105 protein-coding genes and 2 pseudogenes (1 of these 107 running past the window's edge) are annotated in these 112,484 nt (G+C 70.2%); 51 read left to right on the forward strand and 56 right to left on the reverse strand.

Going from position 1 to position 112,484, the window contains the following annotated elements; translation table 11 throughout:
- The 3 genes and pseudogenes from ABT294_RS35905 to ABT294_RS35915 all read right to left on the reverse strand — a co-directional run.
- Positions 1–389 (reverse strand): annotated as a pseudogene (locus ABT294_RS35905) (DUF4097 family beta strand repeat-containing protein); the annotation flags it as partial.
- 496 nt (positions 390–885) lie between these two features.
- Positions 886–1,362, reverse strand: coding sequence for an iron chaperone (locus ABT294_RS35910; protein ID WP_350810784.1), 477 nt, complete (start codon positions 1,360–1,362; stop codon positions 886–888).
- 142 nt (positions 1,363–1,504) lie between these two features.
- Positions 1,505–3,790: an ATP-binding protein gene (locus ABT294_RS35915; RefSeq protein ID WP_350810785.1), complete on the reverse strand. Its 2,286-nt coding sequence runs from the start codon at positions 3,788–3,790 to the stop codon at positions 1,505–1,507.
- 157 nt (positions 3,791–3,947) lie between these two features.
- Here ABT294_RS35915 and ABT294_RS35920 point away from each other — a divergent pair, with 157 nt between their 5' ends.
- Together ABT294_RS35920 and ABT294_RS35925 are read left to right on the forward strand one after the other, a co-directional pair.
- On the forward strand, positions 3,948–4,406 hold the full coding sequence (locus tag ABT294_RS35920) for a carboxymuconolactone decarboxylase family protein (protein ID WP_350810786.1): 459 nt from the start codon (positions 3,948–3,950) through the stop codon (positions 4,404–4,406).
- 144 nt (positions 4,407–4,550) lie between these two features.
- On the forward strand, positions 4,551–7,721 hold the full coding sequence (locus tag ABT294_RS35925; RefSeq protein WP_350810787.1) for an AfsR/SARP family transcriptional regulator: 3,171 nt from the start codon (positions 4,551–4,553) through the stop codon (positions 7,719–7,721).
- Here ABT294_RS35925 and ABT294_RS35930 read toward each other — a convergent pair.
- From ABT294_RS35930 to ABT294_RS35945, 4 genes are all read right to left on the reverse strand, one after another.
- On the reverse strand, positions 7,703–8,539 hold the full coding sequence (locus ABT294_RS35930; RefSeq protein ID WP_350810788.1) for an ABC transporter permease: 837 nt from the start codon (positions 8,537–8,539) through the stop codon (positions 7,703–7,705). The two genes, ABT294_RS35925 and ABT294_RS35930, sit on opposite strands and share 19 nt — an antisense overlap.
- Positions 8,536–9,561 carry an ATP-binding cassette domain-containing protein gene (locus ABT294_RS35935; RefSeq protein WP_350810789.1) on the reverse strand — a complete coding sequence of 342 codons (1,026 nt, stop codon included), beginning with the start codon at positions 9,559–9,561 and terminating at the stop codon, positions 8,536–8,538. The genes ABT294_RS35930 and ABT294_RS35935 overlap by 4 nt, the downstream gene beginning before the upstream one ends.
- A 184-nt stretch (positions 9,562–9,745) precedes the next feature.
- Positions 9,746–10,369 (reverse strand): hypothetical protein, encoded by a 624-nt coding sequence (locus ABT294_RS35940; protein ID WP_350810790.1) that lies wholly within the window; start codon positions 10,367–10,369, stop codon positions 9,746–9,748.
- Positions 10,370–10,577: 208 nt separating this feature from the next.
- Positions 10,578–11,915 carry a serine/threonine-protein kinase gene (locus ABT294_RS35945; protein ID WP_350810791.1) on the reverse strand — a complete coding sequence of 446 codons (1,338 nt, stop codon included), beginning with the start codon at positions 11,913–11,915 and terminating at the stop codon, positions 10,578–10,580.
- A 228-nt stretch (positions 11,916–12,143) separates the two neighbouring features.
- On the opposite strand from ABT294_RS35945, the gene ABT294_RS35950 reads away from it, so the two are divergent.
- Positions 12,144–12,353: a hypothetical protein gene (locus ABT294_RS35950; protein ID WP_350810792.1), complete on the forward strand. Its 210-nt coding sequence runs from the start codon at positions 12,144–12,146 to the stop codon at positions 12,351–12,353.
- 4 nt (positions 12,354–12,357) lie between these two features.
- Here ABT294_RS35950 and ABT294_RS35955 read toward each other — a convergent pair whose 3' ends face one another.
- Complete coding sequence (locus ABT294_RS35955; RefSeq protein WP_350810793.1) at positions 12,358–12,813, reverse strand: MarR family winged helix-turn-helix transcriptional regulator; 456 nt, start codon at positions 12,811–12,813, stop codon at positions 12,358–12,360.
- 62 nt (positions 12,814–12,875) lie between these two features.
- Between ABT294_RS35955 and ABT294_RS35960 the strand changes: the two genes are divergently transcribed.
- Both ABT294_RS35960 and ABT294_RS35965 read left to right on the forward strand, forming a co-directional pair.
- A complete protein-coding gene (locus ABT294_RS35960) occupies positions 12,876–14,000 on the forward strand; it encodes an FAD-dependent oxidoreductase (RefSeq protein WP_350810794.1) in 1,125 nt (374 codons plus the stop codon).
- Between the two features lie 201 nt (positions 14,001–14,201).
- Positions 14,202–15,038, forward strand: a complete 837-nt coding sequence (locus tag ABT294_RS35965) for a class I SAM-dependent methyltransferase (protein WP_350810795.1) — start codon at positions 14,202–14,204, stop codon at positions 15,036–15,038.
- Between the two features lie 36 nt (positions 15,039–15,074).
- On the opposite strand, the gene ABT294_RS35970 is transcribed toward ABT294_RS35965, so the two are convergent.
- The 3 genes from ABT294_RS35970 to ABT294_RS35980 all read right to left on the reverse strand — a co-directional run bounded on the left by ABT294_RS35970 (position 15,075) and on the right by ABT294_RS35980 (position 17,859).
- Positions 15,075–16,061 carry an NAD-dependent epimerase/dehydratase family protein gene (locus tag ABT294_RS35970; RefSeq protein WP_350810796.1) on the reverse strand — a complete coding sequence of 329 codons (987 nt, stop codon included), beginning with the start codon at positions 16,059–16,061 and terminating at the stop codon, positions 15,075–15,077.
- A gap of 201 nt (positions 16,062–16,262) precedes the next feature.
- Positions 16,263–17,492 (reverse strand): HEAT repeat domain-containing protein, encoded by a 1,230-nt coding sequence (locus tag ABT294_RS35975; protein ID WP_350810797.1) that lies wholly within the window; start codon positions 17,490–17,492, stop codon positions 16,263–16,265.
- 124 nt (positions 17,493–17,616) lie between these two features.
- Positions 17,617–17,859 carry a hypothetical protein gene (locus tag ABT294_RS35980; RefSeq protein ID WP_350810798.1) on the reverse strand — a complete coding sequence of 81 codons (243 nt, stop codon included), beginning with the start codon at positions 17,857–17,859 and terminating at the stop codon, positions 17,617–17,619.
- Between the two features lie 112 nt (positions 17,860–17,971).
- On the opposite strand from ABT294_RS35980, the gene ABT294_RS35985 reads away from it, so the two are divergent.
- The 5 genes from ABT294_RS35985 to ABT294_RS36005 all read left to right on the forward strand — a co-directional run bounded on the left by ABT294_RS35985 (position 17,972) and on the right by ABT294_RS36005 (position 23,055).
- Positions 17,972–18,505: an RNA polymerase sigma factor gene (locus ABT294_RS35985; RefSeq protein WP_350810799.1), complete on the forward strand. Its 534-nt coding sequence runs from the start codon at positions 17,972–17,974 to the stop codon at positions 18,503–18,505.
- Entirely contained in the window at positions 18,502–19,665 is a 1,164-nt protein-coding gene (locus ABT294_RS35990) for a CU044_5270 family protein (RefSeq protein WP_350810800.1), read from the forward strand. The genes ABT294_RS35985 and ABT294_RS35990 overlap by 4 nt, the downstream gene beginning before the upstream one ends.
- A 52-nt stretch (positions 19,666–19,717) precedes the next feature.
- Positions 19,718–20,797 (forward strand): NAD(P)H-dependent amine dehydrogenase family protein, encoded by a 1,080-nt coding sequence (locus ABT294_RS35995; protein ID WP_350810801.1) that lies wholly within the window; start codon positions 19,718–19,720, stop codon positions 20,795–20,797.
- Positions 20,794–21,303, forward strand: coding sequence for a carboxymuconolactone decarboxylase family protein (locus ABT294_RS36000; protein WP_350810802.1), 510 nt, complete (start codon positions 20,794–20,796; stop codon positions 21,301–21,303). Before ABT294_RS35995 ends, ABT294_RS36000 begins: the two co-directional genes overlap by 4 nt.
- Before the next feature lie 114 nt (positions 21,304–21,417).
- Positions 21,418–23,055 (forward strand): GMC oxidoreductase, encoded by a 1,638-nt coding sequence (locus tag ABT294_RS36005; protein WP_350810803.1) that lies wholly within the window; start codon positions 21,418–21,420, stop codon positions 23,053–23,055.
- A gap of 3 nt (positions 23,056–23,058) precedes the next feature.
- Here ABT294_RS36005 and ABT294_RS36010 read toward each other — a convergent pair whose 3' ends face one another.
- The gene (locus ABT294_RS36010) at positions 23,059–23,475 is read right to left on the reverse strand and encodes a YcxB family protein (protein WP_350810805.1); all 417 of its coding nucleotides are present in this window, start codon (positions 23,473–23,475) and stop codon (positions 23,059–23,061) included.
- Between the two features lie 225 nt (positions 23,476–23,700).
- Between ABT294_RS36010 and ABT294_RS36015 the strand changes: the two genes are divergently transcribed.
- From ABT294_RS36015 to ABT294_RS36025, 3 genes are all read left to right on the forward strand, one after another.
- On the forward strand, positions 23,701–24,738 hold the full coding sequence (locus tag ABT294_RS36015; RefSeq protein ID WP_350810806.1) for a S41 family peptidase: 1,038 nt from the start codon (positions 23,701–23,703) through the stop codon (positions 24,736–24,738).
- Positions 24,739–24,907: 169 nt separating this feature from the next.
- Complete coding sequence (locus tag ABT294_RS36020; RefSeq protein WP_350810971.1) at positions 24,908–25,156, forward strand: DUF4190 domain-containing protein; 249 nt, start codon at positions 24,908–24,910, stop codon at positions 25,154–25,156.
- A gap of 144 nt (positions 25,157–25,300) precedes the next feature.
- The gene (locus tag ABT294_RS36025; RefSeq protein ID WP_350810807.1) at positions 25,301–28,486 is read left to right on the forward strand and encodes a S8 family serine peptidase; all 3,186 of its coding nucleotides are present in this window, start codon (positions 25,301–25,303) and stop codon (positions 28,484–28,486) included.
- Positions 28,487–28,548: 62 nt separating this feature from the next.
- Here ABT294_RS36025 and ABT294_RS36030 read toward each other — a convergent pair whose 3' ends face one another.
- The 12 genes from ABT294_RS36030 to ABT294_RS36085 all read right to left on the reverse strand — a co-directional run bounded on the left by ABT294_RS36030 (position 28,549) and on the right by ABT294_RS36085 (position 38,753).
- Positions 28,549–28,977: a hypothetical protein gene (locus tag ABT294_RS36030; RefSeq protein ID WP_350810808.1), complete on the reverse strand. Its 429-nt coding sequence runs from the start codon at positions 28,975–28,977 to the stop codon at positions 28,549–28,551.
- A 325-nt stretch (positions 28,978–29,302) separates the two neighbouring features.
- The gene (fmdA, locus tag ABT294_RS36035) at positions 29,303–30,550 is read right to left on the reverse strand and encodes a formamidase (RefSeq protein ID WP_350810809.1); all 1,248 of its coding nucleotides are present in this window, start codon (positions 30,548–30,550) and stop codon (positions 29,303–29,305) included.
- 60 nt (positions 30,551–30,610) lie between these two features.
- Positions 30,611–31,267: an AmiS/UreI family transporter gene (locus ABT294_RS36040; RefSeq protein WP_350810810.1), complete on the reverse strand. Its 657-nt coding sequence runs from the start codon at positions 31,265–31,267 to the stop codon at positions 30,611–30,613.
- Between the two features lie 138 nt (positions 31,268–31,405).
- Positions 31,406–31,681, reverse strand: a complete 276-nt coding sequence (locus tag ABT294_RS36045) for an FmdB family zinc ribbon protein (RefSeq protein WP_350810811.1) — start codon at positions 31,679–31,681, stop codon at positions 31,406–31,408.
- Positions 31,682–32,104: 423 nt separating this feature from the next.
- Positions 32,105–32,407: a hypothetical protein gene (locus ABT294_RS50910; protein ID WP_502912193.1), complete on the reverse strand. Its 303-nt coding sequence runs from the start codon at positions 32,405–32,407 to the stop codon at positions 32,105–32,107.
- A gap of 400 nt (positions 32,408–32,807) precedes the next feature.
- Complete coding sequence (locus ABT294_RS36055) at positions 32,808–33,299, reverse strand: hypothetical protein (protein WP_350810812.1); 492 nt, start codon at positions 33,297–33,299, stop codon at positions 32,808–32,810.
- A gap of 99 nt (positions 33,300–33,398) precedes the next feature.
- Complete coding sequence (locus tag ABT294_RS36060) at positions 33,399–34,487, reverse strand: hypothetical protein (RefSeq protein WP_350810813.1); 1,089 nt, start codon at positions 34,485–34,487, stop codon at positions 33,399–33,401.
- Positions 34,484–34,816: a hypothetical protein gene (locus ABT294_RS36065; RefSeq protein ID WP_350810814.1), complete on the reverse strand. Its 333-nt coding sequence runs from the start codon at positions 34,814–34,816 to the stop codon at positions 34,484–34,486. The genes ABT294_RS36060 and ABT294_RS36065 overlap by 4 nt, the downstream gene beginning before the upstream one ends.
- Before the next feature lie 17 nt (positions 34,817–34,833).
- Positions 34,834–35,217, reverse strand: a complete 384-nt coding sequence (locus ABT294_RS36070) for a YbaB/EbfC family nucleoid-associated protein (RefSeq protein ID WP_350810815.1) — start codon at positions 35,215–35,217, stop codon at positions 34,834–34,836.
- A gap of 161 nt (positions 35,218–35,378) precedes the next feature.
- Positions 35,379–36,368 carry an LLM class flavin-dependent oxidoreductase gene (locus tag ABT294_RS36075; protein WP_350810816.1) on the reverse strand — a complete coding sequence of 330 codons (990 nt, stop codon included), beginning with the start codon at positions 36,366–36,368 and terminating at the stop codon, positions 35,379–35,381.
- Positions 36,369–36,595: 227 nt separating this feature from the next.
- A complete protein-coding gene (locus ABT294_RS36080) occupies positions 36,596–37,369 on the reverse strand; it encodes an SDR family NAD(P)-dependent oxidoreductase (RefSeq protein WP_350810817.1) in 774 nt (257 codons plus the stop codon).
- Positions 37,362–38,753: a DHA2 family efflux MFS transporter permease subunit gene (locus ABT294_RS36085; protein ID WP_350810818.1), complete on the reverse strand. Its 1,392-nt coding sequence runs from the start codon at positions 38,751–38,753 to the stop codon at positions 37,362–37,364. Before ABT294_RS36085 ends, ABT294_RS36080 begins: the two co-directional genes overlap by 8 nt.
- A 71-nt stretch (positions 38,754–38,824) precedes the next feature.
- Between ABT294_RS36085 and ABT294_RS36090 the strand changes: the two genes are divergently transcribed.
- The 4 genes from ABT294_RS36090 (at position 38,825) to ABT294_RS36105 (ending at position 42,885) form a co-directional block, all read left to right on the forward strand.
- Positions 38,825–39,370: a CGNR zinc finger domain-containing protein gene (locus ABT294_RS36090; protein WP_350810819.1), complete on the forward strand. Its 546-nt coding sequence runs from the start codon at positions 38,825–38,827 to the stop codon at positions 39,368–39,370.
- 254 nt (positions 39,371–39,624) lie between these two features.
- A complete protein-coding gene (locus ABT294_RS36095) occupies positions 39,625–41,196 on the forward strand; it encodes a CLIPPER-2 domain-containing protein (RefSeq protein ID WP_350810820.1) in 1,572 nt (523 codons plus the stop codon).
- A gap of 137 nt (positions 41,197–41,333) precedes the next feature.
- Positions 41,334–41,699, forward strand: coding sequence for a DUF4345 family protein (locus ABT294_RS36100; protein ID WP_350810821.1), 366 nt, complete (start codon positions 41,334–41,336; stop codon positions 41,697–41,699).
- Positions 41,700–41,778: 79 nt separating this feature from the next.
- Complete coding sequence (locus tag ABT294_RS36105) at positions 41,779–42,885, forward strand: hypothetical protein (protein ID WP_350810822.1); 1,107 nt, start codon at positions 41,779–41,781, stop codon at positions 42,883–42,885.
- Position 42,886: 1 nt separating this feature from the next.
- Here ABT294_RS36105 and ABT294_RS36110 read toward each other — a convergent pair whose 3' ends face one another.
- The 5 genes from ABT294_RS36110 to ABT294_RS36130 form a co-directional block, all read right to left on the reverse strand.
- The gene (locus ABT294_RS36110; RefSeq protein WP_350810823.1) at positions 42,887–43,276 is read right to left on the reverse strand and encodes a hypothetical protein; all 390 of its coding nucleotides are present in this window, start codon (positions 43,274–43,276) and stop codon (positions 42,887–42,889) included.
- A 42-nt stretch (positions 43,277–43,318) separates the two neighbouring features.
- The gene (locus tag ABT294_RS36115; protein ID WP_350810824.1) at positions 43,319–44,545 is read right to left on the reverse strand and encodes a sensor histidine kinase; all 1,227 of its coding nucleotides are present in this window, start codon (positions 44,543–44,545) and stop codon (positions 43,319–43,321) included.
- Positions 44,542–45,207: a response regulator transcription factor gene (locus ABT294_RS36120; protein WP_350810825.1), complete on the reverse strand. Its 666-nt coding sequence runs from the start codon at positions 45,205–45,207 to the stop codon at positions 44,542–44,544. Before ABT294_RS36120 ends, ABT294_RS36115 begins: the two co-directional genes overlap by 4 nt.
- Positions 45,208–45,305: 98 nt before the next feature.
- Positions 45,306–46,019, reverse strand: a complete 714-nt coding sequence (locus ABT294_RS36125) for a DUF998 domain-containing protein (RefSeq protein ID WP_350810826.1) — start codon at positions 46,017–46,019, stop codon at positions 45,306–45,308.
- A gap of 185 nt (positions 46,020–46,204) precedes the next feature.
- Positions 46,205–46,684 carry a MarR family winged helix-turn-helix transcriptional regulator gene (locus ABT294_RS36130; protein WP_350810827.1) on the reverse strand — a complete coding sequence of 160 codons (480 nt, stop codon included), beginning with the start codon at positions 46,682–46,684 and terminating at the stop codon, positions 46,205–46,207.
- Between the two features lie 37 nt (positions 46,685–46,721).
- Between ABT294_RS36130 and pip the strand changes: the two genes are divergently transcribed.
- The gene (pip, locus tag ABT294_RS36135) at positions 46,722–47,681 is read left to right on the forward strand and encodes a prolyl aminopeptidase (protein WP_350810828.1); all 960 of its coding nucleotides are present in this window, start codon (positions 46,722–46,724) and stop codon (positions 47,679–47,681) included.
- 37 nt (positions 47,682–47,718) lie between these two features.
- Here pip and ABT294_RS36140 read toward each other — a convergent pair whose 3' ends face one another.
- The gene (locus ABT294_RS36140; protein ID WP_350810829.1) at positions 47,719–48,051 is read right to left on the reverse strand and encodes a winged helix-turn-helix transcriptional regulator; all 333 of its coding nucleotides are present in this window, start codon (positions 48,049–48,051) and stop codon (positions 47,719–47,721) included.
- A gap of 102 nt (positions 48,052–48,153) precedes the next feature.
- On the opposite strand from ABT294_RS36140, the gene ABT294_RS36145 reads away from it, so the two are divergent.
- On the forward strand, positions 48,154–48,732 hold the full coding sequence (locus ABT294_RS36145) for an NADPH-dependent FMN reductase (protein WP_350810830.1): 579 nt from the start codon (positions 48,154–48,156) through the stop codon (positions 48,730–48,732).
- 33 nt (positions 48,733–48,765) lie between these two features.
- Here ABT294_RS36145 and ABT294_RS36150 read toward each other — a convergent pair whose 3' ends face one another.
- On the reverse strand, positions 48,766–49,005 hold the full coding sequence (locus ABT294_RS36150) for a hypothetical protein (RefSeq protein ID WP_350810831.1): 240 nt from the start codon (positions 49,003–49,005) through the stop codon (positions 48,766–48,768).
- Positions 49,006–49,388: 383 nt separating this feature from the next.
- Here ABT294_RS36150 and ABT294_RS36155 point away from each other — a divergent pair, with 383 nt between their 5' ends.
- Positions 49,389–50,021, forward strand: coding sequence for a dienelactone hydrolase family protein (locus tag ABT294_RS36155; protein ID WP_350810974.1), 633 nt, complete (start codon positions 49,389–49,391; stop codon positions 50,019–50,021).
- Here ABT294_RS36155 and ABT294_RS36160 read toward each other — a convergent pair.
- Positions 50,018–50,527 (reverse strand): VOC family protein, encoded by a 510-nt coding sequence (locus tag ABT294_RS36160; protein ID WP_350810832.1) that lies wholly within the window; start codon positions 50,525–50,527, stop codon positions 50,018–50,020. The genes ABT294_RS36155 and ABT294_RS36160 overlap by 4 nt on opposite strands.
- A gap of 61 nt (positions 50,528–50,588) precedes the next feature.
- Between ABT294_RS36160 and ABT294_RS36165 the strand changes: the two genes are divergently transcribed.
- From ABT294_RS36165 to ABT294_RS36190, 6 genes are all read left to right on the forward strand, one after another.
- Positions 50,589–51,038, forward strand: a complete 450-nt coding sequence (locus ABT294_RS36165; RefSeq protein ID WP_350810833.1) for a MarR family winged helix-turn-helix transcriptional regulator — start codon at positions 50,589–50,591, stop codon at positions 51,036–51,038.
- 60 nt (positions 51,039–51,098) lie between these two features.
- Entirely contained in the window at positions 51,099–51,287 is a 189-nt protein-coding gene (locus ABT294_RS36170) for a hypothetical protein (RefSeq protein WP_350810834.1), read from the forward strand.
- Positions 51,288–51,318: 31 nt separating this feature from the next.
- Positions 51,319–52,770: a xylulokinase gene (locus ABT294_RS36175; RefSeq protein ID WP_502912194.1), complete on the forward strand. Its 1,452-nt coding sequence runs from the start codon at positions 51,319–51,321 to the stop codon at positions 52,768–52,770.
- A 365-nt stretch (positions 52,771–53,135) separates the two neighbouring features.
- Entirely contained in the window at positions 53,136–53,792 is a 657-nt protein-coding gene (locus tag ABT294_RS36180) for a DUF998 domain-containing protein (protein WP_350810835.1), read from the forward strand.
- A gap of 62 nt (positions 53,793–53,854) precedes the next feature.
- Positions 53,855–56,035 (forward strand): sensor histidine kinase, encoded by a 2,181-nt coding sequence (locus tag ABT294_RS36185; protein WP_350810836.1) that lies wholly within the window; start codon positions 53,855–53,857, stop codon positions 56,033–56,035.
- Positions 56,035–56,409: a DUF742 domain-containing protein gene (locus ABT294_RS36190; RefSeq protein WP_350810837.1), complete on the forward strand. Its 375-nt coding sequence runs from the start codon at positions 56,035–56,037 to the stop codon at positions 56,407–56,409. The genes ABT294_RS36185 and ABT294_RS36190 overlap by 1 nt, the downstream gene beginning before the upstream one ends.
- Here ABT294_RS36190 and ABT294_RS36195 read toward each other — a convergent pair.
- Genes ABT294_RS36195 through ABT294_RS36210 form a run of 4 tightly spaced genes read right to left on the reverse strand, consistent with a single transcriptional unit; the run spans position 56,406 to position 59,803 of the window.
- Positions 56,406–56,978 carry a GTP-binding protein gene (locus tag ABT294_RS36195; RefSeq protein ID WP_350810838.1) on the reverse strand — a complete coding sequence of 191 codons (573 nt, stop codon included), beginning with the start codon at positions 56,976–56,978 and terminating at the stop codon, positions 56,406–56,408. The two genes, ABT294_RS36190 and ABT294_RS36195, sit on opposite strands and share 4 nt — an antisense overlap.
- Positions 56,959–57,321 carry a DUF742 domain-containing protein gene (locus ABT294_RS36200; RefSeq protein ID WP_350810839.1) on the reverse strand — a complete coding sequence of 121 codons (363 nt, stop codon included), beginning with the start codon at positions 57,319–57,321 and terminating at the stop codon, positions 56,959–56,961. The genes ABT294_RS36195 and ABT294_RS36200 overlap by 20 nt, the downstream gene beginning before the upstream one ends.
- Positions 57,318–57,719: a roadblock/LC7 domain-containing protein gene (locus ABT294_RS36205; RefSeq protein WP_350810840.1), complete on the reverse strand. Its 402-nt coding sequence runs from the start codon at positions 57,717–57,719 to the stop codon at positions 57,318–57,320. Before ABT294_RS36205 ends, ABT294_RS36200 begins: the two co-directional genes overlap by 4 nt.
- Complete coding sequence (locus tag ABT294_RS36210) at positions 57,716–59,803, reverse strand: sensor histidine kinase (protein WP_350810841.1); 2,088 nt, start codon at positions 59,801–59,803, stop codon at positions 57,716–57,718. The genes ABT294_RS36205 and ABT294_RS36210 overlap by 4 nt, the downstream gene beginning before the upstream one ends.
- 153 nt (positions 59,804–59,956) lie before the next feature.
- Between ABT294_RS36210 and ABT294_RS36215 the strand changes: the two genes are divergently transcribed.
- Positions 59,957–60,742, forward strand: a complete 786-nt coding sequence (locus ABT294_RS36215; protein ID WP_350810842.1) for an SDR family NAD(P)-dependent oxidoreductase — start codon at positions 59,957–59,959, stop codon at positions 60,740–60,742.
- 71 nt (positions 60,743–60,813) lie between these two features.
- On the opposite strand, the gene ABT294_RS36220 is transcribed toward ABT294_RS36215, so the two are convergent.
- A complete protein-coding gene (locus ABT294_RS36220; RefSeq protein WP_350810843.1) occupies positions 60,814–62,766 on the reverse strand; it encodes an FAD-dependent oxidoreductase in 1,953 nt (650 codons plus the stop codon).
- 131 nt (positions 62,767–62,897) lie between these two features.
- Between ABT294_RS36220 and ABT294_RS36225 the strand changes: the two genes are divergently transcribed.
- The 3 genes from ABT294_RS36225 to ABT294_RS36235 all read left to right on the forward strand — a co-directional run bounded on the left by ABT294_RS36225 (position 62,898) and on the right by ABT294_RS36235 (position 65,342).
- Complete coding sequence (locus ABT294_RS36225; RefSeq protein ID WP_350810844.1) at positions 62,898–63,098, forward strand: NfeD C-terminal domain-containing protein; 201 nt, start codon at positions 62,898–62,900, stop codon at positions 63,096–63,098.
- Positions 63,099–63,110: 12 nt separating this feature from the next.
- Positions 63,111–64,595, forward strand: coding sequence for an SPFH domain-containing protein (locus ABT294_RS36230; protein ID WP_350810845.1), 1,485 nt, complete (start codon positions 63,111–63,113; stop codon positions 64,593–64,595).
- A 156-nt stretch (positions 64,596–64,751) separates the two neighbouring features.
- Complete coding sequence (locus ABT294_RS36235; protein WP_350810846.1) at positions 64,752–65,342, forward strand: hypothetical protein; 591 nt, start codon at positions 64,752–64,754, stop codon at positions 65,340–65,342.
- Between the two features lie 20 nt (positions 65,343–65,362).
- On the opposite strand, the gene ABT294_RS36240 is transcribed toward ABT294_RS36235, so the two are convergent.
- On the reverse strand, positions 65,363–67,399 hold the full coding sequence (locus tag ABT294_RS36240; RefSeq protein WP_350810847.1) for a glycosyltransferase family protein: 2,037 nt from the start codon (positions 67,397–67,399) through the stop codon (positions 65,363–65,365).
- 68 nt (positions 67,400–67,467) lie between these two features.
- Complete coding sequence (gene wecB / locus ABT294_RS36245) at positions 67,468–68,598, reverse strand: non-hydrolyzing UDP-N-acetylglucosamine 2-epimerase (RefSeq protein ID WP_350810848.1); 1,131 nt, start codon at positions 68,596–68,598, stop codon at positions 67,468–67,470.
- Between the two features lie 170 nt (positions 68,599–68,768).
- Between wecB and ABT294_RS36250 the strand changes: the two genes are divergently transcribed.
- From ABT294_RS36250 to hisC, 6 genes are all read left to right on the forward strand, one after another.
- Complete coding sequence (locus ABT294_RS36250) at positions 68,769–70,325, forward strand: glycosyltransferase family 4 protein (protein ID WP_350810849.1); 1,557 nt, start codon at positions 68,769–68,771, stop codon at positions 70,323–70,325.
- A gap of 118 nt (positions 70,326–70,443) precedes the next feature.
- Positions 70,444–71,706, forward strand: coding sequence for a nucleotide sugar dehydrogenase (locus ABT294_RS36255; protein ID WP_350810851.1), 1,263 nt, complete (start codon positions 70,444–70,446; stop codon positions 71,704–71,706).
- Between the two features lie 19 nt (positions 71,707–71,725).
- Entirely contained in the window at positions 71,726–72,814 is a 1,089-nt protein-coding gene (locus ABT294_RS36260; RefSeq protein WP_350810852.1) for a glycosyltransferase, read from the forward strand.
- A 43-nt stretch (positions 72,815–72,857) separates the two neighbouring features.
- Positions 72,858–74,642 (forward strand): DUF4434 domain-containing protein, encoded by a 1,785-nt coding sequence (locus ABT294_RS36265; RefSeq protein ID WP_350810854.1) that lies wholly within the window; start codon positions 72,858–72,860, stop codon positions 74,640–74,642.
- A gap of 10 nt (positions 74,643–74,652) precedes the next feature.
- Positions 74,653–75,318 carry an NUDIX hydrolase gene (locus ABT294_RS36270; protein ID WP_350810855.1) on the forward strand — a complete coding sequence of 222 codons (666 nt, stop codon included), beginning with the start codon at positions 74,653–74,655 and terminating at the stop codon, positions 75,316–75,318.
- A gap of 113 nt (positions 75,319–75,431) precedes the next feature.
- A complete protein-coding gene (gene hisC, locus ABT294_RS36275) occupies positions 75,432–76,490 on the forward strand; it encodes a histidinol-phosphate transaminase (protein WP_350810857.1) in 1,059 nt (352 codons plus the stop codon).
- A gap of 19 nt (positions 76,491–76,509) precedes the next feature.
- Here hisC and ABT294_RS36280 read toward each other — a convergent pair whose 3' ends face one another.
- Entirely contained in the window at positions 76,510–77,655 is a 1,146-nt protein-coding gene (locus ABT294_RS36280) for an EamA family transporter (RefSeq protein WP_350810859.1), read from the reverse strand.
- Between the two features lie 163 nt (positions 77,656–77,818).
- On the opposite strand from ABT294_RS36280, the gene ABT294_RS36285 reads away from it, so the two are divergent.
- Complete coding sequence (locus ABT294_RS36285; RefSeq protein WP_350810861.1) at positions 77,819–78,277, forward strand: rhodanese-like domain-containing protein; 459 nt, start codon at positions 77,819–77,821, stop codon at positions 78,275–78,277.
- A gap of 205 nt (positions 78,278–78,482) precedes the next feature.
- Here ABT294_RS36285 and ABT294_RS36290 read toward each other — a convergent pair whose 3' ends face one another.
- The 4 genes from ABT294_RS36290 to purD all read right to left on the reverse strand — a co-directional run bounded on the left by ABT294_RS36290 (position 78,483) and on the right by purD (position 83,367).
- Complete coding sequence (locus ABT294_RS36290) at positions 78,483–79,772, reverse strand: GTP cyclohydrolase IIa (protein WP_350810862.1); 1,290 nt, start codon at positions 79,770–79,772, stop codon at positions 78,483–78,485.
- Between the two features lie 201 nt (positions 79,773–79,973).
- Positions 79,974–81,239, reverse strand: coding sequence for a UDP-N-acetylglucosamine 1-carboxyvinyltransferase (gene murA / locus ABT294_RS36295; RefSeq protein ID WP_350810864.1), 1,266 nt, complete (start codon positions 81,237–81,239; stop codon positions 79,974–79,976).
- Between the two features lie 74 nt (positions 81,240–81,313).
- Positions 81,314–82,150: a phosphoribosylaminoimidazolesuccinocarboxamide synthase gene (locus ABT294_RS36300; RefSeq protein ID WP_350810865.1), complete on the reverse strand. Its 837-nt coding sequence runs from the start codon at positions 82,148–82,150 to the stop codon at positions 81,314–81,316.
- Positions 82,147–83,367, reverse strand: a complete 1,221-nt coding sequence (purD, locus tag ABT294_RS36305) for a phosphoribosylamine--glycine ligase (protein WP_350810867.1) — start codon at positions 83,365–83,367, stop codon at positions 82,147–82,149. The genes ABT294_RS36300 and purD overlap by 4 nt, the downstream gene beginning before the upstream one ends.
- A 460-nt stretch (positions 83,368–83,827) precedes the next feature.
- Between purD and corA the strand changes: the two genes are divergently transcribed.
- From corA to ABT294_RS36330, 5 genes are all read left to right on the forward strand, one after another.
- Positions 83,828–84,895, forward strand: coding sequence for a magnesium/cobalt transporter CorA (gene corA / locus ABT294_RS36310; protein ID WP_350810868.1), 1,068 nt, complete (start codon positions 83,828–83,830; stop codon positions 84,893–84,895).
- 148 nt (positions 84,896–85,043) lie between these two features.
- Entirely contained in the window at positions 85,044–85,274 is a 231-nt protein-coding gene (locus ABT294_RS36315; RefSeq protein WP_350810869.1) for a hypothetical protein, read from the forward strand.
- Between the two features lie 2 nt (positions 85,275–85,276).
- Positions 85,277–85,759 carry a Clp protease N-terminal domain-containing protein gene (locus ABT294_RS36320; RefSeq protein ID WP_350810870.1) on the forward strand — a complete coding sequence of 161 codons (483 nt, stop codon included), beginning with the start codon at positions 85,277–85,279 and terminating at the stop codon, positions 85,757–85,759.
- A gap of 422 nt (positions 85,760–86,181) precedes the next feature.
- Positions 86,182–87,111, forward strand: coding sequence for an ABC transporter ATP-binding protein (locus ABT294_RS36325; RefSeq protein ID WP_350810872.1), 930 nt, complete (start codon positions 86,182–86,184; stop codon positions 87,109–87,111).
- On the forward strand, positions 87,108–87,950 hold the full coding sequence (locus ABT294_RS36330; protein ID WP_350810874.1) for an ABC transporter permease: 843 nt from the start codon (positions 87,108–87,110) through the stop codon (positions 87,948–87,950). Before ABT294_RS36325 ends, ABT294_RS36330 begins: the two co-directional genes overlap by 4 nt.
- A 154-nt stretch (positions 87,951–88,104) precedes the next feature.
- On the opposite strand, the gene ABT294_RS36335 is transcribed toward ABT294_RS36330, so the two are convergent.
- Positions 88,105–89,055: a glycerophosphodiester phosphodiesterase family protein gene (locus tag ABT294_RS36335; RefSeq protein ID WP_350810875.1), complete on the reverse strand. Its 951-nt coding sequence runs from the start codon at positions 89,053–89,055 to the stop codon at positions 88,105–88,107.
- Positions 89,056–89,243: 188 nt separating this feature from the next.
- On the opposite strand from ABT294_RS36335, the gene ABT294_RS36340 reads away from it, so the two are divergent.
- Complete coding sequence (locus ABT294_RS36340; RefSeq protein ID WP_350810877.1) at positions 89,244–89,891, forward strand: GNAT family N-acetyltransferase; 648 nt, start codon at positions 89,244–89,246, stop codon at positions 89,889–89,891.
- Positions 89,892–89,921: 30 nt separating this feature from the next.
- Here ABT294_RS36340 and ABT294_RS36345 read toward each other — a convergent pair whose 3' ends face one another.
- The 3 genes from ABT294_RS36345 to fbaA all read right to left on the reverse strand — a co-directional run bounded on the left by ABT294_RS36345 (position 89,922) and on the right by fbaA (position 92,773).
- The gene (locus ABT294_RS36345; RefSeq protein ID WP_350810879.1) at positions 89,922–91,205 is read right to left on the reverse strand and encodes an adenylosuccinate synthase; all 1,284 of its coding nucleotides are present in this window, start codon (positions 91,203–91,205) and stop codon (positions 89,922–89,924) included.
- A gap of 100 nt (positions 91,206–91,305) precedes the next feature.
- Entirely contained in the window at positions 91,306–91,716 is a 411-nt protein-coding gene (locus ABT294_RS36350) for a DUF3151 domain-containing protein (RefSeq protein ID WP_350810880.1), read from the reverse strand.
- Between the two features lie 34 nt (positions 91,717–91,750).
- A complete protein-coding gene (gene fbaA, locus ABT294_RS36355; protein ID WP_350810881.1) occupies positions 91,751–92,773 on the reverse strand; it encodes a class II fructose-bisphosphate aldolase in 1,023 nt (340 codons plus the stop codon).
- A gap of 127 nt (positions 92,774–92,900) precedes the next feature.
- Here fbaA and ABT294_RS36360 point away from each other — a divergent pair, with 127 nt between their 5' ends.
- Both ABT294_RS36360 and ABT294_RS36365 read left to right on the forward strand, forming a co-directional pair.
- A complete protein-coding gene (locus tag ABT294_RS36360) occupies positions 92,901–93,593 on the forward strand; it encodes a DedA family protein (protein ID WP_350810882.1) in 693 nt (230 codons plus the stop codon).
- A 65-nt stretch (positions 93,594–93,658) separates the two neighbouring features.
- Complete coding sequence (locus tag ABT294_RS36365; RefSeq protein ID WP_350810884.1) at positions 93,659–94,054, forward strand: hypothetical protein; 396 nt, start codon at positions 93,659–93,661, stop codon at positions 94,052–94,054.
- Between the two features lie 103 nt (positions 94,055–94,157).
- Here the strand turns inward: ABT294_RS36365 and pyrE are convergent, their stop codons facing one another.
- Positions 94,158–94,691: an orotate phosphoribosyltransferase gene (gene pyrE, locus ABT294_RS36370; RefSeq protein WP_350810885.1), complete on the reverse strand. Its 534-nt coding sequence runs from the start codon at positions 94,689–94,691 to the stop codon at positions 94,158–94,160.
- A gap of 132 nt (positions 94,692–94,823) precedes the next feature.
- Here pyrE and ABT294_RS36375 point away from each other — a divergent pair, with 132 nt between their 5' ends.
- A complete protein-coding gene (locus ABT294_RS36375; protein WP_350810886.1) occupies positions 94,824–97,331 on the forward strand; it encodes a sigma-70 family RNA polymerase sigma factor in 2,508 nt (835 codons plus the stop codon).
- Between the two features lie 189 nt (positions 97,332–97,520).
- Entirely contained in the window at positions 97,521–98,852 is a 1,332-nt protein-coding gene (locus tag ABT294_RS36380; RefSeq protein ID WP_350810976.1) for an NYN domain-containing protein, read from the forward strand.
- A 145-nt stretch (positions 98,853–98,997) separates the two neighbouring features.
- Here ABT294_RS36380 and ABT294_RS36385 read toward each other — a convergent pair whose 3' ends face one another.
- Positions 98,998–100,158, reverse strand: a complete 1,161-nt coding sequence (locus ABT294_RS36385; protein ID WP_350810888.1) for a VLRF1 family aeRF1-type release factor — start codon at positions 100,156–100,158, stop codon at positions 98,998–99,000.
- A 187-nt stretch (positions 100,159–100,345) separates the two neighbouring features.
- Here ABT294_RS36385 and ABT294_RS50915 point away from each other — a divergent pair.
- A pseudogene (locus ABT294_RS50915) lies at positions 100,346–100,402 on the forward strand (zinc ribbon domain-containing protein); the annotation flags it as partial.
- Positions 100,403–100,549: 147 nt separating this feature from the next.
- Here the strand turns inward: ABT294_RS50915 and ABT294_RS36395 are convergent.
- The 3 genes from ABT294_RS36395 to ABT294_RS36405 form a co-directional block, all read right to left on the reverse strand.
- Positions 100,550–101,179, reverse strand: coding sequence for a response regulator (locus ABT294_RS36395; RefSeq protein WP_350810889.1), 630 nt, complete (start codon positions 101,177–101,179; stop codon positions 100,550–100,552).
- A gap of 3 nt (positions 101,180–101,182) precedes the next feature.
- Positions 101,183–105,346 (reverse strand): HAMP domain-containing protein, encoded by a 4,164-nt coding sequence (locus ABT294_RS36400; RefSeq protein WP_350810890.1) that lies wholly within the window; start codon positions 105,344–105,346, stop codon positions 101,183–101,185.
- 81 nt (positions 105,347–105,427) lie between these two features.
- Positions 105,428–105,781: a hypothetical protein gene (locus ABT294_RS36405; RefSeq protein ID WP_350810892.1), complete on the reverse strand. Its 354-nt coding sequence runs from the start codon at positions 105,779–105,781 to the stop codon at positions 105,428–105,430.
- A gap of 36 nt (positions 105,782–105,817) precedes the next feature.
- Here ABT294_RS36405 and ABT294_RS36410 point away from each other — a divergent pair, with 36 nt between their 5' ends.
- Complete coding sequence (locus tag ABT294_RS36410) at positions 105,818–107,011, forward strand: PP2C family protein-serine/threonine phosphatase (RefSeq protein WP_350810893.1); 1,194 nt, start codon at positions 105,818–105,820, stop codon at positions 107,009–107,011.
- A gap of 64 nt (positions 107,012–107,075) precedes the next feature.
- Complete coding sequence (locus ABT294_RS36415) at positions 107,076–107,600, forward strand: nitroreductase family protein (RefSeq protein WP_350810895.1); 525 nt, start codon at positions 107,076–107,078, stop codon at positions 107,598–107,600.
- Between the two features lie 109 nt (positions 107,601–107,709).
- Here the strand turns inward: ABT294_RS36415 and ABT294_RS36420 are convergent, their stop codons facing one another.
- From ABT294_RS36420 to rho, 3 genes are all read right to left on the reverse strand, one after another.
- Complete coding sequence (locus ABT294_RS36420; protein WP_350810897.1) at positions 107,710–109,476, reverse strand: prolyl oligopeptidase family serine peptidase; 1,767 nt, start codon at positions 109,474–109,476, stop codon at positions 107,710–107,712.
- A 141-nt stretch (positions 109,477–109,617) separates the two neighbouring features.
- The gene (locus tag ABT294_RS36425; protein WP_350810898.1) at positions 109,618–110,814 is read right to left on the reverse strand and encodes a putative RNA methyltransferase; all 1,197 of its coding nucleotides are present in this window, start codon (positions 110,812–110,814) and stop codon (positions 109,618–109,620) included.
- 85 nt (positions 110,815–110,899) lie between these two features.
- Complete coding sequence (gene rho / locus ABT294_RS36430; protein WP_350810900.1) at positions 110,900–112,006, reverse strand: transcription termination factor Rho; 1,107 nt, start codon at positions 112,004–112,006, stop codon at positions 110,900–110,902.
- Positions 112,007–112,384: 378 nt separating this feature from the next.
- Here rho and ABT294_RS36435 point away from each other — a divergent pair, with 378 nt between their 5' ends.
- On the forward strand, positions 112,385–112,484 hold the 5' portion of the coding sequence (locus ABT294_RS36435; RefSeq protein ID WP_350810902.1) for a hypothetical protein. 44 nt of this gene lie beyond the right edge of the window; the window shows 100 of its 144 coding nt (coding positions 1–100); the start codon lies at positions 112,385–112,387; its stop codon lies off the right edge, out of view.

The following is a 112,484-nucleotide window of genomic DNA, read 5'->3' on the forward strand; positions in this document are numbered from 1 at the left end:
ACCGCGGTGAGGCGGACGCTCGCGGCCTCGTCGATCTTGATCTGGCTGTACGCGCCTTCGAAGACGACGTCGCCGAGGCGGCCGACGGTCCGGAGCTCGGCGCTGGCCGCCTTGGCCTCGATGCGGGAGCCGGCGGGCAGCTCGACCGTCACCTCGATGGATCCGGACTGGCCGAGGTACTGGTTCTTCGCCGGGGTCTCGATCCGCAGGACGCCGTCGGCGTATTCGATCGTGGTCTGCTCCGCTGCCTTCACGTCGCGGCTCTTTGCGGCGTTCGCGGGCAGGACCTCGACCGTGGTGTCGGCCCGGTCGGCGGCGATGAACTGGACGCGTCCCGCGGGGATGTCCAGGACGGCGGAGATCGGGGCGGCGGTGTCGAACTTCTGCATCGTGTGCTCCTTGTGCTGCGTTGTTTCGATCGTGCGAGACCCGTCCCGGCGTGGCGCTCATGGGCTTCCATGAGCGACGCACGAGGGTCGGGTCGGCCCAGTTCGCTGCCCGGAGGCCGCGATCGCTGAACCGTTCATGGCGTCTACCATCGCCGACCGCTCTGACACCGGGCTGTCGCCGTCCTGACGCCGCCGCTGACATACGGCGGGAAGCAGCCAGCCGGGCATGATCCCGTGGCCGCGTAGTGCAGACAGTCGATGAAAGTGGTGCTCGGCCCCGGGCACGATGAGCAGGTTGACGTCCTTGTCGATGGTCGCCACGCCGCCGTGTCCCAGGGGGCCGGAGAGGCCCCGTGACTTCGCCGCCGACATCTGCCCGCACACCGGCCGGGCCCGGCTTGGCTACGACCGCGCCCCGCGTCGCCGGGCCGTCCGCATGGCGTTAGCGTGAAACACCAGGTCAACGCTCCACGTTCCGAAAACCTGCACCGGCTCCTCAGCCCGCCGCCCTCTTCACGAGCTCGCCGATCCGTGCCTCGTCCTCGGCGGTCAGCGTCGTCAGGGCGAAGGCGGTCGGCCACACGGTGCCGTCGTCGAGGTGCGCCGCGTCGTTGAAGCCGAACGTCGAGTACCTCGTCTTGAACTTCTGCGCGGGCTGGAAGAAGCAGACGATCTTGCCATCCCTGGCATAGGCCGGCATTCCGTACCACAGCTTCGGCGACAGCGACGGCGCGTTGGCCTTGACGATGGCGTGGAGCCGCTCGCCGGTAGAGCGGTCCAGCTCCGACATCTCGGCGAGCTTCGCGAGCACCTCGCTCTCCCCGTCCGCCTTGGCCGAGCGCGAGCCGCGGCGGGCGGTCGCCTTCAGCTCCCGGGAGCGCTCCTTCATCGCGGCCCGCTCCTCGTCGGTGAACCCCTCGTACTTCTTGTCGGCCTCGGTGGTGGTCTTGGCGGGCTGCTTGGTGGCGCTCATGGCGGGTTTCCTTCCGTGTGGGTGATCCTCATGGTGAGGATCGTTTCCCGTTCGTCGGTGCGTTCCGACAGGAGTTATCCGACCATTGACGCGTCAAGCCTCGCACCGTCCGTGGGACACGGTGGGACACCAGGAACGCGGCCTAGCTGCGGAAAGGAGATTCCGATCCGCGGTCGCGAGCTGGGACGCCACCTACGGTGACCTGGTATGCCTCACGCGCGAGCTTCTCGTCGTGCGGCCGCCCGAGCTTGCGCGCCAGTTCGACGGTGCGCTCATGCAACGCCAGCGCCTCGTCGTACCGGCCCGCCGCGCGGCACGTCTCGGCGTACGTGGGCAGGAAGTCGATCTCCAGCTGTGTCTCGGCCAGCGGTTCCAGCAGCTCAAAGGCGTGTCGATGGTGTTCGAGCGCCTGGTCGAATGAACCCATGATGCGCAGCGCGACACCGAGATAGTTGTGACACCACGCCTTGTTGTGCTGAACCTCGGCGAGTTGCAACGCCTCATGCAGCGCTTGTAGCGACTCTGCCGGCTTGTCTGGTGCCAGTGCGACACCGAGCGTGACCAGCCCGGTTATCTGGGCAGGCCCAACGGCCAGAGCGAGTGACGCGCGGGCAAGTTCGGCGGCTTCGCTGTTCCGTCCGAGGTGGAGGGTCACCCATCCGTCGAAGGCCAGCGCCTGGGACTGTCCAGGGCGATGCCCGGTCTTCTCGAACAGCATGCGCGCCAGCCGGAATTGAGCCTTTGCCGCCTCGAAATCGCCGAGATCCCGGCGGACGAAGCCGGTGCGCAGCGCCAGCGCACCTGCCAGCTCGTCATCGTCCGAATCGGACTGTGCGGCCAGTTCGTAGGCGGCGAGCGCCTCGGCGAGACGTCCAGCGGCAGCGCGGGCGAAACCGAGATCCACGAGCAGTGAGGCACGCTGGTGGTCGCGCCCGAGACGTTCCGCGGCGGCTGCGGCCGCTTCGAGCAGGCGTACCTGGTCGTCGGTTCCGCGATGCCGGAAGAACCAGACGCGCATGGCCTGCGGCAGCTCAGCCACCACATCGTCCGCGCCGAGCCGAACAGCGGTGTCGAAGCAGGCGATCAGGTTGGCGTACTCGGTGTCGAACCAGGCCATGGCCTTCGCCGAATCGCCCGGCACGGTCTCCTTGCGCTGCTGCAGGGGCAGCGTCTGAGCGCAGGCGGTCGCCTGCTCCAGATAGTGGTTCAAGACACGGTGCACGGCGGCATCCGCCCGCGGCTCCTCGTCGGCGGCGATGTCTGCCGCGTACTGCCGGATCAGGTCGTGCAGCCGGTACCGTCCGGGCGAGGGCTCCTGGACCAGATGCGCGTCCACCAGCTCTTCCAGTACCGCATTGACGCGGTCCGGCGTCATGTCGGCAAGCGCGCCCGCCGCTGGTGCGTCAAAGTCGGCGCCGGGCAGCACGCCCAGCAACCGGAACATGCGGCGCTGGACCGCGTCGAGCTGCTGTAGCGACATGCCGAACACGGAGTCGAAGCGACCGGCGTTGTTGCGCAGCCGCTCGGCCAGCACCGCCACTGTCCAACCTGGACGGTGCCGTAGCCTCGCGCCCGCCATCCGCAGCGCCAGCGGAAGGCCACCGCACTGCCGCAGCACCTGGGCGACCGCCTCCCCTTCGGTCAGGTCTACCCCGGCCGCCCGGCCGAACAGCGACTCCGCGTCCGCAGGGGGGAGCGCCTCCAGGGACACCGGCGGCACCCCGTCCAGGCTCACCAGCCGATGGCGACTGGCGACCAGCACCGCGGACTTACCCGCGCCAGGAAGGAGCGGACGCACGTGCTCCGCGTCGACCGCGTTGTCGAGCACGACGAGCGCTCGACGCCGGGACAGTTCCGACCGCCAGAGCGCCGCGCGTTCGACCGTGTCGTCCGGAGGATGCGTGACACCCAGGGCGCCCAGCAGCCGACCGAGTGCGGCCGACGGCTCCAACGGTTCCTGGCCCGGAGTGAAGCCGTGCAGGTCGAGATAGAGCCCACCGTCAGGAAAGGACGGCGCGAGCCGGTGCGCCACGTGCACGGCGAGGCTGGTCTTCCCGACGCCCGCCATGCCGTCGATCGCGACCGCGCCCGCGCTCCGCAACAGCTCCTCGACCAGCGCCGCCTCCCTCTCGCGTCCGGTGAAGTCGGCGAGGTCGGCCGGAAGGTCGTTGCGGCGTGGGCTGGGCGCCGCTCCAGCCTTGGACGCCTCAGCCCACAACGCGCGCAGCGGACGGGGATCGCGGGCCACGACCCGGCACAGCGCCACGACGGCGTCCCAGGGCGGCACCAGCTGGCCGGTCAGATACCGGGACAGTGAGGAGCTGCTGAGACCTGCCTGGCGGGCGAGGGCGCGCACGCTGAGCCCGCTCAACTCCTTGATCCGGGTCAGCTGGGCGATCAGGGGCTCAGGTCCGCTCGACACCCGCACACGGTACCCCGTCCCAGCTCGCGGGCACCGAACAGAGTCTCATTTCCGCAGCTAGGCCGTATTCCGGGTGTCCCACGCTGTCCCACGGACGGAGCGGGTCCCGACGCGCCGGTGGTCAGATGACTCCCGTCAGAACACGACGACGAAGGAGAAAGCGATGCCGACCGAACGCATGCCGAACCCGGCGACCCTGATCCCCGAGGCGATGCAGGCGCTGATGGCCGTCAACAAGGCCATCCTGGGCGCCGGAGTGGACGCGAAACTGCTGGCGCTGAGCCACCTGCGAGCCAGCCAGATCAACGGCTGCAGCCCCTGCGTGGCCGGGGGCGTCCAGCAGCTCCGCCACCACGGCGCCACCGACGAGCAGACCCACGCCGTCGTCGCATGGCGGGAGACGCCCTGGTTCAGCGATGCGGAACGCGCCGCGCTGGCCCTGACCGAGGCCATCACCCGGCTCGCCGACCAGCCCAACCCGGTGCCCGACGAGGTGTGGGACATGGCCGCCAAACACTTCGACCAGAAGGAGCTCGCCGCACTGGTACTCAACATCGCCATCACCAACGCCTTCAACCGCCTCAACGCGCCAACCCGCCAGCAGGCGGGCGGCAAGTGGTAAAGCTGACAGAACAGGTGGGGCCCTGGGACAGGCGCGCCTGCCAAGACGAACATGGGCATGCGGTAGCGCGTGTGGGCCTCGATCCACTCGTCGAGATGCTCTCGGTCACGCTCCTGCCAGGTGACTCGTCCGTAAGCTGAGGGTGTGTCCCCCACACTGGTCCTGCTCGACGGCGTCCGCTGGCGGGGTGTGCGCGTGGTCGGCGATCGCGCGCAGACCCTGCTGGCCGTACTCGCCATGCACGGGCGGGCAGGGGTCAGCGACGAGCGCCTGGTCGAGGAGTTGTGGCCCGACGAGACGCCGGCCAACCCGACGAAGGCGCTGCAGGTGGTCGTCTCGCGGACCAGGGCGGCGACCTGCGCCGACGTCGCGCTGCGGATCCCTCGTGGATACCGGCTCGGGCTGCCCGCTGATCAGGTGGACGCGCTGCTGCTCGGTGCGCTGGTGGAGCAGGCACGGGCCGCACTGGGCGAGGACGACATGGTGCTCGCGCATCGCCGCGCCGAAGAGGCCATGGGTCTCGTGGCCGGCGGCTTGGACGGCGCCACGGGCGCACTCGCTGAGCTGAGGGGCGTCGCAGCAGGGTGGGGGGCCGAGGCGCGACGGGTGGCGGCGATCGCGCAGGGCCGGAGCGGCGCTCACGAGGGCGCGCTGCCGCTGCTGGAGGAGGCCGCGGCCGATCGACCGCACGACGAGGAGCTGCTCGCCTGCCTGCTGCGCAGCGAGGCCGCCGTACGAGGCGCCGCCGCCGCTCTGGAGCGCTACGAGCGGTATCGCGCGGGCTTGGTCGCGCGGCTCGGCATCGAACCAGGGCCTGAGCTCGCCCGCGTGTACGCCGAACTCCTCGTCGCGGATCGGCCGGTGCGTGAAGGCATCCTGTTCGACGGTTCCTCGCTGCTCGGCCGCGACGGCGACATCCATGCGGTGCACGCCCTGTTGCAGACCAACCGGGTGGTCTCGATCGTCGGCCCTGGCGGGCTGGGCAAGACGCGGCTGGCTCATGTCATCGGTAGGAACGCCGCGCAGCCCGTCGCTCACTTCGTCGAGCTCGTCGGAGTCTCCTCCCCGGAGGGCGTGGTGAGCGAGGTGGGCTCGGCGCTCGGAGTTCGGGACTCGGTCAGCGGGCGTCGTGCCCTGACCACCGGGCAGCGCTCCGACGTTCGCGCCCGGATCGCCCAGCATCTCGACCAGGCTCCGGCGCTGCTGATCCTGGACAACTGCGAGCACGTGATCGAGGCCGTCGCCGACCTGGTGGCGTTCCTGACCGTGACGACCCGCGACCTGCGGGTGCTCATCACCTCGCGCGCCCCCTTGTCGATCCCCGCCGAACGCGTCTACCTGCTCGGCGAGCTGCCCACAGGCGACGCGGTGGAGTTGTTCCGCCAGCGCGCCACGGCCGCCCGCCCGGGTGTGCGGATCGACGAGGGAGTGGTCGAGGAGGTCGTCGCCCGCCTCGACGGGCTGCCGCTCGCGATCGAGCTGGCCGCGGCCAAGGTGCGGGTGATGTCGGTGGAGGAGATCGCGCGGCGCCTGGCGGACCGGTTCGCGCTGCTGCGCGGCGGGAACCGTACGGCCCCCGACCGGCACCAGACGCTGCTCGCGGTCATCGACTGGTCGTGGAATCTGCTGGATGAGCCAGAACGGCAGGCGTTGCGGTGGTTGTCGCTGTTCGGCGACGGTTTCACACTGGCAGCGGCCGAGCACGTACTCGGCCCGGACGCCCTGCACGTCGTGGACGCGCTGACCGAGCAGTCGATGCTGAGCGTCCGCGAGACGACGTACGGCCTGCGCTACCGGATGCTGGAGACCGTCAGGGAGTTCGGGCGGATGCGGCTGAAAGAGGCGGGCGAGGAGGCGTCCGCTCGGGCGGCGCAGCGGGCCTGGGCGACGGCGTACGCCCTCGAACACGCCTCCCAGCTGTTCAGCCCGGCGCAGTTCGCGGCGGCGGACGCGTTGCGCGCCGAGGAGAGCAACCTCGCCGATCTGCTCCGGCAGGCTCTCGGCGAGCCCGATCCCGTCACGACGGTCCAGTTGCTGGCAGGCGTCGGCGCGCTGTGGTCGATCCGCGGCGACCACCCTCGGATCCTCGTTCACCGGCACGCGATCGCCCAGGTGGTCAGCGGCTGGGTGCCGCCGCCGTACCTCGTCGAGGTGACCAGGGCCGCCCTGCTGATCTCGCTCATGAACATCATGAGCATCACCGACCGCAGCGGCGATCCGCTGCGCGACCTCCTCCGTACGCTGCCCACCAGTGACACGACGGATCCCCGCATGGCGGCGATGGCCACGGTGGTGCTCGCGTGCGACGCGGCCGACGGCGCCGACCTGCGCCGCCGGCTGGCCGAGTTGTGCCGCAGCGCCGATCATGACGTGGCCTTGGCGGCGACGCAGGCGAGCGTCCACGTCCTGGAGAACGCGGGAGACGTGACCGGGGCGATCGAGGCCGCCGAGCGGACCCTGACGATGCTCCGCGAGGACGAGGGGCCGTGGTTCGCCGCGATCATGCACGCCGTGCTGGCCCATCTGGCCATGCAGCTCGGCGACCGCCGGCGGGCGGTCGGACACGCGCGGACCGCCATCCCGGTGCTGAGCCGGCTCGGCGCCACAGACGACGAGACCCAGCTCCGCGCGGTGCTGCTGGGCTCCGCGCTCGCCGACGGCGACCTGGACACCGCGGAGGCCGAGCTCGCCGAGATCACCCGGATCAACGACAACGAGGCCGTGCTCGGCGGGGTGGCGACCGTCTCGTTGTGCGCGGCCGAGCTCGCCCTCGCCCGCGGTGAGACGGCCGCCGCGCTCACGGAATACCGTCTGGCTGTCCAGCGGGCGCGCGACCTGCGCCTGCCCGGGGTGCTGCGTGCGGAGTTCACGCCGTGGACGATCATCGCGGAGTCGGTCACCCTGACGGCGTACGCGTACGACGCCCCGCCGGAAGACGTCCCGTACGGCAAGGAGCTGTTCTCCACCGTCCGGGGTTACGACCTGCTGGCCGCGGAGAACCCCATCCTCGACTACCCGGTGTGCGGCTCGATGCTCTTCGCGCTCGGTGCCTGGGGGCTGCTGCGGGAAGCCATGGCCGCCCGCGACGCGATCGGGTTGCTGGTGCTGGCCGAGCGGTTCGCGTACCACAGCAGCATGCCCAGCACGGCCTTCGAGCGGATCGAGCCGTACGCGGAGCGGGCCGCGCCAGGCATGATCGCCGCCGTGCGGGCCGAGCACGGCGATCGACGCGGCCCCGACCTGCTGGACGAGGCGCGGAGTCTCCTCAAGCAGGTCTCCGGCCGTGACGGCGGAGGTCACATGTGCCGCTTGTAGCTGCGTACCGACAGCGGGGCGAAGATCGCGATGACGATCAGGCAGGCCAGGAGCGTCCAGGCCACCTCTCCGCTGACGAGGGCGCTGTTGGCGAGGTCGCGGGCGGCCGTGACCAGGTGTGAGACCGGGTTGATCCGTACGAACGCGGCCAGCCAGCCGGGCAGGGTCTCGACGGGGACGAACGCGTTCGACAGGAACGTCAGCGGGAACAAGATCATCATGGAGATGCCCTGCACGGCCTGGGCACTCCGGGCGATCGTGCCGACCCAGGTGAAGACCCACGCCATCGACCAGCCCGTGAAGATCGCCAGCAGGATCGCGGCGAGCAGGCCGCCTGCTCCGCCGCCCGGGCGGTAGCCCATCACCAGGCCCATGCCGAAGGTCAGAGTGGCCGCGATCGTGTAGCGCAGCAGGTCGGCCACCATCGGGCCGGCGAGCGGCGCGATCCGGGCGATCGGCAGCGACTTGAACCGGTCGAAGACGCCCTTCTCCATGTCCTCGCGGAGTTGCGTGCCCGTGGCCATGCACGTCGTCAACACGGTCTGGGCGAGGATGCCGGGGATCATCAGGGGGAGGTAGCTCTCCACGTCGCCGGCGATGGCGCCGCCGAAGATGAAGGCGAACATCGCGGTGAACAGGATGGGCTGCAGTGCCACGTCGAAGAACTGCTCCGGGTTGCGGCGCATCTTCTTGAGCGCCCGCCACGCCATCGTCAGGGTCTGCCCGAGCGTCTCCCCCATGGAGACGCGCCGTCTGGCGGCCGCCACGCGGTCGGCGGCCCGGACCGCCTCGCGGGCAGGTGCGATCATGGTGCTCATCGGTTCTCCTCCGTGCCGGTTTCGTCGTCCCCGTCCGTCTCGTGGCCGGTGAGGGCGAGGAACACCTCGTCCAGGCTGGGCTTGGCCACGCTCACCGAGGAGATCGACACCCCGGCCTTGCGCAGCGCGATCAGTACGTCCGCGGCCAGGTCGGCCTGGTCGAGGGCGACGTTGAGGCGGCCCTGCTCCGGGCTGAGGACCGGGTCGGAGCCGAGGACCCGCCGCACGACCTCCACGGCGGCGGGCACCTCGCCCGGCTCGGTGAGCAGCAACTGGAGGGTGGAGTTGCCGACCGCGGTCTTCAACTCGTCGGGAGTGCCCTCGGCGACTTTGCGGCCGTGGTCGATGACGGCGATGCGATCGGCGAGCTGGTCGGCCTCGTCCAGATATTGCGTGGTCAGCAGCACCGTGCAGCCGTCGGCGACCAGACTGCGGATGGTGTCCCACATCTGGCCGCGCGTGCGCGGATCCAGACCGGTGGTCGGCTCGTCGAGGAAGATCAGCGGTGGCCTGGTGATCAGGCTGGCCGCCAGGTCGAGGCGTCGGCGCATGCCGCCGGAGAACTGCGCGATCGGTCTGTCGGCGGCCTCCTCCAGGCCGAATTGGCCCAGCAGCTCGCCGGCGATGCGCCGGGCACGCGGCCTGGCGATGCCCTGCAGGCGGCTGAAGAGCCAGAGGTTCTCGCGGGCAGTCAGGTTCTCGTCGACCGACGCGTACTGTCCGGTGACGCCGACCAGCTGGCGGATCACGTGTGGGTTGCCGGCCACGTCGACCCCGAAGATCTCGGCACGGCCCGCGTCGATATTCAACAGGGTGGCCAGCATTCGAAGCGTGGTGGTCTTGCCGGCGCCGTTCGGGCCGAGGACGCCGAAGATCTCACCGGGGCGTACGTCCAGGTCGATCCTGTCAACGGCGCGGTGCTCGCCGAACGTCTTCACCAGCCCTTCCGCACGTACGGCCAGATCGGCGCCCCCGTTGAGGGCCGGGCCGGGCCCGGTATGTCCGAGTTCTGTGATGCTCATGGCTTCACTCTCGGCGGTGTCGGTTTCACGGCACCCTCGACCGAGTTTCACCAGTTGCCAGGAGCTCCGTGGATTCGTTCCTCAGGAGAGCGCCCGTCATGGCCTCCGTCGCCCTGCTTGAGATGACCGTAGACGTTCTTGGTGATCGCGATGCCGAACCGGGTGGACGAGGCAGACGGGAAGATCACGCAGGGGAAGGGGTACCGAGGGAGGGCCGCTCGAGGCGGTCTTGAACCAGCCGCTGGCGGTGAGCAGGAATGCGGTGGGCATTCATGGCCCGTTGCAACAGATCAGAATCGAACCCGTGCGTGCCCATGTAGTCGAGGAGCGGGCCATATCGATCAGCCCGGTCTCGCAGGAGCTCCGAAACCAACCGGAGTTCCAGCCGAACTACCGGCACATGGTGAGAGCCGCAGGTGATCAGGACGTAATGCTGCCATGGCCCGCTGCCTACACATTCCATCGCGTCCGAATCGACTTGCCTCTCGACGGTGCTGAGCTCCAGGTCGACCCCGTTCACATCGAACCTGGTGAAGTATTGCGAAGACTCGGGGAGCCATGAGGCGGTATATAGGCAGGGGAACGATGAGAGTGCTGCGGCGAACGTATCCACGTCCTCTCGACTGGCGAGCAAGATGTCGATGTCCCCAACAGGGAGTGGGACGCCTTGCAGGAGTGCGGCGCCTGTGCCACACACGCGATACGCCATGTCGGTGTCCGCAGCTTTGAGTGCAACGAGCGCCATGTCTAATGCCGTAGTTATATCCGTCAGGTTGAGTGTTCTTTTCCCGTCGCCCATGTAGATCAACGTACCAATCATGCAAGTGCAGGCGTCAGGCGTCCCGAGGCCCAGTGGGAGCCATCTCGGGAGCCACGCGAACGGACGATCACGGGCTGAGCCGAACGAGACGGTCCTGTGCCACGGCGGTCCTCAGCAGGGTCGATGAGGCTGTCCTGTTGTCGATCATGTGACGTTCGAATGTGATGGGCGGCAGGCCGTTGTAGGGGCTGCGTGTCTATTGCCGGGCTTGTGTCGAGTTGAGATTCGGACGTCGCGACTTCCTGGACTCCCAGGCCCAGCCAACCGAGATGAGAACGATGATGGTGATCACGATCAACGAGACCAGCGCGGCGTACTTTCGGTCCTGAGGCATCACCGAGTGCAGGAGAATCTGGGCGACGCCATCAAGGGCGAAACCGGCGGCGCCGCCACCGAAGAGGAGTCCGACGACACCGACGACGACGGTGACGGTCTGACCGGCGACCGGCGGTACGAAGCGCGCGATTCCGGCGCACAGTAAGCCGACGAAACAGACGTCAACGACGATGACGACCAACACGGCGACCCCCTTGAGGCCGCCTCGCTCCACATACCCCAAGAGGCGGTCCGAGGCGACGCCGACGTGCGTGAGGCCGGCGACGGCGAGTGTGGCGATGATCGCCATCATCACCGCGACGCCCTTTTGCTGCCACTTCGTCGTGGTTTCCCGCGGTGCGAGGAGCTTGGTGCCACGCTGCGTGCGGACGTGAGTGGGCGGCTGCTCACCGGTCATGGTCAGCGCCTCTGCGGCCGTCGGCCTGTTGTCCGGGTCCTTGTCCAGGAGCCGGGTGATGAGCTGCGTGAGCCGCCCAGATCGTTGCGGCGCCGGGGCCTCCTCCAGCAGAACCGCGGTCAGCGTCGCGGGCTGGGTGTCGCGGCGGAACGGCGAGACGCCCTCGACGGCCTGGTAGAGGGTCGCGCCGACGGAGAACAGGTCGCTGGTCGGGAGTCCGTCGGTGCCGTGCAACCGTTCGGGGGCCATGTACTCGGGCGAGCCGACGAACATCCCGGTGGCGGTCAGAGTGGTATCGGTGTTGTGGACCGCGATCCCGAAATCGGTGAGCAGGACCTTCCCGTTCTTGGCGAGCATGACGTTGGCCGGCTTGATGTCGCGGTGCACGATTCCTTCCTGGTGCGCCGCGCCGACCGCCGCCAGCAGTGCCACGGCGACGTTCGCGGCCGTGTCCACCGGCAGCGGTCCGTACGCCTTGATGTGCTCGTCCAGCGAGCAGCCGTCGATCAGCTCCATGACGATCCAGGGGAGGCCGTTCTCGACGACGACGTCGTGGATCGCGACGATGTTCTCGTGCTTACGCAGCCGGGCGGCGTTGCGGGCCTCACGCGTGGCGCGCGTCAGCCGCTCGGCCTGCTCGGCCTGTGACATCCCCGGCAGGAGCCGCAGTTCCTTGATGGCCACGTCGACGTCCAGGGTCTCGTCACGGGCCTGCCAGACCCGTCCGAAGCCGCCGGACCCCAGTTCGGCGACCAGCCGATACCGTCCGCCCACCACGTGACCGGTCCCCGTCGATGTCATGGCCACCCCGCCCGCCTTGCCCGCACGACAGTTGATCAGAGTACATCCACCGGTATGGGCACCGTGCCCGCTTTGACATGACGTGCGATAGGCCCAGCCCTCCGTGTGGTCAGGTGCCGAAGCCGCCGTCGGGATGCCCTGGAGGGAGATGCCACCGGCAGGCGGCTGCCGCTTCGGTCAATCCACACGTGCCCAGAAGTCGTACGGACCCCGCCCAGGACGGAACCCGTGAGCCTCCGCGCCGCCTCCCGGAACCTGCGGGCGACGGTTGACGGCTCCGCCCAGGCCCTCTTGTTGAAGGCGGCCAGGAACTGCTGCTGCCTGCAACGCAGGCACGACATCCCCAAGGGGAAACGGGCGTACGTCGTGGACGTCATCTGCCGCTACATCGAGTCACCCACCAGCGGCCCGCAAGGCTTGGCGGGCAGGCGGTGGTGATGGTTCAGGACGGGTTCTCCCGTAGTTCCTTGGTGGCCGATCGGTAGGCCTCGCCGACGCGGGTGAACAGGCCCAGCAGCACCGGTACCTGTTCTGGCGTGTAGTGCGCGCTGATCGCGTCCAAGTGCCGCCTGGACGCCTCGCAGGCGGCGTAGTAATCGTCCATGCCGCCTTCGACCAGCTCCACGGTGACCGTGCGCCGATCACGTTCGCCGCGCACCCGTCGCGCGTAGCCCGCCTTCTCCAGCCTGTCGATCAGCCGGGTTGTCGAGGCAGAGGGCAGCCCGAGCTCCTCGGAGATCGCTCCTACGGCGAGTGGTCCGCGCATCTCCAGCAGGATGGCGGCGGCGACGTCGACGGGTTGCAGGCCTAGCCGGTCGGCGACCGCCTCGTTGTGCAGAAGGACCGCGATCAGGAACTCGCGGTAGACGTCCGCTTCCGGGTGCTGTTTGCTGGCCACTTTCCCAACCTACTTCACTACGATGTATCTTCAAATCGGAGATACTCCGAAGTGGAGGAGATATGGAGATCCTTGTCATTGGCGCCGGGGTGGGCGGTCTGGCTGTCGCGCGCAGCCTGCTGGCCGCCGGTCACCGGGTGCGGGTTTTCGAGCAGGCTCCGGCCCGGCGGACGGGCGGTGCGGCGGTGACCATCTTCAGCAACGGCGCCGCCGTACTGAGTGATCTCGGCGTCAGCCTGGACGGCGTCGGCGGGCGCATCGACCGGATCGACGCGCTCACCTCCGACGGTCGGCTGCGCACCAGCATGAACCTGGCCCACGCGGCCGACCGTTTCGGCTTCGAGACCAAGGCGATCTCCCGCCGCGACCTGCTGGGACGCCTGGCGGACGGGCTGCCCGACGACCTCGTCCGCTACGGGGTGAGCTGCCAGAGCGTGACTCAGGACCGTGGCCAGGTCACGGCGGCCTTCAGCGACGGGTCGACGGCCACGGGAGACCTGCTCGTCGGAGCTGACGGCCACCACTCGGTGGTACGGCGCTGCCTGTGGGGCGAGGGTGTCGTCCAGCCGGCGACCTTCGGCACCTGGCAGGGCCTCAGCCCGATCGACATCGATCTCACCGGCTCGAGCCTGCACCTCATGATCACCGGGCGAGAGGGCGCGTGCGGGCTGATGTCCGCCGGGGACGGCCTGCTGCAGTGGTGGTTCGACGTGCGCTGGTCACCCGCCGATCCGCGGCCCGCCGCACCGCTGGCCGAGCTGAGGCGCCGGTTCGGGCACTGGGCGTCGCCCGTCCCCGAGGTGCTCGCCGGCGCGTCCGAGGACGACCTCGGCTTCTTCGGGCACCACTGGAACAAGGTCCGCCAGGTGTGGGGGGAGGGCCGCATCACCCTGGTCGGCGACGCCGCCCACACCATGCCGCCCACGCTGGGGCAGGGCGCCAACCAGACCCTCGAGGACGTGTGGGTGCTCGGACGCGAGCTCGCCAAGGGCGGCGACGATCCGGTGGTACGACTGCGCGCCTACGAGAAGGCCCGCTATCCGCACATATCCCTGGTTTCCCGGCTGGCCAGGCGCAGTCCCGCCAACTGGCGCATCCCGCCGGTGATTGGCCGACTGTTTCCCGAAACGTCCCAGACCACCATGCTCGCCCGCTTCAGCAACCGCCTTACGGCGTCTGCTGTGTGAGCTCTCTTGCCCCACGCCGTATCCCCAGCGCCGTCGCCTTCGCCGGAAGAGGTCGACGTACTCCTTGATGGGCGGCCGTCCTCCCGGGAGCAGTACGTAGCCCTGCGAATGGGGAGTCGCTCTTGACTTGGCTCATGGCTGTAGCTTATCTCTAGAGTTCAACTCTAGTTAAGTCTGGGCGCCGATCACAGGAGGAACCCCATGCAGGCCATTGCCAACACCCAGCAAGCGGAAGCGTGGAACGGCTGGGAAGGCGTCCACTGGGCGCAGAACCGGGCCCGATACGACGCGACAGTCGCCGCGTTCAACGACGACCTCTTCCGTGCCGCCGCGATCGACGAGGGCGACCGCGTCCTCGACATCGGCTGCGGCACCGGCCACATCACGCTGCTGGCCGCACGCCAGGCGTCCCGAGGGCAGGTCGTCGGCGTCGACATCTCGGCGCCGATGCTGGAACGCGCCCGTGCCGACGCGGCGGAGCAGGGCATCACGAACGTCAGGTTCGAGCAGGGGGACGCCCAGGTTCATCACTTTCCCGACGGTGGCTTCGACGTCGCGATCAGCCGTGGTGGGGTGATGTTCTTCGACGACCTGGTGGCCGCGTTCGCCAACGTCCGGCGAGGGCTGCGGCCAGGTGGGCGGCTCGTGTTCATGGGCCCGCAGGGCGGCAGCCCCGACAGTGAGTACGCCCGTGCCACTGGGGCGCTGAAGCCGCTGATGCGCGGGCCGTCGCCCGCTGCGCGGGGGATGGGCTCCCTGGTCGATCCGGCCCGGATCCACGAGGTGCTCGGCGAGGCCGGGTTCGCCGACGTGGGCGTCGTCCCGGTCGAAGCGCCGATGGACTACGGTCGCGACGCCGCCGACGCGGCCGAGTTCATCCTCGGTCAGGGGCCGGTTCGCTTCAACCTGGAAGGGGTCGACCGGGCCGTCGTCGAACGGGCGCGGGAGGAGCTGCGGGCGGGGCTCGTGGCGTACGAGACCTCGGAGGGGGTGCGCATCTCCGGCGCCGTCTGGGTGGTGAGCGCCACCCGTCCGTGAGCCGTGCGGCGCTCGGCGGGCGCTGGGGGCAAGGGGTCAGCCGAGAGCGTCCAGCAACTCGCGTTCGCGCTGGGCGCTGAGGCCGGCACGTCGTGACCGGTCCAGGCCCTGCTCGCGTTCCCAGACCAGTGTGTCTGCCAGCAGTTCGGCCCGGGGCCGATGACGGAGCCCCGCAGCGCGCGCCGCAGACCCGTTCCGGGCCGAGAAACCCTCCCAGCCGGGCTCGACCAGCCACATCGGCAGCGACTCGGCCCCCATGTACTCGGCCACACCGTTCGCCAGCAGCCACGCCGACTCGGCGGCGACCACCGGGCCGACGTGCCCGCCGATAGCACGGGACAACTCGATCCACTCTCCGAACGGAACGACCGGACCGACAGCGTTGAATGTGCCGATGCTCCCCGTCTCGGCGGCGTCGAGCAGCCAGGCGGCGAGGTCCCGCACGTCGACCGCCTGTGTCGGGTTGGCCGGTGTATCGGGAACCAGCATCGGCCCGTGCGGATCGCGTGCGGCACGTGCCACCCAGTAGCCGGAGCGTCCGCTGTGGTCGCCAGGACCGCCGATGAGACCAGCGCGCGCGATGAGCAGGCGGTCGCCCACCACCGCCGTCGACGCCTGCTCGCAGGCCACCTTCGCCTCGCCGTACAACGCGCGGTCGACCTCACTGCGGTCGGTCGGAGCAAGCAGGGCCGCGGACTCGTCCGCGTCCGGCGTGGCATGGGAGGCGTAGGCGTTGCCGGAGGACACATAGGCCCAGTGCGTGGCCCTGCCGCCCAGTGCGTCGAGCGCCCCGCGGACGAAGCCAGGTTGCCAGGACACCTCGATGACCGCATCCCATTCGCGGTCGAGCAACGGTTGGTACGCCAAAGGATCGCGCCGGTCGGCGGCCACCAGCCTCGCTCCGTCCGCGACGTGTCCGCTTTCGCCGCGAGCCAGGCATGTCACCTGGTGGCCGCGCTCGATCGCCTGCCTCGACAGCTCCCGGCCCACCCATGCCGTCCCGCCCAGAATCAAGAGCTCCATCCCGCCACCCAAGCACCGCGGACCCGGGCACCCAAGGCGGGTTCACCGATAGCGGACCCGATTCGCTGACAGCGGACCGATGCTGAAGCGTCGGGTTCACCGGAACCTTGAAGCGTGACTGCTCACGACGCGGCCCGTCTGTTGCCGGACGCCCTGGTGCTCCGCGACCGCTGCCGATCGATGGCAGAGCCCGAGGCGGGGCTACTCCGGCGTGTCGAGGCCCGCGTAGGCACGGCACTCCGCGTGTGTGCTCGGCAGATTCCAGGACCGCAAGATGGACATGAAGTTGACCCAGCGCCACGTCTCCGGCCCAAGCTCGGCCAGGACCTGCACGACCCGCCGCTGAGGGGCGGTCAGTTCCTCGAACGGTGGCAGGGGACGGGGTGCGCCGTGCGGGAATGTCAGTCTCAGCGCCGCCGCGGTCATCGAGAACGTCGCGACCTCCGAGGTCCGCGACAGGCCCTTCACCACCGCCTCCACGGTTTCGGCCGGCAACTGGTGGTCGAGCGTGGCCAGCGTCTGTGACGCGTAGCCGCGCAGATCACCGTCCAGGAAGCTGACCGCGGGTTCCGCGTCTGTCTCCGGCGGGATCATGCTCGCCTCCGCCAAGGCGCCGATCACTTCGGGCTCGACGACGCCGAGCCGTGTGAGGGCTATGGCAGCGGACAGGCGTAGCAGCGGCTCGGGACCGTTGAGGTAGTCGTGGAACTGCGGAACCAGGCCGGTGGCCGTGAGCAGCCCGGCGGAGATGATCGCGTTGGCCGTGACGCCGGTGGCGGTTTCGCGTACGAGGAGAGCCTGGAGCGCGGCGACGGAACCCACTGCCTCCTCCGGGAACCAGCCCAGGAGATAGGCGGTGGCGGCCCGGATCAGTGGGTCGTCATCGTCCAGCAGCCGACGCAAGGCGGGAACCTCGGCCCGTACGGCGTCGTAGGCGCCCAGTTCGGCTTGCGCGTATCGCAGCGCCTCGGCGTGGTCGTACGTGTCACGATTGATGCTCCTGACGCGGCGTTCACCGGCGTCCTGGGCTGCCTCGACCCATAGGTCGAGTTTGCGGCGCTCTTCGGCCGGATCCGCGGAACGCATCCGGTTGATCTCCGCCCGCCAGCCCGTGATGTCGACACCGCCCGGCAGGTAGCCCTCGTCGTATCCGATCGCCACCGCGGCGAGCAGTTGCACGATTTCATCCCGCTTTAGGGTGCTCGGATCGAGGGCCAGCCGGGCCAGGAACGGGACCGCCGGTGCGGTCGCCGGGTACCTGCTGCCCTGGTGAAAGATGTTGCCGTACAGCTCGTACAGGGCGCGTTCGCGCTCGTCGGGCGACTCCGAGCGTAACGCGCGCAGCTGCTCGGGAACGTCATCCGCAGGTCCGTAGGCGTGCTTCAGGTCTGCCCAATGGATCTTGTCGAGTCCTGCCAGCACATCGCTCATGGCGTGCAGTGTGGCAGCCGCCACCGACATCGCGGTACGGACCGGAAGGCTGGTTCGAACCTGCTCGGTCGCGCAGCAGCTCAGCGGCTCTCCAGGGAGATTCCGAAGGGCCTTGTGAGTACGGCTACCGGCCGTGTTGTGAGATCGCGGTCTCCACGGCGGTGAGCCAGGCGGTGCGGTCCGGGGTGGCGAAGTGGTGGTGGCAGTTGCGGCATTCCCAGCTCTCTTCGAGGTCGTCGTCCCAGACGACGCAACCCGCGAGCACGATCTTCCCCGCGGCGGCTGCCTGGTGGGCGGCTTCGGTGGGCAGGCCGAAGAGGACGGGCAGGACCTCGCCGGCGCAATTGGGGCAGGTGGGGGCAGTCACCTCTCCATGGTGCAGGAAACGGCAGTGGTCCGGGTGGCTGAGCTGCGGTCGGTAATGCTGCCGAAATTCCGGACATGGGATTGGTGACTGATGATCCAAGTGAGGAGGCCGCATGGGTTCAGACCCCCACGGCCGGTTCGTGCAGATATACGAACACGCTTACCGTCCCATCCTCGGGTACGTCCTGCGTCGCTGTGAGGACCCCGATGACGCGGCCGACGTGGTCGCCGAGACGTTCGCCACCGCGTGGCGGCGCATCGACGAGGTCCCTCCGGGCGACGAGGCCAGGCTCTGGCTGTACGGCGTGGCACGCAGGGCCCTCGCCAACCACCGCCGCGGCGAGCGACGGCACGAGCAGCGCACCGCCGCGCTGCGCGAGCAGCTGAACGCCTCCCCCGAGCTGGCCGGTCCGCCCGCAGCCGAGTACACGCAGTTCGGCCGGGCCTTCAGGAGTCTGTCTGACGACGACAGGGAGCTGCTGTCGCTGGTCGCGTGGGAGCGGCTCGACACCAAGCAGGTGGCACGCACGCTCGGCATCACGCGCAACGCCGTACGCGTCCGGCTGCACCGGGCGCGCAGGCGGTTCGCGCGTGCCCTGTCCGACGCCGGCATCGACATTCCGCTCCTCGAGAGGACCGCGCTGTGAATCTGACCGATCTAGCGAGAGTGCACGACGACGACCTGGGGGGCGACCCCGCTGGGCAGGCGTCCGGAGCGGGGGCCCGGATGCTGCTGGAGTCGATCATGTCCGAGCCGCCGGGGCGGAGCGGCAGGCGGTGGGCGAGGAGGTTGCGCGGACCGGTGCCGTGGCTGGCGTCGGCGGCTAGCCTGGCCGCCGCCGCGCTGGTGGTCATGACGGTGACGGCACCGGACGGGCAGGTCCCGAACCCGACGTCGACCTTGGCTGCGCCGACAGCGGAGCCGTCGGCGCAGCGGATCCTGCTCACCGCCGCGTCCGCCGTGATGAAGGCGCCCACGTCGGGCGCGTACTGGCGGACGTCCAAGATCTACGGCATGGACGCGATCTCGCCTGATCGCGGCTACGTCATCAGGCGGCGCTTCTCCAAGGAGGAGTGGCTGGCGCGCCGGCCGGGGGCGCAGAGCTGGTGGGTGACGCAGTACCTCGGCGCGAAGCCGCTCACGGACGAGGACGAGGCCGCCTGGCGGAAGGCGGGCTCGCCCACCCAATGGAAGTACCCGATCGACATGACCGGGTACGAAGGGGTCAACTCGGGGGAGGTGGTGCGGGCCGCCGCGGAGGAGAAGGTGGGCTCGCGGCTGCGCGGCAAATGGAAGAACTCGGGAGGGTCGCTGACGAAGGAACTCGTCGGCTGGGACGAGATCTCCCGCATCCCGAGCGGTGAGCAGGAGCTGCGCGCCTACCTCGAACAGCGCATCACCGCCCAGGCCAAGGGCGGCCGGGAGGGCGATCCCCAGTGGCGGGAGGGGGCCCTGCAGGGGAGCTGCATGGAGATCGTCTTCGGCCTGCCCGTCTCGCCGGCCGTCCGCGCGTCCGCCTATCGCATCCTGGCCGGCCTGCCCGGGATGAAGTCCCTGGGCAGGGTGAAGGATCCGCTGGGCCGTACGGGCGAGGCGCTCGGCTACCAGATGGCCGGCCGCGCACGGCAGAACTCCTACGACGTCACGCACGTGATCGACCCGGAGACGGGTCTGCCGCTCGCGCAGTGGACGACGACCACGGTCGAGCTCGCCAGCGGTCGTAGCGCGAAGGTCACCTCCTTCACCGCCTACCAGGAGATGGGCTGGACGGACGCCAAGCCGTCGCTGCCCGCCAAGCGCGAATGATCGCGCTGAAATGGAGCTATGCAGCTGACCAAGCGCTTGCTACGCTCCGGTCATGGTGTCCACCGTGGTCTGGGGTACCGGCAACATCGGCCGCGCGGCCATCCGCGCGGTCGAGGCCCACCCGGTGCTGGAACTCGCGGCCGTGCTCGTCCACAACCCCGACAAGGTGGGACGAGACGCGGGCGATCTCGGCGGCCTCGGCCACGAGCTGGGAGTCGCGGCGACCGGCGACGTCGAGGCGGTGCTGGCCGCCGGGCCGCGGGCCGTGGTGTACGCGGCGTCCGGCGACATCCGTCCCGACGAGGCGCTCGCCGACATCGTCAGGGCGATCCGCGCCGGAGCCGTGGTCGTCACCCCGTCGCTGTACGCGCTCTACGACCACCGCAACGCCCCGCCTGAGCTGCGCGAACCGGTGCTGGCCGCCATCGCGGACGGCGGCGGCTCGCTGTTCGTCTCCGGCGTGGACCCCGGCTGGGGCAACGACGTCCTGCCGCTGCTGATCAGCGGACTCGGCGCCACCGTGGACGTGATCCGCTGCCAGGAGATCTTCGACTACTCCACCTACGACCAGGCCGACTCGGTCCGGTACCTGGTCGGCATGGGCCAGCCGATGGACTACGAGCCGCCGATGATCGCGCCGACGGTCCCGTCCATGGTGTGGGGCGGGCAGGTGCGGCTGATGGCCAGAGCCCTCGGCGTCGAACTGGACGAGATCCGCGAGACCGTGGACCGGCGCCCGCTCGACTCCACCGTGAGCACGCGGACGATGGGCGAGTTCGAGGCCGGCACCCAGGGCGCGGTGCGGTTCGAGGTGCAGGGCGTCGTCGAGGGCGAGCCCCGCATCGTCGTCGAGCACGTCACGCGCGTCCACCCGTCCTGCGCGCCTGACTGGCCGGTGTCGCCCAACGGCGAGGGGGCGCATCGGGTGATCATCGAGGGACGTCCGCGCATCGAGGTCACCGTCGAGGCCACCGACGAGGACGGCAACCGGTCCGCGGGCGGGAACGCCACCGCGGTCGGGCGGCTGGTGGGCGCCGTCGACTGGCTCGTGGACGCCGAACCCGGGCTGTACGACGCCCTGGACGTCCCCCTGCGGCCCGCAGTCGGCAAACTCGGAAGGAAACGACCATGAAGATCGACATCCCCGAGGGCAGGGACGCGATCGAGTACGTGTGGGGCGAGATGGTCCCCGGCATCGGGGTCGCCGCCTCGACGTTCTCGCTGTCGGTGTATGCCCACACGACCCTCGGGCTCCGCGAGTTCGAGGCGGCGCGGCTGCGCGTCGCGCAGATCAACGGGTGCGCCTTCTGCCTCGACTGGCGGACCGAACGGGACGGGCAGAAGGTCGAGGACGGGTTCGCCGACGCGGTCACCGACTGGCGCACCACCGACGCCTTCGACGACCGCACCCGGTTGGCCGCCGAGTACGCCGAGCGGTACGTCCTGGACCACCACGGCCTCGACGACGAGTTCTGGACCCGGATGACCGCGCACTACAGCCAGCTCGAGATCGTGGAGCTGAGCATGAGCATCGGCTCCTGGCTGGCGTTCGGCCGGCTCAACCACGTACTGGGCCTCGACACCGTGTGCGTGCTGTCCAGCGGCCCAACCCCCTCCACCAGGCGGACGGACGCGTAGGGCACCTCATCGCGCGAGCACGCTTCTCATATCGCCAGTTCTCATGACGCTAAATCTCATATCGCCAAGTCTCATGTCTCTGAGTCTCATGTCGTCGAGAGCGAGGAAACCCCCATGAGCATCTCGGGCGGTACTGGCAGCAAAGGCGTTTCACGCCGTGGATTCATCACCGGAACCGGTTCTCTCCTCGGAGTCGCGGCCCTCGGCGGTCGCGCCACGGCGGCCCAGGCGCGGGCCGTCCCCACGGCCGCTCCGATCGCCACGGGGGCCCACGTGCCCGCCCTGGTGATCGGCACCGGATACGGCGGCTCCGTCACCGCGTTACGTCTCGCCCAGGCGGGCGTCGACGTGCACATGATCGAGATGGGCATGGCCTGGGACACGCCCGGCTCCGACGGCAAGATCTTCTGCAACACCCGCGAGCCGGACTACCGCTCCTACTGGCTGCGCACCAGGACCAAGGCGCCGCTCAACTACTTCCTCGGCTTCCCGATCGACAGGGACATCCCCCGCTACACCGGCATCCTGGACGCCGAGGAGTTCAGCGGCATCACGGTCTACCAGGGCCGCGGTGTCGGCGGCGGTTCGCTGGTCAACGGCGGCATGGCCGTCACCCCCAAGCGCGAGAACTTCGGCGCCATCCTCCCGTCGGTGAACGCCGACGAGATGTACAACGTCTACTACCCGCGCGCCAACGCCGGGCTCGGAGTCGGCATCGTCGACCCGGCCTGGTTCGACACCACCGCCTGCTACCAGTACGCCCGGGTCGGCCGCAAGCACGCCCAGCGTTCCGGCTTCCCGTTCGTCTTCGTGCCCGACGTGTACGACTGGAACTACATGAAGCAGGAGGAAGCCGGCACCGTCACCAAGTCGGCGCTGGCCGGAGAGATCCTCTACGGCAACAACTACGGCAAGAAGTCCCTGCAGAAGACGTATCTCGCCCAGGCCAGGGCCACCGGCAAGGTCGCCATCTCGCCGCTGCACAAGGTCACCTCGGTCGCTCCGGCGTCCGGTGGCGGCTACACGGTCGTCATCGACCAGATCAACACCAACGGCGACACCACGGTCACCAAGACCGTGACCGCGGACAGGGTGTTCTTCGCCGCAGGCAGCGTCGGCACCAGCAAGCTGCTGGTCAGGCTGAAGGCCACCGGCGCGCTCCCCAACCTGAACGACGAGGTCGGCAAGGGGTGGGGCGACAACGGCAACGTCATGTGCGGCCGCGCCAACCATCTGTGGGACCCGACCGGCAGCCTCCAGTCGGCCATCCCCTGCTCCGGCATCGACAACTGGGCCGCCGGGGGCGCTTTCGCCGAGATCGCGCCGCTGCCCACCGGGATCGAGACCTTCGCCTCGTTCTACCTGTCGATCACCAAGAACCCGAACCGTGCCCAGTTCTCCTGGAACGCCGCGACGAGTGCGGTCGAGCTGAGCTGGCAGACGTCCTGGAAGCAGGCGTCGATCGACATGGCCAAGACGATCTTCGACAAGATCAACGCGAAGGAGGGGACGATCTACCGGACCGACCTCTTCGGCATCTACAAGATCTGGGGCGACCACCTCACGTACCACCCGCTCGGCGGCGCCGTCCTGAACAAGGCCACCGACAACTACGGCCGCCTCGCCGGCTACCCCGGCCTGTACGTCATCGACGGCGCGCTGATCCCCGGCAACACCAGCGTCAACCCGTTCGTCACCATCACGGCGCTCGCCGAACGGAACATCGAAAAGATCATAGCCACCGACCTGTGACGATCAAGCGACCTCGGCCTTCTGGCGGGACCTGAGGAAGGCGTCGAGTTCGGCCTGCTGCTCACCGTCGAAGGCGCGCCTGGGGAGGAAGGCCGCGCACTGCTTGTTCACGTAGAACAGCCAGAACTCGGGGCCGATCACGATACGTCCGAACAGGGACCACCGCATCGTCATGGTGGACTGCTCGGTTCGGCACTCGTACCCGTCGCCGGTCACCCGGATCGTGGTGGGCACGCAGAGGTAGGTGAGCTGCCGCCTGGCGACCCGGCCGATCGACCAGGTGAGTGCGAGCGGGAACACGACCGCGCCGGCGAACATGCCGACACCCAGGCCGATGGAGTCCACCAGGATGCAGACGAGACCCGACACCACCAGGACCACCGGTAGCACCAGATAGGAGACCTTCAGTTGGCGCTTCAAACCCTGTTGAAGCGCTCGTGCCACTTCGTCGGGAGTGGGTTGATAGCTGACTGAGAAGTGCACCGTGCCGCCTTTGTCTGATGTGCCGCCCATCATGCAGGGGCGCCGCACACCCTCGCAACGTCGCGCATTCATAGCCGGAAGGGGGTGACGGTGGGGTTAACGGCGCCGCTAACCGCCGATCAACCGGTTTCCGGCGACGGTGGCAAGCATGATCAGAGCCCTTTGCGCCGCCGTTCTGGTGGCGGCCTGCTCCGTGCCCGCCTCGGCCTCGTCGGCGCGGGGGACGTGTCCGCGCTGCGCGCCGCGATCACCGCAATGGTCGCCGGACTGCACGACAACCACGCCCGCTGGTTCAGGCCGGCTCCGCCGCAGCAAGGCGGACCGACCGGGACGGGCATCATGGGCCTGTCGGCGCTGCAGGGCCCGCAGCTGGACCCGGCGGCCCGGGCGCCGCTGTTCGTCACGCACGTGCTGCCCGGCAGCCCCGCCGCCAAGGCCGACGTCAGGCCCGGCGACATCGTCGTCAAGGTCGACGGCGTGCCGGTGTTCACGGGCGACACCGTGAACCAGGGGGCCATCGACGCCCTGGCCTCCGACACGGTGAAGCTCACGCTCAAGCGTCCCACGACGGGACGGACCCGCAGCGTCGAGCTCAAGGCGGGCCCCCTCACGCTGCCGCCCCCGGCGGTGACGTCGAAGACGCTCCCCAGCGGCGTCGCGTACGTCCGGCTGCCCGGGTTCTTCGACGGAGCCGCCGACCAGGTCATCGCCAAGCTCCAGGACAAGCCGAAGGCGGTCGTCCTCGACCTGCGCGGCAACGGCGGCGGGTCGCCTCGCGAGGTGACGCGGCTGCTCGGCGCGTTCGCGCACGGCAAGGTCACCAGCTACTTCTGCCCGCTCAAGGGCGACTGCGTGTCCAACCGGACCGACGACAGCGTGCCGCTGCTCGGCCTCCCGCTGGTCGTCCTCACCGGCCGTGCGTGCGCGTCGGCCTGCGAGGACTTCAGCGCCGCCGTCAAGGACAACGGCCTGGGCACTCTCGTCGGGACCCGCACCGCCGGAGCCGTCTCCGGCCCGTACCGGGGGTACCTGCTGGACGACGGCAGCGTCCTGCTGCTGCCCCAGGTCCGGCACCTCGGCCCCGCCCGCGAGATCATCGACACGATCGGCGTGCCGGTCGACCACTACGCCCCCATGACCGCCCTCGACCTGGCCGCCGGGCGCGACCCGGGCGTGGCCAAGGCCCTCGAACTGCTGTAGGTGAATCGCGGTCTCGGCCTTCGCCCATGAAAGGGACTTGATCGCGCACGTTTCCTGGCCTATAGCTGTTCGGGTGACCCACCCCCCTTCTCAGCCCGAGGATCCAGAGACCGTGCCGTACGGATTCCCTTATGAGCAGGCTCCGCCGCAGCCGGTTCCTCGTCCTCCAGTGCCCTCCGGGCTCGCCAAGGCCAGCTTGGCGTTCGGGATAGTGGCCGTAGTCCTGTGCTGTGTGGTCAGCGTCTTCAGACCATTGACTTCCTACGGACTGTTCAGCGTCGCGGCCGTCGTCACGGGACACATGGCAAGGAAGGAGATCAAGACCGGGGTCTACAGCGGCAACAAGATCGCGACGGTCGGTCTGGTTCTCGGCTACGTCACGCTGCTGTTCACGATCTATTGGTTGTTCCGCGCCTGAGGCGCTGACTGGGAGGGCGTGCGTCACGTCCATCCACCCGGCGCTGCCGCCGATGACATGTGCGCGGGGGAGTAACACGTAGACGTAGCCGGACATCTACCCTTACATGACTCTTTTTGATCAAGAGGAAGGTGGGGGCGTCCCGTGTATTTAAGCAGGGGACTCGTCCCGGCCCTTCTGGCGGCGACGGTCGGCATCACCCCCGTATCAGCCCCTGGAGCCGCCGCCGAACAGCCCGGCGCGGGCAGGGCCGACAGCGTGACCCTGATCACCGGTGACAAGGTCACGGTCATCGGCACGGCGTCCCGGGTGGAACCCGGCCCCGGCAGGGAGGTGGCGTTCACCAAGCAGGTGCTGGACGGTCACCTGTACGTGATCCCGTCCGACGCGCGCCCGCTGGTCACGCAGGGTGTGCTCGACCGGCGGCTGTTCGACGTCACCCAGTTGCTGGCCTGGAGGTACGGCGACGCCGACAAGGGCGACATCCCGTTGATCACGCAGTCGGCCAAGGGGGCGGCCCCTGCGCTCAGGGGCGCGCAGGGCACCCGGCAGCTCGCCGGCCTCGGCATGACCACGCTGCGCCTGCCCAAGAGCGGCGCGGCGCAGACGTGGAAGGAGCTGGCGGACGGCGCCCGCACTCTGGCCGGAGGCGCGACGAAGATCTGGCTGGACGGCCTCCGGTCCCCCAGCCTCGACCGGAGCACCAAGCAGATCGGCGCCACCGAGGCGTGGAAGCAGGGGATGACCGGCGAGGGGGTCACGGTCGCCGTCCTCGACAGCGGCTACGACCCCAACCATCCGGACCTGAAGGGCGTGGTAACCCAGGAGCGCAACTTCAGCGATGAACCCGACATCCGTGACCACGACGGTCACGGCACTCATGTCGCCTCGATCATCGCCAGTAACGACGCGAAGTACCGGGGCGTGGCCCCCGGTGCGCGGCTGGCCATCGGCAAGCTGGGCAGTTTCAGCTACAGCGACTCCGCCCTCCTGGCGGGCATGGAGTGGGCCGCTCTCGATGTCAAGGCCAAGATCGTCAACATGAGCCTGGGCGGCCCAGGCGATCCCACGATCGACCCTGTGGAAGAAGCGGTGAACACCCTGTCGGCCCGGACGGGCACGCTGTTCGTCGTCGCCGCGGGCAACGGCGGCAGCAGCAAGCCGGTATCCAGCCCGGCCACCGCCGACGCCGCCCTCGCGGTCGGTGCCGTTGACAGGCAGGACCAGGTGGCGGACTTCTCCAGCCGAGGCCCCCGCGAGGGCGACCACGCCATCAAGCCCGACATCACCGCGCCGGGGGTTGAGATCGTCGCGGCGGCGGCCGAGGGCACCGCCGATGGTGCCCACGTCGAGAAGTCCGGCACCTCCATGGCCGCGCCGCACGTGGCAGGGGCCGCCGCGATCCTCGCCCAGCGCCACCCCGACTGGACCGGCCAGCAGCTCAAGGCCGCGCTGGTCGGCAGCGCCGCGCCTTCGCCCGGCGCCACGCCCTTCCAGCAGGGCACCGGACGAGTGGACCTGGTCCGTGCCCTGAAGCAGCAGGTCATGGTCGAGACGAAGGACGCCTGGGCCGCCTTTCTCTGGGACGGCCCGGACGGCCGCAAGCAGACCGGGACCATCACCTACACCAACACCGGCGACGCCCCGGTCACCCTCGACCTGGCCGCCGAGGGCGAGGTGCTGAAACTCTCCACCCAGCGTCTCGACGTGCCCGCCAAGGGGCAGGCGTCGGTCACGCTCAGCATCGACGCCACCGGCAAGAACCCCGGCGACTACCCGGGAACCGTCACCGCCACATCGGGCGAGACCGTGATCCGCACCGTGGCCGGCGCGTACGTCGAGCCGGAGTCCTACGACGTGACCGTCAACGTCGTCGGCAAGCAGGGCCAGCCGGTCGATCCGTGGGTGATCGAGTTCTACGACACGAAGACCGGCGCCACCCGCGAACCGCTCTTCCAGAACGGGACCGCGAAGATCCGGCTGCCCAAGGGCGAACAGAACGTTTTCACCGAGATCGTCGATAAGATCGACGGGAAGCACTTCTTGACGATGGCCGACTCCGCGCTGAAGGTCGAGGGCGGCGGCCAGCGGCTGACCGTGGACGCGCGTCAGGGCAAGGCGGTCAAGATCACGCTCGACGATCCGAGCGCCAAGCTCCGGCCCGGTATCTCCCACGGGCTGACCCATGGCGCGTGGAATTTCTGGGCATTTGGCGGTGGCTGGGACGTCAATACCGAATTCTTCGTCGTTCCAAGCCGTCGGCCCGGTCTGACCTACGCCCTGGAGACCACGTGGCTGAGCAAGGACGTGTCTCCCAGCCCGTACGTCTACGACCTTGTCGACCGTCGCACCGACGGCATTCCTGACGATCCCACCTACAACGCCAGGCAGAAGGAGCTGGCGAAGGTCACCACGACCTACCGAGCTTCAGGAGTGGCGGCCACGGGCACGCCGATGGCCGGATTTCGCACAAGTGACTTGCCTGGTGACTCCCTGGACGGGCCGGTCGGCGACGTCCCCCTGCCGGGCACGCTCATCCACTACCGGACCCCGGGGCTGACCTACAACAGCGGGCTCCAGGTCGGCAGCTCGCTGATGTTCGACGGCGGCAAGGTCGCCAAGCGCGGTGAGACCAGCGAGGTCTGGAACGCCGCGGTCACCGGGCCGTCGTTCCAGTTGCCGGGGGGTAGCCGTACCGGCGACAAGCTGACCTTCTCGGGAATGGGGCTGTTCGCCGACGGCGGCCAGGGGAGGACGGGCTCGGACACCGCCGCCACCGGCGCCGCCACTCTCGCCAAGGACGGGCAGGTGCTGGCCAGGGCCGACCTCGCCAACTGTGACGTCTACGACAAGGAGAAGTGCGAGCTCCGCGCCGACCTGCCCGCCGGGTCCGGCGTGTACACGCTGACCGCGTCGATGCGCAGGCAGGTTCCGCACTCGGCGCTTTCCACCGGGGTGGAGTCGGTGTGGACGTTCCCGTCCGCGACCGCGGCCAAGGAGCAGCCGCTGCCTCTGATGGCGGTCCGCTACAGCCCCGCGGGTCTGGACGAGTCGAACCGCGCCAAGCCGGGCAGTGTGACCCGTCTGCCTCTGCGGATCGAGCGCAATCCCGGGTCCGCGCAGGCGGAGGTGAAGTCGGTGCGGCTGGAGATGTCCACCGACGACGGCGCGAAGTGGCGCCAGATCCCGGTCGTCCATACCGGCTCGGAGTGGACCGCTGTCCTGACGAACCCGCGTACGGCTGGATTCGTCTCGCTGCGCGCGGTGGTGACCGACGCGGCGGGCGGCGGGGTGACCCAGACGATCACTCGCGCCTACGCCGTCGGCTGATCGGCGACCACGTCACGCCCACCCAGGCCCGGTTCCCTCACGGACCGGGCCTGCGGTGTGTCTTACGGCGCGCCGCCGATGACGCACGCGCGGCACGGGGGCTGCCCGCAGGTGCACTGCATGATGGCGTCGAGGACGTCGTGGTCGTGGTAGAGGCACTGGTCCTTGCAGGTGTGACGCGGGACGAACCCCGCCTGGATCTCGTCGGGCCAGGGCTCTTCGCCTTCGCGGCAGCGGACGAACTGCTCGGGATCGGCCGAGTGCAGCCCGTGCATGCGCGCCCGGGCCTGGGACTCCAGCGTCCGCGTCTCCGCCGCCATGGCCCTGAGCTGGGCGGCGAGGTCGGAGTAGCGGTCGTCGCCGGTTCGGACGTGCGCGGCACGCAGCGCCATCACCGCGTTGCCCAGGAATCGGCTGGCGTCCTGGAGGTCTGTGGTGTGGTGCAGCTGGATGCCTGTCACGCCTCGGACCCACACGGCGTCGTTGTTCATAGATCAACCTTTCGAACTGAAGCGCCCCCCATGCTCTGCGGGCGCCACGGTTCGCTGGACGTCGGGGTTTGTGGGGCTACATGCGAGGATAACTGTGCTTTTGCGCGTTCTTCGTCCGTTGACCGTTAACGCAGTGACAGGCGGTGCGCCGGTAAAAAGCTGCCTGCGGAGCGGAACGCCGCTCGGGCCGGAATTTCTGGGCGATCGGTGCGCTTTTCGGCGTGAGCGAAGAAGCGTGGGGGAGTTTTTGTCGAAATATTAAGACCCTGCCCGGTTGGCCCCGGGCAGGGCTTCTCGCGCCGGCTGGTCCGTCACGTCGCGGCGGTCAGCTCGACACGGCGCACCGTCCACGCTCCTTCCTGACCGGTCCCTCCGGGTTGGGACGTACGTCGAAGTCGAAGATCGCTGTGGGCAGGTAGAGCGAGCAGCATGCGTTGGGAATGTCGACGATCCCGCTGACTCGCCCCTCGATCGGGGCCGAGCCGAGCAGCAGGTACGCCTGCTCTCCGCTGTAGCCCCACCTCTTGAGGTACTCGACGGCGTTGAGGCAGGCCCTGCGGTAGGCCACCGTCGCGTCGAGGTAGTAGTTGGTGTCGGTGTCGTGGTCGACCGAGATCCCGATGAACGAGAGGAACTCGGAGTACCGGGGCTCGACGTTCCCCGGCATGAAGACCGGGTTGGTGGTGATGCCGTACTTCTCCATGCCGCCCTTGATGAGGTCGACGTGGAGGTCGATGAAACCGCCCATCTCGATCGCGCCACAGAAGGTGATCTCGCCGTCACCCTGGCTGAAGTGCAGGTCACCTCCGGAAAGCTTGGCGTCCTTCACGAGAACAGGGAAGAAGACCCTGGATCCGCGGGTGAAGTTCTTGATGTCCTGGTTTCCGCCGTTCTCCCGTGCCGGAACGGTGCGGGCGCCCTCGGCGGCGACCCGCTGCATCACCTCGGCGCTCGCGGTGCCGGCCATGACGTTGTCGGCCACCGGCGGCAGGCCGAGCGGCGGGACCCGTTGCGGGTCGGTGTCGATGAGAGCCCGCTCCCGCCGGTTCCAGGCGGCGAGCAGGTCGGCCGACGGCGCGGTGCCGAAGAGCCCAGGGTGGGTGATGCTGGTGTACCGCACACCTGGCAGGTGGCGGGACGTGGCGGCCATCCCGTGGAAGTCCCAGATCGCCTTGTAGGCGTCAGGGAAGTAGTCCGTCAGGAAACCGCCGCCGTTCGCCTTGGCGAACACGCCGGTGTAGCCCCAACCCTGTCCTGACACCTGCCCGACCTGCTGTGGAACCGGGCCGAGGTCGAGGACGTCGACGACCAGGAGGTCGCCTGGTTCGGCCCCTTCCACCCCGATGGGCCCGCTCAGTACGTGCGGGACGGTCAGGTCGACGTCCCGTACGTCGTTCGCGGAGTCGTTGTTGCCGATCTGGGCGTCGGTCCAGTCCCTGCACTCGATGCGGAACTCGTCTCCGGGACGCACCATGTCGGCTACCGGAATGTCCGGGTGCCACCGGTTGTGACCCGGTATTTTCTGGTCGCGCATGGACATCGATTGGTCGATGCTGAATACCACATGCGGCATGATGAATGCCCTTCTCTGATCGTGGTCCCCTCAGGCGTTGACGTGTCGCATCACCTCCCCTCACGTCCACCGGGGGCGATGCGTACGGTCACGGCCGCCCATCTCCTCGCTCGGCGTCGCCGCCGCGGGTTCGCGTTCGCGTGTGAGCGGCCAGAGCCCGGCGAAGACGACCACGCCGAACACGGCGAGGATGATCGCGTAGAGGCTCGGGTTTCGCCAGTAGCCGGTGAGGATCAGGAAGGCGGGGATCGCCCCCGTCACCCACCCCTGGATCGCCGTGACCCAGCCGGTGTATCTGCTGATCTGCGTCCGTTTCAGACCCAGCACCACGAAGAAGAGGAACCACAGGAAGGACCAGTAGAGCCAGATGACGCCGAACGCGGGGTCGCCGAGGAGGCGGAAGTTCGCGTACGAATATCCGAGCGCCATGATGGCCACGAACAGGGAGAAGTAGCCCACCCCGGTGGAGTCGAACCCGCCCAGCAGGTTGACTCCGACGTAGAGGTAGGTGAAACCGAAGAGGTAGATCCCCGACGCGCCGAGGATCTCGGCCGGCCTGCTGAGGTTGGCGATGATCAGCACGGTGGGCGTGACCACCTGCATGCCTCCGACGAAGAGGTTGAAGACGCCCGCCGCGCGCGGCTCAACCTTCTTCAGGAGCATCATCCCGTTCAGGAAGAGGACTGCGCCGACGTAGAGCAGTCCGACGGCTCCCATCAGCGACGCACCTCCTCCTGCTTCCGGTTGGCGGCATCGTCCAACGCCGGGTCGGCCCGCGACAGGAGGCCCCGCATCCGGACAGCGTGGAGCTCTCCTCGCACGTGGACGCGTTGTTCTGTTGATCAGGGGTGCTGATCAGGGCCGGGGCAGGTGAGGCAGCGCCGGGTGCGGCGGCTGCGGGCGGCGCTGGGCGGGCACGCCCGTGACGACGTCGGGCGCCTCCTGGCTCTGCTCCTCCCGGACGAGCGCGGCGGAGACCGCCGAGGGCACCTGGCTGAGGTAGGGAGGGGAGAAGACGCGATGGGCCGCGTAGTGGCACCGGGGGCAGTCATGAACCGCCGTGGCGGTTCCTATCGGCAGGTGCACCTCGAACCGCCCGCACTCGGGGCAGCGATACTCGTAGGTCGCCATAGGTTTCTCCGCCAGAGGTAAAGCCCACCGTCTTCGGTGTCGTTTATCAGACAACCCCCGCCTCAACTGCGTGTCAAGGCGGGCCACAGGGCCTCGACGCCAACGGAAAGCACCGGTCCTGAACCGGAAAACGGTGTCGGTGGCGGCGTCGCGCGTGGCCCTATTTTTAGGGCTCCGCGCCCATGATTTCCGATGCCCCCGGAGAACTTGCCGGACGTTTGACGGTCCTCACGGTCGGGCCGAACCTTTTCCGGTGACGGTTCGTCGCGCTGTGTGATGGGGCCCGACGCAGGTCATCCGGCCCGCCCCGAGGGGCAACCTCCGGGCAAAGCGATCTCTCCGGATCTCCCGCGAACGCTACGGCGAAATCCACCACCGCACGCCCACGGCGACCTGAAAGGCCCTCGCCCGCGAACAGGACGATCAAGCCGGCGGTGTGCAGGACTTCAGGGCCTGGTCGAGGAGCTCGGGCCACGGTTCGTCGTCCTGCCAGCCGTCGGCCTTGAGTTTCCGCAGGAGCGGCAGGAGCCGCGGGTCGCCCGACGCCGCCGCAGCCTCGACGTAGAGGTCGCCCACGTCCGGATCGGCGAGCACGCGCTCCAACACCGGCAGCACCCGCACCGGGTCGTCGGGCAGCGGGTCGACGACGATCGGAATGCCGCGCGCCACCTGCCAGCGGACGTCGGAGTCCGGATCAGCGGCGAAACGCGGCAGCGGGACGAGCACGCGCTCGTCGTCGCAGATCGTGGCGAGCGCGTGTGCGGCGGACCACCGCAGGTCCTCGTGTGACGTGTCCAGAGGGAGCGCGTTCGCCGCTTCGATCAGAGGCGGGACGTGCCAGGAGAAGGCGTGCGCCTGAACCGCCAGCAGATCGAATCCGCGTGCCCTTCGTTGCCGGCGCGACGGCTCGCCTGCCGGCGGGCAGGCCGGGATACGAGTGTTCCGAGGAGAGCGGCGGAAGTCGACCGCGTTTCGTCAGCTGCCGATGGATCAACTGATTCGCCAAACGGTTGGTTGCTCGCTGACGAGCTCCACCGACAGCTCGCCCGGCGTCCCGCTCCGGCAGGCGCACGGCACGGAGTACGTCCCGGAGGTCCACCGGGCGGTCGCCTGGTCGCGGACTGGACTACTTCGACAGGTAGAGGGTCTTCCAGGTGCCCTCGTACAGGCAGTTGACCGACGGCTTGGCGGCCTTGCCCTCGGCGCAGACCTTCAGCTCGACCTGGTACACGTCGTGGTACGTGAACGAGAACGGCTTGGCCACGCGGTACGAGCAGGCGCGGACACTGTGGTGCTTGAAGGGCAGGTTGTTCGTGGAGTCGCGGTAGGTGATGCGGAAGACCGCCCAGCCGCAGGTGGAGGTGGCGCGGGTGTAGTCGTACGCCTTGCCGGAGATCTTCACGGTGTCGGCGGCCGGGATGTCCGCGTGGTCCTCGCCGGTGGCCGTCAGGGTGCCCGCCGCCTTGGCCTTGTTTCCGGGGGCGTAGTACGGGCCCCACGGCCCGGCCGCCGTCTGGCCGGCGCCGGAGTTGGTCGTCGCGGCCTGGGCGGCGGCGGGCGCGATCGAGACGAGGGCGGCGGTGATGGCCAGACCGGTCAGGGTGCGGGTGATCGTCATCGGGGCGGTCCCTTCTGGTGAGTTGACCGCACTGTCCGACGGGTCGCTTTCAACCGCCTTGCGGGGAATTGCAAGGCTCTAAACCTGCACCACCTGCGCTCAAGCGAGGTCGAGCGGGCCGTCGTTGAAGAGCCTGAACGGAACCTCCAGCATCGACTCCCGCTGCCCCTTGTCGTACTCCTGCCGGTGCCGGTGGTAGCTGCCTCCGTCGTCCTCGAGGTAGGTCTCACGGGCGGCCTGCTCGTGGCCGAGCTGGCTGCCCATGCGATAGGCCGCCTGGTCGGCCGCTTTCTCCTCGTCGTCCCTCGCCTCGCTGTATTCGGCGAAGTCCTTGGTGACCGGGCTCGGGCCCCAACGGGTCCTGGCCATGTGCACCTGACGGACGAACTCCCCGGCGAGCGCTTCGGGGGTGGCGGTGTCGGACCCCTGGACGCGGATCACGTTGAGGTTCCGGTCGTAGTCGGACCAGCTCATGTTGTAGCGGCTCTGGTAGAGCGTGGTGATGCCGTGCTCCTTGGCGTAGGCGAGCGCCGCCCGTCCTTCGGGGGTCTGCTTCAGGATCGCCTCGGCGTCCTCCCGCGCCTGCGAGTTGTCGTCCCAGGGTTTGAGCGACACGGCCTTGATCGCTACCAGGGCCGTGGGCGCGGCGGTGGCGATCGCGGCGAGGGCCAGGATGCGCTTCGCCCGCCGGAGGGCAGCTACCGAGCGGGTGGCGATGCCGCGCTCCACCTGGCCGAGGGCCGAGCCGAGCGCCTTGCGTCTCCGCAGGATCCGCAACCTGGCGATCAGGGCTCCGAGCCCCGGGCCGCTTCGGAACGCCGCGACGAGCTCGACCAGCAGCAACAGGAGGGTGACGAAGACGAAGTACTTCCACGCCGTCCTGATCACCACCATCGTGGTCGTTCCGGTGCCGACCAGGGCGCTGGCCAGGAAACCGTCGTCCATCCGCTTCTGCTCGTCGCCGAGCGAGCTTTCGAACAGGTAGAGGTCGTCGCTGTGGTTGCCGGCCGCCCGCACGTGCTCGGCGGCGGGGGCCGCCTGGGCCCGGCCCTCCTGGGCGGCGGAGGCGAGCTCCATCCACGAGCCGGCCCCTTGCAGGCGTGGCAGCTCGTCCGAGCGCGGCCACGGGGCGTCGCCGGCGACGAGGTTGTGCACCACGCGCAGCTCGGACGGCAGTTCCCAGCTCATGGCGCCTCGCCGACGGCACGCAGCCGGTTCACGGCCTCCTCGTTGGCCTGCTCGGCCTGGGCGAAGGTCGTCTCCGACCGCGCCGTGCGCGCCGCGATGTCACGCAGGCGCTCGGCGGTGGCGCCGAACGCGCCCTGCATCAGGTCGGTCAGTCCCGCGAACTCGGCGTCGAACTCCGCGCCCGGCCGGTCGGGGCTGCCGGTGGCCGCCGCCCGCCCGGCGCCGCCGAGCGACCCCTGCATGGCGCGTTCGAGCCGGTCGGCGGTCTCCGACAGCGCGCCCGCCGAGGCGAGCCGGCTGCCGAAGACAACCCGCAGGTCGTCATGCACGTCTTCCACTCCCACAGTCACGAGGACGGACGCATCAGCCGGTCCAGCCTCATGGACAACTCGTTCGCGACGACGAGGATCTCGTTCATGCTGGTCTGGGCGTCGGCTCTGATCTCTCGGAGCATGGCGTCCAGCTCGGGCGAGTCCTGCTGCAGGGCGGCGGGGATGGCGTCCGTCGCCCGCTCCTGGGCCGCGAACCTGGCCTGGCCGAAGGCCGCCCTGATCGCGGCGGCCAGCTCGTCCGACGACAGGCGCATCGCCCGCGGGTCGATCACCAGCCCGACGAGGTCGCTGGTGCCGTCGACCTCTACCTTGACCAGGCCGTCCGCGGCCGTGCCGGTCTCCCGCACGGCGGCGAACCGGTCCAGGAAGTCCGGCTGTTCCGAGGGCTGGTCCTTCATCCGCGGCGGCCTCCCGCTCTCAGCACGACAGGGTCGTCGATGGCGCTGTCGAGAGCCTAGTGAGGAGGCGCCGACGATCTCCGCAAGTGATCATGAGAGTTCATCGACGGTTTACCGCGTGTTGGTCGGGGCCGCCCGCCGAGCTCACGGGGACGGCGACGTCAGGCGGGGGTCAGGCCGTGGGCGGCTGCCAGAAGTTCGAGGGAGCGGAGCCAGGCCTTCCTGTCGGGGGCCGCGGAGGCGACGATCAGCTCGTCGGCCTGGGCGTGCCCGGCGAACCGGTCGAGGTACTCCGCCACCTCGTCGGGGGTGCCGACGGCCGAGTACTTCATCATGTGCAGGACCTGCTGGCCGGCCGGGGAGGCGAGGATGAGGTCGGCCTCCTCCTGGGTGAGCTTCCTGTCGCGGGCGAGGAAGCGGGCCACCCGGGTGCGCTTCGCCGCCAGGAACTGCTCCTGGGCCTCGTCCGCGGTGTCGGCGGCGATGACGTTGACGCCCGCGATGACGTACGGGCGCTCCAGCTGCGCGGACGGCTTGAACTCGCGCCGGTAGACGGCGACGGCCTCTTCCAGGGCGTCCGGGGCGAAGTGGGAGGCGAAGGCGTACGGGAGCCCGAGCGCGGCGGCGAGCTGGGCGCCGAACAGCGAGGAGCCGAGGATGTACAGCGGCACGTCGGTGCCCTTCCCCGGTGTCGCGTCGACGCCCGGGATCCGCGACTCGCCCGTCAGGTACCCCTGCAGTTCCAGGACGTCCTGCGGGAAGCTGTCGGCGGACGCCGGGGTGCGGCGCAGCGCCCGCATGGTCTGCTGGTCGCTGCCCGGCGCCCGGCCGAGGCCGAGGTCGATACGCCCCGGGTGCAGCGTTTCCAGGGTTCCGAACTGCTCCGCGATGGTCAGCGGGGAGTGGTTGGGGAGCATGACGCCGCCGGATCCGAGGCGGATCGTCCGGGTGTGCGCGGCCACGTGGGCGATGAGGACACTCGTCGCCGAGGACGCGATGCCGGCCATGTTGTGGTGTTCGGCGTACCAGATGCGCTGGTAGCCGAGTTCCTCAGCGCGCTGGGCCATGACCAGGCTGTGGCTCAGGCTGTCGCCCGCCGTCTCTCCGTCGCCGATGTGCGCCAGGTCAAGGATGGAGAGAGGGAAAGTCATGGGGAACAGCCTTTCGTTGCGGGCAACGAGCAGGGGACCGACCTGGTTGTCGGGTCATTGCCTGGCAACAGCGGCGGAGCTGCGGTTATTTCACCCGCGGTACCGCCCTGCGAGCTGCCCCTGGCCCGTCAGCAGCGCCGTGAGGACGGCGCCCTCCTCCAAGGTCGCGTGACAGGGCATCCGGCGGACGCGGTGTCGCCTTCCGGGGAAGGCGACACCGGAACCGGCTAGACCTGCTTCAGCATGCCGCCGTCGATGACCAGCTCCGAGCCGCTGATGTTCGGCGCCTTCCCGGAGGCGAGGAACGCCACCAGCGCGGCGACCTCGTCCGGCTCGGTCATCTGCCCGGTCGACAGGTTGGTCGCGGCCGGGACGTTCGAGACGAAGTCCTCGAGCGGCATGCCTGCCTGGCCTGCCAGCGCGTCTCCGGTGCCGCCGGGTTCCGTCCAGACCGAGGTGCGCACCGGGCCGGGGGCGATCGTGTTGACCCGCACCCCCTGCGGCCCGAACTCCTCGGCGAGCGCCTTGCCGAGGTTGGCCAGCGCCGCCTTGGCGGCCGAGTAGTCCACCAGGAACGGCAGCGCCAGGCGTGAGTTGACCGAGCCGATGTTCACCACCTGGCCGCGCCGCGCCACGATGCTCGGCAGCGCGGCCCTGGTGGCCCGCACGGCGCTCCACAGGGTCAGATCGAAGGTCTGCTGCCAGTCCTCGTCGGTGGCCGACAGGAACCCGCCGGGCCGTGGCCCGGCCCCGCCGACGTTGTTCACCAGCAGGTCGATCCCGGCGAACTCGCCGAGCACCGCGTTGACGAACCATCCGGGGCCGTCGGGCGTGGCCAGATCGACCTCGACGGCGAGTGCCGCGTGCTCCTTCAGTTCCGCGCTGACCGTGCGCGCCCCAGCGGCCACCCGGTAGCCGTCTTCGGCCAGCGCCCGCACCACGGCCAGCCCGATGCCCTTGCTGGCACCGGTGACCACCGCGACCTTGGCGTTCTCAGACATGTGTTTCCTTCCTGTCGTTGATCTTTCCGGGCAGGCGAAGGGCGAGCAGCGCGCCGAGCACGCAGATCGCCAGAGCCCACCAGAACGTGTTTCCGAACGCGGCCGCACCGGCGCCGGCGGGCTGCCGTTGCAGCACGACCGCGAGGAGCGCGGTGCCGGCCGCACCGCCGAGCTGGATCAGTGCCACCAGGGCGCTGCTGGCCCTGGCGGTGGCGTCCGGCCTGATGGAGCCGAAGGCGGCGGCCAGCGCGGGCCCGAGCACGATGCCGAGCCCGGCCCCGCGGACCAGCAACGACACGGCGAGCAGTCCGGTGGACGCGCCGTCGAGCGCGAAGGGCAGCGTGCCGAGCGCGGCCAGCGACATCCCGGCCGCCACCGTGGCTCTGGTGCCGAAACGCGCGCTCAGCGCGGCGACGAACGGCAGCACCAGGATCGTCCCGACGCCCTGCGGGGCGAGCTGCAGACCGGCCGCCCAGGCAGCGGCGCCGTTCGCCTGCTGGACGAAGAGCGGGAGCAGGAACATCATCCCGTACACGGACGCGCCGAACAGGCCCGCGATGAGCCCGGACGCCGTGAACCTCGCGCCCGCGAACAGCCGGATGTCGATCAGCGCGCCAGGGCCGCGCCTGAGCGCGTGTGTCGTGTAGCCGGCCAGGAGCGCCACGCCGGCCAGCACCGGCACGATGATCGCGACCGGGCCGGCGGCGGAGCCCTCACCGGCGCGGGTGAGACCGTAGAGCAGCACCGCGAGGCCGGGCGAGAGCAGCAGCAGGCCGAGGACGTCCAGGCGCGCCAGGGTGGCGTCGGGGCGGTCGCGGGGCAGTATCCACAGCGACAGGCCCAGCGCCAGCAGTCCCAGCGGCAGGTTCATCCCGAACAGCCAGTGCCAGGAGAGCTGGTCGACGATCAGCCCGCCGACCAGCGGGCCGAGCGCCGGCGCGAGCGTGATCGGGATCTGGATCAGGCTGAGCACCCTGGTCACCCGGTGCGGGCCGGCCGCCGTGGTGAGCATCGCCAGCATGATCGGTTCGAGCATGCCGGCGCCGAATCCCTGCACCACCCGGGCCGCCACGAGCAGCGTGACGGAGTCGGCGACGGTGGCCAGCACGCTGCCCGCCAGGTAGACGCCCAGCGCGGCCAGCCAGAGCGTCCTGCCGCCGAAGCGGTCGGCGCCCCAGCCGGCCACCGGGATGGCCACCGCGAGAGCCAGCAGGTAGGCGGTGCTGACCCACTGGATCTGGCCGAGCGGCGCCGCCAGCTCACCGGAGAGCCGATCGATCCCCACGACCACGACCGTGCTGTTGAGCAGAGCGAGGAACGCGCCGAAGCCGAGGACGCCCCCCAACGCCGGCAGGCCAGGAGTTGGTTTCGTATGGATGGCCATCGCTCCCCATGTACCGTAGTAAACGTCTTTGCCGGTGTCGGACTATACTTAACCCGTTAGGTGGTGTCGACATGGGGTGGGACAGGGAGAAGCCGGCCGCGGAGCATCACCGCGTGCCGGCCGGGCTGGTCACGGTGTTCGAGTTCCTCAACACCTGCGACCTGCGGACCTTCGGCGGGCGCGAGCCTGATGACGAGCTCGCGCGGTGGCTCGGCGTGTGCGAGCCGGCACAGTACGAACTGGCCGTCGCGCTGCGCCGAACGCTCCGGGCCATGGCCCGTGCCAACCGGACGGGCGAGCTCGACCCGGACGTCGCCGCGGAGCTCGATCAGGTGGGCGCGGCGCTACCGCTACGGGCGCGCTCGGGCGGCGACGGCACGCTCGGCCTCGGCGCGGTTGACGACGGGGTCGCGGGCACGCTCGCGAACCTGCTGGCCGGCGTCGTCGTCGCCTCGGCTGACGGGTCCTGGGCGCGGATGAAGGAGTGCGCGGCACCCGACTGCCGCTGGATCTTCTACGACCATGCCAAGCCGCGCAACGGTCGCTGGTGCTCCACCGCGGGCTGCGGCAACCGGATGAAGACCCGCGCCTACCGCAACCGCGCGTCGATCAGCTGAACCGGTGCAGCCCTCCCGCCACGCGCGGTCGATCGCGGAGCCCTGCCGGCGGCCCACCGCCTGGGCCGTCGATTAGATCTTGATCTCCCCTCCGGAGCGTCCATGCGGAGCAATGTCGTGCCAAGTCTTGGAACGGCGGCTCGTGTCGCACGCTGTCATCCGATCCGTCAGGCAAATCTGCCGTTCAGCACCAGCCGATCTTCACGGCCTGGTGGATGGAGGCAGTTCGCTGCCAGACGAGAGGAACCATGCCCATGAGGCACATCCCCCGGATGTGTTACCCGGCCACCGCACTGGCGATGGTGGCCGTCCCGCTGACGCTGTTCGGCGCCACCAGGGCCGACGCCGCGCAGGCGGAACCTGTCCGGACGGCCGTACGGGCCGAGCCGAACCCGGCGACCTGCCCGGAGCAGGTGGCGCTGGTCAACGGCGGCTTCGAACAGCCGGGCGTCACCGGTGGCTCGGTGAACTTCTTCCCCGACGCCTCGCAGAACAGCCCGAACGCCGTACAGGGCTGGCGGACGACCGCGACCGACCACATGATCGAGCTCTGGAACGGCCCGCCCAACCCCACCGGCACCCCGCCCGTGAGCGGCAAGCAGTTCGCCGAGCTGAACGCGAACCAGGTCTCGACCCTCTACCAGGACCACCCGACCACCCCGGGTGCCAAGCTCTACTGGCGGCTGTCACACCGTGGCCGCCTGGGCACCGACACGATGACCCTGGACATCGGCGCACCCGCGTCGCCCGTGCGGCAGGCGATCATGTCTGACGGCACCGGGAGCTGGGGCACCTACACCGGCAGCTACACCGTCCCGGCGAACCAGACGACCACCAGGTTCGCCTTCCGTTCGCTCGCGGCGGCCGGTGGGAGCAGGAGCATCGGCAACTTCCTGGACGACGTCTTCTTCGGCACCGCGCCCTGCGTCATCGTCACCAAGGCCGCGATCCCCCAGGGACCGGTCGACGTCGGGGACGTCGTCACCTACCGGCTGACCGCCGTCAACAAGGGCGGAGGCGTCGCGGAGAACGTGCGGCTCACCGACGCCATTCCGGCGGGGTCCACCTACGTGCCCGGCTCGCTCCGCGTCCTGGACGGCCCCAACACCGGCGTCAAGACCGACCAGCCCGGCGACGACCAGGGCGGTTTCGACCCCGCGACCGGCAAGGTGTCCTTCACGCTCGGGAACGGCGCGACCGCCACGGCGGGAGGCCGGCTGCCCAACTCCACGAACCTGCCGGACGGCACCACGGTGGAGTTCCGGGTGAAGGTCGGCCGGGACGTCGCGGGCAAGCAGCTCAGCAACCAGGGCTCGGTCAGCTACGAGAACCAGCTCGGCCCGACCCCTGAGCCGCTGACCTCGACGTCCGGTGACGCCGTCACCAAGGTCAACCCGGCGGTCGACCTGAGCGTGGTCAAGTCCGCCGACCAGACCAGGACCACCGTCGGCCAGACCGTCACCTACCGTCTGGCCGTCCGCAACGCCGGGCCCAACGACGCCACCGGCGTCGCCGTCAAGGACCTGCTGCCGCCTGGTCTCGTCTTCGTCTCGGCGACACCGTCCGTCGGCGTCTACGACGCGGACGGCGGGACGTGGAAGGTGGGCGCGCTCGCCAGCGGCGGCACGGCCACGCTGACCATCCACGCCAAGGCCACGACGACCGGGGAGAAGATCAACACCGCCACGGTCGGTGGGAACGAGCTGGATCTCGACCCGGCCAACAACACCGACGGGGTCAAGGTCTGCGTCGATCCCGCACCGTCCTGCCCGAAGTGCACCGCCGATAGGTGCGAGAACTGCCCGCCGGGGACAGCCGCGCGCTGACCTCCGGGCGGCGGCCGGTCTGACCCTGCACCGGCCGCCGCCACGGGCACGGGGCCGTCATGATTACCTGCCGGGTAATCGACGACGGATGGTTGATCGGCGACGATCCCTGACGTGGAACCCCGAACGGAGCGCCCGTGGACCAGGTGATCATCGGCGCGGTGGCGGTGCTGTTCGCCGGGATGGGCATCTACGGCCTCGTCGCACCGGCGTCCCTGGTGGCCCCCTTCGGCGGCACGGCGCCCTCCGCCGACAGCCGCAACGAGATCAGGGCCGTGTACGGAGGGTTCGGGCTGGCGACGGCCCTGGCGCTCACCCTGGCCGCGCTCGACATCGGGCGGCTGCGTGACGGCGTGCTGGTCGCGGTGGCGCTCGCGCTGGCAGGCATGGCCGCCGGCCGGATCGTCTCGATGGTCGTCGAGCGTCCGTCGCGGTTCTATCCCACGGTCTTCTACCTGATCGTCGAGGCAGCCCTCGCCGCCGCCCTCCTGGCCGTCCGCTGAGCGCGACGGCCAGTTGCGGGAAGTGCCGGCGTGAGCCGGGTTGGGACGGTTAGTGTCACTCCGAACACTAGGAGTGATGATGAGCAAGCTGGCACGGGCCGTCGAGCTGAAGGCCGAGCTGGTCCACTACGCCACCTCCGGACGGTTCGCGCGCGAGCTGGGCGAGGTGCTCGACCGGTTCCACGGCGACCTGCCCCCGGCCGACGAGGCCGCCGCCTTCCTGCCCGTCGACTACTTCACCCACCAGCATCGGCTGGCGGGCGGCGGCACGGTCATCGACCGGTTCCTGGCCGAGCGGTCCGGGCTCGACCGCCTCGACGTCGAGCTCCTGCGGAGCTGGAAGGACGTCGTCGAGGGCGTGTTCGAGGTGCGGGTCGTCGACCGTGACGCCGCGCTGCTGTTCAACCTCGTGGACGAACTGGTCTACCGGGTGTTCTCAAACCTGGGGGAGCGGGCGTTCGAGCCGCTGTGTCAGGGCATGTTCGTGGTCGGGCGGCTGGTCCCGCTCGGGGCCGACTGGCTGATCAGCGGCACGCCCGCCGTCCACCCGGCCGACGCCCGCGACACCCTGGTGCCCGTCGCGGCCCACCTGACGTTGCGCAACCCCGCCTGGGCGTTCCGCAACCCGCAACTGCTGGCCCAGGCCAGGGAGGCGCAGCGGGCGCAGCGGCTCTGCTTCGTCGCCTACTTCGGGTCGGACCTGGTCGTGCTGGAAGGCCGGGACGTGAAGGAACGGATCCGGGGGCTGCTCGCCTACCAGTCGGGCAGGCTGGGCGGGCCGCCGCCGGAAGGTCTCGAACCGCCCGAGCACGTGACGGCGGCCGAGACGGTGGGGCTGATCTTCGACGAGGACGCCGGGCTGGGTTACTACGTCGACTTCGGGCTGCTGCAGGAGGTGTTCGACGATCCGCGGCTGATCGCGAGAGGGCGCTACCGCGATCTGGTCAGCGCCTACCTGCGGGGTGACGCGGTGTCTCCGGTGCCGATCCGGCGGCTGGCCGAGCGCGATCCGGAGAAGGCGGGCGCGGTGTTCGCGGGCCTGCTGAACAGGAAGGGCTTCCTGTGGGAGCGCAGCGGCGAGCTGCTGCTTCGTACCCACAAGCCGGGATATTTCGCCCAGCCGCCGCTCCCCACCGCCACCCCGCACACCGCCGCGATCGCGGAGCATCTGGGCATCCCGCACTAGCCTAGGACCCTCGCAGATCGGTCGCGCGGCCGTCTCGAAGGACCTTGACACCGCGCGGCACCTCCACGCGAAAGCGGGCGTCGCAGAACGCCAGACCGGTGCAGCCCGCCTCCAGATCGAGGGTCTCGTCCCGCAGTTCCCAGCGCAGGGTGGTGGAACTGCCGGGTTTGTGGTCGAACCACCGGGTGACCTTGATGTCATGGCGATCCGCGGCGACCAGGTCGGTCGGGATATCGTGCGACTTCACATTCAGCGTCTGCCCGCTGAAGGGGAAGGCTTTCTCCTCCGGGGCGGCGCTCTTCGCCGAGACCGAGCAGCCAACGAGCCCGCCGGCCATGATGACGGCGGCGCAGGCGATCCGCAGGCGTGGCCGGCTTCGCGGCTGGGGCATGAACGTCCTCCCATGCGTAACGGCATCGGTTGATGCGCACGCTCATGATCGGCCACGCTCACACCGGGGCACATCGGCCGTTCGGCGGATATCGGTCGACGAACTGCCTGCCACCAGGGCGCGCACCTGCCAGCCCGTCCCGTACGGCCCCCACCCCAGCGTCCCGCCGAGCGCCTCGATCCGTGTCCGTAGCCCGGCGAGGCCGGAGCCCCCGCCGGCCCGGGAGGCGGTCAGCGTTCCCGCCGTGCCGCCGCCGTTGGTGACCGTCACGGTCACTCCCCCGCCCGCGACGGGCACCACCGACACCGACGCCCATGTCGCCCCGGCGGCGTGCCGCCGCACGTTCGTCAGCGCCTCCACGACCACGCGGTGGACGGCGTCCTGGACGACGTGCGGCACCGTGGCGGCCAGGCCGGGCGGCATGTCCAGCTCGCAACGGGCGGCTCCGCTCGCCGCGGTGAAACGTCGCACAGTCTCGGGCAGATCCGCGAGCCCGTGCATGCGGGCGGCCGAGGCCGGACCGCCCGCCCCATGCTCATCGGAGACCCGCAACGACTGAACGGTATGGTCCATCGACTCCAGGGCACGCAGCCCGGACGCCTCCATCCGCTCCAGGTACTGCCTCAAGGGCTCGGGCAGCGAATCGTCGTCGAGGCGTACGGCCTGTGTCTCCAGCACGATGCCGGTCAGCTCGTGCGCCACGTAGTCGTGCAGGTCGGCGGCCACCCGCAGGCGCTGTTCGCGCAGCGCCTGCCGCACGGCCCTGGCCCGCCGGTCGTCCAGCATCCGCTGGTACAGCCCGACGCCCACCGCGCCCGCGCAGGGGAAGATCGACAGCGAGCAGGCCACCGCCACCGCCTTCCAGTCCGCAGTAGGGGCGGCGAAAAGGAACCGGGCCGGCAGCAGCACGATCGCCGCCACCGCCGCCGGCCCGAGCAGCGCCGCCTGCCGGTCGGGCGCCCGCCGGATCACCCGTGCGGCCAGCAGGAGCAGGGCAGGGTACTCGGCCAGGGCCCAGAAGGTGACATACGCTTTCGGCACGTGGAAACCGGCGTCTGCCACGAGGGAAAGCGCGAACGTCACGCCCGCCGCCGACGCGATCGTGACCCGCGGCCACGGCCAGCGCGCCATCGCGGCCAGCACCGCCACCGCGGCGGGGACCGCGACCAGGCCCGACGGCAGCCGCCACGCCGCCGGGGCCACCACCAGTAGCGCGACGATCACGCTCCACACCAGTCGCGGCGAGAGCCGTCGCGTGGCGGCGTTCATACGGGCCGATAGTGGGTCGTGTAGCCCATCTCCCAGGCGTGGACAGCGATGCCCACCCGGTTCCGCACGCCAAGCTTTCGCTGGATGCTGGCGATGTGGGTCTTCACCGTGCCCGGCGAGATGAAGAGCTCCCGGGCGATGTCGGCGTTGGTCTTGCCCGCGCCCACCTCCGTGGCGATCTCGACCTCCCGTTCGGTCAGCGTGTCCAGGGGCGGCGCCGGAGCCGGCCGAGGTCCTCCGGTGATGTGCTTCAGCAACCGCACCGTGATCTGCGGGCTGATCAGGCTGTCGCCCGCCATGGCGGCCCGCACGGCCTCGACCAGCAGGGCGGGCCCCGAACGTTTGAGCAGGAAGCCGGAGGCGCCATAGCGCAGCGCGGGGTAGACGTACTCGTCGAGATCGAAGGTCGTCACCACGACCACCCTTACGCCCGCCGTCTCCGAGCCTCCGGCCAGCCGCCTTGTCAGCTCCAGGCCGTCCATGCGCGGCATCCGGATGTCCACGACGGCCACGTCCGGATGCAGGGAGCGCGCGGCTTCCAGCGCCGCCACACCGTCCCCGGCCTCGCCGACCACCTCGATGTCCGGTTGGTTGCCCAGGATTCGTCTCAGGGCCCCGCGCACCATCTCCTGGTCGTCGGCGATCAGCACCCTGATCGTCATGATCGCTCATCCCGCCGTGGCATCGAACCAAGCCCCCCCATGTGCCGGGCGATGTGCTCGCCCGCCGATGTCCCAGCGTAGATGCGGCGATGCCCCGCTTATCTGGGCCGCGTAGCCGGTGCGGACGTCAGGGGCGCGCCCGTCCCGGGACGTGGGCGGCGGCGCGCGCGCAGGACGGCGACGGCCATGACCAGCGTCCACGCCTCGAGCGTGAAGACCGCCACTCGTTCCGTGCCGCCCAGCCCGATGCCGGGATCGTGCTGGGTGAAGAACAGCGCGGCACCGGCCACGGCGACCAGACCGATCGCCAGTGTCGCCGTCCGGAGGTCGCGGAACAGACCGGGCCTCGGCACGAACGCGGCGAGGAGAAGCCCGATGTTGCCGGCGCCCATGATGAGCAGCGCGCCCAGCAGGTGCAGGTTCTCGTCGAGGTCCGCCGGGACCAATCCCACCAGGACGTAGCCGCCGGCGTCGATCGCGAGCAGGGTTCTGGCGATTCCCTGAAGCCACCCCTTGCCCCAGCAGGCGCCGCCCGTCAACAGCAGACCGGCCAGGAGGAGCAGCCCCTGGACGACGAAGGACGTGTTCATGAGAGCGTGCAGGGGTGAGCAGACGTATCGGGGACGGCTGTCATCCCACATCTGGCAATGGACATTGCCGAGGTCGCTGATGTTGTTCGCCGCCCAGCTGTAGCCCGAGGGCCAGGCGGAACCCACGATCACCTGGGCGAGCAAGAACTGCGCGTTCCCCGCCAGCCAGACGGCCGCGCCGATCATCGCCGTCACGGGCATGCCGGTCGCGGGGCGCGACACCGCCATCACTTCGACCGCCTCGACGAGTAGGTCACTTCCGCGTCCCTTCTGCCACTGGGATGGTCGTCGGAATCGATCCGAGACGCGCCGGTTGACGCGCTCCAACAGGATCGGGCGCCCGCGAGCCCCCGCACATCTACCGTTCGGCAGATATCGGGCGACTCCCGGCGGCAGATGAGCGCGGTTTACCTAGGGCGACGTTCGTCCGGTATGGCGGCCTCGACGCGGTCGCGGAACCCCTGACGCTCCAGCGCCTCGACGGCGGCCCGGAGCACCTCTTCCAGCGACATCGGCAGCTCGGCGTCGAGCGCCTGGACGGCCCGCTCGGCCGCCTCCCACTCCGCCTCGATGGCGGGCAGGGCCGTGCGGGCCTTGTCGGTCAGGTGGACGATGCGCCGGCGGGCGTCCGCGCCCTTCGACAGGGTGACGAACCCGGCGCGCCGCATCTGTTCGACGGTCTGGCTGGCCGCGGAGTGCGTCACGCCGACCGCGGACGCCAGGTCGCGGATGGCCAGCGGCCCCTCGGTCAGCAGCGCCCGCACCACGGGGGAGAACCGGGGCCGGTACTCGGGCAGCCCCCAGTCGGCGTAGATCCCGGTGATGGCGCCGTCCATGAGCTCGTGGACGTGCCGCAGCAAGGTTCCCAGTCCCGCATATCCAGGCATAGGGTGAAATATAACAGTGCTGTTAGATTGACGGGAGATGCGCATGTACCCAGTGGGCGAGCCGTACGACCAGGGCGTTCTGGACGTGGGTGACGGCAACCGCGTGTACTGGGAGGTGAGCGGCAACCCGCGCGGCAAACCGGCCGTCGTGGTGCACGGCGGGCCGGGCTCGGGCGCCTCGCCCGGTGCGCGGAGGTTCTTCGATCGGGACGCCTACCGGATCGTCCAGTTCGACCAGCGCGGATGCGGCCGGAGCACCCCGCACGCCGCGGACCCGGCCACGGACCTCGGCGTCAACACCACCCACCACCTGGTCGCGGACATGGAGCTGCTCCGCGAGCACCTCGGCGTCGAACGCTGGCAGCTCTTCGGCGGCTCCTGGGGGACGACGCTGGGCCTGGCCTACGCCGTCCGGCACCCGGAGCGCGTCTCAGAAGTGATCATGAGCGGGATCGCGACGACGACCAGGCGCGAGGTTGACTGGATCACCCGCGGCGTGGGCCGGATATTTCCGGAAGAGTGGGCGCGGTTCCGCGACGGCGTCCCGGAGGCCGACCGTGACGGCAGCCTCGTCGCGGCCTACAGCAGGCTCCTGGAAGGCCCCGGCCCGGACGTCCGTGAGCAGGCCGCCCGCGACTGGTGCACATGGGAGGACGCGCACGTCGCGGTGCACGCCGGCCGCCGTTCCGACCCCCGCTACGACGACCCCCGCTTCCGGCTGATGTTCGCCCGCCTCGTCACCCACTACTGGCGCCACGCCGCCTGGCTGGAGGACGGCGAGCTGCTGCGCGGCGTGGAGGGGCTGGGGGACGTCCCGGGCGTGCTGGTGCACGGCCGGATCGACGTCAGCAGCCCGCTCGAGACCGCCTGGGAACTGGCCGCCAGGTGGCCGGGCTGCGAGCTGGTGGTGGTGGAGGGGGCGGGGCACTCCGCCCGGGAGCCGGGCATGGCGGACGCCCTGCTGGCCGCCACGGACCGGTTCGCGAGCCGCCCCTGAACGAACCGACCGGCCCGCGTTCTCCGCGGACGGAAGGTCAGGAGGCCTTCTCCGCAGGGAGTGGGATCCACTTGTGCGACCAGGCGACGAGCTCCTCGAAGGTCGGGTGCAGTTCGCGCCCCATCTCGGTCAGGTGGTACTCGACCCGCACCGGCGAGCTGTCCAGCACGCGCCGCTCGATGAGCCCGGCGTTCTCCAGCTCGCGCAGCCGCCGCGCCAGCATCGTGTCGTTGACGCCGGGGATGGCCGCCTTGATCTCGGCGTAGCGATGCGCGCCCTTGAAGATCATGTGCAGCACGGCTCCCGACCACCGCGCGCCGATCAGTTCGAGGGCGGTGTGGAAGCGGACGCAGACGGAATGGACGCTCACCCGGCAAATTCTAGCCGACCACGCCCCCGGGTTGCTAAGAAATATGTAGCTACTCAATAATGTTGAGCGAGCAAGACCTTTCCGTCACCCTGAGGAGCAACCATGGACAAGCCCGTCCTCCAGGTCATCGTCGCCAGCACCCGTCCAGGCCGCGCGGGCCGGGCCATCGGCGAGTGGTTCCGCGAGCACGCCGTCGGCCAGGGCGACTTCGAGGTGGAGCTGGTCGACCTCGCCGAGGTCGGGCTGCCGTTCCTGGACGAGCCCAACCACCCGAGGCTCAAGCAGTACGTGAACGCGCACACCAAGGAGTGGAGCGCCACCATCGAGCGCGGCGACGCCTTCGTCTTCGTGACGCCCGAGTACAACCACAGCTTCACCGCCGTGCTCAAGAACGCCCTCGACTACCTGCACCACGAGTGGCAGCACAAGGCCGCCGGGTTCGTGAGCTACGGCGGCATCTCCGGCGGCACCCGCGCGGTCAACAGCCTGCGCCAGGTGACCAGCTCGCTGAAGATGATCCCGGTCGTCGAGGCGGTGAACGTCCCCTTCTACACCCAGTTCGTCGGCGACGACGGCACGTTCCAGCCCAACGAGGTCACGGTCGGGGCCGCCGACGCGCTCCTCGCCGAGCTGTCCAAGCTGACCGGCGCGCTGCGTCCCATGCGCCTGGCGGCGGCCTGAGCTACGCTGCCGGTCGTGGCGCCGGCGTACGACCTAAGGATCGTCGTCGCCGTCCACCAGGCGGGCGAGGACGCGCGTCACGGCGTCGCCCAGCGGGCGGAACGCCTGGGTGAGCGCGTTCGCAAGGGGGCCGAAGATCTCGCCCACCTCGGTGAGGAGGTCGTCGCCCTTCTTCTCCGGAGGCGCCCAGCGCATCGCGTCGGCGCTCAACGTCTCCCATTCGTCGACGACGCCGTCGATGGCGTCGAGCACGTGGTCAGGATCGCTCGGCATGACCGTTCTCCAAGCGCGGGAGTCGGATAATCCCACGGTAACCCGCATATAGCCCCTCACGGGAGCCCGGCAGGCCCCAACCGGAACGCACGCCTCCTGCTACCCTTGGCCCGTCGCTGTAAACAGACCGACCGAGGAGGTGAGACCCATTACCGCTGTATCAGCCTGGGTGCTCTCCTCGCGTGGCAGTGCGGTCTGCCCGGCGTAGGTGATCGAGGGAGCACCCGTCAGCATCGCGAAAGGCGAGGCGGATGCGCTTCATCTCGGAAACGACGTCCCATGGTGTTTCTGAACGATCGTTCGAATTGACTGTCGCCGGAGAGCTTGTTCCCGGCGTGCTCTGGTCTCCCGCCGGCGCTGCCGGGAGCCGTCCCCTGGTGTTGATGGGCCATGGTGGCTCCCAGCACAAGAAGGCCCCCGGTCTGGTGGCCCGCGCCCGGAAGTACGTGACGTCACTCGGGTTCGCCGCGGCGGCCATCGACGCGCCGAGCCAGGGCGACAGGCCGACGTCCGCGCAGGCCGCGCGGTTCGCCACCGAGATCAGGCAGCGGATCACGGAAGGCGGCAGCGTCGGCGCGCTGGTGGCCCGCGAGATGGCCCGGCGCGCGGTGCAGGCCGTCCCGGAGTGGCGGGCCACCCTGGACGCGCTCCAGACCCTGGACTTCGTGGGCGAAGGCCCGGTCGGCTACTGGGGCCTGTCGATGGGCAGCGCGATCGGGCTGCCCCTGGTCGCGGCGGAACCGAGGATCGCCGCGGCTGTCCTCGGGCTCGCCGGGCTCCTCTCGGGTGACGGCGCTCTCGCCGAAACGGCGGCCAAGGTCACCGTCCCGGTGCAGTTCGTCCTCCAGTGGGACGACGAGCTGGTGCCGCGGGAGTCGGGGCTGGCGCTGTTCGACGCTCTCGCGTCCGGGGAGAAGACCCTGCACGCCAACCCCGGCCGCCACTCGGCGGTGCCGCCGTTCGAGCTGGCCGAGGCCTTCTTCGCCCGCCATCTCGCCGAGGACGGCGCGCGCTAGGCCGGGATCGAGACGCCCACGCCGCCGCGTGTCTGGCCGCCGTACCGCTCCTTGTCGGCCGCGAGGTCGAGGGGGCGGACGGTGCTGCGCGCAGCGAGCACCTCCTCGGTGATCAGCGAGGCCGGCAGCAGCCAGGACACCTCGAACTCCAGGCCGTCGGGGTCCTGCGCGTACAGGGCCTTGGTGGTGCTGTGGTCCGACGCGCCGACGAGCGCGCCCAGCTCGCGCAGCTTGGACGCGACGCGCTCCAGCTCGTCGAGCGTGTCGACCTCCCATGCCAGGTGGTAGAGGCCGACGGTGGAACGCCCTGCGGGCGACGGGCCCGCCTGGGCGCCGATCTCGAACAGGCCGAGGTCGTGGTCGTTGCTGGAGCCCTCGGCCTGGAGGAAGGCCGCCCCCGGCATGCCCATGACGACCTCGAAGCCGAGGGCCTCGCGGTAGAAGGCGACGCTGCGTTCGACGTCGCGTACGTACAGGACCGCGTGGTTGAGCCGCTGGACCGGCATGGCGAGCTCCTCTCTGTTCGCTCTACTCCAAAGTATATGAGAGTTCAACTAAAATGAAGCCATGACCCGATGGCTGGACGACGACGAGCAGCGCGCCTGGCGGGCCTTCCTGTCGGCCACGCAGCTCGTGAACGAGGCGCTCGACCGCCAGCTGCAGCGCGACGCGGGCATGCCGCACACGTACTACATGATCCTCGTCGCGCTCTCGGAGGCGCCGGAGCGCTCGATGCGGATGAGCGAGCTGGCCTCCAGGGCGCAGAGCTCGCAGAGCAGGCTCTCGCACGCGGTCGCCCGCCTGGAGGAGCGCGGCTGGGTGCGCCGGGCGCGCTGCTCCGACGACCGGCGCGGCAACATCGCCGTCCTGACCGAGGACGGCTTCGCCGCGCTCGCCGCCGCCGCTCCCGGGCACGTGGAGGAGGTGCGGCGGAGCCTGTTCGACGTGCTCACACCCGAGCAGGTGCGCTCTCTGGACGAGATCTGCACGGCCGTGCGGAACACGCTGGAGCGTTAGCGCGAAAACTGTCGGCGACACGTCGTAGCGTTCTCCCGGTAATCGAACGAGGAGACACGGATGCGCGACACTGAAGAGGCCCTGTTCATGACGGTTCACGGGATCGCCGGCCGGATGGCGGGCCAGCCCGTGCCCGTGGTCATGGACGCGTTGCTGCGCCAGCTGCCCAAGGCGCCCGGCCTCGAGGTGTCCGAGATCCGCAAGATCGCCGAGGAGATCAGCGTGGGGCGCGATCCCTCGGGCTTGTGAAGGTCCGACGGCTCGGGGGAGCATCGGGGCTATGCGCGATGACATGCCCGGGTTAGGGGCCCTGGTCGCCGGTGTCGACTCGTCCACGCAGAGCTGCAAGGTCGTCATCCGCGACGCCGTCACCGGGAAGCTGGTACGCCAGGGGCGGGCGGCGCATCCCGGCGGCACAGAGGTCCATCCGTCGCACTGGTGGCAGGCGCTGATCGAGGCCCTGACGCAGGCCGGAGGGCTCGACGGCGTCGCCGCGATCAGCGTGGCGGGCCAGCAGCACGGGATGGTGTGCCTCGACGAGTCCGGAAACGTCGTGCGCGACGCGTTGCTGTGGAACGACACGCGCTCGGCCCAGGCCGCCGCCGACCTCGTGGCCGCACTGGGCGGGCCGCAGTCGTGGGCCGACGCGGTGGGGTCCGTCCCCGTCGCGTCGTTCACGGTGTCCAAGCTGCGCTGGCTGGCTGAGCACGAACCCGAGTCGGCCCGCCGCACGGCCGCCGTCTGCCTGCCGCACGACTGGCTCACCTGGCGGCTCGCCGGAGCCCTCGCCCTGGGGCCCTTCGACCCGGCCGCCTGGCGTGACGCCCCGCCGCCCGCCCTCGACCGCCTCACCACCGACCGGGGCGACGCCTCCGGCACCGGCTACTGGTCGCCCTTCACCAGCGCCTACCGCACCGACCTCCTGGAGGCCGCCTTCGGCGCGGTCCCGCTGCTGCCCAGGGTGCTGGGTCCGGTCGACGAGGTGGCCGCTCCGGCGGGCGTCCGGATCGCGCCGGGCACCGGCGACAACATGGCCGCCGCGCTGGGCGTGGGCGCGCGGCCCGGCGACGTGGCGGTGTCGATCGGGACGTCCGGCACCGTGTTCGCGGTGGCCGAGCGGCCGAGCGCCGACCCGAGCGGCGCCGTCGCCGGGTTCGCCGACGCCACCGGCCGGTTCCTGCCGCTGGTGTGCACGCTCAACGCGGCCAGGGTGCTCGACGCCGCCGCGGCTCTCACCGGCACCGACCTCGACCGGCTCGGGGAACTGGCCCTCCAGGCGCCGCCGGGGGCCGACGGGCTGACGCTCGTCCCGTACCTCGAAGGGGAGCGCACGCCCAACCTGCCCGACGCCACCGGCTCCCTGCACGGCCTGCGCCTGGCCACCGCCACCCCGGCCCACCTGGCGCGGGCCGCGGTCGAGGGCATGCTGTGCGGGCTGGCCGACGCGCTCGACGCGCTGGGCCTTCCGCCGGAGCGGGTGCTGCTCATCGGCGGCGGGGCCCGTTCCGTCGCCGTCCGCCGTATCGCGCCCACCGTGTTCGGGCGTCCGGTGACGGTCCCGCCGACGGGCGAGTACGTCGCGGACGGCGCCGCCCGCCAGGCCGCCTGGCTCCTCACCGGAGCCGAGGAGCCGCCGGCGTGGACGTTGGAGGACCCGGAGACCTACGAGGCGCCCCCGGCCCCGGAAATCCGCCACCGCTACGCCCAGGCCACCCACCCCAGCGAGGCGTGACGCCGCCGCCGTAGCGCCAGGGGGAGGCCCCGCCGAGGGAGCGCCCATCGGGGTGCAGCGCCCGTCATGCCGCATCACCGGCGGGTTTGGCGTGCCGTACCACCGTCGCTGGTGCGTCAGGGCTCCGTGCGGCCACGCCGTTCTCAGGGGCGCCGGATTCGCGCAACCGGGCCAGCCGCGCCGGCCCCCTCCTCCTGGAGGGCGGCAGGGCTCCCCTGAGATGACGGGGAAGTGGGGCTTGGCGGGGTGGCTTCGGGCGTCCAGGGGTTGGTGATCGGGGGCGAGAGGGAGTCGGGGGTGGGTCAGGGTCGGGTCAGGGGTGAGGCCTGATGTGAGGGGGTGCGGCGGCGCGGGAGGGTGTGGGCATGGCCGCAGTCAAGAGGTTCTACCCGCTGATCGCGTGCGTGTCGATCGTCTTCTCGGTCGTCGCGATCGTGGTCGGGCAGTTCGTCCCCGACCCCTACCTCGACCCGATGAACGTGACCATCAGCGAGTACGCCGTGTCCGACCGCGGGGGCGTCACGGAGGTCGCGATGGCGGTTCTGGGCGTGGGGTCGCTGGCGCTGCTCGGGGGGCTGCGCGCGGCGGGGGCGCCTGTTCGGGGGCTGCCGGAGAGGTTGCTGATGGTGTGGTCGGGGGCGCTGGTCGTCGCCGCGGTGGTCCCGACCACGCCCATCGGCGCGGACCTGACGCTGACGGCGCAGATCCACCGTTACGTCAGCGTGGCGGCGTTCGTCAGCCTCCCGGCGGCGGCCACGCTGCTGGTGCCGCGCCTCGCCGCGGACGCGGCCTGGAAGCCGGTGGCCCGGGTGATGGAGTGGACGGCTCTGGCCTGTGGGTTCGGGCTGCTGGCGATCACCTATGTGGCGCTGCCCGGAGAGCGGGTGCTGATCGGTCTGGTGGAGCGGTTGCTGCTGGGCGCGGAGGTCGCGGTGCTGGCCGTGCTGGCGGCCTGGCTGGTGCGCCTCACCTGGACCAAAGCTGTCAATTTCCCGACATATCACAGATTTATCGCTAGTTGATCTTAATCACACCCGTTTCGATGCTATTCTCTCCCGCGATCTTCTATCCGGGAGCGGGTGTCATGGCATCGGGCAGATCTATCAGATTCAAGATCTCGACGCTGCTCGTCGTCCCACTGATCTCTTTGATCGCGCTCTGGGGCTTCGCCGCCAGCAGCACCTTCGGCGACGCGTTGAACCTGCTCAAGGCGGACACGCTCTGGACCGGCGTCATCAACAACACCGACGGCCTGGTCTCCCGGCTCCAGGAGGAGCGGCTGGCGTCCGCCGAGCGGCTCGCCGGAACCGCCACCGATCCCGCGGAGCTGACCGCCGCCCGCGGCAAGACCGACAAGATCAACCAGAAGCTTCGCGACGAGGCGCAGTCGGGCAGCGTCCAGTCGGCACTGACCTTCGAGATGAGCACCAGGCTCAAGGAGGCGTTCGCCGCGATCGACCGGCTGCCCGACATCAGGCGAAAGGTGGACGCCGGCCAGCTGACCCCCTCGCGGCTGCTGGGCGAGTACGACGCCATCTCCGACTCCATCCACGTGCTCTACTCCACCTTCACCGCGAGCACCGACGTCGAGCTGGCCAGGCAGTCGCAGGGCCTGATCGCCGCCGACCAGGTGCGTGAGCTGCTGACCAGAGAGCACGCGCTGATCGTCGCCGCCAACGGCAAGCCGACCATGGCGGACATGCACCTGCTGGCCAGGATCGACGGCACCAGGACGTACCTGTTCCCGAAGGCCATGGCCAACATGGACGCCGAGCTGCGGGCCCCGTTCGACAAGCTCGCCACCTCGTCCCGGTACGCGACCATGGAACGGGCCCTGGACTCGTACCTCATGGGCAAGCCGGTCGACATGCAGATGTGGCGCGGCCTGGCCGACCCGGTGCTGAAGGAGTACACGCAGGGCGTCTGGCACGCCGGCGACAGGCTGCTCGCCCGGCTGCAGCCGGCGGGCATGTCCATCCTCATCCGGGCCGGTGTGGCGGGCGCGCTGGGGCTCATCGCGGTCGTGTTCTCCATCGTCATCTCGATCCGGGTGGGCCGGCGGATCACCCGTGAGCTGGCCTCGCTCCGCCTCTCCGCGCTCGACCTGGCGGAGGTCAGGCTGCCCGACGTGGTGGCGAAGCTCCGCAAGGGCGACAAGGTGGACATGGCCACCGAGGTGCTGCCCATCAAGGTGGGCGACCAGGCCACGAGCGAGGTCGCCGACCTCGCCGCCGCGTTCGACAGCGTCCAGCACACCGCCGTGGACGCCGCCGTCGGGCAGGCGAAGCTGCGCGAGGGCGTGTCGGAGGCGCTGCGCAACCTCGCCAGGCGCAGCCAGTCGCTGCTGCAACGCCAGCTCAAGATGCTGGACGACATGCAACGCCAGACCGAGGAGCCCGAGGCCCTGGAGCGGCTGTTCAAGCTCGACCACCTGACCACCCGCATGCGCCGCCACGCCGAGGGCCTGGTGCTGCTGTCGGGCGGCTCGGCCGGCCGCAGGTGGCGCGGCGTCATCCCGGTCGAGGACGTGCTGAACGGCGCCGCCGCCCAGGTCGAGGAGTACACCCGGGTCCGCGTCTACCCGATGCCGGAGTCGGGCGTGTCGGGCGAGGCCGTGGCCGACCTCATGCACCTGTTCGCGGAGCTGATCGAGAACGCCACGTCGTTCTCCTCGCCCGGCAACGAGGTGTCGGTGCGCGGCGAGCTGGTCGGCAGGGGCTTCGCGGTGGAGATCGAGGACCGCGGGCTGGGCATCAGCCCCGGGGAGCGGCAGGCGATCAACGAGCGGCTGGCGAACCCGCGCGAGTTCGACCCGGCGCAGACCGAGCGGCTGGGCTTCGCGGTGGTCGGCATGCTGGCGGCCAAGCACGGGGTGGCGGTGACGCTCAAACCGTCACCGTACGGGGGGACGACCGCGATCGTGCTGGTGCCCTCGGCGCTCGTCCAGCCGCTGCCGACGCCGCCGATGGACCTGCCGGAGTTCGAGTCGGTGTCGGTGTCGGTGGTCAGCACCGACACGGGGCCGGGAGAGCTCCCGCGCCGCGTCCGCACAGCCAAGCGGGGAGCCGCCGCGCTCTCGCAGGACTCGGGTCTGCCTCGCCGCGTCCGGCAGACCAACCTGCCGGAGCAGCTCAAGCAGGTGCCCCCCACCGAGCCGCCTGCGGAGGAACGCTCGCCTGAGCAGACCAGGGCGCTGCTCGCCTCGCTCCAGTCGGGCTGGCAGCGCGGGCGGCAGGACAGCGACCAGGATGGGGGAAGCCGATAGTGAGCCGCGAGCAGGAATGGGTGGACGAGGAGGCGGGGCCCGTCGTGCGGCCGTACGCGGTGGCACGCGGGCGGACGAGATCGTCGTCGCCCTCGATCGACCTGCTGGCGACGGTCGCCCCGACGGGGCTGCCCGTGCCCGGCAAGGCCGAGCTGAGCGTCCAGCACCGGCGGCTGCTGACCTACGTGGCCGGCCGGAGCAGGGCGGTGGCCGAGGTCGCCGCGGAGCTGAACCTGCCTGTGGGGGTGGTCAGGGTGCTCCTCGGCGACCTTCTCGACTACGGCCTGGTGCAGGTGCGCATGCCCGTGGGCAAGGGCGCGTCTCCGACGGAGAGCCTGCTCAGAGAGGTGATCAACGGGCTCAGGGCGCTCTAGCCGGCCGCGGTCAGCGTCCGCAGCGAGTGCTCGACCAGGGTGATCATGACTTCCTTGGCCGAGGAGCGCCGGCGCACGTCGCACAGCAGGATGGGGACGTCGTCGTCCAGGTCGAGGGCGATCCTGACGTCGTCCACGCCGTGCCGGTCGGCGCCGTCGAAGCAGTTGACGGCCACCACGAAGGGCGTGCCGCGCTGCTCGAAGTAGTCGATCGAGGGGAAGCAGTCGGTGAGCCGCCGGGTGTCGGCGATCACGACCGCGCCGAGCGCACCGTACGACAGCTCGTCCCACATGAACCAGAACCGCTCCTGTCCGGGGGTGCCGAACAGGTACACGACCAGGCCGTCGCGGATCGTGATGCGGCCGAAGTCCATCGCCACGGTCGTGGTGGTCTTGCTCTCGACGCCGTCGAGGTCGTCGACGCCGATGCCGCGGTCGGAGAGCACCTCCTCGGTGCGCAGCGGTTTGATCTCGCTGATCGCCCCGACGAGGGTGGTCTTGCCCACCCCGAAGCCCCCGGCGATGAGAATCTTCAGCGCGACCGGGTCCTCAGAGAGCACGGAGTCCATTGATCACTTCCTTGAGAGTGCGCTCACTCGTACGGGGCCCCTTCGCGAAGGGGGACGTGACCGAGATGAGGCCGTTGTCACGCAGGTCGCCCAGCAGCACCCGGACGACGCCGACGGGCAGGTCGAGTTCGACGGCCACGTCGGCCACCGAGATCGGGGCACGCGCCGCCCGCAGGATGTGCCGTTGTTCCGGACCGAGGTCCGACGGCGGTTCGCCCACGGTCCGGACGGTCGCGATGAGGTCGAGGGTCTCCCCAGACGGCCTCGTGCGACCGCGGATGAGGGCGTAGGGCCTGACGAACGGCCCCGCGTCCTCGTCCAGCCACTGGGGGGCGTCGCTCATGACGTCCGCGGGTTGGTCGTGATGTGCTGACCGACACGCTTGACCAGCATCGCCATCTCGTAGGCGATGTGGCCGACGTCCACGTTGGCGTCGGCGATCACGGCCAGGCAGGTGCCCTGCCCGGCCGCCGTCACGAACAGGAACGCCGTCTCCATCTCCACGATGGTCTGCCGGACGTCGCCGCCGCCGAAGTGCCGTCCGGTGCCCCGGGCCAAGCTCTGGAACCCGGCGGCGACGGCCGACAGGTGCTCGGCGTCCTCGCGGGTCAGCCCTTTGGAGCGTCCGACCGCCAGGCCGTCGGTCGACAGGATCACGGCCTGCCGTACCGAGGCGACCCTGTTCGTCAGGTCGTCGAGCAGCCAGTTCAGCTCGCCAGTGTTGGTCGTCGGCACACTCATGCCTCCCCCTCCTCATTGCCTAGTTCTCGGGCGCGTTGGGTTCCCCGCTGGAACGCGGAGAACAGGTCGCGTACCTCGTCGGGAGAGCGTTCTGTCTTCCCATCCTGCTCAGGTGGGTCCGCCCTGAGCGCGGGCGCCAGGTTCGCCTGCCGTACGCGTCGAGGAAGGCCGGCGTGGGTGCCGTCGCTCACCACGGCGAGCGCCTTCTTCTTGGTACGGCTGGGCAGCGCGGGCGCCTGGTCGCCGGACGGCAGCGCCGTCTGCTCGGCGATCAGCGTGCGTGGCACGAGCACGATGGCCGTGCTCCCGCCGAAGGGGGAGCGGCGCAGCATCACGTCGACGCCGTGCCGCTCCGCCAGCCTGGCCACCACGAACAGGCCGAGCCTGTCGCTGTCGGCCAGGTCGAACTCGGGCGGCGAGGACAGCAGCTTGTTGAAGGCCGCATACTCGTCCGTGGACAGGCCCAGACCCCTGTCATCCACCTCGATGGCGTAGCCGTTGCTCACGATGTCGCCGCGGATCCGCACGCCGGTGTCGGGCGGCGAGTAGATGGTGGCGTTCTCGACCAGTTCGGCCACGAGGTGCGTCAGGTCGGCGGCGGCGGTGCCGTCGAACGCGGTCTCGGGCATGGTCTCGACGGTGACCCTGGTGTAGTCCTCGACCTCCGCGACGGCGGCCCTGACGATGTCGATGACGGGCACCGGCTTGCGCCACACCCTGCCCGGCGCGGAGCCCGACAGGATGATCAGGCTCTCGGCGTGCCGCCGCATGCGGGTGGTCAGATGGTCAAGGCGGAAGAGCTCCTCCAGCCTGTCGGGGTCGTGGGTGCGGCGCTGCATGCCGTCGAGGAGGGCGAGCTGGCGGTGCAGCAGGCCCTGCTTGCGCCTGGCGAGGTTGAGGAAGACCTGGCCGACGCCGCGCCGCATGGCGGCCTGCCCGACGGCCGCCTGGACGGCCGTGCGCTGGACGGAGCCGAAGGCCCTGGCGACGTCGACGATCTCGGCGGAACCGCTGACCTTCATCGGCCTCGCCTCCTTCTTGACGTTCACCTCCTCGCCCGCGCGCAGCCGCTCGACGACGCCCGGCAGCCGGGTCTCGGCCAGTTCCAGCGCCGAGGCCCGCAGCCCGGCCAGCTCGCCGGCGAGGCGGCGGCCGAAGCGCACCGAAATGATGATGGAGGCGAGCACCGCGATCAACCCGAGGCCGCCCGCCACCCCGATCCGCACCAGGATCGACGTGGCGGCTCCGATCGAGCGGTCCGCCAGCGCCTCCGAGGAGGAGAAACCGATCTTGTCGAGCTGGCTGGAGACCTTGGCGAGAGCGCCGTTCCACGCCGTGTCGGGCGGCGGTGAGCCGGTCTCGACGATCTGCGTCTCCATCGCGGTGAGGCTCTGGAACGGCTCGCTCTTGAAGATGCCCTCGTACGGCTGCCGCAGCGTGACGTCGAGCTCGGCCATGCCGCGTGTGTACAGGAACTTGCGGCTGGCGACGTACTCGGTGAAGGCGCCGACCTCGGGCTCGGTCAGCCGGTGGTCGATGAGCGCACCGCTGATCAGCGCGTGCTCCCTGGCGATGATCTCGCGGGCGTTGCCCATGGCCTGCATCGCCGCGGCCTGCTGGGAGATCGACAGGTCGGGCACGGAGACAAGCTGGTCGTAGACCCGGAAGAGCAGGTCGAGCACGCGGTTGTACGCGTTCAGGCTGGCGAGGCGGGAGTTGATGCCGCCGTCGATGGACGCGCGGACGGAGTCGAGCCGGCCCAGCTCGGCTGTCAAGGTGCCAAGGGGGCCGCGCACCCCGCCGGAGACGGCGCCGCCGGCCTCCTCGACGGACTTCTCGAAGGTCGTGATGGCCTTGTCGGTGCGGGCGCGCTGCGCGCTCAGATCTTCGGTGAGTTCACGGTTGGTGACGGCCACGGCGGTGCGCGACCGCTCGGCCTGGAGCTGAAGCCCCAGCTCTGTGGAGGAGACGCCGATCGTCTGGTACAGCGTGTTGGCTCTCAGGAGGGCCTGACCGTCGCCCACGGTGAGATTGAGCACGAAGCCCCAGAGCACGCTGAGAGACAGGAGGGGTAGCAGCAGCAATAAGAAGATCTTGAACCGAATTGACCGGTTTTGCGAGCCCATGTCCCAACCTCGAAGTCGAGGGGCATTTCCACAGCTTGTGTAAATCCACCTCCGGAAGATCGCACAGGAGACTAGCACCGATTAAGGTTCCGGCGCAGTGGGAGGAACGTGATGATTAGCGTGATTACTGGGGCAAGTGCCGGGATCGGTGCTGCCGCCGCTGCCGGGCTTTCCCGTCTGGGCCACAAGGTGGTCCTGGTGGGCAGGGACGAGACACGGCTCAAGGCCGTCGCCAACGGGCTGACCGGGCCCGAACCCGACGTCCTGACCTGCGATTACACCTCGCTTGACGAGGTGAGAAAGCTGGCGTCCCAGCTTCGCGGGCGATACGGGCGGATCGCCGTGCTCGCGAACAACGCCGGTGTGATGAGCACCAGCAGGCGGACGACCAGAGACGGACACGAGCTGATGGTTCAGGTCAACCACCTCGCTCCATTCCTGTTGACCCATTTGTTGACGGACTGTGTGGACAGAGTCGTGACCACGACGTCCCGGGCGGGCAGGACCGGAAAGCTCGACCCGGGCGACCTGTCGCGCGAGCGGCGCCGGTGGAACGGCTGGCTCCAGTACGGCGACACCAAGCAGGCGAACGCCCTCTTCACGGTCGCGCTGGCCGGGCGCGGGGTTGCGGCCACCTGCTTCCACCCCGGGGTGATCCGCACCGGGTTCGCGGGCGAGACCCTGCTGATGCGGCTGTTCCTGGCGCTGCCCGGGTACGCCAAGCCGCCCGAGCACGGCGCCCGCACGCTGGTGCACCTCGCCACGCATCCGGACGGCCTGGAGCGTTCCGGGCGCTACTTCGCCGAGGGGAGGGAGGAGCGGGCCTCGTCCGGGATGTCGGACGCCGCGCTGGCCGAACGGCTCTGGGAGGCCAGCCGCAGCGCGGTGGGCGGCTGACGCCTCAGCCGGAGCCGCCTGCCCGCCGGGATCGCGGCCCTCAGCGGACCCCGACAGGTCGGCGTCGGCCCTCAGGCGGACGCTGACAGGTCGTCGACGGCGCGGTGGGCGGCCGTGATGGCGGCGTCGGCGTACGCGGCGGGAACCGAGTCGGAGTTGGCGACGGCGATCCTGCCGAAACGCCGGCGGGCGGTCTCGGCCGGGAACGGCCCGTCGGGGTAGAACCGGTTCCACGGCCTGCAGTACTCGGGCGCGTACCCGTGTCCCCAGCGGTTGACCGTGATCGCCTCGATGTCCCTGCCCGGGTCGAAGCCGTCCGACCCGAGCAGCCGGGCGAGCTGGTCGCGGATGGTGTACTCCATGTGGCTGTAGGGCGTCCCGAGCAGCGCCCGCCGCCCGGCGACGGCTCCCTCGGCAGGGCCGAGCTCCGACCGGCAGGGCGCGGCGACCAGGTGCGCGAGGACCGGCCGGCCCGGCTCCCGCGGGCAGGCGTAGCCGGGCACGCTGACCGGGTGGTCCAGCTCCGTCACGCACCAGTACGCGCCCGTCCAGCGGGCCCTGTGGACGCCCGCCCGCTGCCAGGCCCGCCAGTCGCGCAGCTGCACCGTCGCGTACAGCAGCGGCATCTTGACCGCCCGGCTCAGCGCCTGCTTCTGCTCGGCGGGCAACTCCGGGACCAGATATGGGATGACCGCGTTCCAGCAGGCCATGATCACCGCCCCGGCGCGCACGGTCCTGACGGCGTGCCCGTCGAAGTAGCCCACGGTCGCGGTCGTGGCGGTGTCGGGACGTCCGTCGTTGCGCACCGAGACCACCGGGCTCGACAGCCGGAAGCGGACCCGGTTGCCCGGCCGGTCCAGCCTGCCGTAGTCGAATGCGGCGGTGGTGACGCCGTCCATGGTGGTGGAGCCGGCGAAGCCGGGGATCATCCGGCCCACCATCATCCGCACCAGCGCCTGGTTGCCCTCGGGGAAGTGGTGGACGTCCAGGTCACGGGCTCCCCACGCCTTCTTCAGCGACGGGGAGTTGAACCGCGACGGCCTGCCGGGGTCGAGCCCCAGGCCCTGGAAGCCGGGGTAGTCCCAGCCGGAGGCGCTGCCCCAGGCGTCGATCGCGCCGAACGCCTGGGTGCCGTAGGCCCACTCGTCGCTGGACATCGTCCGGCAGAAGCGCTCCACGTCCGGGTGCGCCCTGCAGACGTCCAGCAGGAACGCCGAGTACGTCAGCCCGACGAGCCGCTCCTCCTTCCGCTCCCGCGACAGGCCGGGGAACCAGTCGGGCGGGTTCGTGTACAGCCTCAGCAGGTCCCTCCTGGCCTGCTCCGCGATCGGGAGCCTGCCGACCCACTCCTCGGCCGTGACGCCGGGCGGGTAGCGGATCAGCCGGTCCGCGGAGAAGGTCTCCCTGTCGCACATCACGCTGTCGTGGCAGCCGTGCCGGGCGTAGAGGTCGCGGTCGAAGTAGCCGTCGAACCGCGCGAGGTCGACGCCGAGCCGTTCGAGGACGGCCTTGCCCTCCGGCGTCCACACCGAGGGCGCCTCGATCGACTGCGAGCCGCCGTAGCCGATCAGGGGGCCGCCGCGCCCCTCGGGGTGGAACTCGTTGCGCCGCGCGTGCCCGCCGATCTCGTCGTGGTTGTCCAGGATCAGGACGCGGGCTCCCGGTTCCCGCCGCAGCCACTCGAACGCCGCGCTCACCCCGCTGATGCCGCCGCCGACCACCACCAGGTCGTAGCTCTCGCCGGTCGGTTCCGGGGTGCCCGCGTACTGCCAGAAGCGCCCGTCGCGCAGCGCGTGCGGGACGCCGAGCGCGGCCGGGGTGCTGCCCTGCAGCCCGGTCAGCCCCGCGGGCGCCCCGGCGGCCTGCGGTGTCGCGGCGGACGAGGGAGCGCCGCCGGAGCCGGAGCGGCGTCCGGCGAGCAGGGCGGCGCTCGCGACCATGGCGACGCCGTCGAAGAAGTCACGGCGCGAAATGGGCCGGTCCATCCCGAGTTCGCGCGCACGACGCGCGCTGATGTCGCTCATTCGGCGATCATCATGAGCGGCGGTGAACGCGGCGCTGAGCCGCGCAGCGGTCCGGGAAACATTTTGCGTGGACTGTTACCGCGAATGCCTGTTTGGAGTACCGTCCGGAATATCACGACGGGGGGAGCTCAGTGGTCGGCAAGCAGGGCAGGGTCACCGGGAAGATCGGCCCTGGCCTCGTCGGCGAGGTCATGGTTCCGATCAGGGGCGGCGTCGAGGCCTTCTACGCCCACCCGAGCGTGCCTGACGAGGAGATCTCCGTCGGTTCGATCGTGATCGTCGTGGAGTACTTCGCGCCGCGGACGGTCTACGTGGCCAGAGCACTCGTCTAGGGAGGCCCCCCGATGTCCCCCGAGCTCTACGTCTTCGGCGGCGGCGTCCTCGTCGCGGTCGTCGTCCTGATCCTGCTGTTCAAGGCCTTCTGGCGGGTCGCGGAGCCCAACGAGGCCCTGATCATCTCGGGGCTCGCCGCGCGCAGGCGCGGCGAGGGCCTCGACAGTCTCGGCTTCAAGATCATCACAGGCAAGGGCACGGCGGTGCTCCCCGGATTCCAGACCGCCAGGCGGCTGCGCCTCGACACCAGAGCCGCCAACCTCCAGGTCTCCTGCGTCACCCAGCAGGGCATCCCGGTGCACATCAGGGGCGTGGTCATCTACAAGGTCGGCGACGACTTCGCGTCCATCGCCAACGCCGCCCGCCGCTTCCTCGACCAGCAGGACTTCATGACCGGCGCGATCCACGAGCTGTTCACCGGCCACCTGCGCTCGATCATCGGCAACCTGACCGTCGAGGACCTGATACTCAACAGGGAGCGCCTGACCAGCGAGACCAGGGCGTCGGCCGCCGACGAGATGAGCAAGCTCGGCCTGATCGTCGACTCGCTGCAGATCCAGGAGATCGACGACGAGACCGGCTACATCGTCAACCTGGGCAAGCCGCACGCCGCCAAGGTGGCCTCCGTGGCCCGCATCGCCGAGGCCCAGCGCGACCAGGAGGCCACCGAGGCCGAGCAGGCCGCCGCGGCCCGCAAGGCGGCGGCCGTCCGCGAGTCGAAGATCCAGCAGGCCGGCTACCAGGCCGAGGTGGACCAGGCCGCGGCCAAAGCCAGGCAGGCCGGGCCGCTGTCGGAGGCGACCGCGCGCCAGGAGGTGGTCGTCCAGGAGACCAGGGCCGCCGAGCTGGAGGCGCAGCTTTCCGAGCAGCGTCTGCAGTCGCAGGTCCGCAAGCCCGCCGACGCGAAGGCGTACGAGACCGTCACGCTGTCGCAGGCCGAGCGGGACGCCCGCATCGCCCAGGCGGAGGCGGAGGCCAGGGAGACCGAGCTGCGGGCCGTCGCGCAGGCGTCCCAGGTCAAGCAGGCCGCCGCCGCCGAGGCGGAGGCGGTGCGGCTGCGCGGTGAGGCGGCGGGTGCGGCCACCAAGGTCGCGGGCGAGGCCGAGGCCCAGGCGGCGAAGGCCCGCGGTCTCGCGCAGGCGGAGGCGGCCAAGGCGCTCGGGCTCGCGCAGGCCGAGGCCGAGCAGGCCAAGGGCCTGGCGGAGGCGACGGCGATCAGGGCCAGGTCGGAGGCGCTCGCCGAGAACCAGGAGGCGGTCATCGCCCAGCAGCTGGCCGAGCGCTGGCCGGAGATCGTCGAGGCGGGCGCGAAGGCGTTCGGCAACGTGGACCACATGGTCGTGCTCAACGGCGCCCAGGGCATCGAGGAGCTGCTGGCCAAGGCGCTCACACTGGGCGGCAGCGGGCTGGGGCTGGCCAGGGCGCTGCTCAACGGCGCATCCCCGAATGCCGTCGAGCCTGAAATCACTCGCAAAGCCCCTGAATCCCGCGGATAGCGCCGTTACTCGGCTCGTTACTCTCCGTTTCCTCTAGCGTTTCCCGGGGTGCCGCCAGAGGAAATGGGGGAACGCATGCTAAAGGCCCTTTCCAGGATATGTCTCAGCATGATGGTCGTTACTGGTTGTTCGTCCGGGCAGGCCGCTGAACGGCCCGTGCAGCCTTCACCGTCACCGTCCGCTGTCGACGCGGGCAGGTTGCGCGCCGCGCTGCTGCCCGTGCCGAAGGGCATGCGCGTCGCATACGGGCCGGAGATCGGCGCCTTCGGCACGCTCAAGTCCACCCGGCTCGGTCTCGAAGCCGCCCGCGAGACCAAGATCGACCGGCCGGAGTGCGCCGGCGCCGCCCAGCTCGACCCGGCCAAGCCGGAGATCGCCGACGCCCCCGCCGCGGTGGTCGCGTACTCCGCGAACAGGGGGTCGATCACCGAGGCGCTGGTGTCGCTGCCGTCGCCCGGCTTCCCCGACGCGCTGCCCGAGCAGTGCGCCAGCTACAAGGCGACCGTGAGCGGCACCAGGGTCGCCTACCGTACCTCGGAACTGGCCATGCCCAGGCGCGGCGACGAGTCGCGCGCCTACCTGACCACCGCCTCGGGCGGCGACAGCGACGCGCAGATCGGCTCCATGGTGATCAGGCGCGGCACCGTGGTCCTGAGCATGGTCGTCGTCGGACGGCGGGTGAAGCGTGACGGGCTGTACGAACTCGGCCGCCTCGCCGACCAGAAGCTGGCCCGCATCACCAGCTAGCGCCCCCGCCCTGGAGATCGCTAGATCAGCACGTGCGCGTCAGGTCGGCCGACGAAGGAGAACTGGGCGTTGCGGGTCAGCTTGATGTGGTCCGCCTGCCAGGTGTGCATGCTCGCGTCGGCGCTGCGCCAGTAGACGAAGTTGAACCGGTCGGCCGAGTAGATCTTGACGCCGTCCTCCTTCAGCCTGCGGACGAGGTGTGTGTCCTCGCCGCGGGTGAGGTCGGGGAAGTTGTACGAGCGGAACATGTCGGCCTTGCCGAGGAACGACCCGCCCTGGACGAGGAACGAGTACCGGTGCTCCAGGCCTGGCAGGCGGAGCATGGTGGTGTTGCTGCCCTCGAAGTAGGAGTAGTGGGCGCCCTTGCCGACCAGTTCGGCCTCGGAGTAGTCGAAGGCCCTGGCCAGGTCCGACAGGTAGTGCTCGCCGTACAGGTTGTCGTCGTCCATCTTGGCGATGAGCTCGCCCTCGGCGGCGGCGATGCCCAGGTTCATGCAGGCGCCGAGCGACAGCTCCGAGGACGCGGGGAGCACCACGACGTCGGAGATGCCCGCCATGCGAGCCTTGTCGGCCACCACCACGGGGTCGATGTCGAGGCCGTGCAGGACCATCACGAGCTGGAGCGGGCGGTGGATCTGCTTGGCCACCGACGAGATCGCGTGCTCCAGCTGGGAGGCGCGGTTGGTCGGCAGCACCACGGAGATCGACCGCGACCGCTGGGGGACGGGCCGGCCGAGCAGCTGGAGGATCTGGTCCACCCGGTGGGAGAACAGGTGCTTGTCGAAGACCTCGCGCATGGCCAGGTGGCCCATGCGGGCCCGCAGCTCGGGGCTGTTGATCAGGTGCAGGACCTGGTTGTAGGACTCGACCGGCTCGCGGGCGATCGGCACCAGCTCGCCGAACGTCTCCTCGATCGCCCTCGACCAGCCGGAGACGACCGGGGTGGCGCAGGCCGACAGCTCGAAGACGCGGCGGGCGCACATCGTGGGCGAGTCGAGCACCGAGTTGACGTTGAGGAAGACCTTGTACATGCGGTACGCGGCGAGCATCTGGTCGTAGGGCAGCTCGCCGACGATGTGCGGCTGGTACTTCTCCGGCCAGGCGTACTTCTCGTCCACCTCGCCGTTGCGGGCGAAGATGTGCAGGCCCAGCTCGCGCACCGGGTCCAGGACGGTCTCCATCTGCTCGCGCCGCTCGGGGTGCTTGTTGCGGAAGTACATCCCGGCGAAGACGACGTCGTGCAGGCGTCCCTGCCGTTGCTGGATCGGGTTGTGGACGCGGGGCTGGGCGGCGAACTGCAGCACATCAACCCGATCGTGTCCCAAAATTTCCCGATATTTCGGCACCATGTCACCGTCGCAGGTGAACACGTAGTCGAACAGCTTGGCCGTGTCGATGAAGAAGTCGAAGTTCGGCGGGTCCTCCTTGTTCCAGAAGACCGTCGGGATGCCCTCCATGCGGCACCACGCCAGCAGGTCGCGCAGCGGCTCCTTGGGCGCGTTCGTGCCGGTCATCTGGTAGCGCCAGCGGCCCTGGTTCCCGTGCCACGCCGACTCGCAGAACAGCAGGTCGGGACGCTTCTCCGCGAAGATCTCCGGCCAGTCCTTGAGCCCGAACTCGATCTGGTCCCACTCGTAGCGGAACGCCATCCTGGAGAAGTCGTCGAGGATCACCGCGACCCTCAGGTCGGGCCGGTTCACCGGACCGCGGGGCCACTTCACCGCGGGCACCTCGACCAGCGGCGGCCGGTGCTCGGCGGTCGCGATCGCCTCGGTGACCGGGACGGGCGGCTTGGGCGCCCGCTCCTTCGACCGCACCGCCTCGATGACCTTGCCGGGGCTCTTCGAACCCAGCGCCTCGCCCAGCTTGAAGGTCCGCTTGGCCTGCGTCGCCTCCAGCTTCCAGGTGGCGTAGGCGGCCTTGGCCTCGGCGATCTCCAGCCGCCGCCGCAGCTCTCTGACCTCCGCCTCGAATCGCTCGACGACCTTGCGTTCCTCGGGCAGCCAGTTGACGGGACCGAGCCGCTGGTACGTGGGCTCTTCGGGAGTTTCGGCCATGAGGGTTACTCGCCTATCACATCGCGGAGGAATGTCATGCTACGGCGCTTTGCCGTACGCCATGGGGGTTATTCGGAACGCGTGCCCTGGGCCGCGGGCGACAGGTTGTCCCCCTCCAGCCAGGCCGAGATCACCCGGGCGATGCGCGGCCCGGCGGCGCCGTCCCACAGCGGGGGCAGCTCACCCGACGGCGTCGAGGCGCCGTCGGCCAGCGCCTTCTCCGCCGCGGCGGGCAGCAGGGCGGGCGTGACCAGCCGGTTCGTCCCGTGCGTGATCGTGACGGGCCGCTCGGTGTTGGGCCGGACGGTCAGGCAGGGCACGCCCAGCATGGTCGTCTCCTCCTGGACGCCGCCCGAGTCGGTGACGACCAGCGCGGCCCCCCGCACCAGCGAGAGGAAGTCCACGTACCCCAGCGGGTCCACGACCTTGACCGTCGGCCCGTCGACCAGCCCGGCCTCCGCCAGCCGGGTGCGCCCGCGCGGGTGGATCGGCACCACGACCGGGATCTGCCGCGAGACCTCCAGCACGGCCGAGACCAGCTCGCGGGCGGCCTCAGGGGTGTCGACGTTCGCGGGCCTGTGCAGCGTCGCCACGGCGTACCGGGTCGGGATGGCCAGCCGCTCCACCACGGGCCCGGGGTCGAGGGAGGGCAGCGCCGAGAAGAGGCTGTCGATCATCGGGTTGCCCACCAGATGCACCTTGGACGCGGGCACGCCCTCGGCCGCCAGGTGCGAGAGCGCGTCGGCGGAGGTGGCGAAGAGCAGGTCCGAGAGGGAGTCGGTGACGATCCTGTTCACCTCTTCCGGCATCGACCTGTCGAACGAGCGCAGCCCCGCCTCGACGTGCGCGGTGCGGATGCCCAGCTTCGCGCTGACCAGGATCGCGGCGAGCGTCGAGTTGACGTCGCCGTAGACGACCACCAGTTCCGGGTCCTGGGCGAGGAAGACCTCCTCCAGGCCGACGAGCAGCGTCGCGGTCTGCTTGGCGTGCGTGCCCGAGCCGACCCCCAGGTTCGCCAGCGGTTCCGGCAGTCCGAGGTCCGCGAAGAAGACGTCCGACATCAGCGCGTCGTAGTGCTGGCCGGTGTGGATGATGCCCTGCCGCACGCCGAGTTCACCGAGTGCCCGCACCACCGGGGCCGCTTTCACGAAATTGGGACGAGCGCCAAGAACGTGCAGGACCAGGGGGTTCTCCCTCATTGACCTCGCCTTTCATAGCGGAAGGGAAAAAACGCTGCCTATGGTACGGTCCCCACGTGGCATCCGACGCCAGTCGTCAAGACTCCCCAAAGGTTTCCGCGAAGTCCGCCCGTGCCGGCGTCGGGGGACTCATCAGGGGCTTCGTCCAGCACCCGATCATCGTCTCCCGCGTGGTCGTCACGAAGGTGAAGTCCGACCCCGTCCGCGTCGCGCAGGCCGCGGCCGAATCCCTTCCCCCTCGGCTGCGCCCGGTGGTCGGCAAGGTGGCCTGGCCCGCTGCGCGCAGGGCCAGGCGCATGGTGCGCAAGTTCGGCATGCGCGTCCTCAGGGCGCCGTGGAACGAGGCCAAAGAGCACTGGAACGCCGGCCGGGTCAGCCAGGCCGCCGGGGTGCTCGAAGAGCACACCAAGTACCCGTTCGTGAAGCGCAGGGCCCAGTACTACCGCGGCGAGCTGGCCGCGATCAGCCCCGACCCGATCCCGCCGGGCCCCAAGGTGGCCGTCGGCGAGCGGGTGACCGGCCGGGTGATGCACCTGGTCACCAACGCGCTGCCGTTCACGCAGGCCGGCTACACGGTCAGGACGCACCGCATCGTCACCGCGCAGAAGGCCAAGGGCCTCGACCCGCACGTGGTGACGAGCTGGGGCTGGCCGATGTTCCAGGGGCACGCCGACGCGACCCCGTTCGAGGAGATCGACGGCATCCCGTACCACCGGCTGCTGCCCGAGGGGCACGGCGAGATGCCGTTCGAGATGCGCGGCCGGATGGTCAAGGGCGCCGACTCGGTCACCCAGCTCGTCGCCGAGCTGAAGCCGCAGGTGCTGCACGCCGCCACCGACCACCGCAACGGCTCTGTCGCGCACGCCGTGCGCGACAGGACCGGCACCCCGTTCGTGTACGAGGTGCGCGGCTTCCTGGAGGAGACCTGGGCCTCGCGTGACCCGATCCGCGTCGGCAGCGAGCGTCACGTGCTGCAACGCGAGCGCGAGGCGTTCCTGATGCGCGAGGCCGACGCGGTCGTCACGCTGGCCGAGACGATGGCCGCCGAGATCGTCGAGCGGGGCGTCCCGAGGGAGCGCATCTTCCTGGCGCCCAACGCGGTCGACGACTCGCTGCTCACCGCCGACTACGACGGCGCGGCGTTCCGCAGGTCCATGGGCATCGCCGACAACGAGATCGTGGTCGGCTCGGTGTCGAGCATCGTCGCCTACGAGGGCTTCGCCACCCTGTTGCGGGCCGGCGCGCTGCTGCGCGACGCGGGCAGCCCGGTGCGGGTGCTCATCGTGGGCGACGGCACCGAGCGCAACAACCTGCTGGAGCTGGTGGAGGAGCTGTCGCTAGACACCGCCATCCTCCCCGGACGGGTCGGGCCGGAGGAGGCGCTCCAGGCCCAGGCGGCCATCGACATCTTCTCCTGCCCGCGCGAGGACCTGCGCGTATGCCGACTCGTTACGCCATTGAAACCTGTCGAGGCGATGGCCCTGGGGAAGCCCGTCGTACTCAGCGATCTGCCTGCACTGTCGGAGCTCGTCGGCTCCGACGGCGCGGGGCTGCTGGTCCCGCCCGGCGACCCGGAGGAACTCGCCAAGGCGATCGCCGCGCTGCGCGAGGACCCGGCCAGGCGTGCGGAGATGGGCGAGGCCGGACGTGCGGAAGTCGCGGCCAAGCGCACGTGGGGCCGCGTTGCCGAGACTTATCGAGCTCTATACCGATCTCTGGGCAAATGATGACCTTCGGATTGGCTGTCTGTTGTGACGGGTTCGGTCGCATTAGGCGTGAGCTAGGTGGAGTTGAGATAACCTTTGCGACCATGAAGTGTTGTTTCCGGCTCTCTAAGGCACTGCTGTGACAGAAATCGACTTGGCTGTCATCGGCCTGGGCTACGTCGGCATGCCGCTCGCCAAGGAAGCGGTTGCCGCCGGGCTGCGGGTCATCGGCGTGGACGTCGACCCCCGCAAGGTCGACGCGCTCAACGCCGGGCAGTCCTACATCGATGACCTGAGCGACGCCGACCTCGAGCACATGCTGGCCAACGGGTTCAGCGCCACGCTCGACGAGTCCGTGCTGGCCAAGAGCAACACGATCGTCATCTGCGTGCCCACCCCGCTCGACGAGGACCACCGTCCCGACCTGTCGGCCGTGGAGGGCGCGACCAAGTCCGTCGCCCGCAACCTCAGCAAGGGCACGCTCGTCGTGCTGGAGTCCACCACGTGGCCCGGCACCACCGACGAGGTGGCCCGCCCGCTGCTCGAGAACTCCGGCCTGGTCGCAGGCGAGGACTTCTACCTGGCCTTCTCGCCCGAGCGGATCGACCCGGGCAACCCCAAGTTCGGCCTGCGGAACACGCCCAAGGTCGTCGGCGGCTACACCATGACCTGCCGCGACCGCGCCACCGCGTTCTACGGCCAGTTCATCGAGCAGGTCGTCCCGGTCAGCGGCACCCGCGAGGCGGAGATGGCCAAGCTGCTCGAGAACACCTACCGGCACGTCAACATCGCCCTCGTCAACGAGATGGCGATCTTCTGTGACGAGCTGGGGATCGACCTGTGGGAGTCGATCGAGGCCGCGTCCACCAAGCCGTTCGGCTTCCAGAAGTTCCTGCCGGGCCCCGGCGTCGGCGGGCACTGCATCCCCGTTGACCCGTCGTACCTGTCGTACACGGTGCGCAAGCTCGGCTACCCGTTCCGGTTCGTCGAGCTGGCGCAGGAGATCAACGAGCGGATGCCGTCCTACGTGGTGGCCCGCGTCCAGCGGCTGCTGAACCGGCACAAGAAGGCCGTGAACGGCGCCAAGGTCGTTATGCTCGGCGTCACCTACAAACCAGACATCGCCGACGAACGTGAGACTCCTGCCCTGCCCGTGGCGCGTGCGCTGCTGGAACTGGGCGCCGAGCTCTCGTACGCGGACCCGCACGTCAAGGAGTGGTCGGTCGACGGCACGCCGGTGCCGCGTCAGGAGGATCTGGCCGAGGCCGTGGTCGACGCCGACGTGACGCTGCTGCTGCAGCAGCACGCCGCGTTCGACCTCGACATGGTCGAGGCGAAGGCCAGGCTCGTGCTCGACACCCGCGGTGTGCTCACCGAGGGTGAACGCGTCGAGCGGCTGTAGCGACGGAGGGCTGCGCGCAGTGCACGTGCTCGTCATGACGGTGGTGCATAACCCCGAAGACGCGCGGATCCTGCATCGGCAGATCCGCGCTCTCGTGGATGCCGGTCATGAGGTCACGTACGCCGCGTCCTTCACCGCGCACGGCGTGGTGCCCCGGCCGTGGGTGACCGGCGTGGACCTGCCGAGGGCCATGCAGCGCAAGCGGGTCTCCGCCGTGCTGGCCGCCCGCAAGCTGTTCAAGAAGATGCGCGGCAAGGTCGACCTGGTGCTCATCCACGACCCCGAGCTGCTGTTCGCGGTGTGGGGGGTGCGCAACAGGCCGCCCGTCGTGTGGGACGTCCACGAGGACACCCCGGCGACGCTCTCGCTCAAGCCGTGGCTGCCGCCGCCGCTGCGCCCGCCCGTCCGCTTCCTCGCCAGGATGCTGGAGGGCACCGCGGAGCGGCACCTGCACCTGCTGCTTGCCGAGACGGCCTACGCGGGCCGGTTCAAGCACGCCCACCTCATCGTCCCGAACGAGACGTGGGTGCCCGACGCGGTCACCCCGCCCGGCGACGACCGGGTGGTGTACCTCGGCTGGCTGTCGCGGGCGCGGGGCGTGACGGAGGCCGTCGAGGTGGCCAGGCTGCTCCAGCCGTACCGGGTGGCGGTGGAGCTGATCGGGTACGCCGACCTGCAGAGCCGTTCGATGCTCAACGAGGCCGTCGCCGAGGGCCTGATCGAATGGCGCGACTTCATGCCGAACGACGAGGCGCTCAAGCGGCTCGACGGCGCGCTGGCGGGCCTGTCGCTGCTGCACGACGAGCCCAACTACCGCCACTCGATGCCCACGAAGATCGTGGAGTACATGGCGCACGGCATCCCCGTCATCACCACGCCCTCGCCCCGCGCGGTCGAGCTGGTCGAGCGGTACGAGAGCGGCGTCGTGGTGCCGTGGGAGGACCCCAAGGCCGTGGCGCAGGCCGTCCTGACCCTCCGGGACGACGTGCGCGAGCGGCGGGCACAGGGCGCGCGCGGGTACGCGGCGGCGCGCGCCAACCACCACTGGCCGAACTCGGCCCGGCGGTTCGTGTCGCAGCTCGAGTCGTGGGCCGAGGCCCGGCGATAGCGCTTCACATCCGGCAGATCACTAGGGCGGTAGGTTCCTGAACGTGCGCTGGCTCTTTGTGCTGCTGGGCGCGGCGATCCTGGCCGCTGCCGCGGCCGTGGTCATCGTCCTGCCCGGCGACGAACCGTCCAAGAAGGTCAACCAGGCCAAGCCGACGCCGTCCCGCACCGACCCCACGCCGAAGGTGAGCGAGTTCGCCGACCAGTGCGGAACGTTCGAGACCAAGGAGAAGGCCCCCTACGCCGTCACCGGCTACTGGCTCATGCCCAAGTCGAACCCCTGCACCTGGCGCCACCAGATGCAGGAGATCCACGACGTGGGCGGCGACACGGTCATCAGGATCGGCTACGGGCTGCAGTTCCGCACGGTCGACGGCGAGGGCCGGATCAAGACCAGGGGCGGCGAGCTCGACCCGCTCTACGAGGACTGTGTGGAGGACGGCCTCAGCTGCCACGACGCGGCCGAGCGGGACCTCAGGAAGGCCAACCCGCAGAGCCGGATCGGCCGCACGTACGCCTACCGCACCGACGAGTCGTTCGGCCCGAACCTGTTCCGCTGCCCCCAGCTGGAGCGCCGGATCGAGGCGGGCAAGCGCGTCTACTTCCGCATCCTCACCCAGTCCGACGGCTCCGACGACGCCTCCTGCAACTTCACCAGGTCCGACACGTATGACCTGATCATCGTCGCGGGCGCCGCCAACGACAGCCTGAGCCAGCTGCTCGACCTGGCCGACAAGTTCGGCATCCGGGTCTTCCCCGCGCTGCCGCTGGCGCCGCGCGACCCCGCGAACGAGACCAGGGCCAACCCCAAGCACCTCGGCACGCTCACCACGCTGACCAGGCGCATCCTGCAGGACTACGGCGTGCGCTTCGCCGACAGGGCCTCCCTGGGCGGCGTCTACCAGCCGTTCGAGGTGCAGATGGGCGCCTCCCTGGTCAACAACCCGACGCTCGACGTCTACGCGGACCAGCACCGGATCGCCGAGCAGGAGCTCCCCGACAAGAAGATCCTGATCAGCCCCTACCTGGACGCGCGCAAACGGGTCGGCTTCGGCCAGACGCCCAAGCAGGTGGCCGAGGCGTTCAAGGCGCTGGCCAAGACCGGGGTCGGCATCATCGCGCCGCAGGACAGCCGCGGCACCGGCAAGGTCGGCCTGTTCTGGCCGGACGAGCGCGACTCCGAGGTGGACGAGCGGCTGCGCTCGGTCGTCGGCGAGACCACGTACGGCACCGCCTACCACGGCTCCACCCGCGACTACTACCGCGAGATGGCCGCCGCCCGCGAGCAGATGCTGGAGGCCGGCTACGACGTCGAACTCTGGGCCAACGTGGAGGCGTTCGAGCCGTCGGGCAAGGAGCCGTGCGCCCCCGCGGGCTCGCGCGGCAAGACCGACAAGAAGCGCCTCGACCAGGCCGTCACCATGGCGGGCCGGTACGTGCAGAAGATCGTCTCCTACATGTGGAGCGACTTCATGACCTGCGGCTCGCCGTCGCTGGAAACGGAGATCGCCAAGGACTGGCAGCGGCCGATCGCCGTCGACGCCATCAGGCGCAACCGCGACATCCAGGACGGCATCGAGGTCCGCGGCTACAACCTGGCCAACGGCACCGTCACCGTCGAATGGTCGGGCGGCTCGAAGGAGCTGGTGATCTCGTCCGTCGGCTGGCTGGACGACGACCCGATCGAGGAGCCCGCCGAGGGCATGCAGACCGCCTGGGTGCCGTTCGACTGGGCCCAGGTGCCGGCGGGGGAGTGGGTGAAGATCGGCGTGCGACTCCCGTCGGGACAGGCGACCACGGAGCCGTTGCACGTCCGCGTCGGCGTGTAGCGTGCCTGGCATGGTCCCGAGGATCCCGGTCAGTGTCGACCTGGTCGTGCTCACCGTGCGTTCCCAGGCGCTGAGCGCGCTCGTGTGGCGCCGCGACAACCCGCCCTTCCTGCGGCGCTGGTCGCTGCCCGGAGGCTTCATCCAGCTCGACGAGGACCTGCCCGCGGCAGCGCAGCGCCTGCTCGCCGAACGGGCCGGGCTGCCGGGCGCGCCCGTCCACCTGGAGCAGCTCCAGACCTACGGCTACCCCGACCGCGACCCGCGCCAGCGCGTCGTCAGCGTCGCCTACCTCGGCCTGGCCCCCGACCTGCCCGCCTCGGAGAAGGCGCACATGAGCTGGCAGCCCGTCGCCTCGCTGGACGTGATGGCCTTCGACCACCGCCGCATGATGCACGACGGGGTCGAACGGGCCAGGGCCAAGCTGGAGTACACCTCGCTGGGCGCCGCGTTCTGCCCGCCCGAGTTCACCGTGGCCGACCTGCGCAGGGTGTACGAGATCGTCTGGGGCCGCTTTCTCGACCCGCGCAACTTCCACCGCAAGGTCACCAAGGCCGAGGGCTTCCTGGTGGAGACGGGCGAGAGCACCACCCGCGACGGCGGCAGGCCCGCCAAGCTCTTCCGGCGCGGCCCCGCCGAGCTGCTGCACCCGCCGATGCTGCGCTCGCTCAAGGTGTGAGGGGCGTGCGGGAGGTCGGCTGTTCGCGGCCCGTCCGAGCTGCTGCGCTCGCTCAAGGAGCGAGACGCACGGTCGGAAGTTGGCCGTTCTGGTGCGTTTTGTAAGGTGAGGCTATGCCTCGTTTCCGCGCGATCCTCGACACCATGCCCCCGTACAAGCCGGGCAGAGCCGTTGTAAGCCCCGACGGCCGGTCGTACAAGCTCTCCTCCAACGAGTCGCCCTACGACCCGTTGCCCTCCGTGGTCGAGGCCATCGCCGGGGGCGCCCGGCAGATCAACCGCTACCCCGACCCGGGCGCGGTCAAGCTGACCGAGGCCGTCGCCGAGCGGTTCGACGTCCCGGCCGCGCACGTCGCGCTCGGGCCGGGCTCCGTCACGGTGGCGCAGCAGCTCTTCGAGGCGATGGGCGAGCCGGGCACCGAGGTGGTCTACGCGTGGCGCTCGTTCGAGGCGTACCCGCTGCTCGCCGACCTCGCCGGGGTGACGTCCGTGCGGGTGCCGCTGGCGGACGAGGACCACGACCTCGACGCGATGGCCGAGGCGATCAACGAGCGCACCCGGATGGTGCTCGTCTGCAACCCGAACAACCCGACGGGCACCTCGATCCGCCGCGCTGAGCTGGAGGCGTTCCTCGACCGGGTGCCCGGCGACGTGCTGGTGGTGCTCGACGAGGCCTACCGCGAGTACGTGCGCGACGCCGACGTCCCCGACGGCCTCACCCTCTACCGTGACCGGCCGAACGTCTGCGTGCTACGCACGTTCTCCAAGGCGTACGGGCTGGCGGGGCTGCGGGTCGGCTACCTGATCGGGCACGAGCCGGTGGCGGCGGCCGTCCGCAAGACGACCCTTCCGTTCGCTGTGAACCACCTCGCGCAGGTCGCCGCCGTCGCCTCCCTCCAGGCCGAGGACGAGCTGCTCGAACGGGTCGACATCGTGGTCAAGGAGCGCACCCGGGTCCGCGAGGCGCTGATCGCGCAGGGCTGGGTCGTGCCGCCCACCGAGGCCAACTTCGTCTGGCTCAGGCTCGGCGACCGCACCCTCGACTTCGCCGAGGCGTGCGCCGTCGAGGGCGTGTCCGTGCGGCCGTTCGCCGGTGAGGGCGCCCGCGTGTCGATCGGCGAGCCCGAGGCCAACGACGCCTTCCTGACCGCCGCGAGCGCCTTCCGCAGGTGACGACCTGGCCGGCTGGCTGCTATCTGGCCGGTTCGCCGTCCGTGCCGCAGATGATCGGCGCAGGGGCGAGCTGCCCGCCGCCCGTGCCGGGCGCTGCCGGGGCGTGCTCGCCGTCTGTGCCGAGCGCGGCCGGAATCCGTTCGCTCTCCGTGCCGAGCGCGGCCGGAATCCGTTCGCTCTCCGTGCCGAGCGCGGCCGGAATCCGTTCGCTCTCCGTGCCGAGCGCGTCCGGCACGGAGACGGCCTCGGCGGGGTCGCCGGGCTGCCGTCGCTTCCGCTCGGTTGAGATCACCAGCGCCACCCCGATGAGGATGATCAACCCGCCCGTGATCACCTGCACCGTGATCGGCTCGTGCAGCACGAGCGCCCCGAGCGCGACCGCCACGGCGGGGTTGACGTAGGCGTAGGTCGAGACGAGCGAGATGGGCGCGTTGCCGAGCAGCCACGAGAACGCCGTGAACCCGATCAGGGACCCGACCAGCACCAGATAGGCCAGCGCCAGCCACGATCGCGTGGCGACCGCCGAGGGGTCGAGCCGCTCGCCGAGACCGGTGCCCAGCACCGCCAGCCCGACGCCGCCCACGAGCATCTCGACGGCGCTCGTGGCGAACGGGTTGGCGGGCATCGCGATCCGGCCCGACAGGAACGAGCCGACCGACCACGACACCGAGCCGAGCAGCACGACCACGATTCCCACCGTGTTGGCGCCCTCGCCGCCGGTCAGCGACAGCGCGGCCACCCCGGTGAGCCCGACCAGCACCCCGGCGAGCGTGAGCACCTTCGGACGGTCGCGCACGGCGAACCTGAACACGACCAGCCAGAGCGGCACGGACGCCACCAGCAGCGCCGCCAGCCCCGTGGAGATGTACTGCTCGGCGACCGCGAGCATGCCGTTGCCCAGCGTCAGCAGCAGCACGCCGGCGACCGCGGCGCCGCAGAACTCCCGGCGCGACATCCTGAACGCCGAGGGCCCCGACCGCAGCAGCAGGATCAGGGCGAGCAGCGCCGAGGCGGTGATGAACCGCATGGACCCGCTGAGCATGGGCGGTATCGACTCGACGGCGATCCCGATGCCGAGATACGTCGATCCCCACACCACGTAGACGATGGCGAGGGCGCCCCAGACCGCGAGGGAGGTCTGGCGGTCAGCAGTGTTCGGTCCCATGGCTGGTGACAATACTGGTCGGCACCGACATTCCGCCCGCCGGGTTCGGACCTCGCTGTGTGGCGGAATCTTATCGCTAATGGGCTTTCCCGCCACTGTCCGCCTGCCAGGCGAAATGCCACGATCGGCCCTGTCGAACCACCCGTCCGAGGCAGGAGAACACATGTCCGCAGTCACCGGCGTCCCCGCCGCCGACAGCGCCGCCGCCCTCGCCCACTTCGCCGCCCGCCTGGCCTTCGAGACCGACGTCTCGGACGTGGCCGCCGACCTGGACGCCGCCGAGCCCGCTCTCGCCGTCGTCGACTCCCGCAGCAGGGAGAGCTGGGACCAGGGCCACATCGCGGGCGCGCTCCACCTACCGACGACGGAGATCGCGGCCCGCGCGACCGCGCTGATCCCCCGGGACGTGACCGTCGTGACCTACTGCTGGGGTCCGGGCTGCAACGGCGCGACGCGCGCGGCCCTGGAGTTCGCCAAGCTCGGCTACCAGGTCAAGGAGATGCTGGGCGGCTTCGAGTACTGGGCGCGGGAGGGCTTCCCAGTGGAGACGGCCGAGGGGATCACCCGCCGCCCGGTCGACGCCCTCACCGCTCCGGTGTCGGGCGTCGCCTGCGCCTGCTGAGGATTGGCGCCCCCGTCCGAAACGCGTCGATCGGGGGCGTCCGGGACCATACCCGCATTCCCCGCTGTCAACCAACCACGGCGCAAATGTCGGCGCACCTTTCGCCGCGATTCGGTTCGATCGGGTCAAATGCCCATCAGATCGCGGGTGGCCCGCCGCCCCTGGAAGGGGAAGGGGGACGGCGGACCAGGTACCCCGAGGGCTCCTAGCGGGGCCCCAGTTTCTCCACGATCAGCCGGTAGAGCTGGCGCGGCCGGCCCGGCTGCGGCGTGCGGTTCGGCGGAAGCGGCCACGCGAGTCCCTCGTCAACCAACGTGCGCAGCAACCGCCGAGCCGTACGCGGCGTGACCCCGAGCATCTTCCCGGCGCCCTCCGCGTCGACCACGGTGTCCCCGCCCTCCAGCTTGGCCGCCAGCCTGGCCAGCACCTCCACGCCCTTCGGCTTCAGCGCGGTGGACCCCTGCGGGGGCATCCGGGGCGCGGGGATGAGCGCCCGGCCCTCACGGTCCACCGCGAACCCCTGCGCCTGCTTGCCCGCCTGGGTACGCGCCAGCGCCGCCCGCGCGTGCGACTCCGCGTCGTGCGCCGTCCGGCCCATACCCACGCCCACCTCGACCGCCAGCCCCAGCTCGTCGCGGATCCTGGCGGCGAACGGCAACACCCTGAACCCGTCGGTGGCGGTGGCGATCGAGCCCCTGGTCGCGGTGACCAGGTAGCTGTGGTCGTCGATCGGCCAGACGGTGGCGTTGATCCGGTTCGCCTCCTGGACCAGCAGCCGGTGCAGCGACAGCCGCAGTTCGTCGCGCCAGTAACGCGGCGCGGCGCGGCGCACCGGCTCGCGCAGCGTCGGCACCTCGACCAGCACCACGGTGAGCTGTGACTCCTCCAGCCGGTGATGCGCGCCGAGCAGCGCCGCCGTGTGCAGCGCCGTGCGCACCGCCGCCGAGGTCGGCCTGACCCTGATCACCGGTACGCCCGCCGTCTGCAGCCGCTCCGCCACCGCCGGCAGGCAGCTCAGCGCGCCCGTGGTGGTGCCCTGGCGGGCCAGCCGCTCATGGTAGGCCGCGATCGTGCCCGTGGCGCCCGGCTCGTCGCGGGTGTGCACGTCCACGGCGGCGATGCCGAGGTCCGTGTACGCCTCCTCGACATCGGCCCGGCTCACCACGTCGATGCTCACCCGCTGTGGATCGATCCGCGGGTCCAGCGCGGCCTTCGCCAGCGCCGCCACCAGTGCCGCGCCGCCGAGTTGCACGTAGGTCGCCGGCATCGTCAACACACCGGAACGCCTGGCCAGGTCGTACGGGACCGGGCTGGCGAACAGGCATGCGTCGACCCCGGGACCGAGCCGTGTCACCTTGTCAGGCGCCTCCTGCTCGTCGCGGTAGGCGGCGGCCACCAGGCGGCACGGCAGCGGTGCGGCGGCGTGACCCATCAGCATCACCCGCTCGACGAGGTCATGGGGTCCAACCACGCCAATGGTGAGGTCCGGTGTCATGGCGCCCGGGCGTGACACTCGGGGTGTTTCTTCGGCCCTCTCGACCAATGTTCGTCCCATCCTGCTGTCCGTTGCAGTGCTCTCTTTTGGAACGATCGCTCGCGAGGGCCGTAATGTCACGCCCGACTTTTCCGGAAAGCCGTTCAGATCGGCCACGCGAGAACATGTTTTAGCAGCTCAGTGCGGTTTTCCAGGAGATTTTCAACTCTCGGAAATCTCTCGTGTAATGTCCGCGCCAAGGGCTCGCATTCGCTCGGCGAGATGCGCGTGGCCGCGATCGATGAGGTATCCCGACTCGATGACCGTCTCGCCCTCGGCCGCCAGTCCGGCGAGCACCAGCGCGATACCCGAGCGCAGATCGTGCGCCGTCACCCTGGTGCCGGTGAGCGGGGTCGCGCCGCGCACGATCGCCCTGCTGCCCTCGACCTCCACGTCCGCGCCCATCTTGTTCAGCTCGCCCGCCAGGGCGAAACGGCCGTCGAAGATGCGCTCGTGGATGTAGCTGGTGCCGTCGGCCAGCGCGGCCACCGTCATCATCGGCGACTGCAGGTCGGTGGCGAAGCCGGGGTAGGTGTCGGTGATGATGTTGATCGGCCGCAGCGGACGGTCGCATCGGACGTGCAGCACCGCCCCCTGCCTGGCGAAGTCGACGCCCATCTGCTCCAGCTTGTAGCGGACGACACCCAGGTCCAGGCCGGTGCCGACGAGGCTGAGGTCGCCGCCCGTGATCGCCGCGGCCATCGCGAACACGCCCGCGTCGAGCCGGTCGGGCATCACGGTGTGCTCGACGGCGTGCAGCTCCTCGACGCCCTCGACCGTGATGAAGCCGGTGCCGCCGCCGCGGATGCGCGCGCCCATCTTCGTCAGCATGTCGATGACGTCGAGCACCTCGGGCTCCAGCGCCGCGTTCTCGATCACCGTCGTCCCCTTGGCCAGGGACGCGGCCATGATGAGGTTCTCGGTGCCGGTGTGCGAGGGGGTGTCGAGGTAGAGGGTCGCGCCGGTCAGGCCGCTCGCCTTGACGTGGATGACGTTCTCGCCCTCGTCGACGACCGCGCCGAGCCGCTTGTAGCCCAGGTAGTGGAAGTCGAGGTTGCGGCTGCCGAGGTTGCAGCCGCCGACGCCCTCGACGATCGCCTCGCCGAGGCGGTGGAGCAGCGCGGGGGTGAACAGCACGGAGCCGCGGAACCGCCTGGCGATCTCGGCCGGCAGCACCGGACTGGTCAGCCGGGAGGCGTCGATCACGAGCGTCCGTTCGGCCTCGTGCAGCTCGACGTACGCGCCCACGGCCTGCGCCAACTCGATCGCGCGGCGGACGTCCTCAATGATCGGGACGTTGCGCAGTACGGTGCGGCCTTTCGCGGCGAGCAGGGCCGCACCGATCATCGGCAACACGGCGTTCTTCGCGCCCTGGATGAAGGCGGTTCCACGCAGTGCGTTGCCACCGCGGACGCGGTAACGGACCATTCGTGCGGCTCCTTGAAATCTGTCTGGCTCGAACTTGCCAACAGTAGCCGCTAACCGGACATGGGCCGGTCGAATCATCCGCTAAATGGAGCGCCGGTAATACGCTCGTACGCCTCCAGGTAACGCTGTCTGGTCCGTTCGACTACATGCTGTGGAAGGCGCGGTGGGACGGTTCCAGATGCTTTGTCCCATCCCGATTCGGATGAAGTAAGCCAGTCTCGTACAAACTGCTTGTCGAATGACGGTTGGGAACGTCCTGGCTGCCATTCGTCCGCCGGCCAGAACCGGGACGAGTCAGGAGTCAGCACCTCATCGCCCAAGGTCAGCACGCCGTCGTCGTCCCAGCCGAGCTCGATCTTGGTGTCGGCGAGGATGATGCCCCGCTCGCGGGCGATCTCCGCGCCGCGTGTGTAGACGGCCAGCGTGATGCGGCGCAGCTCCTCCGCCGTCTCCTGGCCCACCTCGTCGACCACCCGCTCGAAGGGGATCGGCTCGTCGTGCTGGCCGACCGGCGCCTTCGTGGACGGCGTGAAGATCGGCTCGGGCAGGCGCGAACCGTCCTCCAGGCCGGGAGGCAGCGCGACGCCGGAGACGGCGCCGTCGCGGCGGTAGTCGGCCAGCCCGGAGCCCGCCAGGTAGCCGCGGGCCACGCACTCGACCGCGACCATCTTCAGCGGCTTGCACAGCACGCTGCGCGACTCGGGGCCCGGTGCCACGATGTGGTTCGGCACCACGTCCTTGAGCTGGTCGAACCACCAAAGCGAGAGCTGCGTGAGGATCGCGCCCTTGTCAGGGATGCCGGGTTCGAGGACGTAGTCGAAGGCGGAGATCCGGTCCGAGGCGACCATCAGCAGCAGGCCCTCGTCGGTCTGGTAGAGGTCGCGAACCTTGCCGGAGTGCAGGTGCTTCATCGGGCGATGTCCGTCCTGTGGAAGGAGCCGCGCAGTTCGACGCGCGACACCAGGTCGTAGGCGTTGCGGCGGGCCGTCTCCTGGTCGGGGCCCGTGCCGACGACGCTGAGCACCCGGCCGCCGTCGGAGACGACCTCGCCGTCGACCCGCTTGGTGCCGGCGTGGATCACGTACGCGTGCTCGGTCGCGCCCAGCCCCTTGATCGCGTCCCCCTTGACCGGGGCCGCGGGGTAGTTCTCCGCCGCGATCACCACCGTGACCGCCGAGCCCGGCCGGAACACCGGCTCCGGGTGGCCGCCCAGCTCGCCCGTCGCGCAGGCCGCCAGCAGCCCCGCCAGCGGCGTCTCCAGCCGGTCGAGCAGCACCTGCGTCTCCGGGTCGCCGAAACGCGCGTTGAACTCGATGACCTTCGGGCCGTCGGCGGTCAGCGCGAGGCCCACGAACAGCACGCCCTGGTACGGCAGGCCGCGCCGGGACAGCTCCGCCATCGTGGGACGGACCACCTCCCGCATGACCCGCTCGGTCAGGTCTTCAGGCGCCCAGGGCAGCGGCGTATAGGCGCCCATGCCGCCCGTGTTCGGCCCCTCGCCGCCGTCGTAGGCGCGCTTGAAGTCCTGCGCCGGCTGGAGCGGGACGGCCGTGCGGCCGTCGCAGAGCGCGAACAGCGACACCTCGGGCCCGTCGAGGAACTCCTCGATCACCACCCGCTCGCAGGCCCGCGCGTGGGCCAGCGCCTTCTCCCTGTCGTCGGTGACCACGACGCCCTTGCCGGCCGCCAGCCCGTCGTCCTTGACCACGTACGGCGCGCCGAACTCGTCGAGCGCCGCCGCCGCCTCGGCCTCGGTGACGCACGTCCTGGCCCTGGCCGTCGGGACGTTCGCGGCGGCCATGACCTCCTTGGCGAACGCCTTCGAACCCTCGATCATGGCCGCGTCCCTGGACGGGCCGAAGACGGGGATCCCGGCCTCGCGCACCGCGTCGGCGACCCCGGCCACTAGCGGCGCCTCGGGGCCCACCACGACCAGGTCGACGCCCAGGCGCTGGGCCAGCTCCGTCACCTGCCCTGGGTCTGTCGGGACGATCTGGTGCAGGGTCGCGACCTCCTCGATCCCGGCGTTGCCGGGGGCACAGTGGAGCTCGGTGACCTGGGGGTCGAGTTTGAGTGAGCGGCACAGGGCGTGTTCCCGCCCGCCGGATCCGATGACTAGAACGCGCACGTGTCCATTCTCGCAGCCGCCCCCCGAACCCTGCCCGCCGCACCCGCGCACCCCCGCCCCACCGGCGACAGCCCCCCGCCCGCTCCGGGGCCGCCTCACCAGCGGGAGCACACGAAATGCTGGAATGGTTAGGATTCTTTGTAGAGTTCTACCTCTTCCCAGACCCCGGCGGCGAGTATCCTCGGTCAGGTTGGGCAGACTGTGGTAACTTAAGTCGGCTTTGCGGCGTCCTCGTGTGATTGGAGGTGGTCCGGGATGAATCCTGGTGATCCCAGCAGTACGTGCTCACCCACGTACGCCCCGAATACCCCCGACCACTCCAATCCGGCAGCCTGATCGTGCCTCCACGCATCCGTGTTGATTGAGGTGACTTTTCATCGCGCGTGGAGCGTGCCAGGTCGGGCGGAAAGGGACTGCCATGCGCTCGTCCACGCTTTTCCGTCGCATCAACCGTCACCCCGTGCAGTCGCACGCCCCGCGCCAGCTCCCCAAGCCGGGGCGTGAGATCTGCGTGCCTCCCGTCGACTCCATCGTCGAGTTCGGGGCCTACGTCCAGGGCAAGAAGGTCAACGCCCCCGGCATCGTCGAAGCCCTTGACCTGGTCCGCGAGCACAATCTCGGCTCCGACGGCGCCAAGGCGTTCGTCTGGGTCGGCCTGCACGAGCCCGAGGCCCCCGAGGTCGAGTGGCTGGCCGAGGTCTTCGACCTGCACCCCCTGTCCGTCGAGGACGCCGTCAAGGCGCACCAGCGTCCCAAGGTCGAGCGGTACGGCGACTCGCTGTTCATGGTCCTGAAGACCATCGCCTACCTGGACCACGACGAGCTGACCGCCACCAGCGAGATCATCGCGACGGGCGAGATCATGGTGTTCCTCGGCGTCGACTTCGTGGTGACCGTGCGGCACGGCGAGCACTGCCCCCTCACCGAGGTCCGCGAGCGCCTCGAGGACCGGCCCGAGCTGATGGACCGCGGCCCGGCAGGCGTCCTGCACGCCATCGCCGACCACGTCGTCGACCGCTACCTCCAGGTGGCCGACCTCATGCAGCTCGAACTGGAAGAGGTCGAGGCCACCGTCTTCGCCGACGTCAGCTCCCGCGACATCAACCGGATCTACCAGCTCAAGCGGGAGATGCTGGAGATGAAGCGGGCGATCACCCCGCTGCAGAGCCCGCTGACCGCGCTGCCGCAGCGCCGGGTGATCCCGTCGGAGATGCGCGAGTACTTCCGCGACGTCGGCGACCACCTCTCCCGCGTGTGCGAGCAGGTCGAGTCGTCGAACGAGCTGTGCAGCTCGATCCTTCAGGCGGCGCTGGCCCGCTCGAACGCGCTGGCCAACGAGGACATGCGCAAGATCTCGTCCTGGGTGGCCATCCTGGCCGTGCCCACGATGATCGCCGGGATCTACGGCATGAACTTCGACTTCATGCCCGAGACCAAGCAGATCTGGGGCTACCCGGCCGTACTCGGCGTCATGGTCTCCGCCTGTTTCCTGCTGCACCGCAGCTTCCGCCGCAACGGCTGGCTCTGAGGACGTTCCGCCTACCGGCCGCAGCGACACACTCCCCGCGCCGGCGCTTCGCGCGTACCGGCGCGGGCCGCATTCCCCCTCCGCCCCCCGAAACGAACATAGCAACCTGAGTTGACTAAGCCTGGATTAGTCAACTACGGTTGCTTGTATGCCCGCTGATGAGATTCCCGCTCCTCAGGAGCCCGCAGACGCGCTGGCGGCTGTGGTGGCGTTGCGACGCCTGGCCGACCAGATGGAGGACGCCGCTGTCGAGCAGGCCATGCGTGCGGGCTGGAGTTGGCCGCAGGTCGCCGAGGCGCTCGGAGTGACGCGCCAGGCGGTCCACAAGAAGCATGCCAAGCGGCTCATCGCCGCCGGCGTCACGCTGAGGAGGCGCTGACGATGGCCATGATCGACCATTACATCAACACGATCGTCGAGCGGGGAGCGGACGAGGCCCACAAGGACGGGTCGGCGACGGTCGAGGCGCAGCATCTCCTGCTTGCGATCGCCGCCGAGCGCAACCCCGTCACGCATCAGGCCCTGACCTCGGTCGGGCTCGATCACCAGGCGATCCGCGACGCGCTCGACAAGGAGTTCGAGCAGAGCCTGGGCGCGGCCGGGGTGTCGCTCGCCGCCTTCGACCTGCCGCGGCCGAGCCCCGCGCCCAAGCGTTCGGCGAACCTGGGGGCTTCGGCCAAGCTCGCGCTCGAACGCGGCCTCGCGTCCGCCACCGGCAAGAAGGATCTGCGTCCGGCGCACCTGCTGCTCGGAATCCTGCTGGCCGAGGTCGGCACCGTGCCGCGCGCGCTCGCCGCGGCGGGCGTCGACCGGGCCGACCTGACGGCGCGCGTCCGGCAGACGCTCGCCGGCGAGGGCGATTAGACGAACGCCGCTGACTCCCTCAGCGAGGACGACGCACCGACGCCCCTGACTCCCTCAGCGAGGACGACGAACGCACCGACCTCCTGGCGCTCGCCAACGAGGGCGAACGACCAACGGAACCCATCGACAAGGGCGAGTAGCGCACCGACGCTGCTGGCTTCCCCTCAGCGAACAGCCCCGGTCGCGACGCCGCTTCCCAGCACAGTCGGCCCGACCGTGGAAGCCCCCTGAAGCGGGGTCTCATCCTCCGAGTGCCTCGGGCTTCCCTGGCGAGCGCGCCACCGCTCTTGGCCCCCGAACCTTCGGCTTCGGGTCACTGCGCCGTCAAAATTCAACGAACGGTGAATTTGTCCTGCCCTGCGCGGCTCACCCACCCCGAAAGGAAAGAACTTCATGCCCACACGTACACCTGAGGTAGCAGCATGACGACGAGCGAGCAGGTCGTGCTCGACGTCGACGGCCTGCGCATGCGCTACGGCACGGACGACGTCCTGCGCGACGTGACATTCCAGGCGCGCCACGGGGAGGTGCTGGCCCTGCTCGGGCCGAACGGGGCAGGGAAGACGACCACGATCGAGATCCTGGAAGGCTTCCGGACGCGGTCGGCGGGCCGGGTCGAGGTGCTCGGCGCGGATCCGGCACACGGAGACGAGCGGTGGCGGGCGCGCGTGGGGGTCGTGCTGCAGTCCTGGCGCGACCATGGCAAGTGGCGGGTGCGTGAACTGCTCGCCCATCTCGGCACGTACTACGCCCCCTTCGTCACCGATCAGATCCAGCGGCCGTGGGACCCCGACGAACTGATCCAGGCGGTCGGCCTGACCGAGCAGGCGGACAAGAAGATCAAGACGCTCTCCGGTGGTCAGCGCCGCCGGCTGGACGTGGCGATCGGCATCGTGGGGCGTCCCGAACTGCTGTTCCTGGACGAGCCCACCGCGGCCTTCGACCCACGCGCCCGGCACGAGTTCCACGACCTCGTACGCGGCCTCGCGGGCCGCCACGAGACCACCATCCTGCTCACCACCCACGACCTGGACGAGGCGGAGAAGCTCGCCGACCGCATCATCGTCCTGGACGGCGGCCGGATCATCGCGGACGGCACCGCGGCCGAGCTGGCCGGGCGGATCGCCGGCCAGGACGAGGTGCGCTGGACCCGCGACGGCCGGCGCTTCACCCAGTCGACCAGCGACTCGACCAGGTTCGTGCGCGACCTGTTCGACGAGTACGGCGCCGCGATAGGCGAGTTGGAGGTCCACCGGGCCTCGCTGGAACAGACCTACCTGGCCCTGGTGCAGCAGGCCGAGTCCGGCCGGCGCCAGGCCGCGTCACGCGAGCGGGAAGAGGTGGCCCGATGAACTCCGGGGCGATCCGGTCGGGCTGGTCACGCGGTCTGATCGAGCTGCGGCAGTCGTTCACCAACGGCGGGGATCTGTGGGGGCACGTCTTCTGGCCGGTGCTGATGCTGGCAGCCATGTTCTTCCTGCGGGAGCGGGCGTTCGGGGCCACCGGGTTCCTGCTCGGCACCCTGGCGCTGCCGAGCGTCCTGGGGATGAACGCGGCGCTCGGCATGGTCAGCCTGAGCCAGCAGCTCACCGCCGAACGCGAGGACGGGACCCTGCTCCGCGCCAAGGCGACGCCGAACGGGATGCGGGCCTACCTCGTCGGCAAGATCGTCTCGGTGTCCGGCAGCCTGCTCGCCGACCTCGCGATCTTCCTGATCCCCGGCATGGTCATCATCGACGGCCTGGCGGCCGGCAGCCTGGGTTCCTGGCTGACCCTGGCCTGGGTGCTGGCGCTGGGCATGGTGGCGACCCTGCCCATCGGCGCGATCCTGGGCTCGGTGTTCGGCAGCGCGCGCGGCCAGGGACTGATCCAGCTGCCGATCCTGGGCATGATCGCGATCTCCGGCATCTTCTACCCGATCACCTCGATGCCGGAGTGGCTGCAGGGGATCGCCCAGGTCTTCCCGGTCTACTGGCTCGGCCTCGGCATGCGTTCGGCCCTGCTGCCGGACACCGCGGTCAGCGTCGAGATCGGCGAATCCTGGCGGCACCTGGAGACCATCGGAGTGCTCGGCGCGTGGGCCGTGCTCGGCCTGGTCCTGGCCCCGATCGTGCTGCGCCGGATGGCGCGTGGGGAGTCGGGGTCCAGCGTGGCCGCCCGCCGCGAAAGGGCCCTGCAGCGGGTCGGGTAAGGCGCGCGGCCCACCACGAACAGGGAGGTCGGCGCGCACGCCGACCTCCCCCGTCTGCAGCCGCGCGGTGCTGGCCGACCCCCGCTTCAGCTCACGGTACGAGCTCATGCGGTACCCGCATCTACGGCGTGCACCGGCTGGCCTGGGATGCGTCCTAGACGCTGACCGGTCTGAGTGGCCTGACCGGGGCGGGGAGCTCCAGGCCGCGCTCCTGCCACAGGTCGCGCATGCGATCCGGGTAGTCGGTGACGATTCCGGCCACGCCCAGGTCGAGCATCCGGCCGCCCAGCTCGGTGTCGTTGACCGTCCAGACGGCGACGTCCAGCCCGGCCGCGGCGGCCTGGGACATCAGGCTCTCGTCCACCATCACGTGCTCGGGTGAGAGCGTGGTGGCCCCGGCGTCGCGGGCGGCGGCGGGGACGTCGTCGCCGAGGCCGTCGTGCCAGTGCAGGGTGTCGAGCTCGATCAGCGCGAAGCGCCGGGTGGCGGGGGCCAGGTCGGCCGCGTGGCCGATGATCCGCCAGTCGAAGCTGAGGATGGCCGTGTTGTCGAGCCTGCCGTGCCGGTCGAGTTCGTCCACGACCAGCTCGGTGAACATCCGCGGATCGGGCGTCAGCTCGGGCCTGGTCGGGTCGGACTTCAGCTCGACGTGCAGCCGCACGCTCTCGGCTTCGTAGACGTTGACCAGCCCGAGCACCGCGCCGAGCGTGGGCATCCGGGTGTCGGGGACCGGCACCTGGGTCAGCGCGAACGGGTCGGCGGGATGGCGCGGCATCCTCACCCCGACGTCCAGCGTGCGGAGCTGGGCGAGGGCCAGGGAGTTGATCGGCTTGCCGACGTACGGGAAGTCGGGGTCGTCTGCCACCACGGGACGCCTGTCGGCGCTCGTCACGGCGGAGACCGTGAGGTCGTGTGTCAGCACGAGGCGCCGGTCGGCGGTGAGCGCGACATCGAACTCGAGCGCGTGCACCCCTAGCTCCATCGTGCGGCTCAGCCCCGGAAGCGTGTTCTCGGGCCACAGGCCCCTTGCACCCCGATGACCGTGTATCTCAACGCGCACACCGGGGACACTACCTTGCCGCGCGGCGCAATCCAGCGATGCCACGCCGCGTCCTTTTTGTGGTGTTAAGCGGCAAAGAACCGAAGCCGAACAGCGTGCCAACGCTGAATGATCTCTCGGAATGGCGGGGACCGCGTCGCCCCAGGGGGACACGGCGATCGGGCCTGCCACTTCCGCCCTCGGCGTCCTATTTCAGGCAAAAAATCCGGCTACATAGCAATAACCTGGACGGCATGACGGAGGCTCTCGAAACGGTCCGACCCGCGACGGTCAGGGCGTGGGTGGACGGATGGGTCCTCTCGCGCAACGCCCCCCAGCCCGTGGAGGAACCCTGGGGCCTGAGGGTCGACGTGGGGCTTCCCGATCACGTGGCCCGGCACATCCTGCCCGACCCCGACCCGGTCTTCCTGCGCCACCTGACGTCCCGGATCACCGCGCCGGGCACCTGGCTCAAACTCTGCGCCCCCGCCGAGTCGGTGACCCGCTGGCTGCCGACGCGCTGGGAGGTCAAGGAGCCCGAGTACATGATGACGGCCTCCCTGGAACACGCCGAGGCGACGGCCCCGCCCGGTTACACCCTGGCCGTCACGACCAGGGCGCACCTGACGACCGCCCGCCTCCTGACGCAGGCGGGCGAGATGGCGGCCCGCGGCCAGATCGCCATCACGGGCGCCACCGCCGTCGTGGACCAGGTGGAAACGGCCGCCACACACCGCCGACGGGGGCTGGGCAGCGTCATCATGACCGCCCTGTCGGCCACGGCCGCGTCCTGTGGCGCCCACACGGGCATCCTCGTGGCCACCCCCGCGGGCCGCTCCCTCTACCGGACCCTCGGCTGGACCGTCCACACGCCGATGACGGCCGCCGTCCTCACCGTCTGACGGCCGCCGTCCTCACCGTGTGACCGCCGGTCAGACCAGCGAGCGGAGCACCAGCGTCTGGTCGCGGCCCGGGCCCACGCCGATGGCGGAGATCGGGGCGCCGCTCATCTCCTCCAGGGCACGCACGTACGACTGCGCGTTGGGCGGCAGGTCCTCGAAGGACTTGGCCTCCGAGATGTCCTCCTGCCAACCGGGCAGCTCCTCGTACACGGGCTTGGCGTGGTGGAAGTCCGTCTGGGTCATCGGGATCTCGTCGTGCCTGACGCCGTCGACCTCGTACGCCACGCACACCGGGATCCGCTCCAGGCCCGACAGCACGTCCAGCTTGGTGAGGAAGAAGTCGGTGACGCCGTTGATCCGGGTCGCGTACCTGGCGATGACCGCGTCGAACCAGCCGCAGCGGCGGTTGCGGCCGGTGGTGACGCCGTACTCGCCGCCGGTCGTGCGCAGCCACTCGCCCATCTCGTCCTCGAGCTCGGTCGGGAACGGGCCGGAGCCGACGCGGGTCGTGTAAGCCTTGAGGATGGCGATCACGCGGGTCAGCCGCGTCGGCGGGATGCCGGACCCGGCGCACGCCCCTCCGGACGTCGGCGAGGACGACGTGACGAACGGGTAGGTGCCGTGGTCGATGTCCAGCAGCGTGCCCTGGCCGCCCTCCAGCAGGACGAACTTGCCCTCGTCCAGCGCCTTGCTCAGCACGAGCGAGGTGTCGGCGATGTGTGGCTTGAGCCGCTCGGCGTACGCCAGGTACTCCTCCAGGACGCGCTCGGCCTCGATGCCGCGCCGGTTGTAGACCTTGGTGAGCACCTGGTTCTTCTCGGTCAGCACGGCGTCGATCTTCTTGGCCAGAATGCCCGGATCGAGCAGGTCCTGGACGCGCACGCCCATCCGGTAGATCTTGTCGCCGTAGGCGGGCCCGATGCCCCGCCCGGTCGTGCCGATCTTGGCCTTGCCCAGGTAGCGTTCGGTGACCTTGTCGAGCGCCTTGTGGTGCGGCATGATCAGGTGCGCGTTCGCCGAGATCAGCAGCCGCTCGGCGGAGATGCCGCGCGCGGCGAGCCCGTCGATCTCGCTGAGCAGCACTCCGGGGTCGATCACCACGCCGTTGCCGATGACCGGCACGACGTGGGGCGAGAGGATCCCGGTGGGAAGCAGATGCAGGGCGTACTTCTGGTCGCCGATCACCACGGTGTGGCCCGCGTTGTTACCACCCTGGTAGCGGACGACGTAGTCGACGTCGCCACCGAGCAGGTCGGTGGCCTTGCCTTTGCCCTCATCGCCCCACTGGGCACCCACGAGAACGACAGCCGGCATGGTTCTAGTCTCCCGAACGCAAAACGAAAACCCCTGGCGCAAGCGCGACAGGGGCTCTTGCGTAGTGAGACTACCCGAGTATGGCTAAATGTCCCAAGAGCTAGCTCTGGGTGAGCGCGTCATAGGCGGTCTCGCTGCTGTCCTTGAGGAACTGGACGCAGCGCTCGGCCTCGTCCTTCTCGCCGATCGCCTGGGCGGCCCTCGACAGCGCGTACAGGCACCGCAGGAAGCCGCGGTTCGGTTCATGCTCCCACGGGACGGGCCCATGGCCCTTCCAGCCGCTGCGCCGCAGGTGGTCGAGCCCGCGATGGTAGCCGGTACGTGCGAAGGCGTAGGAAGTGACGGCGTGCCCCTTCGCGAAGTACTCCTCCGCGAGCGCCGCCCACGCCGCTGGGTAGGCAGGGAAGCGGGCGGCCACGTCGGCGGCCTTGGCGCCGGATTCGAGCGCCTCTCGGGCCTCGGGCAGATCCGGCAGGTAGGTCGGCGGCGGCCCGGCGAGAAGGTTGTCCATAGGACAAGTCATACCCGCCGGGCACCGAAAGTGGCTAGGAGATCTTCGTTCCGGCGCTCTTGAGGTTCTGGCACGCCTCGACGATGCGGGCCGCCATCCCCGCCTCGGCGGCCTTGCCGTACGAGCGCGGGTCGTAGGTCTTCTTGTTGCCGACGTCGCCGTCGACCTTGAGCACGCCGTCGTAGTTGCGGAACATGTGGTCGGCGATCGGCCTGGTGAAGGCGTACTGCGTGTCGGTGTCGACGTTCATCTTGACCACGCCGTACGAGATCGCCTCGTGGATCTCCTCCAGCGCCGAGCCGGAGCCGCCGTGGAAGACCAGGTCGAACGGCTTGTCCTTGCCGTACTTGGCGCCGACCGCGTCCTGGATCTCCTTCAGCACGCTCGGCCGCAGCTTCACGTGCCCCGGCTTGTACACCCCGTGGACGTTGCCGAACGTGGCGGCCAGCATGTACCGGCCCCTCTCGCCGAGCCCGAGGGCCTCGGCCGTGGCGAGCGCGTCTTCGGGCGTCGTGTAGAGCTTCTCGTTGATCTCGCCGACGACGCCGTCCTCCTCGCCGCCGACCACGCCGATCTCCGCCTCCATGACGATCCTGGCGCGGGCGCACTTCTCCAGGAGCTCCTGGGCGATCTCCAGGTTCTCCTCGAGGGGCACGGCGGAGCCGTCCCACATGTGCGACTGGAAGAGCGGGTCGAGCCCCTTCGCCACCCGCTCCAGGGAGATGTCGATCAGCGGCCGCATGAAGCCGTCGAGCTTGTCCTTCGGGCAGTGGTCGGTGTGCAGGGCCACGGTGACCGGGTACTTGGCGGCCACCACCCTGGCGTACTCGGCCAACGCCGTCGCGCCGGTCACCATGTCCTTGACCGTGGCGCCCGACAGGAACTCGGCGCCGCCGGTGGACACCTGCACGATGCCGTCGCTCTCGGCTTCGGCGAAGCCGCGCAGCGCGGCGTTCAACGTCTGAGAGGAGGTCACGTTGATCGCCGGGTAGGCGAATCCGCCGGCCTTGGCCCGGTCGAGCATCTCGGCGTAGACCTCTGGAGTCGCTATGGGCATGATTCATCTCCCTGGGAAGTACGGCTTCGCGCGAGCTCAGTATCCCGACTTAGTACCCCGGGTGGTAGTGACAACGCGTCCGCCGCTCTTCTCCGCGGAATACCCTGCTCCAGGTAGGCTCCCCTGTGTGGACTGGCTTTCCAATCTCCTAGACCCGACCTGGTGGCTCACCATCCTCGGCGCGTTCGCCACGATCGGCGTGCTGGCCATCATCTTCGCCGAGACGGGTCTGCTCATCGGCTTCTTCCTGCCCGGTGACTCGCTGCTCGTGGCCGCGGGCATCTTCAGCTCCGCGGCGGCGGCGAAGGGGATCGGCATCGAGCCGCTGTCCTTCCCCGTGCTGCTGATCGGCACGCCGCTGTGCGCGATCGCCGGCGCGCAGCTCGGCCATCTCATCGGGGTCAAGGTCGGGGGCAGGCTCTTCGACAAGCCGGACTCACGGCTGTTCAAGAAGGAGTACGTGGAGAAGGCCGAGCACTTCTTCGAGAAGTTCGGCCCTGCCAGGGCGGTGGTCATCGCCCGGTTCGTGCCGATCGTCCGCACCTTTCTGAACCCCGTCGCGGGCGTGCTGGAGATGCCGGCCCGCCGGTTCTTCGTGTGGAACGTGGTCGGCGGGGTGCTCTGGGTCGAGAGCATGCTGCTGATCGGCCACTTCCTCGGCAGCCAGGTCGACCCCAAGCAGATCGACAAGTACATCCTGCCCGGGGTCTTCCTCATCGTGGCCATCTCGCTGATCCCGATCATCGTCGAGGTCGTCAAGACCCGCAGGGCGGGCAAGCAGGCGCCGGCGCCGAGCGGCAAGCACCACCGCGTTCCGTAGAGATCGGGAAGGCGGGCGTACCGACGGGTACGCTCCGATGTGTGGGACATCACAGGTCCGATCCGATGAGTCTCGCCCGCCTCGCGCTCGTCGTCCTGGCGGTCGCCGGGGTCGCCGCGCTCCTGGTCGTCGGCGGGCGGGCGCTGTTCGCCTCGCTCAGCACGCGGGCGCCGCAGCCCGAGCACCAGCGCGCCTCCGCCGCGCCTCCGTCTGCCGCCCAGGTGCCGACGGTGCGCATCGAGTGCGTCGCCGACACCTGCCCGCTCGTCACGGTCAGGGTGCCCGGCGGCGACGTCCTGCAGTACCGCGACATGGGCAGGGGCGAGGAGGTCAGCTATTTCGAGCCCGAGCTGGACGTGGTGCTCGCCGACGCGGGCACCGTCCGCGTGACGGAGAACGGCACGCTCCGCGCGCACGGCAAGCCCGGCGCGCGGGAGGCGTTCACGGTCAAAGGCCGGTGACCGCGCGGCCGCGGGAGGTATTCACGGTCGAAGGCCGGTGAGCGCGTGGCCGCGTGAGGCGGTCACCGTCACAGGCCGGTGAGCGTGCCGCTGCGGGAGGCGTTCAGAGCCCGAGGTCGTCGAGCGTGAAGGCGCTGCGGTAGTCGAGGCCCTCCTCGGCCATCCGGGGCGCGGCGCCCCGCTCGACGATCGTCGCCACCGCCACCACCTCGGCGCCCGCCTCGCGCAGCGCCTCGACGGCCGTCAGCGGGGACGTGCCGGTCGTCGAGGTGTCCTCGACCGCGAGCACCCGGCGCCCCCGCACCTCGGGGCCCTCGATCCTGCGCTGCATGCCGTGCGCCTTCTGCGCCTTGCGCACCACGAACGCGTCGAGCGTGCGGCCCCTGGCCGCGGCGGCGTGCATCATCGCGCTGGCCACCGGGTCGGCGCCCAGCGTCAGCCCGCCCACGGCGTCGTACTCCAAATCGGCCGTCAGATCGAGCATCACGCTGCCGACCAGGGGCGCCGCGGTGCCGTCGAGGGTGATCCTGCGCAGGTCGAGATAGAAGTCGGCCTCCTGACCTGAGGAGAGCACCACCCTGCCGTGCACCACGGCCTTCTTCTTGATCTCGGCCAGCAGGTCGTCGCGATCCGTCATGCTCCCAAGCCTATGGGGCCGCCAGGTGCGGACCGGACCGCCTCCCACAGGTAAAGCCGCGGTCGGGGTTTAGTCATGGTGCCGGGTGCGGAAGGAATCCGTGATGCAACGCCATGTAATCGCGAGGTCACTATGAGTGCGGACATCCCTTGGGGCGACGCGGATCTGCTCCAGGCGGTACGTGAGGGCGACGCCGCCGCGTACGAACGGCTCCACGAGCGTCACGCGGGTGCCGCGCGGGCGCTGGCCAGACAGCTCGTCAGGGGCGAGGCCGAGGTCGAGGACGTGCTCGCCGAGGCGTTCACGCGGATCCTCGACCTGGTCGGCAGGGGAGGCGGGCCGGAGTCGGGCTTCCGCACGTACCTGCTGACCGTGGTCCGGCGCACCGTCTACGACCGGACGCGGGTGGAGAGCCCCCACGTGGCCACCGGGGAGTCCGGCCGGTTCGACCCCGGCGTGCCCTTCGTCGACCCGGCGCTCGTCGGCCTGGAGAGGTCCCCGGTCGCCAGGGCGTTCCTGACGCTGCCGGAGCGGTGGCGGGCGGTGCTCTGGCACACCGAGGTCGAGGGCGCCACACCCGCCGAGGTCGCGCCGCTGCTCGGGCTGTCGGCCGGCGGGGTGTCCGCGCTGGCCTACCGGGCGCGGGAGGGGCTCAGGCAGGCGTGCCTGCAACTGCGCCTGAGCGCGGCGCCACGGCAGGAGTGCCGCCCGGTGCTCCGCAAGATGGGCGTGCACGTCAGGGGCGGGTTGCCCAGGCGCGAGGCCCACGCCGTCGACGAGCACGTGCGCGGCTGCGCAGAGTGCCGCTCGGTGCTTCTGGAGCTGACGGACATCGACCGAGGGCTGCGCGTCATCGTGGGCCCCCTGGTCGTCGGCCCCGCCTTCGCCGGGTACCTGGCAGAGCTGGGCAGCCCAGGATCGGACGGCGGCCGGCTGCGGCAGAAGGAGGGCGGCCGGGTACGCCTGCTTCGCCGGTCGCGGCCGGGCGTGCGAGGCGATCACCGCGCGCTCGGCTGGCTGCGACGGCTGAGCAGGCCGGGGGTGGGCGGCTCTCCGCTGCGGCGGGTGCGCAGGCCGGGGGCGGACGGCTCTCCGCTGCGGCGGGTGCGCAGGCCGGGGGTGGGCGGCTCTCCGCTGCGGCGGGTGTCGAGGCAGCGGTTGGCGGCCGTGGCCGGGGGGCTGGCGGCGACGGTGGCCGTGGGAGCCGCGTTCCTGCTGGTCCTGACCGAGGAGCCGGTGCCGCCGCCGGCCGCGCACGTCCCGCTCGCCGCCTCTTTCCAGAGCGAGCCGTCCGGGCCGCCGGACGAGCCGACGCTGGTTCGTCCCCAGCCGGCGCCCACCGTCCACGAGAGTGCGGGCGTGGTGCGGCTGCGCGCGACGATCGACGCGCTCGGCACGCTCGTACGTGACCAGTCCGGCGTCGTCGGGCTGCGGCTGCGCAACACGGGCAGCCGGCCGAGCAAGGACCTGCGGGCCAAGGTCGATCTGCCACCTGGTGTGACGATGAGCCCGCCGGCCGGCAAGGGGCAGGGGTTCGCGCCCGCCGGTGGGGCCGGGGCGGCCGACGGCTGGTCGTGCCGTCCGGCTGGATACGGGGCGAACTGCGTCAGAGGCCCGCTCGGGGCGGGCCGGAGCACCGCGACGTTCCTGCGGGTCCGGGTCGCCGCCGACGCGCCGGAGGGCCTGTCGCCCGCCGTTCGCGTCGCGTCCGGGCAGGTGCGGATCAGGGCGCGGGCGGTCGCGGGCGTGCGGCCCACCGGCGCGGCGGCCAGGTTCGCCACCGAGGGCAGGGTGGTGGTCAAAGCGATCGGCAACGCGCTGCTGACCTGCCCGGACGAGAGCGAGGGCTGTGCCGAGGCGCGCAGGCGCGTGGGCGACAGTCGCGACAACGACCAGTGGCCGATGGTCCCGCTCGACCAGGACACGGTGGCGAGCACGACCGCGTCCAGCGGCGCCACCCTCGACCTTCCCCGGGGCAGCCGGATCGGGTGGGCCGGGCTCTACTGGTCGGCCGGCGTCGAGACGGCCGGGCCGATCAGGTTCAGGCCGCCCGGACGCAAGAGATACCTGTCGATCACGCCCACCCAGGTGCTGACGCGGGCCCTGCCCTCGGGCCCCGCCTACCAGGCGTTCGCCGACGTCACCGGGCTCGTCAGCAGCACTCACGGGTCCGGCACGTGGTGGGCGGCCGATCCGCCGATGGCGACGGGGGTCTCGCAGCACGCCGGGTGGAGCCTGGTGGTGATCCTGGCCGACCCCGCCCTGCCGTACAGCCAGGCGGTGGTGCTCGACGCGGCCACCGTGGTCGGCGGCGAAGCGGGCACGGCGCGGATCCCGCTCGACGGGCTGAGCGCGTCGGCGTCCTCCGCCAGGGTCGAACTGGTCACCTGGGAGGGCGACGCCGACCTCGGCGGCGACACGGTCTCGCTCGGCTCGGGGCCGCTCACGCCCGCGAGCGGCGGACGCGACCCGGCGAACGTCTTCGACGGCTCCTCCAACGGCGTGCGGGGGATGACGTTCGGCATGGACGTCGACACGTTCGGCGCCCCGCTCGGCTCCGATCCGGGGCTGCTGATCACCACCGAGGACGACGTCGTGCTGTTCGGTGTCGCCGCGGTGAGCGTCCCCGCACGCTCGTAACCCATAACAGGACAAACTGGTACGGTCGGCGTAGCTGTGCTGGCGTAACGTCGTGCGCGGGGCGAATCGTCGGGATTAACCCTCGCGCGATCATCGGTCTTCATTACCCTGAGAGCGGGCCGCTGGAGTCCGGTCTCAGACGATGCAGGGCCGGCAAGCTCGAGGCCACCCAAGAAAGGGGCGGTGTCAGTGGATCGCTGCGCGCTGTTCGTGGACGCTGGCTATCTGCTGGCTGACGGCGCGATGGCCGTGCATGGGACCCGCCATCGCGAGGCCGTCTCCTGGGACTATCCCGGGCTGCTCCAGCTCATGAGCAACCTGGCACGCGAGCGCACCGGCCTGCCGCTGCTGCGCTGCTACTGGTACGAGGCCACCGTCGAGGGCCGCCGGACCCCCGAGCACGACGCGCTGGCCGACATTCCCGGCCTCAAGCTCAGGCTCTCCCGCATCCGCCCCGGCCGCCGCGAGGGCGTCGACGCGCAGGTGCACCGCGACCTGATGACGCTGGCCCGCAACAGCGCCATCTGCGACGCCGTGGTGGTCAGCGGCGACGAGGACCTCGCCCAGGTCGTCTGCGACGCCCAGGACCTCGGCATCCGGGTGACCGTCGTGCACATCACCGCCGAGGGCAGCTGGGCCGTCTCCCGCACGCTCAGGCAGGAGGGCGACGACCTCATCGAGATCGGCGCGAACCACCTGCGTCCGTACGTCAACCTGGTCACCGGGGCCATCGAGGCGTCCAACGGGCACCAGCCGCTCAGCAACGGCCACCACTCGCTGGGCAACGGGCATCAGCCGGGCGGGAGCGGCCACCAGCCGATGAGCAACGGCCATGCCGCGCACTCGCTGCCGCCCGCCTCGCAGCCGTCGGCGCCGCCGATCGCACCGCCACCCACACCGCCGGCCACACCGTCGCCCGCGCCGCCGCCCACGCCCACGCTGCCGTCCCTGCCGCCCGCGCCGCAGAAGAGCAGCGGCAGCCACGCCGCGCCCCCGGCCGAGCAGCCCCCGCAGAGCCAGCCCACCGCCGGTGGCCTGCCGCCGAGCCGGGGCCAGGCTGCCACGCCGCCCGCGCTGCCCTCGTACACGTTCCCGGCCGAGCAGCCCGCCACGCCGCCGCCTGCGGCGCCCGCGACGGGGCCCGTCCAGCAGTCGCCGACGACCGGCCAGTTCTCCTCGACGTCCTCCGCGGGCGGTTTCCAGCCGTCGCAGCTCGGCCCCTACACCGGGCCGCAGCCCGCGCCCGTCCCGCCGCCCGCGGCCACCGCGGGCGCCACGACGCTGGCCGACGCGGTCAAGTCCGCGCACAGGGAGGGGCACGACTTCGGCGAGTCCGTCGCCCGCGACGCGCCCGCGCTCTGGCTGGAGGCCGTGCTCGCGCGCAAGCCGCGCATGCCGTCCGACCTGGAGGCCAGGCTGTTGCAGGGGTCGTCGCTGCCGATCGACTTCCTGCTGCACGACGAGGTGCGCCACGCGCTCCGCCGCGGCTTCTGGGACGCCTTGGAGCGCGCCAGACACTAGCCCGCCCGACGCCGGACGGTTCGAGCGCCCGCCGACGCGGGTTCAGGCGCTCACTCGCGCCGGTCGCCCGCTCGTTGAGGAGCTTGTGCCGGTCGCCCGGCTGACCTCGTTCAGGGAGCTTGTGCCGGTCGCCCGCTGTCCCCGTTCACCAGCGCAGGTGCGCGGCCACGCCGTCGTGGTCCGCCAGCTCGGCCGCGGTCTGCGCGGTGAGGATGGTGACCTGGGCGCCGCTCTCCAGCGCTCGCTCGATCATCCGCTCGCCCAGGTCCGGCTCCTCGACCGCCGGCACGCCCGGCGGCACCTGCCCGGCGGGGTAGAGGAAGCCGTCGGGCCCACGTCCACCCTGCCACCGCCCGTTCTCGTCGAGCAGCAGGACGTCCACCCGGCCCTCGTTCAGCAGCGCCAGCGTCTGCCCGAGCCCCACCACGCCGTGGCCTCCGGAGAACGCGGCGTCCTTGACCTGGCTGACCAGCGCGGCGTCCCGGCGCGCCCGCACTTCGGCCAGCGTGCCGGAGACGTGCCTGACCACCTCGGGGGCGTGCAGCGACGGCGGGATGATCGTGTCGGCCTGGACGACCTCCATGGGCCGCAGCGCCGCCGCCACCGTCTCCGTCAGCTTCGGGTCGCCGACCAGCAGCAGGTCCGTCCAGCGCAGCTGTCCCACCCGGCTGCCGATCTGCGGTGCGATCGCGTGCAGGTAGCGGTGCAGGTTCACGTCCACGCGGCGCTGGAACTTGTCGAACAGGACCGACGACTGCCGGGCCGCGCTCGGGGAGGCGGGCCCGCGCATCTTCCGCCAGTCGCCGGTGTCGAGGGTGAAGACCGACTGGTAGACGTCCTCGGCGAGGCCGTACCTGTGGTCGATCAGCCGCACGCCGTCGCGGGAGATCAGCGCGATCCCGGCGGGCGCGCCGGTGGCCATCGCGGTGACGAGCGGCCGCACGTACGCGGTCGACTCCAGCACCGCGCAGGTGCCGACCGGCACCTGCAACGTGGTCGTCCGCACGTCGTCGTCGCTCACCGGCGAGACGAGCACCCGCCCGATCCCGGACGCGGCGGGATCCACCAGTTCCAGGACGTACGGCTCCAGCTTGTCGAGATGGCCGAGGACGGCCATGCGCCGATCCCGCTCCGGCCACCCGGACACCTGCTCCCGCATGGCCGTCAGCTCGTTGCGAAGCTGGATCTCCCAGACGGGCCTGATGGCCGTCTCCTCCCGGGGGTCGGCGGTGACGTACAGCGACACCACGCCGACCTCGTCCTTCAGCGCGACGAGCTCCCGAAGGAAGGCATGCTCGAATACCATGTCGGCCTCCTAGCGCCGGATCACTCCGACTCTAGGCACCAGGAATACGGATAATTCACCCTCTTAACGGAGGTTGTTCGCGGTTTTTACCATGACTTCCGGAGGAAGCCCGGCCCTTTGGGGCCGGGAGGAATCCGGCCCCCGCAAGGGATGACCCGGCGGAGCCGAACTCCCGCTCAGCACCCGGACATGGCACTGCCCGTCCTGCGGCACCCGGCACGACCGGGACCTCAACGCCGCCAAGAACATTCTGGCCGCTGGTCAAGGGGTGCCCGCCTGTGGAGCTGACGTGAGACACCCCGGGTCCTCCCGGGTGCGGTCGGCTGCGAAGCAGGAAACCTCACTCGCGAGGGTGGGAATCCCCCTCCGTCAGGAGGGGGAGGAAGTCAACTCAGGACAGCGCGTCGAATCCCGAGCGGAGGTGGGCGACCCGCTCGGCCAGGTCGGCGACCGGCCCCGCCAGGCCGGGATCCTGCGCCTTACGGACGAGCTCACGCACCCGCGCCAGCTCTTCCTCCACGGCCGACAGCCTGCGCGTCAGCTCCGGCAGCACCGCGGCCTGGTCGCCCGCGCCCGGCGGCAGCTCGCCACTGACCTTGTCGCGCAGCATCGACGCCTGCTCGGCCAGGCGCTTGTTCATGTTGTACAGCTCGGCGAAGACCGACACCTTCGCCCGCAGCACCCAGGGATCGAACGGTTTCGTGAGGTAGTCGACCGCGCCCGCCGCGTAGCCGCGGAAGGCGTAGTCGGGAGCGCTGTCGACGACCGTCAGGAAGATGATCGGGATGTTCCTGGTGCGCTCGCGTCGCTTGATGTGGGCAGCCGTCTCGAACCCGTCCATGCCGGGCATGCGCACGTCGAGCAGGATGAGCGCGAACTCGGTGTTGAGCAGCGCCTTGAGCGCCTCCTCGCCCGACCTGGCGCGCACCGGCACCAGGTCGAGTGAGCTGAGGATGGCCTCGAGTGCGATGAGGTTCTCCTCGCGGTCATCGACCAGGAGGATCTTCGCTCGCTCCGCCATCGATCACGACCCTTCGGCTGATTCCGTCGTGGACCCCCGCCCACGGCTGAGCCAACCGCGCAGTCGTTCGAGCAGACGGTCCACGTCGACCGGCTTGGGCACGTAGTCGGACGCGCCCGAGGCGATGCTCTTCTCACGATCGCCCCGCATGACCTTAGCGGTCAACGCGATGATCGGCAGATCCGCGAACTGCGGCATGCGCCGGATGGCGGACGTCGTGGCCCACCCGTCCATCTCCGGCATCATGATGTCCATCAGGACGAGCCCGACATCCTCGTTCCGTTCGAGCTGCTCGATGCCCTCCCGCCCGTTCTCGGCGTAGACGACCGTCGAGCCGTGCCGTTCCAGCACGCTGGTCAGCGCGAACACGTTGCGGATGTCGTCGTCGACGATGAGGATCTTCGCTCCGCTGAGCGGGTCGTCGCCCTGCCAGTGGCCGCTCTCGACGGGCGCGTCGACGAGCTCGGGCAGCGGCAGGTGGTCGAGCGGCATCGGCTCGGGGACCGGCGGCTCCTCGACGGGCACGGCGATGAGCTGCCTGCGGGCGGCGCCGCCGTCGGTCGCCACCAGCGGGCCCGAGTACGAGGCCGGCAGGTACAGGGTGAACGTGCTGCCCTGGCCCAGCTCGCTCTCGACGTGGATCTCGCCGCCGAGCAACCTGGCGATCTCGCGGCAGATCGACAGGCCCAGCCCGGTGCCGCCGTACTTGCGGCTGGTCGTGCCGTCGGCCTGCCTGAACGCCTCGAAGATGACCTCGCGCTTGTCGGGCGCGATGCCGATGCCGGTGTCGATGACCTGGAAGGCGAGCAGGTCGTGGGAGTTGTGCAGGGTGTCGTCGTCGAAGTCGACCCCCGCGGGGGCGGGCGCGACCCGCAGCTTCACCTCGCCCTTCGGGGTGAACTTCACCGCGTTCGAGAGCAGGTTGCGCAGCACCTGCTGAAGGCGCTGCTCGTCGGCCCGCAGCTCCTGCGGCACGTCCGCGTCGACGTCCACCGTGAACGCCAGCCCCTTGTCGGCGGCGAGCGGCGAGAACGCGGCCTCCAGCAGGTCGACCATCTTCGGCAGCGACACCTGGATCGGGTGGATGTCCATCCGGCCCGCCTCGACCTTCGACAGGTCGAGCATGTCGTTGATCAGCTGGAGCAGCGCGGAACCCGCGCCGTGGATCGTCCGGGCGAACTCGACCTGCTGCGAGGTCAGGTTGCCCTCGGCGTTCTCGGTCAGCAGCTTGGCCAGCACGAGCAGGCTGTTGAGCGGCGTGCGCAGCTCGTGCGACATGTTGGCGAGGAACTCGGACTTGTAGCGGGACGAGACCGCGAGCTGCTCCGCGCGCTCCTCGAGCGTGCGGCGGGCCTGTTCGATCTGGAAGTTCTGGATCTCGATCGCCCGGTTCTGCTTGGCGAGCAGCGCCGCCTTGTCCTCGAGCTCGGCGTTGGACCTGCGCAGCTCCTCCTGCTGGCGCTGCAGCTCGTCGGAGCGCTCCTGCAGCTCGCGGGTGAGCCGCTGCGACTCCGTCAGCAGGTCTTCGGTGCGGGAGTTGGCGATGATCGTGTTCATCGTGACGCCGATGGTCTCGACGAGCTGCGTCAGGAAGTCGAGGTGCACCTCCCCGAACGGGGTGAAGGAGGCCAGCTCCAGCACGCCCAGCACGCGGTTCTCGAACAGGATCGGCAGCACCACGATCTGCGCGGGCGTGGACTGGCTGAGCCCGCTGTCGATGGTGATGAACTGCGGCGGCACGTCGTCGAGGATGATGTGCCGGCCCTCGGCCGCCGCCTGGCCGACGATGCCCTCGCCGACCGCGAAGCGCTGGCGCGGCCCCCGGTCGGGACGGACCCCGTAGCCGCCGACCAACAGCAGCTCGTGCTCGCCCTCGGGATCGACGCCGTAGAACGCGCCGTAGCGGGCCGACACCAGCGGGGTCAGCTCGCTCATGGTCAGCTTGGCCACCTCGAACAGGTCGCGGTGGCCCTGCATGAGCCGTGAGATGCGGGCCAGGTTGGACTTCAGCCAGTCCTGCTCCTGGTTGGCCTGGGTGGTCTCGCGGAGGTTGGCCACCATCGAGTTGATGTTGTCCTTCAGCTCCGCCAGCTCGCCCTGCGCCTCGACGGCGATCGAGCGGGTCATGTCGCCGCGCGCCACGGCGCTGGTGACGGTCGCGATCGCGCGGACCTGCGTGGTCAGGTTCCCGGCCAGCTCGTTGACGCTCTCGGTGAGCCGCTTCCAGGTGCCCTCGACGCCCTCGACCCGGGCCTGGCCGCCGAGCTGGCCCTCCGAGCCGACCTCGCGGGCGACTCGGGTCACCTCGGACGCGAACGACGACAGCTGGTCGACCATCCGGTTGATGGTGGTCTTCAGGGCCAGGATCTCGCCCTGGGCGTCGACGTCGATCTTGCGGGTGAGGTCGCCGTTGGCGACCGCGGTGGTCACCTCGGCGATGTTGCGCACCTGCGAGGTCAGGTTGTTGGCCATCGAGTTGACGTTGTCGGTGAGGTCCTTCCAGACGCCCGACACGCCTTGGACCCTGGCCTGGCCGCCCAGCTGGCCCTCGGTGCCGACCTCACGCGCGACGCGGGTGACCTCGTCGGCGAAGGACGACAGCTGGTCGACCATGGTGTTCAGGGTGTCCTTGAGCTGCAGGATCTCACCCTGGGCGTCAACGGTGATCTTCTTGGACAGGTTGCCCTGCGCCACCGCGGACGAGACCGCCGCGATCTGCCGCACCTGAGAGGTCAGGTTGTTGGCCATCGAGTTCACGTTCTCGGTGAGGTCCTTCCAGACCCCGGAGACGCCGCGGACCTGCGCCTGGCCGCCCAGCTGCCCCTCGGTGCCCACCTCGCGGGCGACTCGGGTCACCTCGGACGCGAACGACGACAGCTGCTCGACCATCGTGTTCATGGTCGACTTGAGTTCGAGGATCTCGCCCTGGGCGTCGACGTCGATCTTGCGGGTGAGGTCGCCGTTGGCCACGGCCGTCGTCACCTGGGCGATGTTGCGCACCTGGTAGGTGAGGTTGTTGGCCATCGAGTTGACGTTGTCGGTGAGGTCCTTCCAGACGCCCGACACACCCTTCACCTCGGCCCGGCCGCCCAGCTTGCCCTCGGTGCCCACCTCGCGGGCGACGCGGGTGACCTCGTCGGCGAAGGACGACAGCTGGTCGACCATGGTGTTCAGGGTGTCCTTGAGCTGCAGGATCTCACCCTGGGCGTCAACGGTGATCTTCTTCGACAGGTTGCCCTGCGCCACCGCGGTCGCCACCGTCGCGATGCTGCGCACCTGCGAGGTCAGGTTGTTCGCCATGAAGTTGACGTTGTCGGTCAGGTCCTTCCAGACGCCCGACACGCCCGTCACCTGGGCCTGGCCGCCCAGCTGGCCCTCGGTGCCGACCTCGCGGGCGACGCGGGTGACCTCCTCGGCGAAGCCGGACAGCTGGTCGACCATCGTGTTGACGGTGTTCTTCAGCTCGAACATCTCGCCCACGGCGTCGACGGTGACCTTGCGGCTCAGGTCGCCCTTGGCGACCGCGGTGGTCACGACCGCGATGTCGCGCACCTGCGCGGCCACGCGTGACGACATGGTGTTGACGGCCTCGGTGAGGTCGCGCCAGCTGCCGGACATCCCGCGCAGGTTGGCGCCGCCGCCCAGCCGGCCCTCGGTGCCCGCCTCGCGGGCCACCCTGGTCACCTCGGAGTTGAACAGGGCGAGCTGATCGACCATGCCGTTGATGGCCTTGCCCAGGCGGCGCACCTCGCCGCGCGCCGACCGATCGAGGTCGATCCGTCGCGACAGGTCGCCCTTGGCCACGGCGTCGATCACGTCGGCGGCACCGCTCACCGGGCTCACCAGCGCGTCGATCAGCATGTTGACGGACTCGACGCTCTCGGCCCACGCACCGACCCCCGGCCCAGGGGTCAGGCGCTCGCCGAAGCGGCCTTCCTTGACGACTTCTTTGCGCACCCGTACGAGCTCGTTCGCCAGATGTTCCCGACGATCAGCCACCTCGTTGAGCAGCAGCCGCACCTCACTGAGGATTCCCGCGGGCGCATGCGGGACACGGCGCCGGAAGTCTCCGTCGCGCCAGGAGAACAGTGTCTCGAGAATCGGGACGAGATCCGACTCGGTGTAGGTCCTCTCCTCAGGACTCGACGCGGCCTTGGCCGGTGTCATGGGGCCTCCTTCACCCCCGGCATCCCTCCGGGAGTGATTCAAGTCTGTCACGATGAGTAGCTCGTAGTCCTGTCCTTGGATTTACCCCAAGTCAGCGCGAAGTGTGGTAGGCACGGTGGGATGACTGCATCTCCCCATGCGGTGCTCGCTGCGACCTTCGCGCCGGGCGAGACCGCTGTGCCGGCTGCGATGAGGTTCACGCGCGAGGTGATGACCGCGTGGGCCGTCGGCGGCATGCTCCATGCCGCCGAGCAGGTGGCGGGTGATCTGGCCGATCAGGCGGTCGACGAGCCGTTCGAAGTCATCTGGAAGCACTTTGGCGATGCCGTGCAGGTTGAGCTGCGGCAGCGCATGGTGGCGCAGGGGGATCCGAAAGCTCCATCCGTGGGGGTCGAAGAGTGGGGAATCACCTTTGCGGGCGATTCCCGTGTCCATTGGGCAAGACTCACGCTACCCGCCTCCAGCGACCGGATGGCATCCGAGTGGCTGGAGGAGGGGTCTCATGGCCCCCACTGGCTGGGCTTTCTCGCCGACGCGAGCGACCTGCTGGCCGGCACGCTCGACCCCGGCATGGTGCCCGCCATCATCGCCCAGATCGTGGTGCCCAGGCTGTCGAGCTGGTGCGCCGTCTACACCTCCGACAGCGTGGCCGGCCCGGCGCGGCTGGCCTACCTCTGGCACGCCGACGAGGCCAGGATCGACGGGCTGCGCGAGGAACTGGCCGAGGTGGACGTGTCGTCCGCCGACTCCAGGGTCACCTCCGCCATCCAGCTCGCCGACTCCCAGGTGCTCGCGGTGCCGTTGACGGCGCGCGGGCGCAGCCTCGGCATGATGTGCCTGGGCAGGTCCGACCGCTTTGTCGACGAGGTCATCCAGTTCGCCGAGGACATCGGCAGGCGCGCGGCGCTGGCCATGGACAACGCCCGCGTCTACGCCCAGCAGGCCGCTGCCAACCGCGCCCTGCAGCGCAGCCTGCTGCCGCCGAACGAGCCCGAGGTGCCGGGGCTCGACTACGGCGTCGTGTACGAGCCGGCGGGCGAGGTCAACGAGGTCGGCGGCGACTTCTACGACCTGTTCAAGGCGGGCGACGACTCGTGGCGCTTCGCCATCGGCGACGTGTGCGGCACCGGCCCCGAGGCCGCGGCGGTGACCGGCCTCGCCCGCCACACGCTGCGGCTGCTCGCCCGCGAGGGGTACGGCGTGGCCGCCGTGCTCGGCAGGCTCAACCAGGCGATCCTCGAAGAGGGCGAGCGGGCCAGGTTCCTCACGCTGCTCCACGGCGACATCACCCCGGTCGAGTCGGGCCTGGAGGTGCGCATGGTGTCGGCCGGGCATCCCGAGGCGCTGCGGCTCAGGCCGAACGGCTCCGTGGAGGCGGTGACCACCCCGCAGTCGCTGCTCGGCGTCTTCCACGAGGTGGTGTTCGAGGCCGACACCATCCATCTCGACCACGGCGACGTGCTGCTCGCGGTCACCGACGGGGTGACGGAACGCCGTTCGGGCGGGCGCCTGCTCGACGACGACGGCGGCCTCGCCAAGCTGCTCGCCGAGTGCGCGGGGCTGTCGGCCAGGGCCGTCGCCGAGCGCATCCGCAGGGGCGCGGCGGAGTTCGCTGCCGAGCCGAGCGCCGACGACCTGGCGATCCTGGTCCTCCGCGCCCGCTGAACGACCTCTCGCGGCGTGGGCTGGGAGAATCTCGGGGCAGATGACGGGTTCGGGGGAGGCAGGCATGGGAGAGGCGCTACGGGCTGAGGTGGCCTCGCTGCGGGCCACGCGGTGGTTCGCCGACACGCCGGTGCCGACGAGCGAGATCGTCCGGGTGCTGGAGGCGGCCCGATGGACGGGGTCGGCGCGCAACCGCCAGCCGTGGCGGTTCGTCGTCGTCAGGGACCGCGGCCTGCAGAAGGCGTTGAGCCTGCTGGGAGCCTACGCGGCTCATCTGGCCGCCGCTCCGGTGGTCGTCCTGCTCGCGGTGAACCAGGAGGCCGGGGGCGAGGACGCGGAGTTCGACGCGGGCCGGGCCGCCCAGAGCCTCATGCTCGCGGCTCACGGCCTCGGCATGGGCACCTGCCCGGCCTCGTTCTTCCCCGCGTACAACGCCGAGCGGGCCGCCCGGATGGTCGACGTCGAGGCCCCGTGGAAGGTGCGTACGGCCATCTCCCTCGGATATCCCGCTCCCACGCCACCGGGCAGGTCGGCGATCCCCTCGGGACGTCTCCCGCTCGACCGCCTGGTCCGCTGGATCGACGGCTGACTTTCGGATATCCCGCTTCCACGCCACCGGGCAGGTCGGCGATCCCTTCGGGGCGCCTCCACCCGACCGACGGCTGATTTCGGGCGCTTAACGATGAAATGTCATTGTTTTAGTGGATATTGACGTGTTTGCGGGCGAAATCGAGTTGAAGCGCAATTTGAGCGATTCGCTCGGCGACGACCAGTGAACCGTGAACGGCGTCGTACGTATACACCTCATGATCGCGTCCGTGTTCGGCCAGTTTCGCTACGTATTTTTCGATCTGGCGTAGCGGGCAGCGCGTGTCGTTCTCTCCGGCGAGAATCAGCACCGGTGCCTTGACCTGGTCCACGTAGGTGATCGGGGAACTGGCCGCATACCGCTCCGGCTGCTCGACGGGCGAGCCGCCGAACAGCGCCCGATGGTAGGCGCGCAGGCTCTCGGCCTCGTCCTCGTAGGACGTCTGGTGGCAGGCGATCGGCACCGCCGCGATGCCGGCCGCCCAGAGGTCCGGCTGGGTGCCGAGGCCGAGCAGCGTGAGGTAGCCGCCCCAGGCGGTGCCGCTCAGCAAGGTCCTGGCGGGGTCGGCGATGCCGCGCTCCACCACCCACGCGCGCACGGCCGCGACGTCGGCCAGCTCGATGCGGCCCACGTCGCCGTGCAGCGCGTCGCGCCAGGCCGAGCCGTACCCGGTCGAGCCCCGGTAGTTGACCCGCACCACCGCGTACCCCGCGTCGACCCAGGCCGCCGCCTCGGGGGAGAAGGAGTCGCGGTCGTGGGCGGTGGGCCCGCCGTGCAGGACGAAGACCGTGGGGTAGGGCGCCGCGCCGTGCTCCGGCCTGGAGACGAGCGCGTGGATGCGCCCGCCGGGGCCCTCGACGTCCAGGTCCTCGACGGGCACGCTGGGCGGCGCGGGCGGGCCGCCGGCGTTCATCACCACCTGGCCGTTGCTGGAACGAATCACCGGCGGGCGGGAGGCGCTGGACCAGGAGTACTCGACCGCGCCGCTGGGGCGCGGCGCCGCCTCCTCGATCACGCCGTGCGGGGTGTCGATCAGGGTCAGGCCGCCGCCCGCGAGGTCGTAGCGGTGCAGGTAGCTGCGCGCCCGGTTGTCGCGGAGCAGCAGCAGGGCGCGGCCGTCGTGGTACCACTCGGCGGCCAGGTCGCCGGAGTCCTTCAGCCAGATCTCGCGCTGCTCGTCGGTGACGGCGTCCCAGACCAGCGGCTCGTGGCGCTGGCGGCGCTCGTGCAGGGCCAGCAGGCGGCGGTCGCCGAGGACCGGGGCGAACCTGAGGCCGATCACGCCCTTTCCGAGCCCGTCATACAGCTCGCCGACCACGTCACCGCACTGGCGGACGACCCTGAGCGCGGGATGCCGGAAGTCGCCGTATTCGCCGTGATTTATCGCGATTAACGAGCCGTCGAGGGACATGTCGGCGACCCAGGCGGCCTCCGCGTGCTCGTAGAGCAGGTGGGAGTCCTCGCCGGCGCGCGCCAGGTGGATGTGGAACGAGCCCCCGCTGGCGAGGCTGATCGCGGCCAGGCCGGTAGCGGACAGCGCGATGCCGCCCGGCTGGCCGGCGGGCAGGTCGGGGGCGGCGAGCTCGTCCGGGCCGCCCGTGAACGGCTGACGCCACCAGACGCCGAACTCGTCGCCCTCGGTGTCGGCGAACCAGTAGATCCACTGGCCGGTGGGGTCGATGGCGGCGTGCGCGGTGCCCTTCGGCCTGTCGGTGACCTGGCGGGTGACGCCGGTGCCGCGGTCCCAGGCGTAGACCTCCCAGGTGCCGCTGGCGTTGGAACGGTAGATCGAGCGGTTCGGAGCCTGGCGTGACCAGGACGGCAGCGTCATGCGCGACGCCCGGAACCTGGCCTGCCAGCGTTCCTCGGCCTTCATCCGGTGCCCCCCTCCCTCTGATTACCCGCCTCAGGGCGTTGGTTGCCGTCCAGTATTGCGCCTGCGCCGCGAGAATACTCGGGGAATGTGGGGGAATTTCGGACTAAAAGCCCCATCAGTAACACGAGCCCCAGAGGTCCGTCAAGGAACGGCTCTTGAACGCGGCGACGTCTCGAAGATAGACAGGTGAAACGCCGCTTTCACTTTCTCGCGATGTGTTACGCCATTCTGATCGTTTCGATCCTTGTGTGCGATATATCCAGCGATTTGCTCTTCCAGCTTGGCCGCCTCAGTGTGCCACGCGCTCGGGCCCATTCTCACCACCTCGGCGATGCCGAGACGGTCGAGCTCCAGGTCGAACTCGACCACCCGCCGCGCCACCTCGGTGAAGCCGGCCAGGCTGCGTGCCACCCGACGTTCCTTCTCCTCGTCCACGGTGAGCAGACCGAGCCGCTCGACCAGCGGGCTCAGGTGCTCGGGCGCGGGGGTGACGACGACGACGGACCCACCAGGACGCAGGATCCGCGCGAACTCCGGCCCGTTCCTGGGCGCGAACACGTCGATCACCACATCGGCCACCTCGTCCCGGATCGGCAGTGGCCGCCACACGTCCGCCACGAACGCACCAGCCCGAGGGTGCGCCCGAGCCGCTCGCCGAATGGCGTGCTTGGACACATCGAACGCCAATCCGACGCCGGGATCCACCGCTTTGAGGACATTCGCAAGGTAGTAGCCGGTGCCGGCCCCGGCATCGACGACCACCGGCTTACGGTACGCCTCCACCCGGCCGCTGTCCGGCCTTCCGCCGATCCGACCGGCTGAGCCCCACTCACGAGCCCCCGGACCGCTCGCGGTCGTCTGGCTGTGGTGTGTGCCGCCTGGGATGAGCTCGCGGACCGTCTCGGCCAGGGCGGCGGCGAGAGGGGCGTAGTGGCCGGCGTCCAGGAAGGCGGCGCGGGCGGCGACCATGTCCGCCGTGTCGGCGGTGCCCGGGGGACGCGAGCCGGTGAGCAGGCTGACGTATCCCTGCTTGGCGACGTCGAAGCCGTGGCCTTGGGCGCACCTCAGGGTCGCGTCGTCGAGCCGCAGTTCGGCGCGGCACACCGGACAGGCCAGGTATTCGATGATGTCGGCAAGCATGAGGACATTGTCGCCCCGGGCAGGGGAGTGCCCCGTGCCGGGCGCGACCGTCACGGCGGCCGGCCACGTGCCGGTCAGCGCCGTGTTCCTGGAGGCCCTCAGCCACGTGCGGCGGGTGGCGGGTAACCACCGCGTGCCGTACAGGAAGGGTTTGCGCGAAGGCGGCGGCGCGGAGACCGCACCCGCGCGAGGTTCCACGGACGCTCCTGCGCGGAAAGGAGCCGCGACCGCGCCAGGCAGGCGCATCAGCGTGGGAAAGAGTCGCGACTGCGCGAGGTTGGGGTTACGCCGTGGCGGCGGTGCGGAGGAAGGCGGCATTGGTGGGGGTTTCGCGGAGCTTGCCGACGAGCAACTCCAGCCCCTGCTGCTTGTCGAGGGCGCCGAGCATGCGGCGCAGGCGCCACACCACCTGCTGCTCGCCGGACGGAAGCAGGATCTCCTCGCGGCGTGTGCCGGACGCCTCCAGGTCCACCGCCGGGAACAGGCGGCGTTCCGCGAGGTCGCGGGTCAGGTGGAGTTCCATGTTGCCGGTGCCCTTGAACTCCTCGTACAGGCTGTTGTCCATGCGGGAGCCGGTGTCGACCAGCGCGGTGGCGAGGATGGTGAGCGAGCCGCCGTCGAGCATGTTGCGCGCCGCGCCGAAGAAGCGCTTGGGCGGGTAGAGGGCGGTGGCGTCGAGCCCGCCGGTGAGGACGCGTCCGCCCCCACGCGCCTGGTTGTTGTAGGCCCGGCCGAGCCGGGTCAGCGAGTCGAGCAGCAGGACGACGTCGCGTCCGCCCTCGACGAGGCGCTTGGCCCGTTCGATGGCCAGCTCGGCGATGGCGGTGTGGTCGCGGTCGGGATGGTCGAAGGTCGAGGAGAAGATCTCGCCCTGGATGGACGCGCGCATCTCGGTGACCTCTTCTGGCCGCTCGCCGACGAGCAGCACCATCAGGTGGACTTCGGGATGGTTGCGGGCGACGGCCGCCGCCAGCGCCTGCATGACCATGGTCTTGCCGGCCTTGGGCGGTGCGACGATGAGCCCGCGCTGCCCCTTGCCGATGGGCGTGAACAGGTCGATGACGCGGGTGCTGAGCGACTCGGTCTCGATGCGCAGCCGTTCCGTCGGGTGGACGGGGGTCAGGTCGGTGAAGTGCGGACGGTCCAGCCATTCGGTGGAGCCGTTGACCGATTCGACGCCGACCAGCTTGTTCCCGGCGACGGTGGCGACCACCTGGTCACCGGGGCGCAGGCCGAGCTGCTTGACCCTCTCGGGCGGCAGCCGCACGTCGTCGGGGCCCGGCAGGTGTTGCGGGCGGAGGTGCGCGCCCTTGTCCCTGACGTCGAGCAGGCCGCTGACCTGCCGGATGGGAGCGGACGTGCGTGGTTGGGGGATGGTGTGAACAGACATGATGAACCCTCTCAGGGGTACGCCGAAAAGATGCTCGGCAGGTGTTGAACGCGAGCCCTGGCCCACAGAACGGGCGGGCGGCGAAGGGGGGAAAGCGAGCGGAGCCGTAGCTCAACGCTGCTCGGAACGTATCACACGTTCTGGCCCACACAACACCTAGCCCGCTTGAGCTATTCCCGGGGGGTTCTGGCGCCTTCGCCCGCGACGACCGGGGCTCCGACGTGACAATGGTCTCCTCCGCTGTCGCGGATCGCCTGTGACGGGTGTGCAGAACGGCATGGTTCGCCCATCGGCGCAGCGGCATCCTGTCAAGCGACCTGCAGGGCCTCTGCAATCCGACGAGGCTTCCATAGAAGGACGAACTCCAAGGGGGACGAGATGAAGACCAAGACCAGCTGCCCGCGCTGCCACCACGAGCTCGACGAGGGCCCGATCGTCTACCGGTGCGCCCACTGCTGCCGCGCGGTCTACGCCGCCG

Source organism: Nonomuraea sp. NPDC000554 (assembly GCF_040300065.1).
Classification (GTDB): domain Bacteria; phylum Actinomycetota; class Actinomycetes; order Streptosporangiales; family Streptosporangiaceae; genus Nonomuraea.

Excerpts from the sequence above, each read along its gene's own strand:
- ABT294_RS36160 (WP_350810832.1), bottom strand. The coding sequence starts at position 50,527 with ATGCCGGTCCAGCGGCTCAACCACGCGGTCCTGTACGTACGCGACGTC.
- ABT294_RS36180 (WP_350810835.1), top strand. The coding sequence starts at position 53,136 with ATGGCCGCAGTCAAGAGGTTCTACCCGCTGATCGCGTGCGTGTCGATC.
- ABT294_RS36080 (WP_350810817.1), bottom strand. The coding sequence starts at position 37,369 with ATGTCTGAGAACGCCAAGGTCGCGGTGGTCACCGGTGCCAGCAAGGGC.
- ABT294_RS36150 (WP_350810831.1), bottom strand. The coding sequence starts at position 49,005 with ATGCCGAGCGATCCTGACCACGTGCTCGACGCCATCGACGGCGTCGTC.
- ABT294_RS36340 (WP_350810877.1), top strand. The coding sequence starts at position 89,244 with ATGACGGAGGCTCTCGAAACGGTCCGACCCGCGACGGTCAGGGCGTGG.
- ABT294_RS36375 (WP_350810886.1), top strand. The coding sequence starts at position 94,824 with ATGAGTGCGGACATCCCTTGGGGCGACGCGGATCTGCTCCAGGCGGTA.
- ABT294_RS36030 (WP_350810808.1), bottom strand. The coding sequence starts at position 28,977 with ATGAACAACGACGCCGTGTGGGTCCGAGGCGTGACAGGCATCCAGCTG.
- ABT294_RS36045 (WP_350810811.1), bottom strand. The coding sequence starts at position 31,681 with ATGGCGACCTACGAGTATCGCTGCCCCGAGTGCGGGCGGTTCGAGGTG.
- ABT294_RS36075 (WP_350810816.1), bottom strand. The coding sequence starts at position 36,368 with ATGACTTTCCCTCTCTCCATCCTTGACCTGGCGCACATCGGCGACGGA.
- ABT294_RS36040 (WP_350810810.1), bottom strand. The coding sequence starts at position 31,267 with ATGGGAGCCGTCGGACTGCTCTACGTCGGCGCAGTCCTCTTCCTGAAC.
- ABT294_RS36005 (WP_350810803.1), top strand. The coding sequence starts at position 21,418 with ATGAGCATCTCGGGCGGTACTGGCAGCAAAGGCGTTTCACGCCGTGGA.
- fbaA (WP_350810881.1), bottom strand. The coding sequence starts at position 92,773 with ATGCCCATAGCGACTCCAGAGGTCTACGCCGAGATGCTCGACCGGGCC.
- ABT294_RS36330 (WP_350810874.1), top strand. The coding sequence starts at position 87,108 with ATGAACTCCGGGGCGATCCGGTCGGGCTGGTCACGCGGTCTGATCGAG.
- ABT294_RS36090 (WP_350810819.1), top strand. The coding sequence starts at position 38,825 with ATGGGGTGGGACAGGGAGAAGCCGGCCGCGGAGCATCACCGCGTGCCG.
- ABT294_RS36415 (WP_350810895.1), top strand. The coding sequence starts at position 107,076 with ATGGGAGAGGCGCTACGGGCTGAGGTGGCCTCGCTGCGGGCCACGCGG.
- ABT294_RS36070 (WP_350810815.1), bottom strand. The coding sequence starts at position 35,217 with ATGAAGGACCAGCCCTCGGAACAGCCGGACTTCCTGGACCGGTTCGCC.
- ABT294_RS36105 (WP_350810822.1), top strand. The coding sequence starts at position 41,779 with ATGAGCAAGCTGGCACGGGCCGTCGAGCTGAAGGCCGAGCTGGTCCAC.
- ABT294_RS35975 (WP_350810797.1), bottom strand. The coding sequence starts at position 17,492 with ATGAGCGATGTGCTGGCAGGACTCGACAAGATCCATTGGGCAGACCTG.
- ABT294_RS36300 (WP_350810865.1), bottom strand. The coding sequence starts at position 82,150 with ATGAAGCACCTGCACTCCGGCAAGGTTCGCGACCTCTACCAGACCGAC.
- ABT294_RS35910 (WP_350810784.1), bottom strand. The coding sequence starts at position 1,362 with ATGAGCGCCACCAAGCAGCCCGCCAAGACCACCACCGAGGCCGACAAG.
- ABT294_RS36205 (WP_350810840.1), bottom strand. The coding sequence starts at position 57,719 with ATGAGTGTGCCGACGACCAACACTGGCGAGCTGAACTGGCTGCTCGAC.
- ABT294_RS36085 (WP_350810818.1), bottom strand. The coding sequence starts at position 38,753 with ATGGCCATCCATACGAAACCAACTCCTGGCCTGCCGGCGTTGGGGGGC.
- ABT294_RS36345 (WP_350810879.1), bottom strand. The coding sequence starts at position 91,205 with ATGCCGGCTGTCGTTCTCGTGGGTGCCCAGTGGGGCGATGAGGGCAAA.
- ABT294_RS36155 (WP_350810974.1), top strand. The coding sequence starts at position 49,389 with ATGGGCCATGGTGGCTCCCAGCACAAGAAGGCCCCCGGTCTGGTGGCC.
- ABT294_RS35985 (WP_350810799.1), top strand. The coding sequence starts at position 17,972 with ATGGGTTCAGACCCCCACGGCCGGTTCGTGCAGATATACGAACACGCT.
- ABT294_RS36175 (WP_502912194.1), top strand. The coding sequence starts at position 51,319 with ATGCGCGATGACATGCCCGGGTTAGGGGCCCTGGTCGCCGGTGTCGAC.
- ABT294_RS36400 (WP_350810890.1), bottom strand. The coding sequence starts at position 105,346 with ATGACACCGGCCAAGGCCGCGTCGAGTCCTGAGGAGAGGACCTACACC.
- ABT294_RS36130 (WP_350810827.1), bottom strand. The coding sequence starts at position 46,684 with ATGCCTGGATATGCGGGACTGGGAACCTTGCTGCGGCACGTCCACGAG.
- ABT294_RS36280 (WP_350810859.1), bottom strand. The coding sequence starts at position 77,655 with ATGGGACCGAACACTGCTGACCGCCAGACCTCCCTCGCGGTCTGGGGC.
- ABT294_RS36095 (WP_350810820.1), top strand. The coding sequence starts at position 39,625 with ATGAGGCACATCCCCCGGATGTGTTACCCGGCCACCGCACTGGCGATG.
- murA (WP_350810864.1), bottom strand. The coding sequence starts at position 81,239 with ATGGTCCGTTACCGCGTCCGCGGTGGCAACGCACTGCGTGGAACCGCC.
- ABT294_RS36220 (WP_350810843.1), bottom strand. The coding sequence starts at position 62,766 with ATGAGCGACATCAGCGCGCGTCGTGCGCGCGAACTCGGGATGGACCGG.
- pyrE (WP_350810885.1), bottom strand. The coding sequence starts at position 94,691 with ATGACGGATCGCGACGACCTGCTGGCCGAGATCAAGAAGAAGGCCGTG.
- ABT294_RS35920 (WP_350810786.1), top strand. The coding sequence starts at position 3,948 with ATGCCGACCGAACGCATGCCGAACCCGGCGACCCTGATCCCCGAGGCG.
- ABT294_RS36405 (WP_350810892.1), bottom strand. The coding sequence starts at position 105,781 with ATGGACACGGGAATCGCCCGCAAAGGTGATTCCCCACTCTTCGACCCC.
- ABT294_RS36165 (WP_350810833.1), top strand. The coding sequence starts at position 50,589 with ATGACCCGATGGCTGGACGACGACGAGCAGCGCGCCTGGCGGGCCTTC.
- ABT294_RS36170 (WP_350810834.1), top strand. The coding sequence starts at position 51,099 with ATGCGCGACACTGAAGAGGCCCTGTTCATGACGGTTCACGGGATCGCC.
- ABT294_RS36240 (WP_350810847.1), bottom strand. The coding sequence starts at position 67,399 with ATGGCCGAAACTCCCGAAGAGCCCACGTACCAGCGGCTCGGTCCCGTC.
- ABT294_RS36110 (WP_350810823.1), bottom strand. The coding sequence starts at position 43,276 with ATGCCCCAGCCGCGAAGCCGGCCACGCCTGCGGATCGCCTGCGCCGCC.
- ABT294_RS36195 (WP_350810838.1), bottom strand. The coding sequence starts at position 56,978 with ATGGACTCCGTGCTCTCTGAGGACCCGGTCGCGCTGAAGATTCTCATC.
- ABT294_RS35930 (WP_350810788.1), bottom strand. The coding sequence starts at position 8,539 with ATGAGCACCATGATCGCACCTGCCCGCGAGGCGGTCCGGGCCGCCGAC.
- wecB (WP_350810848.1), bottom strand. The coding sequence starts at position 68,598 with ATGAGGGAGAACCCCCTGGTCCTGCACGTTCTTGGCGCTCGTCCCAAT.
- ABT294_RS36350 (WP_350810880.1), bottom strand. The coding sequence starts at position 91,716 with ATGGACAACCTTCTCGCCGGGCCGCCGCCGACCTACCTGCCGGATCTG.
- ABT294_RS36420 (WP_350810897.1), bottom strand. The coding sequence starts at position 109,476 with ATGAAGGCCGAGGAACGCTGGCAGGCCAGGTTCCGGGCGTCGCGCATG.
- ABT294_RS36000 (WP_350810802.1), top strand. The coding sequence starts at position 20,794 with ATGAAGATCGACATCCCCGAGGGCAGGGACGCGATCGAGTACGTGTGG.
- hisC (WP_350810857.1), top strand. The coding sequence starts at position 75,432 with ATGCCTCGTTTCCGCGCGATCCTCGACACCATGCCCCCGTACAAGCCG.
- ABT294_RS36325 (WP_350810872.1), top strand. The coding sequence starts at position 86,182 with ATGACGACGAGCGAGCAGGTCGTGCTCGACGTCGACGGCCTGCGCATG.
- ABT294_RS36270 (WP_350810855.1), top strand. The coding sequence starts at position 74,653 with ATGGTCCCGAGGATCCCGGTCAGTGTCGACCTGGTCGTGCTCACCGTG.
- ABT294_RS36395 (WP_350810889.1), bottom strand. The coding sequence starts at position 101,179 with ATGGCGGAGCGAGCGAAGATCCTCCTGGTCGATGACCGCGAGGAGAAC.
- ABT294_RS36290 (WP_350810862.1), bottom strand. The coding sequence starts at position 79,772 with ATGACACCGGACCTCACCATTGGCGTGGTTGGACCCCATGACCTCGTC.
- ABT294_RS36055 (WP_350810812.1), bottom strand. The coding sequence starts at position 33,299 with ATGACGATCACCCGCACCCTGACCGGTCTGGCCATCACCGCCGCCCTC.
- ABT294_RS35965 (WP_350810795.1), top strand. The coding sequence starts at position 14,202 with ATGCAGGCCATTGCCAACACCCAGCAAGCGGAAGCGTGGAACGGCTGG.
- ABT294_RS36215 (WP_350810842.1), top strand. The coding sequence starts at position 59,957 with ATGATTAGCGTGATTACTGGGGCAAGTGCCGGGATCGGTGCTGCCGCC.
- ABT294_RS36230 (WP_350810845.1), top strand. The coding sequence starts at position 63,111 with ATGTCCCCCGAGCTCTACGTCTTCGGCGGCGGCGTCCTCGTCGCGGTC.
- ABT294_RS36120 (WP_350810825.1), bottom strand. The coding sequence starts at position 45,207 with ATGACGATCAGGGTGCTGATCGCCGACGACCAGGAGATGGTGCGCGGG.
- ABT294_RS35960 (WP_350810794.1), top strand. The coding sequence starts at position 12,876 with ATGGAGATCCTTGTCATTGGCGCCGGGGTGGGCGGTCTGGCTGTCGCG.
- ABT294_RS36385 (WP_350810888.1), bottom strand. The coding sequence starts at position 100,158 with ATGGTATTCGAGCATGCCTTCCTTCGGGAGCTCGTCGCGCTGAAGGAC.
- ABT294_RS36185 (WP_350810836.1), top strand. The coding sequence starts at position 53,855 with ATGGCATCGGGCAGATCTATCAGATTCAAGATCTCGACGCTGCTCGTC.
- ABT294_RS35970 (WP_350810796.1), bottom strand. The coding sequence starts at position 16,061 with ATGGAGCTCTTGATTCTGGGCGGGACGGCATGGGTGGGCCGGGAGCTG.
- fmdA (WP_350810809.1), bottom strand. The coding sequence starts at position 30,550 with ATGCCGCATGTGGTATTCAGCATCGACCAATCGATGTCCATGCGCGAC.
- ABT294_RS36145 (WP_350810830.1), top strand. The coding sequence starts at position 48,154 with ATGGACAAGCCCGTCCTCCAGGTCATCGTCGCCAGCACCCGTCCAGGC.
- pip (WP_350810828.1), top strand. The coding sequence starts at position 46,722 with ATGCGCATGTACCCAGTGGGCGAGCCGTACGACCAGGGCGTTCTGGAC.
- ABT294_RS35935 (WP_350810789.1), bottom strand. The coding sequence starts at position 9,561 with ATGAGCATCACAGAACTCGGACATACCGGGCCCGGCCCGGCCCTCAAC.
- rho (WP_350810900.1), bottom strand. The coding sequence starts at position 112,006 with ATGTCTGTTCACACCATCCCCCAACCACGCACGTCCGCTCCCATCCGG.
- ABT294_RS36320 (WP_350810870.1), top strand. The coding sequence starts at position 85,277 with ATGGCCATGATCGACCATTACATCAACACGATCGTCGAGCGGGGAGCG.
- ABT294_RS36285 (WP_350810861.1), top strand. The coding sequence starts at position 77,819 with ATGTCCGCAGTCACCGGCGTCCCCGCCGCCGACAGCGCCGCCGCCCTC.
- ABT294_RS36200 (WP_350810839.1), bottom strand. The coding sequence starts at position 57,321 with ATGAGCGACGCCCCCCAGTGGCTGGACGAGGACGCGGGGCCGTTCGTC.
- ABT294_RS36115 (WP_350810824.1), bottom strand. The coding sequence starts at position 44,545 with ATGAACGCCGCCACGCGACGGCTCTCGCCGCGACTGGTGTGGAGCGTG.
- ABT294_RS35945 (WP_350810791.1), bottom strand. The coding sequence starts at position 11,915 with ATGACATCGACGGGGACCGGTCACGTGGTGGGCGGACGGTATCGGCTG.
- ABT294_RS36365 (WP_350810884.1), top strand. The coding sequence starts at position 93,659 with ATGAGTCTCGCCCGCCTCGCGCTCGTCGTCCTGGCGGTCGCCGGGGTC.
- ABT294_RS36315 (WP_350810869.1), top strand. The coding sequence starts at position 85,044 with ATGCCCGCTGATGAGATTCCCGCTCCTCAGGAGCCCGCAGACGCGCTG.
- ABT294_RS35995 (WP_350810801.1), top strand. The coding sequence starts at position 19,718 with ATGGTGTCCACCGTGGTCTGGGGTACCGGCAACATCGGCCGCGCGGCC.
- ABT294_RS36060 (WP_350810813.1), bottom strand. The coding sequence starts at position 34,487 with ATGAGCTGGGAACTGCCGTCCGAGCTGCGCGTGGTGCACAACCTCGTC.
- ABT294_RS36410 (WP_350810893.1), top strand. The coding sequence starts at position 105,818 with ATGGCATCCGAGTGGCTGGAGGAGGGGTCTCATGGCCCCCACTGGCTG.